103 protein-coding genes and 1 riboswitch (1 of these 104 running past the window's edge) are annotated in these 113,645 nt (G+C 71.0%); of the genes, 56 read left to right on the top strand and 47 right to left on the bottom strand.

Going from position 1 to position 113,645, the window contains the following annotated elements:
* Positions 1-480: the 5' portion of a carboxymuconolactone decarboxylase family protein gene (locus tag ACGFW6_RS30765; RefSeq protein WP_393516970.1), read on the bottom strand. 33 nt of this gene lie to the left of the window's left edge; 480 of the gene's 513 nt are visible here — the first part of the coding sequence; its start codon is at positions 478-480; its stop codon lies beyond the left edge, outside the window.
* A 47-nt stretch (positions 481-527) separates the two neighbouring features.
* Here ACGFW6_RS30765 and ACGFW6_RS30760 point away from each other — a divergent pair, with 47 nt between their 5' ends.
* Positions 528-1,916, top strand: coding sequence for a PLP-dependent aminotransferase family protein (locus tag ACGFW6_RS30760; protein WP_393516967.1), 1,389 nt, complete (start codon positions 528-530; stop codon positions 1,914-1,916).
* 170 nt (positions 1,917-2,086) lie between these two features.
* Here the strand turns inward: ACGFW6_RS30760 and ACGFW6_RS30755 are convergent, their stop codons facing one another.
* Positions 2,087-2,926, bottom strand: coding sequence for a hypothetical protein (locus ACGFW6_RS30755; RefSeq protein WP_393517123.1), 840 nt, complete (start codon positions 2,924-2,926; stop codon positions 2,087-2,089).
* 150 nt (positions 2,927-3,076) lie between these two features.
* Between ACGFW6_RS30755 and ACGFW6_RS30750 the strand changes: the two genes are divergently transcribed.
* Positions 3,077-3,433, top strand: coding sequence for a hypothetical protein (locus tag ACGFW6_RS30750; RefSeq protein WP_393516964.1), 357 nt, complete (start codon positions 3,077-3,079; stop codon positions 3,431-3,433).
* Between the two features lie 16 nt (positions 3,434-3,449).
* Entirely contained in the window at positions 3,450-4,634 is a 1,185-nt protein-coding gene (locus tag ACGFW6_RS30745) for a glutathionylspermidine synthase family protein (RefSeq protein ID WP_393516962.1), read from the top strand.
* Positions 4,635-4,759: 125 nt separating this feature from the next.
* On the opposite strand, the gene ACGFW6_RS30740 is transcribed toward ACGFW6_RS30745, so the two are convergent.
* The gene (locus ACGFW6_RS30740) at positions 4,760-5,791 is read right to left on the bottom strand and encodes an AraC family transcriptional regulator (RefSeq protein WP_393516959.1); all 1,032 of its coding nucleotides are present in this window, start codon (positions 5,789-5,791) and stop codon (positions 4,760-4,762) included.
* A 197-nt stretch (positions 5,792-5,988) separates the two neighbouring features.
* Positions 5,989-7,203 carry an ornithine--oxo-acid transaminase gene (gene rocD, locus ACGFW6_RS30735; protein ID WP_393516956.1) on the bottom strand — a complete coding sequence of 405 codons (1,215 nt, stop codon included), beginning with the start codon at positions 7,201-7,203 and terminating at the stop codon, positions 5,989-5,991.
* Between the two features lie 160 nt (positions 7,204-7,363).
* Positions 7,364-7,460, top strand: a riboswitch (ZMP/ZTP riboswitch).
* A gap of 31 nt (positions 7,461-7,491) precedes the next feature.
* On the opposite strand from rocD, the gene ACGFW6_RS30730 reads away from it, so the two are divergent.
* Entirely contained in the window at positions 7,492-8,940 is a 1,449-nt protein-coding gene (locus ACGFW6_RS30730; RefSeq protein WP_393516953.1) for a glycine hydroxymethyltransferase, read from the top strand.
* 24 nt (positions 8,941-8,964) lie between these two features.
* Here ACGFW6_RS30730 and ACGFW6_RS30725 read toward each other — a convergent pair whose 3' ends face one another.
* The 4 genes from ACGFW6_RS30725 to ACGFW6_RS30710 form a co-directional block, all read right to left on the bottom strand.
* The gene (locus tag ACGFW6_RS30725; protein ID WP_393516950.1) at positions 8,965-9,693 is read right to left on the bottom strand and encodes a hypothetical protein; all 729 of its coding nucleotides are present in this window, start codon (positions 9,691-9,693) and stop codon (positions 8,965-8,967) included.
* The gene (locus ACGFW6_RS30720) at positions 9,690-10,313 is read right to left on the bottom strand and encodes a hypothetical protein (protein WP_393516947.1); all 624 of its coding nucleotides are present in this window, start codon (positions 10,311-10,313) and stop codon (positions 9,690-9,692) included. Before ACGFW6_RS30720 ends, ACGFW6_RS30725 begins: the two co-directional genes overlap by 4 nt.
* Before the next feature lie 464 nt (positions 10,314-10,777).
* Positions 10,778-11,809, bottom strand: a complete 1,032-nt coding sequence (locus ACGFW6_RS30715) for a hypothetical protein (RefSeq protein ID WP_393516944.1) — start codon at positions 11,807-11,809, stop codon at positions 10,778-10,780.
* The gene (locus tag ACGFW6_RS30710) at positions 11,793-12,395 is read right to left on the bottom strand and encodes an RNA polymerase sigma factor (RefSeq protein ID WP_393516941.1); all 603 of its coding nucleotides are present in this window, start codon (positions 12,393-12,395) and stop codon (positions 11,793-11,795) included. The genes ACGFW6_RS30715 and ACGFW6_RS30710 overlap by 17 nt, the downstream gene beginning before the upstream one ends.
* Positions 12,396-12,484: 89 nt before the next feature.
* Between ACGFW6_RS30710 and trpS the strand changes: the two genes are divergently transcribed.
* Together trpS and ACGFW6_RS30700 are read left to right on the top strand one after the other, a co-directional pair.
* Positions 12,485-13,498, top strand: coding sequence for a tryptophan--tRNA ligase (gene trpS / locus ACGFW6_RS30705; protein ID WP_393516938.1), 1,014 nt, complete (start codon positions 12,485-12,487; stop codon positions 13,496-13,498).
* Between the two features lie 218 nt (positions 13,499-13,716).
* Positions 13,717-14,298, top strand: a complete 582-nt coding sequence (locus ACGFW6_RS30700) for a 2'-5' RNA ligase family protein (RefSeq protein WP_393516935.1) — start codon at positions 13,717-13,719, stop codon at positions 14,296-14,298.
* Between the two features lie 234 nt (positions 14,299-14,532).
* Here the strand turns inward: ACGFW6_RS30700 and ACGFW6_RS30695 are convergent, their stop codons facing one another.
* Together ACGFW6_RS30695 and ACGFW6_RS30690 are read right to left on the bottom strand one after the other, a co-directional pair.
* Entirely contained in the window at positions 14,533-15,288 is a 756-nt protein-coding gene (locus ACGFW6_RS30695; RefSeq protein ID WP_393516932.1) for a decaprenylphospho-beta-D-erythro-pentofuranosid-2-ulose 2-reductase, read from the bottom strand.
* 69 nt (positions 15,289-15,357) lie between these two features.
* A complete protein-coding gene (locus tag ACGFW6_RS30690) occupies positions 15,358-16,713 on the bottom strand; it encodes an FAD-binding protein (RefSeq protein ID WP_393516929.1) in 1,356 nt (451 codons plus the stop codon).
* Positions 16,714-16,846: 133 nt separating this feature from the next.
* Between ACGFW6_RS30690 and ACGFW6_RS30685 the strand changes: the two genes are divergently transcribed.
* From ACGFW6_RS30685 to ACGFW6_RS30670, 4 genes are all read left to right on the top strand, one after another.
* On the top strand, positions 16,847-17,389 hold the full coding sequence (locus ACGFW6_RS30685; RefSeq protein ID WP_393516926.1) for a phosphatase PAP2 family protein: 543 nt from the start codon (positions 16,847-16,849) through the stop codon (positions 17,387-17,389).
* A 280-nt stretch (positions 17,390-17,669) separates the two neighbouring features.
* Positions 17,670-18,629, top strand: coding sequence for a decaprenyl-phosphate phosphoribosyltransferase (locus tag ACGFW6_RS30680; RefSeq protein ID WP_393517120.1), 960 nt, complete (start codon positions 17,670-17,672; stop codon positions 18,627-18,629).
* Complete coding sequence (locus tag ACGFW6_RS30675; RefSeq protein ID WP_393516924.1) at positions 18,623-19,102, top strand: GtrA family protein; 480 nt, start codon at positions 18,623-18,625, stop codon at positions 19,100-19,102. Before ACGFW6_RS30680 ends, ACGFW6_RS30675 begins: the two co-directional genes overlap by 7 nt.
* Entirely contained in the window at positions 19,090-20,157 is a 1,068-nt protein-coding gene (locus ACGFW6_RS30670; RefSeq protein ID WP_393516921.1) for a YihY/virulence factor BrkB family protein, read from the top strand. Before ACGFW6_RS30675 ends, ACGFW6_RS30670 begins: the two co-directional genes overlap by 13 nt.
* On the opposite strand, the gene ACGFW6_RS30665 is transcribed toward ACGFW6_RS30670, so the two are convergent.
* Complete coding sequence (locus ACGFW6_RS30665; protein WP_393516918.1) at positions 20,105-21,388, bottom strand: D-alanyl-D-alanine carboxypeptidase family protein; 1,284 nt, start codon at positions 21,386-21,388, stop codon at positions 20,105-20,107. The two genes, ACGFW6_RS30670 and ACGFW6_RS30665, sit on opposite strands and share 53 nt — an antisense overlap.
* A gap of 91 nt (positions 21,389-21,479) precedes the next feature.
* Here ACGFW6_RS30665 and ACGFW6_RS30660 point away from each other — a divergent pair, with 91 nt between their 5' ends.
* The 4 genes from ACGFW6_RS30660 (at position 21,480) to ACGFW6_RS30645 (ending at position 25,603) form a co-directional block, all read left to right on the top strand.
* Positions 21,480-21,719, top strand: coding sequence for an SCO4848 family membrane protein (locus ACGFW6_RS30660; RefSeq protein ID WP_062702372.1), 240 nt, complete (start codon positions 21,480-21,482; stop codon positions 21,717-21,719).
* Between the two features lie 57 nt (positions 21,720-21,776).
* Positions 21,777-23,183 carry a metallophosphoesterase gene (locus ACGFW6_RS30655; protein WP_393516914.1) on the top strand — a complete coding sequence of 469 codons (1,407 nt, stop codon included), beginning with the start codon at positions 21,777-21,779 and terminating at the stop codon, positions 23,181-23,183.
* Positions 23,184-23,512: 329 nt separating this feature from the next.
* Positions 23,513-25,069 carry an ABC transporter substrate-binding protein gene (locus tag ACGFW6_RS30650; protein WP_393516911.1) on the top strand — a complete coding sequence of 519 codons (1,557 nt, stop codon included), beginning with the start codon at positions 23,513-23,515 and terminating at the stop codon, positions 25,067-25,069.
* Positions 25,070-25,165: 96 nt separating this feature from the next.
* Positions 25,166-25,603: an ATP-binding protein gene (locus ACGFW6_RS30645; protein ID WP_393516908.1), complete on the top strand. Its 438-nt coding sequence runs from the start codon at positions 25,166-25,168 to the stop codon at positions 25,601-25,603.
* Positions 25,604-25,618: 15 nt separating this feature from the next.
* Here the strand turns inward: ACGFW6_RS30645 and ACGFW6_RS30640 are convergent, their stop codons facing one another.
* Together ACGFW6_RS30640 and ACGFW6_RS30635 are read right to left on the bottom strand one after the other, a co-directional pair.
* Positions 25,619-27,091, bottom strand: a complete 1,473-nt coding sequence (locus ACGFW6_RS30640; RefSeq protein WP_393516905.1) for a sensor histidine kinase — start codon at positions 27,089-27,091, stop codon at positions 25,619-25,621.
* Positions 27,088-27,813, bottom strand: coding sequence for a response regulator transcription factor (locus ACGFW6_RS30635; protein WP_393516902.1), 726 nt, complete (start codon positions 27,811-27,813; stop codon positions 27,088-27,090). The genes ACGFW6_RS30640 and ACGFW6_RS30635 overlap by 4 nt, the downstream gene beginning before the upstream one ends.
* A 163-nt stretch (positions 27,814-27,976) precedes the next feature.
* Between ACGFW6_RS30635 and ACGFW6_RS30630 the strand changes: the two genes are divergently transcribed.
* The gene (locus tag ACGFW6_RS30630; protein WP_393517117.1) at positions 27,977-30,388 is read left to right on the top strand and encodes an MMPL family transporter; all 2,412 of its coding nucleotides are present in this window, start codon (positions 27,977-27,979) and stop codon (positions 30,386-30,388) included.
* An 18-nt stretch (positions 30,389-30,406) separates the two neighbouring features.
* Here ACGFW6_RS30630 and ACGFW6_RS30625 read toward each other — a convergent pair whose 3' ends face one another.
* From ACGFW6_RS30625 to ACGFW6_RS30605, 5 genes are all read right to left on the bottom strand, one after another.
* Positions 30,407-31,195 (bottom strand): TetR/AcrR family transcriptional regulator, encoded by a 789-nt coding sequence (locus ACGFW6_RS30625; protein ID WP_393516900.1) that lies wholly within the window; start codon positions 31,193-31,195, stop codon positions 30,407-30,409.
* A gap of 37 nt (positions 31,196-31,232) precedes the next feature.
* On the bottom strand, positions 31,233-32,258 hold the full coding sequence (locus ACGFW6_RS30620; protein WP_393516897.1) for a trypsin-like serine peptidase: 1,026 nt from the start codon (positions 32,256-32,258) through the stop codon (positions 31,233-31,235).
* Between the two features lie 142 nt (positions 32,259-32,400).
* Positions 32,401-32,952, bottom strand: coding sequence for a thiol-disulfide oxidoreductase DCC family protein (locus ACGFW6_RS30615; protein WP_393516894.1), 552 nt, complete (start codon positions 32,950-32,952; stop codon positions 32,401-32,403).
* A gap of 12 nt (positions 32,953-32,964) precedes the next feature.
* On the bottom strand, positions 32,965-33,372 hold the full coding sequence (locus tag ACGFW6_RS30610; RefSeq protein ID WP_030957280.1) for a hypothetical protein: 408 nt from the start codon (positions 33,370-33,372) through the stop codon (positions 32,965-32,967).
* Positions 33,373-33,490: 118 nt separating this feature from the next.
* A complete protein-coding gene (locus ACGFW6_RS30605; RefSeq protein ID WP_393516891.1) occupies positions 33,491-33,901 on the bottom strand; it encodes a VOC family protein in 411 nt (136 codons plus the stop codon).
* Positions 33,902-33,969: 68 nt separating this feature from the next.
* On the opposite strand from ACGFW6_RS30605, the gene ACGFW6_RS30600 reads away from it, so the two are divergent.
* The 3 genes from ACGFW6_RS30600 to ACGFW6_RS30590 all read left to right on the top strand — a co-directional run bounded on the left by ACGFW6_RS30600 (position 33,970) and on the right by ACGFW6_RS30590 (position 37,900).
* On the top strand, positions 33,970-34,362 hold the full coding sequence (locus ACGFW6_RS30600; RefSeq protein WP_393516888.1) for a hypothetical protein: 393 nt from the start codon (positions 33,970-33,972) through the stop codon (positions 34,360-34,362).
* Positions 34,362-36,851 carry a DUF4132 domain-containing protein gene (locus ACGFW6_RS30595; RefSeq protein WP_393516885.1) on the top strand — a complete coding sequence of 830 codons (2,490 nt, stop codon included), beginning with the start codon at positions 34,362-34,364 and terminating at the stop codon, positions 36,849-36,851. Before ACGFW6_RS30600 ends, ACGFW6_RS30595 begins: the two co-directional genes overlap by 1 nt.
* A 104-nt stretch (positions 36,852-36,955) precedes the next feature.
* Entirely contained in the window at positions 36,956-37,900 is a 945-nt protein-coding gene (locus tag ACGFW6_RS30590; RefSeq protein WP_393516882.1) for a hypothetical protein, read from the top strand.
* On the opposite strand, the gene ACGFW6_RS30585 is transcribed toward ACGFW6_RS30590, so the two are convergent.
* The 7 genes from ACGFW6_RS30585 to ACGFW6_RS30555 all read right to left on the bottom strand — a co-directional run bounded on the left by ACGFW6_RS30585 (position 37,897) and on the right by ACGFW6_RS30555 (position 43,091).
* Complete coding sequence (locus ACGFW6_RS30585; RefSeq protein WP_393516879.1) at positions 37,897-38,085, bottom strand: hypothetical protein; 189 nt, start codon at positions 38,083-38,085, stop codon at positions 37,897-37,899. The genes ACGFW6_RS30590 and ACGFW6_RS30585 overlap by 4 nt on opposite strands.
* A 110-nt stretch (positions 38,086-38,195) precedes the next feature.
* Complete coding sequence (locus ACGFW6_RS30580; protein ID WP_393516876.1) at positions 38,196-38,774, bottom strand: hypothetical protein; 579 nt, start codon at positions 38,772-38,774, stop codon at positions 38,196-38,198.
* A gap of 146 nt (positions 38,775-38,920) precedes the next feature.
* Positions 38,921-39,682 (bottom strand): succinate dehydrogenase iron-sulfur subunit, encoded by a 762-nt coding sequence (locus ACGFW6_RS30575; protein WP_393516874.1) that lies wholly within the window; start codon positions 39,680-39,682, stop codon positions 38,921-38,923.
* Positions 39,682-41,436, bottom strand: a complete 1,755-nt coding sequence (sdhA, locus tag ACGFW6_RS30570; protein WP_393516871.1) for a succinate dehydrogenase flavoprotein subunit — start codon at positions 41,434-41,436, stop codon at positions 39,682-39,684. Before sdhA ends, ACGFW6_RS30575 begins: the two co-directional genes overlap by 1 nt.
* Positions 41,437-41,458: 22 nt before the next feature.
* Complete coding sequence (locus ACGFW6_RS30565) at positions 41,459-41,941, bottom strand: succinate dehydrogenase hydrophobic membrane anchor subunit (RefSeq protein ID WP_393516868.1); 483 nt, start codon at positions 41,939-41,941, stop codon at positions 41,459-41,461.
* Positions 41,942-41,946: 5 nt separating this feature from the next.
* Entirely contained in the window at positions 41,947-42,327 is a 381-nt protein-coding gene (sdhC, locus tag ACGFW6_RS30560; protein WP_380853109.1) for a succinate dehydrogenase, cytochrome b556 subunit, read from the bottom strand.
* Positions 42,328-42,494: 167 nt separating this feature from the next.
* Positions 42,495-43,091 (bottom strand): 2-oxo-4-hydroxy-4-carboxy-5-ureidoimidazoline decarboxylase, encoded by a 597-nt coding sequence (locus tag ACGFW6_RS30555; RefSeq protein ID WP_393516864.1) that lies wholly within the window; start codon positions 43,089-43,091, stop codon positions 42,495-42,497.
* Positions 43,092-43,291: 200 nt separating this feature from the next.
* On the opposite strand from ACGFW6_RS30555, the gene ACGFW6_RS30550 reads away from it, so the two are divergent.
* The 3 genes from ACGFW6_RS30550 to ACGFW6_RS30540 all read left to right on the top strand — a co-directional run bounded on the left by ACGFW6_RS30550 (position 43,292) and on the right by ACGFW6_RS30540 (position 46,230).
* Entirely contained in the window at positions 43,292-44,911 is a 1,620-nt protein-coding gene (locus tag ACGFW6_RS30550; RefSeq protein WP_393517114.1) for a glycoside hydrolase family 20 protein, read from the top strand.
* An 86-nt stretch (positions 44,912-44,997) separates the two neighbouring features.
* On the top strand, positions 44,998-45,501 hold the full coding sequence (locus ACGFW6_RS30545) for a hypothetical protein (RefSeq protein WP_393516861.1): 504 nt from the start codon (positions 44,998-45,000) through the stop codon (positions 45,499-45,501).
* 117 nt (positions 45,502-45,618) lie between these two features.
* Positions 45,619-46,230, top strand: a complete 612-nt coding sequence (locus ACGFW6_RS30540; RefSeq protein ID WP_393516858.1) for a hypothetical protein — start codon at positions 45,619-45,621, stop codon at positions 46,228-46,230.
* 22 nt (positions 46,231-46,252) lie between these two features.
* Here ACGFW6_RS30540 and ACGFW6_RS30535 read toward each other — a convergent pair whose 3' ends face one another.
* Complete coding sequence (locus ACGFW6_RS30535; protein WP_393516855.1) at positions 46,253-46,747, bottom strand: DUF1877 family protein; 495 nt, start codon at positions 46,745-46,747, stop codon at positions 46,253-46,255.
* Between the two features lie 166 nt (positions 46,748-46,913).
* Between ACGFW6_RS30535 and ACGFW6_RS30530 the strand changes: the two genes are divergently transcribed.
* Positions 46,914-47,297, top strand: a complete 384-nt coding sequence (locus ACGFW6_RS30530; RefSeq protein WP_393516852.1) for a hypothetical protein — start codon at positions 46,914-46,916, stop codon at positions 47,295-47,297.
* Between the two features lie 81 nt (positions 47,298-47,378).
* Here the strand turns inward: ACGFW6_RS30530 and ACGFW6_RS30525 are convergent, their stop codons facing one another.
* Together ACGFW6_RS30525 and ACGFW6_RS30520 are read right to left on the bottom strand one after the other, a co-directional pair.
* Positions 47,379-50,096: an N-acetylmuramoyl-L-alanine amidase gene (locus ACGFW6_RS30525; RefSeq protein WP_393516849.1), complete on the bottom strand. Its 2,718-nt coding sequence runs from the start codon at positions 50,094-50,096 to the stop codon at positions 47,379-47,381.
* Between the two features lie 184 nt (positions 50,097-50,280).
* Positions 50,281-51,171, bottom strand: coding sequence for a septum formation family protein (locus ACGFW6_RS30520; protein ID WP_393516846.1), 891 nt, complete (start codon positions 51,169-51,171; stop codon positions 50,281-50,283).
* 265 nt (positions 51,172-51,436) lie between these two features.
* Between ACGFW6_RS30520 and ACGFW6_RS30515 the strand changes: the two genes are divergently transcribed.
* The 4 genes from ACGFW6_RS30515 (at position 51,437) to ACGFW6_RS30500 (ending at position 55,331) form a co-directional block, all read left to right on the top strand.
* On the top strand, positions 51,437-52,054 hold the full coding sequence (locus ACGFW6_RS30515; RefSeq protein ID WP_393516843.1) for an RNA polymerase sigma factor: 618 nt from the start codon (positions 51,437-51,439) through the stop codon (positions 52,052-52,054).
* Between the two features lie 267 nt (positions 52,055-52,321).
* Positions 52,322-53,110 (top strand): hypothetical protein, encoded by a 789-nt coding sequence (locus ACGFW6_RS30510; RefSeq protein ID WP_393516840.1) that lies wholly within the window; start codon positions 52,322-52,324, stop codon positions 53,108-53,110.
* A gap of 464 nt (positions 53,111-53,574) precedes the next feature.
* Positions 53,575-54,237, top strand: a complete 663-nt coding sequence (locus tag ACGFW6_RS30505) for an RNA polymerase sigma factor (protein WP_393517111.1) — start codon at positions 53,575-53,577, stop codon at positions 54,235-54,237.
* On the top strand, positions 54,237-55,331 hold the full coding sequence (locus ACGFW6_RS30500; RefSeq protein ID WP_393516837.1) for a hypothetical protein: 1,095 nt from the start codon (positions 54,237-54,239) through the stop codon (positions 55,329-55,331). Before ACGFW6_RS30505 ends, ACGFW6_RS30500 begins: the two co-directional genes overlap by 1 nt.
* Before the next feature lie 240 nt (positions 55,332-55,571).
* Here the strand turns inward: ACGFW6_RS30500 and ACGFW6_RS30495 are convergent, their stop codons facing one another.
* Positions 55,572-56,429 carry a L,D-transpeptidase family protein gene (locus tag ACGFW6_RS30495; protein WP_393516834.1) on the bottom strand — a complete coding sequence of 286 codons (858 nt, stop codon included), beginning with the start codon at positions 56,427-56,429 and terminating at the stop codon, positions 55,572-55,574.
* Positions 56,430-56,634: 205 nt separating this feature from the next.
* On the opposite strand from ACGFW6_RS30495, the gene ACGFW6_RS30490 reads away from it, so the two are divergent.
* Positions 56,635-58,215: a methylmalonyl-CoA mutase gene (locus ACGFW6_RS30490; RefSeq protein ID WP_393516831.1), complete on the top strand. Its 1,581-nt coding sequence runs from the start codon at positions 56,635-56,637 to the stop codon at positions 58,213-58,215.
* A 49-nt stretch (positions 58,216-58,264) separates the two neighbouring features.
* Positions 58,265-58,912: a leucine efflux protein LeuE gene (leuE, locus tag ACGFW6_RS30485; RefSeq protein ID WP_393516828.1), complete on the top strand. Its 648-nt coding sequence runs from the start codon at positions 58,265-58,267 to the stop codon at positions 58,910-58,912.
* A gap of 8 nt (positions 58,913-58,920) precedes the next feature.
* On the opposite strand, the gene ACGFW6_RS30480 is transcribed toward leuE, so the two are convergent.
* On the bottom strand, positions 58,921-60,315 hold the full coding sequence (locus ACGFW6_RS30480; protein ID WP_393517108.1) for an FAD-dependent oxidoreductase: 1,395 nt from the start codon (positions 60,313-60,315) through the stop codon (positions 58,921-58,923).
* Between the two features lie 87 nt (positions 60,316-60,402).
* Here ACGFW6_RS30480 and ACGFW6_RS30475 point away from each other — a divergent pair, with 87 nt between their 5' ends.
* From ACGFW6_RS30475 to ACGFW6_RS30465, 3 genes are all read left to right on the top strand, one after another.
* The gene (locus ACGFW6_RS30475; RefSeq protein ID WP_393516825.1) at positions 60,403-61,053 is read left to right on the top strand and encodes a TetR/AcrR family transcriptional regulator; all 651 of its coding nucleotides are present in this window, start codon (positions 60,403-60,405) and stop codon (positions 61,051-61,053) included.
* Positions 61,054-61,257: 204 nt separating this feature from the next.
* Positions 61,258-62,241, top strand: coding sequence for a glycosyltransferase family 2 protein (locus ACGFW6_RS30470; protein ID WP_393516822.1), 984 nt, complete (start codon positions 61,258-61,260; stop codon positions 62,239-62,241).
* Positions 62,238-63,581, top strand: a complete 1,344-nt coding sequence (locus ACGFW6_RS30465) for an alpha-2,8-polysialyltransferase family protein (RefSeq protein WP_393516820.1) — start codon at positions 62,238-62,240, stop codon at positions 63,579-63,581. Before ACGFW6_RS30470 ends, ACGFW6_RS30465 begins: the two co-directional genes overlap by 4 nt.
* A 168-nt stretch (positions 63,582-63,749) precedes the next feature.
* Here the strand turns inward: ACGFW6_RS30465 and ACGFW6_RS30460 are convergent, their stop codons facing one another.
* From ACGFW6_RS30460 to ACGFW6_RS30450, 3 genes are all read right to left on the bottom strand, one after another.
* A complete protein-coding gene (locus tag ACGFW6_RS30460; protein WP_393516817.1) occupies positions 63,750-64,901 on the bottom strand; it encodes an acyltransferase family protein in 1,152 nt (383 codons plus the stop codon).
* A 171-nt stretch (positions 64,902-65,072) separates the two neighbouring features.
* Positions 65,073-66,431 carry a polysialyltransferase family glycosyltransferase gene (locus ACGFW6_RS30455; RefSeq protein ID WP_393516814.1) on the bottom strand — a complete coding sequence of 453 codons (1,359 nt, stop codon included), beginning with the start codon at positions 66,429-66,431 and terminating at the stop codon, positions 65,073-65,075.
* A complete protein-coding gene (locus ACGFW6_RS30450) occupies positions 66,431-67,411 on the bottom strand; it encodes a glycosyltransferase family 2 protein (protein WP_393516811.1) in 981 nt (326 codons plus the stop codon). Before ACGFW6_RS30450 ends, ACGFW6_RS30455 begins: the two co-directional genes overlap by 1 nt.
* Before the next feature lie 198 nt (positions 67,412-67,609).
* Between ACGFW6_RS30450 and ACGFW6_RS30445 the strand changes: the two genes are divergently transcribed.
* The 4 genes from ACGFW6_RS30445 (at position 67,610) to ACGFW6_RS30430 (ending at position 72,408) form a co-directional block, all read left to right on the top strand.
* Positions 67,610-68,923: a DUF6716 putative glycosyltransferase gene (locus ACGFW6_RS30445; protein ID WP_393516808.1), complete on the top strand. Its 1,314-nt coding sequence runs from the start codon at positions 67,610-67,612 to the stop codon at positions 68,921-68,923.
* A 65-nt stretch (positions 68,924-68,988) separates the two neighbouring features.
* Entirely contained in the window at positions 68,989-70,242 is a 1,254-nt protein-coding gene (locus ACGFW6_RS30440; protein ID WP_393516805.1) for a cytidylyltransferase domain-containing protein, read from the top strand.
* Positions 70,243-70,255: 13 nt separating this feature from the next.
* Complete coding sequence (locus tag ACGFW6_RS30435) at positions 70,256-71,194, top strand: N-acetylneuraminate synthase family protein (RefSeq protein ID WP_393516802.1); 939 nt, start codon at positions 70,256-70,258, stop codon at positions 71,192-71,194.
* Positions 71,195-71,337: 143 nt separating this feature from the next.
* Entirely contained in the window at positions 71,338-72,408 is a 1,071-nt protein-coding gene (locus tag ACGFW6_RS30430) for a hypothetical protein (RefSeq protein WP_393516799.1), read from the top strand.
* A gap of 17 nt (positions 72,409-72,425) precedes the next feature.
* On the opposite strand, the gene ACGFW6_RS30425 is transcribed toward ACGFW6_RS30430, so the two are convergent.
* On the bottom strand, positions 72,426-73,118 hold the full coding sequence (locus ACGFW6_RS30425; RefSeq protein ID WP_393516796.1) for a methyltransferase domain-containing protein: 693 nt from the start codon (positions 73,116-73,118) through the stop codon (positions 72,426-72,428).
* A 306-nt stretch (positions 73,119-73,424) separates the two neighbouring features.
* Here ACGFW6_RS30425 and ACGFW6_RS30420 point away from each other — a divergent pair, with 306 nt between their 5' ends.
* The 8 genes from ACGFW6_RS30420 to ACGFW6_RS30385 all read left to right on the top strand — a co-directional run bounded on the left by ACGFW6_RS30420 (position 73,425) and on the right by ACGFW6_RS30385 (position 83,493).
* On the top strand, positions 73,425-74,645 hold the full coding sequence (locus tag ACGFW6_RS30420) for a M20 family metallopeptidase (protein WP_393516793.1): 1,221 nt from the start codon (positions 73,425-73,427) through the stop codon (positions 74,643-74,645).
* Between the two features lie 328 nt (positions 74,646-74,973).
* Entirely contained in the window at positions 74,974-76,026 is a 1,053-nt protein-coding gene (locus ACGFW6_RS30415) for a BMP family protein (protein WP_126899744.1), read from the top strand.
* A gap of 460 nt (positions 76,027-76,486) precedes the next feature.
* Positions 76,487-77,539: a BMP family protein gene (locus ACGFW6_RS30410; protein WP_393516790.1), complete on the top strand. Its 1,053-nt coding sequence runs from the start codon at positions 76,487-76,489 to the stop codon at positions 77,537-77,539.
* A gap of 208 nt (positions 77,540-77,747) precedes the next feature.
* Positions 77,748-79,325 (top strand): ABC transporter ATP-binding protein, encoded by a 1,578-nt coding sequence (locus ACGFW6_RS30405; RefSeq protein ID WP_393516787.1) that lies wholly within the window; start codon positions 77,748-77,750, stop codon positions 79,323-79,325.
* The gene (locus tag ACGFW6_RS30400; RefSeq protein WP_393516784.1) at positions 79,325-80,449 is read left to right on the top strand and encodes an ABC transporter permease; all 1,125 of its coding nucleotides are present in this window, start codon (positions 79,325-79,327) and stop codon (positions 80,447-80,449) included. The genes ACGFW6_RS30405 and ACGFW6_RS30400 overlap by 1 nt, the downstream gene beginning before the upstream one ends.
* The gene (locus tag ACGFW6_RS30395; protein WP_393516781.1) at positions 80,446-81,720 is read left to right on the top strand and encodes an ABC transporter permease; all 1,275 of its coding nucleotides are present in this window, start codon (positions 80,446-80,448) and stop codon (positions 81,718-81,720) included. Before ACGFW6_RS30400 ends, ACGFW6_RS30395 begins: the two co-directional genes overlap by 4 nt.
* Positions 81,717-82,124 carry a cytidine deaminase gene (locus tag ACGFW6_RS30390; protein WP_030967094.1) on the top strand — a complete coding sequence of 136 codons (408 nt, stop codon included), beginning with the start codon at positions 81,717-81,719 and terminating at the stop codon, positions 82,122-82,124. The genes ACGFW6_RS30395 and ACGFW6_RS30390 overlap by 4 nt, the downstream gene beginning before the upstream one ends.
* 85 nt (positions 82,125-82,209) lie before the next feature.
* Positions 82,210-83,493, top strand: coding sequence for a thymidine phosphorylase (locus ACGFW6_RS30385; RefSeq protein ID WP_393516778.1), 1,284 nt, complete (start codon positions 82,210-82,212; stop codon positions 83,491-83,493).
* Between the two features lie 109 nt (positions 83,494-83,602).
* Here the strand turns inward: ACGFW6_RS30385 and ACGFW6_RS30380 are convergent, their stop codons facing one another.
* Positions 83,603-84,523, bottom strand: a complete 921-nt coding sequence (locus tag ACGFW6_RS30380; RefSeq protein WP_393516775.1) for an AEC family transporter — start codon at positions 84,521-84,523, stop codon at positions 83,603-83,605.
* Positions 84,524-84,685: 162 nt separating this feature from the next.
* On the opposite strand from ACGFW6_RS30380, the gene ACGFW6_RS30375 reads away from it, so the two are divergent.
* Positions 84,686-85,072, top strand: coding sequence for an STAS domain-containing protein (locus ACGFW6_RS30375; protein WP_393516772.1), 387 nt, complete (start codon positions 84,686-84,688; stop codon positions 85,070-85,072).
* Here ACGFW6_RS30375 and ACGFW6_RS30370 read toward each other — a convergent pair.
* Positions 84,956-85,975, bottom strand: a complete 1,020-nt coding sequence (locus tag ACGFW6_RS30370; protein WP_393516769.1) for a sigma-70 family RNA polymerase sigma factor — start codon at positions 85,973-85,975, stop codon at positions 84,956-84,958. The two genes, ACGFW6_RS30375 and ACGFW6_RS30370, sit on opposite strands and share 117 nt — an antisense overlap.
* A gap of 172 nt (positions 85,976-86,147) precedes the next feature.
* Positions 86,148-87,416 carry an MFS transporter gene (locus tag ACGFW6_RS30365; protein ID WP_393516766.1) on the bottom strand — a complete coding sequence of 423 codons (1,269 nt, stop codon included), beginning with the start codon at positions 87,414-87,416 and terminating at the stop codon, positions 86,148-86,150.
* 63 nt (positions 87,417-87,479) lie between these two features.
* On the opposite strand from ACGFW6_RS30365, the gene ACGFW6_RS30360 reads away from it, so the two are divergent.
* A complete protein-coding gene (locus ACGFW6_RS30360; RefSeq protein ID WP_393516764.1) occupies positions 87,480-88,433 on the top strand; it encodes a LysR substrate-binding domain-containing protein in 954 nt (317 codons plus the stop codon).
* A gap of 85 nt (positions 88,434-88,518) precedes the next feature.
* Here the strand turns inward: ACGFW6_RS30360 and ACGFW6_RS30355 are convergent, their stop codons facing one another.
* Entirely contained in the window at positions 88,519-89,280 is a 762-nt protein-coding gene (locus tag ACGFW6_RS30355) for an alpha/beta hydrolase (RefSeq protein WP_393516762.1), read from the bottom strand.
* A 134-nt stretch (positions 89,281-89,414) separates the two neighbouring features.
* On the opposite strand from ACGFW6_RS30355, the gene ACGFW6_RS30350 reads away from it, so the two are divergent.
* Both ACGFW6_RS30350 and ACGFW6_RS30345 read left to right on the top strand, forming a co-directional pair.
* Positions 89,415-90,578 (top strand): adenosine deaminase, encoded by a 1,164-nt coding sequence (locus ACGFW6_RS30350; RefSeq protein WP_393516760.1) that lies wholly within the window; start codon positions 89,415-89,417, stop codon positions 90,576-90,578.
* Positions 90,579-90,716: 138 nt separating this feature from the next.
* A complete protein-coding gene (locus ACGFW6_RS30345; protein WP_393516757.1) occupies positions 90,717-91,103 on the top strand; it encodes an ATP-binding protein in 387 nt (128 codons plus the stop codon).
* 185 nt (positions 91,104-91,288) lie between these two features.
* Here ACGFW6_RS30345 and ACGFW6_RS30340 read toward each other — a convergent pair whose 3' ends face one another.
* From ACGFW6_RS30340 to afsQ1, 5 genes are all read right to left on the bottom strand, one after another.
* Positions 91,289-91,489, bottom strand: coding sequence for a PspC domain-containing protein (locus tag ACGFW6_RS30340; protein WP_393516755.1), 201 nt, complete (start codon positions 91,487-91,489; stop codon positions 91,289-91,291).
* A 108-nt stretch (positions 91,490-91,597) separates the two neighbouring features.
* Positions 91,598-92,149: a VanZ family protein gene (locus ACGFW6_RS30335; protein ID WP_393516752.1), complete on the bottom strand. Its 552-nt coding sequence runs from the start codon at positions 92,147-92,149 to the stop codon at positions 91,598-91,600.
* Between the two features lie 624 nt (positions 92,150-92,773).
* Positions 92,774-93,379 carry a hypothetical protein gene (locus ACGFW6_RS30330; protein ID WP_393517105.1) on the bottom strand — a complete coding sequence of 202 codons (606 nt, stop codon included), beginning with the start codon at positions 93,377-93,379 and terminating at the stop codon, positions 92,774-92,776.
* Entirely contained in the window at positions 93,379-94,944 is a 1,566-nt protein-coding gene (locus tag ACGFW6_RS30325; protein WP_393516749.1) for an ATP-binding protein, read from the bottom strand. Before ACGFW6_RS30325 ends, ACGFW6_RS30330 begins: the two co-directional genes overlap by 1 nt.
* Positions 94,941-95,618 carry a two-component system response regulator AfsQ1 gene (afsQ1, locus tag ACGFW6_RS30320; RefSeq protein WP_190072356.1) on the bottom strand — a complete coding sequence of 226 codons (678 nt, stop codon included), beginning with the start codon at positions 95,616-95,618 and terminating at the stop codon, positions 94,941-94,943. The genes ACGFW6_RS30325 and afsQ1 overlap by 4 nt, the downstream gene beginning before the upstream one ends.
* Positions 95,619-95,885: 267 nt before the next feature.
* On the opposite strand from afsQ1, the gene ACGFW6_RS30315 reads away from it, so the two are divergent.
* Complete coding sequence (locus ACGFW6_RS30315; RefSeq protein ID WP_393516746.1) at positions 95,886-96,668, top strand: SigE family RNA polymerase sigma factor; 783 nt, start codon at positions 95,886-95,888, stop codon at positions 96,666-96,668.
* A 310-nt stretch (positions 96,669-96,978) separates the two neighbouring features.
* Here ACGFW6_RS30315 and ACGFW6_RS30310 read toward each other — a convergent pair whose 3' ends face one another.
* The 4 genes from ACGFW6_RS30310 to deoC form a co-directional block, all read right to left on the bottom strand.
* Positions 96,979-97,614: a uridine kinase gene (locus ACGFW6_RS30310; protein WP_393516743.1), complete on the bottom strand. Its 636-nt coding sequence runs from the start codon at positions 97,612-97,614 to the stop codon at positions 96,979-96,981.
* A 184-nt stretch (positions 97,615-97,798) separates the two neighbouring features.
* Positions 97,799-98,710: an aldehyde dehydrogenase family protein gene (locus tag ACGFW6_RS30305; RefSeq protein ID WP_393516740.1), complete on the bottom strand. Its 912-nt coding sequence runs from the start codon at positions 98,708-98,710 to the stop codon at positions 97,799-97,801.
* Positions 98,703-100,139: an aldehyde dehydrogenase family protein gene (locus tag ACGFW6_RS30300; protein WP_393516737.1), complete on the bottom strand. Its 1,437-nt coding sequence runs from the start codon at positions 100,137-100,139 to the stop codon at positions 98,703-98,705. Before ACGFW6_RS30300 ends, ACGFW6_RS30305 begins: the two co-directional genes overlap by 8 nt.
* 5 nt (positions 100,140-100,144) lie before the next feature.
* Positions 100,145-101,110, bottom strand: coding sequence for a deoxyribose-phosphate aldolase (deoC, locus tag ACGFW6_RS30295; protein ID WP_393516734.1), 966 nt, complete (start codon positions 101,108-101,110; stop codon positions 100,145-100,147).
* Between the two features lie 541 nt (positions 101,111-101,651).
* On the opposite strand from deoC, the gene ACGFW6_RS30290 reads away from it, so the two are divergent.
* The 8 genes from ACGFW6_RS30290 to ACGFW6_RS30255 all read left to right on the top strand — a co-directional run bounded on the left by ACGFW6_RS30290 (position 101,652) and on the right by ACGFW6_RS30255 (position 113,192).
* Positions 101,652-102,338 (top strand): PH domain-containing protein, encoded by a 687-nt coding sequence (locus ACGFW6_RS30290; RefSeq protein ID WP_393516731.1) that lies wholly within the window; start codon positions 101,652-101,654, stop codon positions 102,336-102,338.
* A 745-nt stretch (positions 102,339-103,083) separates the two neighbouring features.
* Positions 103,084-103,476, top strand: a complete 393-nt coding sequence (locus ACGFW6_RS30285) for a hypothetical protein (RefSeq protein WP_393516728.1) — start codon at positions 103,084-103,086, stop codon at positions 103,474-103,476.
* A gap of 92 nt (positions 103,477-103,568) precedes the next feature.
* Positions 103,569-104,612, top strand: coding sequence for a phosphate ABC transporter permease subunit PstC (gene pstC / locus ACGFW6_RS30280; RefSeq protein WP_393516725.1), 1,044 nt, complete (start codon positions 103,569-103,571; stop codon positions 104,610-104,612).
* A gap of 123 nt (positions 104,613-104,735) precedes the next feature.
* Positions 104,736-105,983, top strand: coding sequence for a phosphate ABC transporter permease PstA (gene pstA, locus ACGFW6_RS30275; RefSeq protein WP_393516722.1), 1,248 nt, complete (start codon positions 104,736-104,738; stop codon positions 105,981-105,983).
* Positions 105,980-107,713, top strand: a complete 1,734-nt coding sequence (gene pstS, locus ACGFW6_RS30270) for a phosphate ABC transporter substrate-binding protein PstS (RefSeq protein WP_393516720.1) — start codon at positions 105,980-105,982, stop codon at positions 107,711-107,713. Before pstA ends, pstS begins: the two co-directional genes overlap by 4 nt.
* The gene (locus tag ACGFW6_RS30265; protein ID WP_393516717.1) at positions 107,710-110,217 is read left to right on the top strand and encodes a hypothetical protein; all 2,508 of its coding nucleotides are present in this window, start codon (positions 107,710-107,712) and stop codon (positions 110,215-110,217) included. Before pstS ends, ACGFW6_RS30265 begins: the two co-directional genes overlap by 4 nt.
* A 258-nt stretch (positions 110,218-110,475) precedes the next feature.
* Positions 110,476-111,390 (top strand): substrate-binding domain-containing protein, encoded by a 915-nt coding sequence (locus tag ACGFW6_RS30260; protein WP_393516714.1) that lies wholly within the window; start codon positions 110,476-110,478, stop codon positions 111,388-111,390.
* A 98-nt stretch (positions 111,391-111,488) separates the two neighbouring features.
* Positions 111,489-113,192, top strand: a complete 1,704-nt coding sequence (locus tag ACGFW6_RS30255; protein ID WP_393516711.1) for a hypothetical protein — start codon at positions 111,489-111,491, stop codon at positions 113,190-113,192.
* The last annotated feature ends 453 nt before the right edge of the window (positions 113,193-113,645 follow it).

Below are 113,645 nucleotides of genomic sequence, written 5' to 3'. Positions count from 1 at the left end.
AGTACGCCGGCACGTCACACCGAACCGGTTCCACGCGTTGATCACGCTGATCGCCGCGATCAGCTGCGCCAGCTCCGCCTCCTCGAAGTGCTCGGCGGCGCGCTCGTAGACCTCGTCCGGCACGAAACCGTCGGTCAGGACGGTCACGGCCTCCGTCAGCTCCAGCGCCGCGAGTTCCCGCTCGGTGTAGAAGTGCCGCGACTCCTCCCACGCGCTCAGCTGCACGATCCGCTCGACGCTCTCCCCGGCCGCGAGCGCGTCCTTGGTGTGCATGTCGAGGCAGAACGCGCAGTGGTTGATCTGCGAGGCGCGGATCTTCACCAGCTCGCGCAGGGCCGGGTCGAGTCCCCGCCCCGCCGCCGCGTCCAGCCGCACCATGGCCTTGAACACGTCGGGGGCGAGCGCCGCCCAGTCCAGACGCGGGGTCGGTTCGGTCGCGTACGTCACGGTCGTCGCCGTGCTCTCTTCGGTGGTCGTCACGATCTCGACCCTAGGAGCGAAGCAGCCCAGGAGTATGGTCCACTTCCATGGCGAAACCTTGGGCCACTCTCGGCGTCGACCTCCACCTGGAACCGGCGGGACCGGGCCTGCGCCGAGGACTGACCGACGCCCTGCGTGAGGCGGTGCGCACCGGACGCCTCGCCCCCGGCACCCGGCTGCCGTCGTCCCGTTCCCTCGCCGCCGACCTGGGCATCGCCCGCAACACGGTCGCCGAGTCCTACGCCGAACTGGTCGCCGAGGGCTGGCTCACCGCCCGCCAGGGCTCGGGCACCAGGGTCGCCGACCGCACGGTGACCCCGCCGGCCGACACGGCCCCCACATCCCGCCCCGAGCGCCCACGCCCCGTCCACGACCTGGTGCCCGGCACCCCCGACCTGGCCGCCTTCCCCCGCGCGGAGTGGCTCAGGGCGGCCCGCCGCGCCTTCCTGGCCGCCCCGAACCAGGCCCTCGGCTACGGCGACCCGCGCGGCCACGCCGAACTGCGCACCGCCCTCGCCGGCTACCTCGCCCGAGCGCGGGGCGTCCGCGCCGACCCCGGCCGGGTCGTGGTGTGCTCCGGATTCGTGCACGGCCTCCAGCTGCTCGGCAGGGTGCTGCGGGCACGCGGCCTGCGGACGGTGGCGGTGGAGTCCTACGGCCTCCCGCCGCACTGGAACCAGCTGACGGCGGCCGGCCTGACCACTCAGCCGCTCCCCTTCGACGAACTGGGCACGGACCCGGCGGAGTTGAGCTCGCAAGGAGCGGTGCTCCTCACCCCCGCCCACCAGTTCCCGATGGGCGTGCCCCTGCACCGCGACCGCCGCGCGACGGTGGTGGACTGGGCGCGACGCACCGGCGGACTGGTCCTGGAGGACGACTACGACGGCGAGTTCCGCTACGACCGCCAGCCCGTCGGCGCGCTCCAGGGCCTGGACCCCGACAACGTCGTCCACCTCGGCACCGCCAGCAAGTCCCTCGCCCCCGGCCTGCGCCTTGCCTGGATGGTGCTGCCGCCCTCACTGGTGGACGAGGTGACGGCGGCGAAAGGCGGCTCGGACACCTGCAGCGTCCTGGACCAGCTGACCCTGGCCGAGTTCCTCACGTCCGGCGCCTACGACCGCCACGTCCGCGCCGCCCGCCTGCGCTACCGGCGCCGCCGTGACGCCCTGGTCCGAGCCGTCTCCACCCACGCCCCGCACCTCGGCGTCACCGGCATCGCCGCCGGCCTCCACGCAGTCCTGCGCCTCCCACCCGGCACGGAACGCTCCGTACTCCAGGCAGCGACCTGGCACGGCCTGGCCCTCCACGGCCTCACCGCCTACCGCCACGAACAGACGACCACCGACACCCCGGACGCCCTGGTCGTCGGCTACGGAACACCACCGGACCACGCGTGGGCGGGGGCGCTGGAGGCGCTGTGCAGAGTGCTGCCGTGAGGATCGTGACCGAGGACGAGTCTCGGGGCCGGTCCCATGCTCAGCCCGTCCGGCGTTTGAGGACGAGGCCGTTCGGGCCGATGCGGGGGGCCGGGGGCGGCAGCCCCCGGAGACGGGACGGGTAGGGGCGGCGGGGGCGAAACCCCCCAGGACCCAGCCACGACGCACGCTCACCCACCTTCCCCCGGTGCCTCCTCCGGCGCCTCCCCGAACCGGGCCAACACCAACGCCCCCGCCACCGACACCACGAACCCCAGCACAGCCAGCCAGGCCAACCCCTCCCGAGTCCGATCCCCCAGCCACACCACCCCCACCACCGCCGGCCCCACCGTCTCCCCGATCACCATCGCCGCCGTAGCCACGGTCACAGACCCCCGCTGCAACGCCGAAGTCAACGCCAGAAACGCCGCCCCACCCCCCACCAGCAGCGCATACGTCGCCGGATTCGCCACCAACTCCGGCACGGCCATCGAATCGATCAGCCGCACCGCCACCTCCACCACCCCGAACCCGAACCCCGCCGCCAGCCCGAGCACCAGCCCCCGCCCCCGCTCCGGCAACCGCCCACCCGCCAACCCCACCCCGAGCACGGCCAGCGCCACCCCGAGCATCGAGAACTTCAACGCGTCCGACCCACCGGTGTCCCTCTCCGTCCCCGCCGAGAGCCCCAGCATCGCCAGCCCGGCGCACACCACCCCCACCGCGCCCCACTCGGCCCGCTGCAACCGCACCCGCAGCAGCCGCGCCGCGACCACCGCGGTCACCGCGAGACTGGACGCCAGCGCCGCTCCGACGGCGTAGATGGGGATCGAGCGCAGGGCGAGGACCTGGAAGACGAACCCCAGCCCGTCCAGCCCCAGTCCGGCGAGATAGCGCCACTGCCGCAGCGCCCGCAACAGGACCCCCGCCTCGCCGCCCCGCCCCCCTTGCGCACTCGCGGTCCGCGCGGCCATCGCCTGCAACACGGTCGCCGCGCCGAAACAGACCGCCGCACCCAACGCACACAACATCCCAAACAGCACAAAGCGACTGTAGGGGAGCGGAAGAACGGCAGCCCCCCGACAGCCGCACTCTCACCGATCTCTAGGCTGTCCGCCTGACGAACCACGGACAATCACTCCGGCAACCGGCTCATCAAGAACATCGGGGGAGACACAGGCATGGCGGAAACACGACGCAGGCTGCGTTCGAGCACGGTCGTCCTCGGCGGCATGGGCGTCATCGCGGCAGCCCTCACCTCCTGCAGCTCCGATCCCGACCGCCGCTGCGTCGACCGCGACAGCTACACCTACGAGGGCTACAAGGTCGTCGCGGACAAGAACTGCAAGTCCGGCTCCGGCTCCTCGTACGGCAAGGGCGGCAAGGGCGGCAAGAAGAAGACCGGCAGCTCCGACGCCGCCTGGTACTACGACTCCGACGTCGACGGCGGCCGCGCCGACTACGGCACCTTCAGCCGCAGCGAGGCCGTCGACCGGGGCGGTTTCGGCTGCTCGGGCTCCGGCAGCGGCGGCGGCTGAGCAGGACACGTACACGATGGAGCGCCGCACGATCGCCCCCCGCCCCGACTGGCAGCGGACCGTCGAGGAACAGGGACTGATCTACCCCCTCACCCGCCACCCGGACGACACCCTGCGCCCCTACTGGGACGAGAGCGCGTACTACGTGTTCACGCTCCCGGAGGTCGAGGCGCTGGAGGAGGCCGTCGGGGAACTGCACCGCATGTGCCTCGCGGCGGCCGGGCACATCGTCGCCGAGAACCGCTTCGCCGACCTCGGCATCACCGACCCCCGTGTCGCGAACGCGGTCGCCGAGGCATGGCACCGCCGCGCCGAACTGCCGTCCCTCTACGGCCGCTTCGACCTGCACTACGACGGCACCGGCCCCGCCAGGCTCCTGGAGTACAACGCCGACACCCCCACCTCCCTGGTCGAGGCCGCCTCGCCCCAGTGGTTCTGGATGGAGGACCGCTTCCCCGGCGCCGACCAGTGGAACTCCCTGCACGAACGCCTCATCGCCGCCTGGAAGAAGCAGGCGTCCCTGCTCCCGCCGGGCGCCCCGCTCCACTTCGCGTACTCCTCGGCCGACGAACTCGGCGAGGACATGATGACGGTCGCCTACCTCAAGGAGACCGCGGAGCAGGCGGGCCTGGACACCGGCTGGATCTCCATGGAGGAGATCGGCTGGGACCGCCTCTCCGGCCGCTTCGTGGACAAGCAACTCCGTTTCATCCGCAGCTGCTTCAAGCTCTACCCCTGGGAGTGGCTCACCACCGACCGCTTCGCCGACCACGTCCTGGACACCCTCGACAACGGCGGCGGCACGGGCACCACCCTGTGGATCGAGCCCGCCTGGAAGATGCTCCTCAGCAACAAGGCCCTCCTCGCCATCCTCTGGGAGCTCTACCCGGACCACCCGAACCTGCTGCCCGCCTACCTCGACGGCCCGCGGGAACTGGCGGACACCACCGGCTATGTCGCCAAGCCCCTGCTGGGCCGCGAGGGCGCGGGCGTGACCATCCACGAACCCGGCGCCGAACAGGCCGTCCGCGACGAACCCTGCTGCTACCAGCGGCTGGCCCCGCTGCCCGCCTTCGACGGCAACCACGTCGTCCTCGGCGCGTGGGTCGTCGAGGACGAGTCGGCGGGCCTCGGCATCCGCGAGTCGTCCGGCCTGATCACGGACGAGTACGCCCGCTTCCTGCCGCACGTGATCCTCTGACCGCCGCACACGACGGCGAACCGGATGCGGTCGGGCCGGTGCTGCCGCCCGGTTCGGCTCCCCCGAACCACCGTCCACGACCCGGGCGGCAGGCCTTCAGCATCCCGCCGGCACCCGACGCCCAGCTATCCGCTTACGACGGAAACCGCACCCTTTTGTGGATAGCCCGAGCTCTGTCGCAACGTCTGTGACGGTGTCTCCCCGTACACCTGCCGATAGTGCCCCGTGAACCGGCCCAGGTGCGCGAACCCCCACCGCAACGCCACCTCGGTCACCGTCCCGAGCCCGTGCCCGTCCGCGATGGCCAGCAGATCGCGCCGCGCCAGATCCAGCCGGACCCGCCGCAGATACGCCAGCGGCGTCGTCGCCAGATGCACCCGGAACCCCTCCCGCAGGCTGCGCACGCTCACCCGCGCCGCCACCGCCATGTCGGCCACGGATATCGGCTCATGGGCGTGCTCGGCACAGAAGGCCGCGGCCCGCCGCACCGCACTGGGCAGCACCGCCGGCCCCCGCCCCGCCACCGCGTCGCTGAGCACATGCGGCTGGGCGTCCAGCAGCCCGTTCACCAGCAACTGCTCGAAGTGCCCCACGCCCAGCGGCGAACGCGCCGCCAACTCCGAGTCGGCGAACTCGGCGAACGCCCGCACCACCCGCAACCACACCCTGACCGCCTCCGCCCGCGGATCCAGCACCGGCGCGAACCGCAGTGGCGCGGACGGCAGTTCCCCCAGCCGCACCGCGAGCGCCGCGTCGAGCGTGGCCCGCGGGACGATCAGCACCCGGTTCAGAGTCTCCCCGCTCCACCGCATCGACAGCCGCTGTCCCGGATTGACGACACTGAGCGAGGACGCCAGCGCCACCCCGTCCGCCGTGACGACACCGTCCCCGGACAGCGGCACATGGATGTTGTAGAACTCCGGCAGCTCACCCGGCGTGACATCGACTTCCGCCCCGTACCCCAGCTCGTACACGGCCACGCCACCCTCGTGCACACAACGGAACCGTCCGTCGACCGGATGCTCGTCCAGCACCGTCAGCCGATGCGGCGCGAACCGCGCACTGACCAGCGCGTGCAACTCCTCGACATCACCACCCCGGAACAGCAGCCCCCGCCCCGCACCTCCGGACCCGGACCCCGAACCCGCTCCGCCCATGACGCCCATACCTCTCCGTCACGCGTCTTGTGCGGAACGTACCGCCCCCGGCCATCCGCCGCCCCGGAATCGCGGCGGCGGGCGAGAGGCGACGAGGAGAGGCGACGGGGAGAGGCGGCGGGGTGAGGCGGCGGGAAGAGGCGGCGGGGAGACGCCCGAAGCCGAATACTCCATGCCCTTACCGATCAAGCCGGGACTCACACCCCCAGCACCTCCCGCAACTGGGCCAGCCCCCAGTCCAGGTCCTCCTTCCCGATCACCAGGGGCGGCGCGATACGGATCGTGGCGCCATGGGTGTCCTTCACCAGCACACCCCGGTCCATCAGCTTCTCCGACACCTCCCGCCCCGTCCCGAACGACCGCGCGATGTCGACACCTGCCCACAGTCCTCGACCCCGCACCTCCGTCACCCGCCCCGTCCCCGTCAACAGGCCCAGCTCCCGATGCAGATGAGCGCCCAGCTCGGTCGCCCGCTCCTGGAACTCGCCCGTCCGCAGCATCGCGATCACCTCCAGCGCCACCGCGCACGCCAGCGGATTCCCCCCGAACGTCGACCCGTGCTCCCCGGGCCGGAAGACCCCGAGCACCTCCGCCGACGACACCACCGCCGACACCGGCACGACCCCGCCGCCGAGCGCCTTGCCCAGCACGTACATGTCCGGCACCACCCCCTCGTGCTCGCACGCGAAGGTGCGCCCCGTCCGGCCCAGCCCCGACTGGATCTCGTCCGCCACGAACAGCACGTTCCGCTCCCGCGCCAGCTCCCGCACCGCCGGCAGATAACCGGCCGGAGGCATGAGCACCCCCGACTCGCCCTGGATCGGCTCCAGCAGCACGGCCACCGTGTTCTCCGTCAACGCATCCCGCATCGCCGTCAGATCCCCGTACGGCACGATCTCGAAGCCCGGCGTGTACGGCCCGAAGTCCGCCCGCGCCTCAGGGTCCGTGGAGAAGCTGATGACCGTCGTCGTACGGCCGTGGAAGTTGTTGCCCGCGACCACGATCTTCGCCATCTCCGCCGGCACGCCCTTGACCCGGTAACCCCACTTCCGGGCGGTCTTCACGGCCGTCTCCACCGCCTCCGCCCCGGTGTTCATCGGCAGCACCATCTCCATCCCGCACAGCTGGGCGAGCTGCTCGCAGAACGCCGCGAACCGGTCGTGATGAAACGCGCGCGACGTCAGCGTCACCCGCTCCAGCTGGGCCTTGGCCGCCGCCAGGATCCGCCGGTTGCCGTGCCCGAAATTGAGCGCCGAATACCCGGCCAGCAGATCCAGATACCGCCGTCCCTCCACGTCCGTCATCCAGGCCCCGTCCGCCGTCGCCACCACGAGCGGCAACGGGTGGTAGTTGTGCGCACTGTGCGCGTCGATCACGGCGATCTGCGATGCGGTGGTGCTCGACGTAGTCACGGGGCTCTCCGTTCCGCCGCCGCGAGGCTCGTGTCCCGGCAGGCACGAGACTCACGGCCACTGTCCATTTCCTGCCTCACGCGTGGTGTGCCGCCTCCTCCTATCGTGGCTCGCATGGTGGACGCACGGCCATGGCGCGCCGACCCGCCCGGTAGGCTGATCGACGGGTCGTGACTGGCGCGCTGGGATGGACGAACCATCGGGGAGCGGCCCCTGGACCGAGTCCAGACCGAGTGCCGTGCGCCTGGGCCGCACCGTGATCGCTGCACACGACGTCCGGAGGTCCCCATGCCAGCCGAGCCCCTCTCCACCGAGTCCACCGCCTTCCGTTCCGCCCTCGACGTGATCCGCGCCGTCGAGCCGCGCGTGGCCGATGCCATCGGCCAGGAGGTCGCCGACCAGCGCGAGATGCTCAAGCTGATCGCCTCCGAGAACTACGCCTCCCCGGCCACCCTCCTGGCGATGGGCAACTGGTTCAGCGACAAGTACGCCGAGGGCACCGTCGGCCGCCGCTTCTACGCCGGCTGCCGCAACGTCGACACCGTCGAGTCCCTCGCCGCCGAGCACGCCCGCGAGCTCTTCGGCGCACGCCACGCCTACGTCCAGCCCCACTCCGGCATCGACGCCAACCTGGTCGCCTTCTGGGCCGTCCTCGCCCAGCGCGTCGAGGCCCCCGCCCTGGAGAAGGCCGGTGTCCGCCAGGTCAACGACCTCTCCGAGGCCGACTGGGCCGAGCTGCGCCGCGCCTTCGGCAACCAGCGCATGCTCGGCATGTCCCTGGACGCCGGCGGCCACCTCACCCACGGCTTCCGCCCCAACATCTCCGGCAAGATGTTCGACCAGCGCTCCTACGGCACCGACCCCGCCACGGGCCTGATCGACTACGAGGCGCTGCGTGCCTCGGCCCGCGACTTCAAGCCGCTGATCATCGTCGCCGGCTACTCCGCCTACCCCCGTCTCGTGAACTTCCGGATCATGCGCGAGATCGCCGACGAGGTCGGCGCCACGCTCATGGTCGACATGGCCCACTTCGCGGGTCTCGTCGCCGGCAAGGTCCTCACCGGCGACTTCGACCCGGTCCCGCACGCCCAGATCGTCACCACGACCACCCACAAGTCGCTGCGCGGCCCGCGTGGCGGCATGGTCCTGTGCGACGACTCCCTCAAGGACCAGGTCGACCGCGGCTGCCCGATGGTCCTCGGCGGCCCGCTCCCGCACGTCATGGCCGCCAAGGCCGTCGCTCTCGCGGAGGCCCGCCGGCCCTCCTTCCAGGACTACGCCCAGCGCATCGTCGACAACTCCCGCGCCCTGGCCGAGGGCCTGATGCGCCGCGGCGCGACCCTGGTGACCGGCGGCACCGACAACCACCTGAACCTGATCGACGTCGCCTCCTCCTACGGCCTCACCGGCCGCCAGGCCGAGGCCGCGCTCCTCGAGTCCGGCGTCGTCACCAACCGCAACGCCATCCCGGCAGACCCCAACGGCGCCTGGTACACCTCCGGCATCCGCATCGGCACCCCCGCCCTGACCACCCGCGGCCTGGGCACCGCCGAGATGGACGAGGTCGCCGCCCTCATGGACCGCGTCCTCACCACCACCGAGGCCGGCACGACCAAGTCCGGTGCTCCGTCCAAGGCGGCTCACGTCCTCGACCCGAAGATCGCCGACGAGATCTCCCGCCGCGCCACCGACCTCGTCTCCGGCTTCCCGCTGTACCCGGAGATCGACCTGGGCTGACGCCCACCACCAGCACCTGACGGCCTAGAGATCCAGGTCGATCAGCTCCTGACGCGGCTCCCGACGCGGCGGTCCGGCATCCGGCCGGGCCGCCGCGCGGCGTATCAGCAGCGTGCCGCCGACCCCTGTCGCGAACCCGACCGCCAGCCCCGCAACGGCCCACCCGGCGTCATCCCACAGCGCACCGGGCCGCTCCCCGACCGCCGCGCCCATGGCACTGTCCGTGAACTCGTCCTCCGTTTCGCCGAGCAGCGTCTTCAGCTCCAGCCGCTCGAAGACGGAGCGGGGTGCCCTGTGCCAGCGGATGTCGTCGTCCTCCAGGTCCGGCGCGAGATCCGACCGCACCCAGGGGGTGCCGTCCCCGGCCACGAACAGCTGGTCCTGCCGCTCCACGGCCACGTCCCCTCCTGGCGCCCGGTTCGTCTGAGGCCAGCCACCGACTCCCGTCAGTCCCCAGAGCACCGTGATCCGTATCGGCGGATGACGGCCCTGCGTCCAGCTCTCCGGCACCCGCTCCGTCCCGACGTACGTCGGCTGCAGCAGCTGCCAGAGGCGGGCGAAGTCCGGCTGCCCGGAGTGCAGTGCGATCGTGCGTCCCTTGCCGCCCGCGACGACCATCGCCACGTCCGGGACGTCCCGTGCCTGCGCTGCCGGGGCGGCCCGGGCGGTCGTCGCTGTACCCCACAGGGCCAGGGCCGCCGACGCCGCCACGAGCAGCGCGAGCTGTAGCTTTCCGCCCAGGTCGGCCCTCATACGTCCCGCAGCTCCTGCCTCGGCCCCGGCTCGCCCCGCAGGCGGTCCAGGGGGAGCCGTAGGGCGAAGGGACGCAGGGCGAGCGCCAGCACCGCGCCGGCCGCCGCGCCCGGCAGCGCCCACCACCAGCCGGTGCCGTCACTGGACCCCTCCGTGGCCGGGGACGCCTCTGCCTTGCTGCCGGTCGCCGCTGCCGCGGCGGACGAGTCCTGCGAGCCGTCGTCGGTCCCTGAGGCTTCCTCCTCCTGCGGGAGGATCGCCGCGCCACCCTCGGACGAGACCTTGCCCATCAGGCCCAGCTTCGAGAGGAGGTCGCGAAGCTCGGACGGATGGTCGGCTCGATGCCAGGTGCCGTTCGATGTGCTGTCCAGGTGCGCCGCCGTGTGGATCCAGACGTCCTTCCCGTCATCGACCGGATAGACCCGGTCGAGGCGCCAGGGCGACACGTCATGGGCCATCCACGTCACGTTGATCTGGCGGGCCGCCGTCAGACCGGCCTCGGGCGGCTTGTTCCGTGTGCCCTTGCCGGCTGTGTCGAGCAGCCGCTCCAACTCGCCGTACTCCTTGTCCGAGTAGTACAGCGAGGCCGTCTCCGTGCTCTCCGGGGAGACCAGGAGCACGCTTGTCGGTCCACCGGCCGATGCCGGGGTTGCGGCGCCCCACAGCAGCAGCGCGAGCGCCGCCGCCAACGCGCCGGTCAGCGCCGTGAGTTCACGAAGCCGACCTCCCCGGCCGCGCCCGCTCTCCTGGCCGCGCGAGCACCGTCCCGAGCAACCGGTCTTCGGCCCCCGCAGCCGCTCTCCCCAGCGGCCGACCCCATGTCCGCACATCCGAACCCCCAACCCCAGCGATCCCCGTGCGGCCCGTCCCCGAGCCGCTTGTCACTTCTGGTACACCGCCCGACCCGCCTGGGTTCCCACCCCGCGCCCACTATTTCCGGACCGGGCGTTTCAGGCCATGGTCCGCACCGAAATCCCCCGTCGCAGTCGCAGTCGCAGTCGCAGTCGCAGTCGCAGTCGCAGGGTGCCCGTTTCGGGACATGGTCCGCACTGAAATCTCCGGGTGGTCTCAGGCGGCCGGAGCCTCAGGGCGCCTCTCCGGCCGACCGGGCAACCCCCACCGCCCGATCCTTCGACGCCACCCCTTCCAACCGCAGCGTCACGCGCTCGCCCTCCGCGCTGTGGGTCCACAGCAGCGTCGGACCGGCCGTCCGCTCCTCGCGTGTGAAGCGGTTCCCGTCCGGGTCGACCAGCCAGAAGGTCAGCAGATGCGGGCGGACGAACCACAGAGCCTGGTCGTCCGCGGTGCCGTTCGAGGCACCGGGGGTCAGCGAGATCCACTCCGGAGGTTCGCGGACCGTCTTGGCGAAGCCGATGTCCAGACCGGCCCGGCGTTCGTCCAGCCGTATCGTCCGCCCGTCCTCGTGCCAGCACAGGGTCACCAGGAACCGTCCTCGTGGCTCACCGGTCACCGCGACCGCGTCCGGGGCGCCGAGCTCCTTCGGCACCAGGGGTGCGAAGCCGGCCCGGCGTTCCGCCTCGGCGAGCGACACGGGGTCGTCGCAGCCGGGGACCTCGGCGCCGGGGGAGGGGGTCGCCGAGGGGTCGTACCGCACGCCGACTCCCGCGAAGTCGAAGAAGTCGAGGACCGCTGCCCGTACCGGGGGCGTGAGCACCAGCACCGTCAGCAGGCCGCACAGCGTCGCGGTCAGCGAACGCCACCGCATCCGCGTCCAGCGCCGCACCGCCCGTAGCCGCTCGGCCGCGCCCGTCGGCTCGGCCTCCGGTACGGGTACCTGCTCGGCGAGGAGCCGGCCCAGCACCCGCTCGACCATTGTCTCGGCGCCGTCGGCAGCGCCCGGCGGGTCCAGCGAACGTCCGAGCGCCCGCAGCTCCTGGGGCAGACGGCTCGGGTCCCCGGGCCGCCCACGCTCCCCGGAACGCCGGCCGTCGGGCCCCCGGCCCTCGCGTCCCGTCCGGCCGGCGCCTTCATCACCCCCGCCGCCCTCGCGCCCGTACGCACGCGGCCCGTCGCTTCCATGCGCCTGCGGGCCCTCTCCATGCGCCCCCTGGCCTGCGTCGTCGTAAGGCTTCCGTCCGTCACTCATGCTCGTCACCCCCTTCCTGAGGCTGAAAGTCCGGCAACAACCGCCCGAGCTTCCGCAGTGCGCGGTTCAGCCGGGATTTCACCGTGCCCCGGGGCCAGCCCAGGGCCTGGGCCGTCTCGGACTCGTCCATTTCCAGGAGGTAGCGGTAGGTGACGACCAGGCGGTGCTCCTCGCTCAGCTTCTCCAGGGCCGCCTGGAGTGCGGCACGGCGCTCTATCTCCAGCGCCGCCACCGCCGGGTCCGCCGATTCCGGTATCAGGGGCTCCGCCTCCACGAGCGCCGCCTCACGGCCGGCGAGCGTGCGCTGGCGAGCCGCCGTACGCACTGTGTTCCTCGTCTCATTGGCCACGATCGCCAGCAGCCATGGCTTGAACGCCGAGCCGTCCTTGAACCGGCCCAGCGAGCAGTACGCCTTGACGAAGGCCTGCTGCACCACGTCCTCCACGTCCGCACCCGCCCCGAGCGCGGCGGCCGCCCTGAGCGCGATGCCCGTATGGGCCCGCACCAGCTGCGCGTACGCCTCGGGCTCCCCGGCGCGTACGCGTGCGATCACCGCGGCCTCATCGACGATGCGGCCCCCCTCCCGCGTCCTCACACCTTTGTTACACCGCCGGGGACGGATCGGTTCCCATCTGTTTCCCACCAGTTCCGAACCGGCCCCCGAGACCTGAGAGAATGATGAGCATGGCTTCTGACCGACCCCGTGTGCTCTCCGGAATCCAGCCCACCGCAGGCTCGTTCCACCTCGGCAACTACCTGGGCGCCGTCCGCCAGTGGGTGGCTCTGCAGGAGACCCACGACGCGTTCTACATGGTCGTCGACCTGCACGCGATCACGGTCCCGCAGGACCCGGCCGAGCTGCGCGCCAACACCCGGCTCGCCGCCGCCCAGCTCCTCGCGGCCGGTCTCGACCCCGAGCGCTGCACGCTCTTCGTCCAGAGCCACGTCCCCGAGCACGCCCAGCTCGCCTGGATCATGAACTGCCTCACCGGCTTCGGCGAGGCCTCCCGCATGACCCAGTTCAAGGACAAGTCCGCCAAGCAGGGCGCGGACCGGGCGTCGGTCGGCCTGTTCACGTACCCGATCCTCCAGGTCGCGGACATCCTCCTGTACCAGGCCAACGAGGTCCCGGTCGGCGAGGACCAGCGCCAGCACATCGAGCTCACCCGTGACCTCGCCGAGCGCTTCAACGGCCGCTTCGGCGCGACCTTCACCGTCCCGAAGCCGTACATCCTCAAGGAGACGGCGAAGATCTACGACCTTCAGGACCCGTCGATCAAGATGAGCAAGTCGGCGTCCACGCCGAAGGGCCTGATCAACCTCCTCGACGAGCCCAAGGCCACGGCCAAGAAGGTCAAGAGCGCCGTCACCGACACCGACACGGTCATCCGCTACGACGCCGAGAACAAGCCCGGCGTCAGCAACCTGCTCACCATCTACTCGACCCTCACGGGCACGGGAATCGCGGAACTGGAGCAGAAGTACGACGGCAAGGGCTACGGTGCGCTCAAGACGGACCTCGCCGAGGTCATGGTCGAGTTCGTGACGCCCTTCCGGGAGCGGACCCAGCAGTATCTGGACGACCCGGAGACGCTGGACTCGATCCTGGCCAAGGGCGCGGAGAAGGCGCGCGCCGTCGCCGCGGAGACGCTCTCCCAGGCGTACGACAAGGTGGGCTTCCTGCCCGCCAAACACTGAGCCCGTACCACGGGACGGCCGAAATAGGGCCGTACCACCGCACAGCGCTGCACATCACTACGGTTGCGCCTGCCCGCAGCACAGTCGTGGCCGTACAGTCGATAGCCGGGTGTCCGCGCAGGCGGCCGCTCGCGCTCACCAACAGGGCACGAGCTCACTCGCACCAGGACGAGCTTCTCGCGATGGACGAGCTCACGAGAGAGATGACAGGAGACGACGTGGGGACCGTAACGATCGGCGTGTCGATCGCGGTCCCGGAGCCTCACGGCAGCCTGCTCCAGGAGCGGCGCGCGGGCTTCGGCGACGCCGCGGCTCACGGCATCCCCACGCACGTCACGCTGCTGCCGCCGACAGAGGTCGACGCCGCGCTGCTGCCCGCGATCGAGGCGCACCTCGTCGAGGTCGCGGCGGCCGGGCGGCCCTTCCCGATGCGGCTGTCCGGCACGGGGACCTTCCGGCCGCTGTCGCCGGTCGTCTTCGTCCAGGTCGTCGAGGGCGCCGAGGCCTGCACCTGGCTGCAGAAGCAGGTCCGTGACGCCTCCGGCCCGGTGGCACGCGAACTGCAGTTCCCCTATCACCCGCATGTCACGGTCGCCCACGGGATCGACGACGAGGCGATGGACCGCGCCTTCGAGGCGCTCGCCGACTACGAGGCCCACTGGCCCTGCACCGGATTCGCCCTCTACGAACAGGGCGCCGACGGTGTGTGGCGCAAGCTGCGGGACTACGCCTTCGGGGGTGGCGCGGTGGTGCCGCCGCAGGCGGGGCATGTGGAGCGCGGGTCGATCACGGCGGGGTAGCTCCGCGGGGGCGCCGCGACGCGGGGCGCTGTGACGTGGGGTGCCCGGACGTGGGTGCTGTGACGTGGGGTGCCGGGGCAGGTCGCTTTTCGTCTGCGGCGCCGATGTGGCTGGTCGCGCAGTTCCCCGCGCCCCTGGCGGCGTTGCCGATCGGGTGTGTCGATACGGCGTTCCCTGCGCCCCACGCGGCGCTGTCGAGCGTCGTCGTACCGCACTCGTCGGCCGCCTTTGGACCTACAGCGGCAGGCGGCGGAACACCGAGCGCGGGGCGTGGCGTAGTGCTGACATCACCAGCCTGAGCGCGCCCGGTACCCAGACCGTCTCCGAGCGGCGGCGCAGGCCCAGCTCGATGGCTGTCGCGACCGCTTCCGGGGTGGTCGCGAGTGGCGACTCCTCCAGGCCGGCGGTCATCTTCGAGCGTACGAATCCGGGGCGTACGACCATGACGTGGACGCCGGTGCCGTGCAGGGCGTCGCCCAGGCCCTGGGTGAAGGTGTCGAGGCCGGCCTTGCTGGAGCCGTAGATGAAGTTGGCGCGGCGCGCCCGCTCGCCGGCGACGGACGACAGGACGACCAGCGAGCCGTGGCCCTGGGACTGGAGCGCGGCCGCGCTGACCAGGGCCGCTGACACGGCGCCCGTGTAGTTGGTCTGCGCGACCCGCACCGCGTTCAGCGGCTCGCGCTCGTCGCGGGCCTGGTCGCCGAGGATCCCGAAGGCGAGCAGCACCATGTCGATGTCGCCCTCCGCGAAGACCTTGCCGAGCACCGTCTCGTGGGACTCGGGATCGAGCGCGTCGAAGGCCACCGTCCGTACCTCGGCGCCCAGGGCGCGCAGATCGGCCGCGGACTGCTCGAGGGCGGGTGAGGGGCGGCCCGCCAGCCACACCGTGCGGGTCCGGCGCGCGACCAGGCGGCGCGCGGTGGCCAGCGCGATCTCGGACGTACCGCCGAGGACGAGCAGGGACTGGGGGATGCCGAAGGCGTCCTTCACGACAGCTCCTAGAGATCGAGGGTCCGGGGGAGGGGCAGGGGCGGTCTGGGGTCCGGGAGGCCGGGAGGTCTACAGGCCGAGGCGGCGGGCCAGGTCCGAGACGAAGACCCCGCGCGGGTCGATCTCGGCGCGCAGGGCGCGGAACTCGTCCAGGCGCGGGTACATCGCGGCGAGCAGGTCGGGCCGCAGCCGGGAGTCCTTGGCGAGGTAGACCCGTCCGCCGGCCGAGGCGACGTCCTCGTCCAGCGTGTCCAGGAGGGTGCCGAGCCCGGGCAGGCCGGCCGGGAGGTCCAGGGCGAGCGTCCAGCCGGGCACCGGGAAGGAGAGCCAGCCGGGATCGGCGTCCCCGAAGCGCTTGAGGACCGCCAGGAAGGCCGGGCAGCGGTGCTCGCAGAGGCGCCGCACGATGCCGCGCAGGGTCTCCTCATGGCCGTGCCCGACGACGAACTGGTACTGCACGAAGCCGCCCCGGCCGTAGATCCGGTTCCAGTGGGGCACGCCGTCCAGGGGATGGAAGAACCGGGCGAGCGTATGGAGTTCGCCGGTACGCGCGCGTGGCGCCCTGCGGTACCAGAGCTCGTTGAACCAGCCCACGGTACGGCGGCTCAGCAGGCCCTCCGGGAGGACGGCGGGCGGTGCGGGCAGGCGGACCGGGCGGAAGGCGAGCGGCTGCCTACGCGCGCGTGTGCCCTCGCGCAGCGCTTCCAGGGGTGCGTGGTCGCCACGGCTGAGCACTCCGCGGCCCATCGCCGGGCCGCGTGCCAGCAGGTCGATCCAGGCGACCGAGTAGCGGTAGTGGTCGTCGGTGGCGGACAGGCGTGCCAGCAGGTCGTCGAGGTCGCGCGCGCGTTCGGTGTCGACCGACATCAGCGAGGTCGACACCGGCTGGAGCTGGATCGTCGCGGTGAGGATCACGCCGGTCAGGCCCATGCCGCCGGTGGTCGCGTGGAACAGGGGCGTGTCGCGGGCGACGGCGCGGACCTCGCCGTCGGCGGTGAGGAGTTCCATCGACAGCACGTGGCGCGAGAAGGAGCCCGAGACATGGTGGTTCTTGCCGTGGATGTCGGCCCCGATCGCGCCGCCGACCGTCACGTAGCGGGTGCCGGGTGTCACCGGGACGAACCAGCCGAGCGGGAGCAGCACCTCCATCAGCCGGTGCAGGGAGACCCCGGCGTCGCACAGCACGATGCCGCTGTCGGCGTCGATCGCGTGCACCCGGTCCAGGCCGGTCATGTCCAGGACCATGCCCCCGGCGTTCTGCGCCGCGTCCCCGTACGCCCGCCCCAGGCCCCTCGGGATGCTTCCGCGGGCCCCGCAGTCCCGGACTGCCGTCGCGGCCTCCTGGTACGTCCTGGGGCGGACCAGGCGGGCGTTGGTGGGGGCGGTGCGGCCCCATCCCGAGACGGACACGGTGTCGGCAGGCATGTCGGCGACCGTAGCGTCCGTATGAGGGCGATCAGTTATGAAACATTCAGCCTCTCCCCAAAATGGGTGATTAATGGGATGTCGCCCAATATTGTCGTAATTCCGGCTCGGTGGGCGTGAACAGTGAGTCCGCATGGACCACTTCGACGACATGGACCACCGAAGCCTCAGGGGCGTGGACCGACGGATCCTTTCGGCGGTCCACGCCCGCGGTCGTGACCCACGTGTCGCCGGCGCCGCGCGCACTCTGTCCCGGGCGGGCGAGCACGGCGCGTTGTGGCTGGCGGCGGGCCTCGCCGGGGCCGTCGCGGACGGTCGGCGCCGCGGCGCCTGGGCGCGCGGCACAGCGCTCACCGCGGGCGCGCACCTCGTCAGCATGGGGGTGAAAAGGGTGGTGCGCCGTCCGCGCCCGGCGCATGTCGAACCCCGCGTGCACACTCTGGGCCGGCACTCCTTCCCCAGCTCCCACGCGGCCTCCGCCACCGCCGCGGCGGTCGCCTTCGGCGCGCTCGGCGCGTACGCGATCGCGCCGCTGGCCACCGCGATGTGCCTGTCGCGCCTGGTCGTCGGCGTGCACTACCCCTCCGACGTGGCGGCGGGCGCGGTGCTGGGCGCACTCACCGCGCGCGTCGGAGCGAACTGGATGCGGAGAGGGAGCGGGCGCGCCCATGCGTGAGACGGCGCACCCGACCAGTGCCGCGCCCATGCCGGGGACGCCGCGCCCGACGAGCCCCGCGCCCGTCAGTGATCCGGCGCGCCCGACGAGCGCCGCGCCCCTGCCCGAGGCGGCGCATCAGACGAGCCCCGCGCGCATCCGCGACACGGCGCACCTGCCCAGTGCCGCGCGCATCCGCGACACAGCGCACCCGACCGGTGCCGCGCGTATCCGGGAAACGGACCTCCCGACGAGTGCCGCGCGTATCCGGGAAACGGACCTCCCGACGAGTGCCGCGCGAATCCGGGAAACGGCGCTCCACCAACAGCGCACGCCCCCGCGTCGCGTCTCACCACCACCGGCCCGCGAACCCGGCCCCGGCCCGCTGCTGCGCGGTCTCGTCAGGACCGCTCGCCCCAAGCAGTGGGTCAAGAACGTCCTGGTCATCGCCGCCCCGGCCGCCGCGGGCCGGCTCTTCTCCACTTACGCGGCGATCCAACTCGCCCTCGTCTTCACGCTCTTCACGGCCTGTGCCGCCGCCGTGTACCTGATCAACGACGCCCGAGACGCCGACGCGGACCGCGCCCACCCGACCAAGCGGCACCGTCCGGTCGCCGCCGGCCAGGTCCCCGTACCGGTCGCGTACGCCGTCGGGGGCGTCCTCGGCGTCCTCGCACCGGCCGCCGCGGTCTGGCTGACCTCGCCCCTCGTCGCGGCCCTGCTCATCGCCTACCTCGGCATGCAACTGGCGTACTGCGTCAGCCTCAAGCACGTCCTGGTCGTCGACCTCGCCGTCGTCACCACGGGGTTCCTGATGCGGGCGATGACCGGCGGGCTCGCGCTCGGCATCCCGCTGTCGCGATGGTTCCTGATCACGACCGGCTTCGGGGCGCTGTTCATGGTGTCGGCCAAGCGCTACTCCGAGGCCGTGCAGATGGAGGGGAAAGCGGGCGCCACGCGCGCGCTGCTCACCGAGTACACCGCCGGATACCTGCGCTTCGTCTGGCAGTTGGCGGCCGGCGTCGCCGTTCTCGGCTACTGCCTGTGGGCCCTGGAGAAGGGCGGCGACCCGCACACCGGACTGCTGCCCTGGCGCCAGCTGTCCATGGTCGCCTTCATCCTCGCGATCCTGCGCTACGCCGTGTTCGCCGACCGCGGCACCGCGGGCGAACCGGAGGAGGTCGTCCTGCGCGACCGCGCGCTCGCCGTCATCGGAGTGGTGTGGCTGACGATGTACGGCCTGGCGGTGGCCAATTGGTAGACACGCGCGCGTGTCCGAGGCCCGACGGCGCCACGGGACCCACCGGTCCCAGAGCCACCCGCCAGGAAGTCCTCGCGTTCGCCGCGGTGGGGCTCCTCGCCTACGCCGTCGACCTGGCCCTCTTCACCTGCCTCCGCGGCCCCGCCGCCCTGGACCCCCTCACGGCGAAAGCCGTCTCCTTCGTCGCCGGCTGCTCCGTCGCGTACGCCGGGAACGCGCGTGGCACGTACCGCCACACCCACCGCCGGGGCCCGCGCCCCTACGCCCTCTTCGTCGCGGTGAACGCCGCCGGAGCGGTCGTACAGCTGCTGTGCCTCACCGTGAGTCACTACGGCCTCGGGTTCACCTCCCAGCCGGCCGACACCGTCTCGGGAGCGGGAATCGGCATGGCGCTGGCTACAGTCCTGCGGTTTTGGGGCACACGGACATTGGTCTTCCCTGCGGAGGGCAGAGACGGATCATGGACTGGCTGAAGAGACTTCCCGTCGTCGGGTCCGCGGTGACCCGGCTGATGGGTACGCACGCGTGGCGCTCGTACGAGCGCATGGACCGGGTGAAGTGGACACGGCTGGCCGCCGCGATGACCTTCACCAGCTTCATCGCCCTGTTCCCGCTGCTCACGCTGGCCGCGGCGATCGCCGCCGCGACGCTCAGCCAGGAGCAGCAGGACAAGCTCGAGGACAAGCTCGCCGACCAGGTGCCCGGCATCGCCGACCAGCTCAACATCAGTGGTCTGGTCGAGAACGCCGGCACGGTCGGACTCATCGCGGGCGCCCTCCTGCTGTTCACCGGTATCGGCTGGGTCACCTCGATGCGCGAGTGCCTGCGCGCGGTGTGGGAGCTGCCCGACCCCGAGGAGAACCCCGTCCTGGGCAAGGTCAAGGACGCGGGCATCCTGGTCGGCTTCGGCGGTGCCGTGCTCGTGACGATCGCGGCGTCCACCGTCGCCTCCGCCCTGGTCGGCTGGATCACCCGGCAGCTCGGCATCGACGAGGGCGGCTGGGGCGGGGTCCTGCTGCAGATCGCCGCGTTCCTGGTCGCCGTGCTCGCGAACTTCCTGCTGCTGCTCTACGTCCTGACCCTGCTGCCCGGCGTCGAACCGCCTCGCCGCCGGCTGATCGTGGCCGCGCTGATCGGCGCGATCGGGTTCGAACTGCTGAAGCTGCTGCTCAGCGGTTATATGCAGGGCGTCGCCACGAAGAGCATGTACGGCGCGTTCGGCGTGCCGGTCGCCCTGCTGCTGTGGATCAACTTCACCGCGAAGCTGGTGGTGTTCTGCGCCGCCTGGACGGCGACGGGGCACAAGGAGACCGAGGCCGCGGAGGAGGACGGGTCGGCCGCGGCGGAGGACGGGTCGGCCGCCGAGGAGAGCGGGTCGGTCGAGTCGCAGGACGTGGCGGGCCGGCCCGGGCACGCGGCCGAGGACTCGGCGGCCGCAACCAGGGGCTCGGCCGCCGGACCCGCGAAACCGGGTGTCAGGAGCGGCCCCGACGGCGCACCAGGTCGGGCAGCGGCCAGCGGCGGTTGATCAGGAACGCGCCCGCCGCGAGCAGCACCAGCGCCCCGCCGGTGATCCCGAGCGCCACCCCGATGCCGGTCGAACCGCTCGCGGCCGAGGCACCCACCGCCGACTTCGAGGACTTCTTGCCGTCCCCGGTGCCACCGGCCTCGCCGGAGTCGTTCGCACCCGGCTGCGCGCTGGCCTGCGCCGCGCTCTTCGGCGGCACGAGCTCACCCACCGGCTGCACCTTCCCGGCCGCCTTGAAGCCCCAGTCGAAGAGGCGCGCGGTCTCCTTGTAGACCTCGTTGTGCTCGCTTTTCTCCGGGTTCATGACCGTGACGAGCAGCACCTTGCCGTTCCGCTCGGCCACGCCCGTGAACGTGGCGCCCGCGTTGGTGGTGTTGCCGTTCTTCACACCCGCGATGCCCTGGTACACGGGGATGTCGCTGTCCCCGGCCAGCAGCCGGTTGGTGTTCTGGATCTCGAAGGACTCCCGGACGGACTTGCCCTTCTTCTTCGTCGTCGAGCCGGGGAACTTCGCGGTGACCGTCGAGCAGTACTCGCGGAAGTCCTTCTTCTGGAGCCCGGAGCGGGCGATCAGGGTCAGGTCGTACGCCGAGGAGACCTGGTTCGGGGCGTCGTAGCCGTCGGGGGACACGGCGGTCGTGTCGAGGGCCTGGAGCTCCTCGGCGTGCTCGTTCATCTCCCGCACGGTGTTGTCGATTCCGCCGTTCATCTTCGACAGCACGTGCACGGCGTCGTTGCCGGAGCGAAGGAAGACCCCGAGCCACAGGTCGTGGACGCTGTAGGTCTCGCCCTCCTTTATCCCGACCATGCTGGAGCCGGATCCGACGTCCGCGAGGTCGGACGGCACGACCTTGTGCTCGACGCTCTTGGGGAACTTCGGCAGCACCGTGTCGGCGAAGAGCATCTTCATGGTGCTCGCGGGCGGGAGCCGCCAGTGCGCGTTGTGCGCGGCGAGCACGTCGCCGGACTCGGCGTCGGCGATCACCCAGGAGCGCGCGGTGAGGTCCTTGGGCAGTACGGGGACACCGCTCGCGAGGTTCACCTGCGTGCCGGCCTGCCCCAGCCGCTCGCCGCCCACGGTCGACATGTCCGCCGGGGGCGTGGCCGACGGGCTCGTGCTCGGTGACGGCTTGGGGGCCGCGTGGGAGAGGGGCGTGGTCAGCGCGAGGGACGACACGACGGCGGAAGCGACCAGCAGGGCGCGCCTGGCGGTCTTCTTGGGTGCGGGCACGACGGAGAACGTACATGCCGTTGCCATGGAAGTCCCGCTTCTGTCCCCACCCCGCCCGGAGGACCCGACACGCGGCGTTGATACTGAACTCATGAAGCTCAGCCGCCCGGTCTCCTGGTTCCTGCTCGCCTTCGGGGTGTGGAGCTGGGTCATCTGGGTCACTTTCGTCAAAAATTTGATCAAGGACAGCAGCGGGCTGGCGTTCGACGACGGCCACCCGACGGCGTACTTCTGGGTGCACTTGCTGCTCGCCGTCGTCTCCTTCGTATTGGGGACGGTCGTCGGCGTCATTGGGTTGCGTGGAGTGCGGGCACTGCGCCGGACGTCATAGGAACTCGGCCAGGGCTCGGGACGTTCACTCGTCACGCAAGGGAAAGGGAACGTCCGCGTGGTCATCGTCTTCGCGCTCGTCGCGCTGCTCGTGCTGTCCGTCCTGGTGGCGGGCAACTGGTGGATGTGGCGTCGCCTGTTCCGCGACACGACCCGCGCTCCCGGCCTCGTGCGCCGCGCGGGCGTGGTGGTGATCGCCGGCGGCTGGGCGCTGACGATCGGCGCCCTGGTCGCCGAGCGCACGGGCGCGCCCTTCTGGCTCCAGCAGGTCCTGGCCTGGCCGGGTTTCCTGTGGCTGGCTCTGGCGATGTACCTGACGCTGGCGATCCTGGTCGGTGAGGTCGTACGGCCACTGCTGCGGCGATGGCTCGAAAGACGCGCGCGCGGGCGGGAGGCCGCACCGGAACCGCGGCCCGAGCCGGTGCCCGCCGGAGTGGCGACGGCCACATCGCCCGCCGGAGCGACGGCGGTCACAGCGCCCGCAGGAGCGGCGACGGCCACGACGCCGGCCGCCGAGCCGGCGCAGGGGCAGCCCCTCACTCCCGCGTCCGGCGCGACTACGGCCGGCCCGGCGGACCCGCCGCCGCCGTCGGCCACCGGCCCCAGCGCGGCCTCCGCGACCCCGCCCGACCCGGCCGCCCCCACCCGACGCCTCTTCGTCTCCCGGGTCATCGCCGGTACGGCCGCCGCGGTCGCCGTGGGGACCGTCGGCTACGGCACCTACGGCGTTCTGCGGGGCCCGCGGGTCAAGCGCGTCACCGTCCCGCTGGCCAAGCTCCCGCGCGCGGCGCACGGTTACCGGATCGCGGTCGTCAGCGACATCCATCTGGGCCCGGTCCTGGGCCGGGGCTTCGCCCAGAAGGTCGTCGACACCATCAACGGCACCCAGCCCGACCTCATCGCCGTCGTGGGCGACCTGGTGGACGGCAGCGTGAAGGACCTCGGCCCGGCGGCGGCCCCGCTCGCCGGGCTCCGGGCGCGGCACGGCGCGTATTTCGTCACCGGCAACCACGAGTACTTCTCGGGCGCCGAGCAGTGGGTCGAGGAGGTCCGCCGCCTGGGGCTGCGCCCGCTGGAGAACGCCCGCACCGAGCTGCCCCACTTCGACCTGGCCGGCGTCAACGACGTCGCGGGGAAGAGCGAGGGGCAGGGTCCCGACTTCGCCAAGGCCCTCGACGACCGCGACAGGGCACGCGCGTGCGTGCTGCTCGCCCACCAGCCGGTCCAGATCCATGACGCCGTCGACCACGGCGTCGATCTCCAGCTCTCCGGCCACACCCACGGCGGCCAGCTGTGGCCCGGCAACCTCGTCGCGGGCCTGGCGAACCCGACGCTGGCCGGTCTGGAGCGGTACGGCGACACCCAGCTGTACGTCAGCCGCGGCGCGGGCGCCTGGGGTCCGCCCACGCGCGTGGGCGCCGAGTCGGACATCACGGTCATCGAGCTGGCGTCCCGTCAGGCCTGACGACCCGAACCGCCTGACGACCCGAACCGCCGGCCGGCACGAACCACCTGACGACCCGGACCACCTGACGACCCGAACCGCTCGTCGGCACGAACCGCCGACCGGCCGGGAACGTCGCCCCGCCCGGCCGCCGCACCGCCACCCCTCACCCTGTGAACAGCCTGTGAAACCTGCCGGAAACGCTCGTAGGTAAGTTCTTTCTCATGTCGCCAGAATCCTCTTCCCCCTGATGAAACCCGTGTGATTAGGTGTGCGCGCCACTTAGGGGAGTGGCTCATTCCAAAAGCTCATGCGGGGGCCCTTCGAGGGCCTGGGGAGAGGGCACACCCATGCGTTCCATTCGCATGCGGATTCTCGCGACGCTGCTCGTGCTGGCGGCCGTGGGAGTGGGCGGCTGGCAGTTGCTGCCGTCGCAGCAGGACGACAGCAGGACCATCACGGTCGGCACGACGGACGGCGTCACATCGCTGGATCCGGCAGGCGCCTATGACGCCGGTTCCTGGGCGCTGTTCAGCAACGTCTTCCAGTCGTTGATGACGTTCGAGCCGGGCGGCGTGACACCCGTGCCCGACGCGGCACAGAGCTGCGGCTTCGAGGGCACCGATCTGCGCACCTACCGCTGCGAGCTGCGCGAGGGGCTCACCTTCCCGAGCGGGCGCGCCATGACCGCGCAGGACGTCAAGTACTCCTTCGACCGGGTCAAGCGGATCAAGTCGGACGTCGGCCCGTCCTCGCTGCTGGACACGCTCGGATCGGTGAGCGCGAGCGGCCGGAGGGTCACCTTCCATCTGTCGTCGCCCGACGCCACGTTCCCGCTGAAGGTGGCCACCGGTGCGGGCGCGATCGTGGACCGCGAGAAGTATCAGGCCGGCAAGCTGCGCTCCGACAACGGTGTCGACGGCACCGGCCCGTACATCCTGACCGGGTACACGAAGGACAAGCAGGCCGTCCTCGCTCCCAACACGCACTACAAGGGAGCGATCAGCGGCACCGGCCGCCCGGTCGAACTGCGGTACTACGGCGACGGCGAGGCGCTGGAGAAGGCATGGAAGGGCAAGCAGGTCGACGTCGCCACGCGCACGCTGCCGCCCGCGGTGCTCGCCGGTCTGAACGCCTCCGACCCGGGTCAGCGTGTCTCCGAGGCCGACAGCTCCGAGATCCGCAACCTCTACTTCAACACCCGTAAGTCCTCGCCCCTGCACGACGTGCGGGTCCGGCAGGCCATGGCCTGGCTGATCGACCGCGAGAGGCTCGCCGCGACCGTGTACCAGGGGACCGTCGACCCGCTGTACTCGCTGATCCCGACCGGCATCACCGGCCACACCACGTCGTTCTTCGACGCCTATCCCGAGCTGAACAAGGCAAAGGCACGCGCCCTGCTCACCGACGCCGGCGTCGGCCTGCCCGTCCGCTTCACCTACGGCTACGCCACCGGGCGCGGTTCCGGGGCCGAGGAGGCCGCGGAGATCAAGCGGCAACTGGAGGCGACCGGCCTGTTCAAGGTGACGCTCAAGGGCTACGAGTGGACCGACTTCCAAAAGCGCTGGGCCGGCGGCAAGCTCGACGCCTACGCCGTCGGCTGGGTCGCCGACTTCCCCGACCCGGACACCTACGGGGGCCCGCTCGTCGGCACCAACGGCACCATGAGCACGGGATACAGCGACAAGGCCGTGGACGGACTGATCACCGCCAGCCAGCAGTACGCCGACCGCGGCGAGGCCACCAAGGACTTCCGCCAGCTCCAGGAGGCCGTCGCCCGCGACGTCCCGGTGATCCCGTTGTGGCAGGCCAAGGAGTACGTCGTCTCCAGCGAGGAGGTCGGCGGCGGCCAGTACCTCTCCGACGGCACCGGCGTCTTCCGCCTCTGGCGTCTCACCTGGATCTGACGCGATCTCGCCGTTCTGACCGTCCATGCGGTGGTGCAGCGGGGGTACCCGGCGCTGCACCATGTGAGGGAGGTGTGCGTGGGGTGAGGAGCAAACGTGTTGAGACGCAACGCCTTCCGGCTGCCACGGCATCCGGCGTCCGTGGGTCTCGCGCGGCGCCGGGTCCGGGACCATCTGGCCGACTGGGGGCACGAAGCGCGGGATCCGGCGCTGCAGGACGCGATGCTGCTCGTCTCCGAGCTGGCCACCAACGCCGTCCGGCACGGCCCGCCCCAGGGCTTCGCGGGCCGGGAGCACCCGCAGCCGGAGCGCGAGTTCGAGGTCGCGGTGACCGCGCTCGCCGACGGCTCCTGTCTGATCGAGGTGTCGGACGAGAGCCGGCTGGAGCCGCGGCTGCGGTCGGTGGGGGAGTGGGAGGAGGCCGGCCGTGGACTGCACCTGGTGGAGAACCTGGCCGCCGCGTGGGGGGTCTGGAGCCGGGGACGGCACGGCAAGACCGTGTGGGCACTGATCCTCGCCGACATGGGGCCGTGAGCGGCCGCCCGACGGTTACGACCGTGAAGCCGTGCCCGTCGCCAGGACCACTGTGACGGCCAGCCCCTCACCCGGCGCCGTCCGTACCGTGACCTCGCCGCCGTGCGCGTCCACCACGCCCTGCACGATCGCCATCCCCAGACCGCTGCCCGCGCCCCCGCCGGTCCGGAAGAACCGGTCGAAGATCCGCGCCGCGTCCTCCTCGTCCAGCCCCGGCCCCTTGTCCTCCACGCACAGCCGGACGACGCCGTCGGTCCGCTCCAGCCCCAGTCGTACCGGCACATCGGCGGGCGTGTGGGTGCGGACGTTGCTCAGCAGATTGCCCAGCACCTGGCGCAGCCCCGACTCGTCGGCGTGCACCAGCAGCGTGCCGTCGGCGTCGACCGTGATGGGCCGCTCGGGCTGCTGCACCCGCAGATCCTCCGCCGACTCGCGCACCAGCCGGCTCAGGTCGACGTTGCGGAAACGCAGTTCGGGCCGCTGGTCGAGGCGGGCGAGGGTGAGCAGTTCGTCGACGAGCCGGCCCATGCGGTCGACCTCGCCGTTCATCCGGTCCCAGACGCGCTTGCGCTCGGTGGGCTCCGGCAGCATCCCCCGGTCGTACAGCTGGAGATAGCCGCGTATCGCCGCCAGCGGGGTGCGCAGCTCGTGCGAGGCGTCGCCGACGAACCGGCGCAGCTGGGCCGCGCTGCGCTCGCGCGTGCGGTAGGCCGACTCCACCTGGTGCAGCATCGAGTTCAGGGCCACCCGCAGCTGCTCGACCTCCAGGGTCGGATCGCTGTTGGAGGGGATGCGCCGGGTCAGATCGCCCTCGGCTATCGCCGAGGAGGTCTCCACCATGTCCTCCAGCGGCCGCATCCGGCGGCGCACGCTGAACATGGTCAGACAGCCGAGCAGCGCCAGCAGCAGCGTGCCGACGGCCAGGTCCATCCGCAGGGCCTTGCCCATGCCCTCGTGCAGGCCCTCGGTCGGGACGGCGATCAGCACGATGGTGCCGTCCGACAGCTGCGTGCCGACCATGCGGTAGCGGTCGCCGTCCACCCGTACGTCCCGCGGGTCCTCGTCCGCCGCGAGGGCCACCGGGTCCTCCGCGGCTGCGGCCAGGGCGTGCTGGCGGGGTGTCGGCGTCAGCGGGCCCAGGGCCACCGGCCGCCCGGCGGAGTCGACGGCGACGTACACCATGCTCGGGCTCGGCAGCGGATCCGTGTCGCGCTCGCCGCCGTCGGTGAACTTGTCCAGCGCGACACCCAGTTCGCTCAGCGACTCGATCTGCCGCAGTGTGAACCCGGCGTGCCCCAGTGTGGTGCGCGCGCTCTTCAGCTCGGTGTCGACCTTGTCGAGCAGGTAGAACCGCGCGGTGACCAGACTGACGGCGGTCGCGACGACGATGCCGATGGCCAGCAGCGCCACGTTCGTCACGGTCAGCTTGCCGCGCAGGGAGTGGATCCCGCGACGGCGGCCGACGCGGGAGAGCCTCGGGAGCCTCATGCCAGGCCGTATCCGACACCGCGCCGCGTGGTGATCACCGGCGGCCCCAGGGCGTCCAGCTTGCGCCGCAGATAGCTGATGTAGGTCTCCACGACGGTCGACTCGGGCGGGGTGTGTTCGTACTGCCAGACATGGCGCAGGAGCTGCTCCTTGGGCACGATCCGGCCGCCGTTGCGCACCAGGAAGCGCAGCAGAGCGTACTCGGTGGGGGTGAGCTCGACGGTGCGGCCCGCGCGGCGCACCGAGTACGTCGTCTCGTCCAGCTCCAGATCGCCGTATCTGAGCGGCGGGCGCTGCGGCAGGACGTCGGTGGGGCGCGTGCGGCGCAGGACGGCCGTCAGCCGGGCGACGACCACGTCGACGTCGAACGGCTTGGTGATGTAGTCGTCGCCGAAGCCGAGGGCGCCGACGATCTCGGCGGGCGCGTCGCGTGCGGTGAGGAACACCAGCGCCAGGTCGGGGCGGCGTGCCCGCAGTTCGCGCCCGAGGGCGCGGCCGTCGCCGTCGGGGAGCATGATGTCGAGCAGCGCCGCGTCGATGGGGGTCCCCCCGCGCGAGCCGGTCCGAGCGTGGGGGAGGGTGCGCTCGAAGATGTTGAGCGCGTCACGGACGGTGCGCGCCGTCATGACCTCGAACCGGTGGTAGCGCAGGGCGATGGCGAGGACGTCCGCGATGGACTCCTCGTCCTCCACCACCAGCACCGTGCCTGAACCCGTCGTCATGCCCCCAGTATCGGCGGGCCCACTGACAACCGGGCCGGTTCAGCTTTGGAGTTCCTTGAGAGTCATGGCCTACGCATGCCCACGCGTGTGTGCCGCCGCCACTCTGTTGCCCAGGACCTGGGGGACCGACCGAACCGAATAAGGAGCGTTGAGCGTGGCGGCATTGGCACGGTGGTGCTATCGGCATCGGCTGGTGGTCCTGTTGCTGTGGTTGGGGGCACTGTTCGGCCTGGGCTCGGCGAGCGCCGGAGCGGGCACGAACTACGCGAACGTCTTCTCCCTCCCGGACACGGACTCGGCGACCGCGTACGACCTGATGGAGAAGGCCTTCCCGGAGCGTGCCGGCGACACCGACACGGTGGTGTGGAAGGTGGACGAGGGATCCGTACGGGACGAGTCCGTACGCTCCCGGATCGAGCCCGCCCTTCAGGAGATCGGGCGGATGACGGGCGTCGGCGAGGTCACCGACCCCTACGCGGCACAGGGGGCCGCGCAGATCAGCGAGGACGGCCGGATCGCCTACGCCCAGGTCACCTTCACCGAGCAGGCGAACGCCGTCCCCAAGGAGCTGATCGAGGACGTCGTCGACAAGGCGCGGGCCGCCGAGACCGACGGGCTCCAGGTCGAGCTGGGCGGTCAGGCCATCGCCCGCACCCAGGAGCCCCCGCAGGGCACCGCGGAGGCGGTCGGCATCCTCGCGGCCGCGGTCGTGCTGTTCCTCGCCTTCGGCTCGCTGTTCGCGATGCTCCTGCCGATCGTCGTGGCGATCGCCGGTGTCGGCACCGGCATGATCGCGACGATGCTGATGAGCCACGTCACGGACGTGCCCGAGGTGGCCCCGCTGCTCGGCTCGCTGATCGGCCTCGGCGTCGGCATCGACTACGCCCTGTTCATCGTCACCCGGCACCGGCGCGGCATCCTGCGCGGGATGAAGCCCGAGGAAGCGGCCGTGACCGCCCTCAACACCTCCGGGCGCGCGGTGCTGTTCGCGGGCGGCACCGTGTGCATCGCGCTCGCCGGCATGCTGGTGATGAACATGCGGTTCCTGGACGGCGTGGTCGTCGCGACCTCGCTGACCGTCGTGCTCAGCGTGCTGGCCGCGATCACCCTGCTGCCGGCCCTGCTCGGGCTGCTCGGGATGCGGGTGCTCAGCCGCCGGCAGCGGCGCCGGCTCGCCGCGGCGGGACCGGAGCCGGCCGAGGCGAGCGGGCTCGCGGCGCGCTGGTCGTCGTACGTCCAACGGCGTCCGCTGCCGGTCGCGGTGATGGCCGTCGTCGTGATGGCGGTCCTCGCGGTCCCCGTGCTGTCGCTGCGCCTGGGCGCCACCGACCAGGGCAACCACCAGGAGTCGACCACCACCCGGCAGGCCTACGACCTGCTCGCCGAGGGGTTCGGTCCCGGCTTCAACGGCCCGCTCCAGGTGGTCGTCGAGGGCGACGCCCCGACCGGCCTGGTCGACGGCATCAAGTCCACCGAGGGTGTCGCCCAGGTGGCCGCCGCGCCGCCCGCGGGCGGTGTCACCGTGATCCAGGTCGTGCCGACCACCTCACCGCAGTCCGAGCAGACGGACCGGCTGATCGACCGGCTGCGCGACGACGTGATCCCGCAGTCCGGGGCCGAGGCCCATGTCGGCGGTGTGACGGCCGTCTTCAAGGACTTCGCGTCGGTGACGGCGGACCGGCTGCCGTACTTCGTCGCGACGATCATCGCGCTCGGCTTCCTGCTGCTGATGGTGGCGTTCCGCTCCCTGGTGGTGCCGCTGACGGCCGCACTGATGAACCTCATCGCGGCGGCCGCGTCCTTCGGCGTGCTGGTGGCGATCTTCCAGTGGGGCTGGGGCACCGAGCTCATCGGCGTCGGCAAGGAGGGCCCGATCACGTCCTTCCTGCCGGTCATCATGCTGTCCCTGCTGTTCGGCCTCTCCATGGACTACCAGGTGTTCCTGGTGAGCCGGATGCACGAGGAGTGGGTGCACACGAAGGACAACGCGCGCGCGGTCCGCGTCGGCCTCGCGGAGACCAGCCGGGTCATCAACTCCGCCGCCCTGATCATGATCTGTGTGTTCAGCGCGTTCGTGCTGAGCGGCGACATGGAGGGCGCGATGGCCGGCATCGGCCTCGCCGCGGCCGTCGCCCTGGACGCCTTCATCCTGCGTACGGCCCTGGTGCCGGCCGCGATGCACATGCTCGGCAACGCCAACTGGTGGCTGCCGGACTGGCTGGAGAAGCGGCTGCCGCATCTGGCGGTCGAGCCCAGGGAGGACCCGGTGGCCGAGGAGCCCGAGCCGGTCGTCGCGGGCCGGACGTCGGTCGTGCACGGCTTCGTCCGCACCGCCGACGGGGCGCCCGTCGACGGCGCGGCGGTGACGCTGCTGACCAAGGGCGGACGTCAGCTGGACCGGGTGATGTCCCTGGCCGACGGCTCGTACATCGTGTCGGTGCCGGCGCCGGGCACGTATCTGCTGGCGACGTCCGCCGAGTCGTACGCGTCCCGGGCCGGGCAGGTCGTCGTGACGGAGGGGCCGCTCGTGTACGACGTCGAGCTGGCCGAGGGCGGCGTGGACGCGGTCAACTGACGTTCGCCGGAGACGGTTTCAGGGGCGCTCGTCCTCGGCGGGCGCCCCCTTGCCGGTGGCCTTGCGCTTGTCCGCCTTCTTCCCGGCCGGATCCGGGATGGCGTTCGTCATTCCCGGCAGGAAGTCCGTGAACAGCTCGTGCACCTCGCGCACCAGCGGGCGCAGCACCCGGAACCGGGCCAGCGAGACACCCCGCGCGGTCAGCTTGGCACCGCGCTCGGCGAGCCGGTAGCTGCGCTCGCGGCCCTCGGTCCGGTCGAAGATCCAGTACAGGACGAGTCCCATCTGGGAGAGCCACATCAGCTCCGGCAGGACGTCCCTGAGCTCGTCGGGCACCTTGGTCTTCGTGGCGCCCGCCAGCACCTCCCGGTGGATGGCGATGGCCTCCACGCGCGCGTGCTCCGACTCGGGGGAGAAGGGGCTGAGCGGGCTGTCGGGGTCGGCGGCGTTCTTGAAGAACTGCACCGCGAACTCGTGGTACGGCGTGGCGATGTCCAGCCACACCTTCAGAACGCCCGCGAGCCGTGCCTCCAGCTCCGTCTCGCGGGCCAGGACCTCCCGGACCGCCGCCCGGTGCTCGGCGGCGATCCGGTCGTAGAAGCCCTGGATCAGGTGTTCCTTGCCCTCGAAGTAGTAGTACGCGTTGCCGACGGAGACTCCGGCCTCCTGCGCGATGGCCCGCATCGTCGTCTTGTCGTAGCCGCGTTCCTGGAACAGCCGCATGGCCGTCTCCAGGATCAGGGCACGGGTCTGCTCGGACTTGCTGGGCGCGTCGCCCTGTTCAGGGCTGTCGTTCTTCGAGGACACGGAACGAGAGCCTAACGAGTGCGGTTTCGGCCGACGGTCAGGAGGTCTGCGCCGTCTGGTACAGGTTCTGGGCGTCCGCGCCGAAGTACGGGCCGTACATCCGGTTCGGCAGGAAGTTGTACTTGAAGCTGTTCACCGAGGACAGCAGGCCGGTGCCCGTGGACTCGTTGAACTGCGTGAACCAGGGGCCGCCGCTGGCGCCGCCGGTCATGTTGCAGTTCATGCCGTGGTCGTTCGACAGCAGGAAGTCCCGGCTGGTGCTGCCGCTGCAGTAGATGAACTTCTCGCCGTCGTACGGGGCGGCGGCCGGGAAGCCGAACGAGTACATGCGCAGGTTGTAGCCCGTGTTGAAGGCCAGCCCCTGTCCGCCGACGACGTCCGTGAGGAGCTTGCCGTCCAGCGGGGCGACGACGGCGGCGCCGACGTCGTAGTTAATGTCCTCGCTCGCCGTCCACTGCGGCGTGGACAGGGTCTTCGACGCGCTCCAGCGGCCGTAGGGGGCCTGTCCGTCGTGGTAGCCGGGCACGAAGACCCAGTTGGTGTGCCAGGCCCCCTCCAGCTTCACGCAGTGGCCGGCCGTGATCACGGTGCTCTTGTTGTTGCTGGTGACGGCGTTGCCGGAGCAGGACGCGGTGCGGCCCTGGTAGCTGAAGAACACGCGGCCGGCCGAGTTGACGACCGCGCCGCCGCCGGTCCACTGGCCACCGCCGTTCGGGAAGGCCATCAGGTCGACGCCCGCGGCCTTCGTGCCGAGGGCCGCGGCCGGTGCGGTGGGCGCGACCGTGGTCGCCCGCCCCTTCTGCGGTGCGGAGCCGCCTTCGAAGTGACCGTTGACGCTCACCAGGTCCAGCGGGGTCGCCTCCCGCATGCGCTCCGGTGTCCAGAAGTCGCGGGCCTGCTGCTGCGCTCCGGCCGAGACCTGGCTGACGGAGGTGGGGGTGTCGGGCCTCGGCGCGGCCCCCGCCGGTGTGGCGAGGGCGCCCGCGGTGAGCAGCGCGGTGACGCCGACCAGGGCGCCGAGAACGGGGCGGGGTATGCGGATGACGCGGGGTATGCCTCTCACGCGTACTCCTTCTGCGATGGGGGGACCGGGCGGCCAGGTGGCCGCCCGGCAACCGACAGTCGGTGCGGATGCGGAGTGGAGAACCGGGGGCAGCGTGCCAACCCGAGCGCGGTTTTGGAAGAGTGCATGCCAGAAACGGGCCTCAACGGGGGGCGGCGCACCTTCCGTCGGCGCACTCCGGAGGGTTGTACGTCCACCCCCAACTCGGGTCGTACGACCACCCGTCCCCCCGTCGGTAGGCCCGTCCGCCCCACTTGCCGGCGCCCTGCTGGGCGCCGCCCCACGTGCCGTCGCCGGGCTTCGTGCCGCCCCACTGCGATCCGCGCCACTTCGCGGCGGCGAGCACGGCCCCCTTGGCGAGCCGCGCCCCGGACGGGGTGCTGAGGCGATGCGCGAGTCCCCGGTGCTCGCGCAGCGCCCACAGTGTGACGATCCAGGCGGCACCGCCGCGGTAGACCTGTCCGGAGTCGCCGACGACGGTGATCTCGTCGAGCGTCGCTCCGTGGTCGAGGCCGGGGAAGCGCCGGCGGGCCTCGTCGGACCCGGCCGGCACCATCTCCAGCGGCACCAACTGCGGCTGCCGTACCAGCCAGTCGCGCAGGAAGGTGCACAGCGAGCACTGGGCGTCGTAGAGGACGGTGAGGCCGCGGACCGCGACCCCCGCCGCCCTGCCGCCCGTCGTGTCGGCCGTCATACCGGGCCCCGCTCAGGCCCCGGCCGACGGGGCGACCCAGTCCTGCGGTGCGACCGGGGGCACCTGCTCGCGCTCCATCACCCCGCGCCGCCGGATCTTGTTGAGCACGTAGACGTTGCCCAGGTGCATCACGCCGAGCACCAGCAGCACCACGCCGAGCTTGGTCGACAGGGCCTCGAAGATGCCGCGCGTGTCGAGGACGGTGTCGTCGTCGCTCAGATACAGGGCGACGAAGCCGAGGTTGACGAGGTAGAAGCCGACCACCAGCAGGTGGTTCACGGCGTCGGCGAGCTTCTCGTTCCCGCGCAGCACGTCGGCGAGGAAGATCCGCCCGTTGCGGCTGAGTGTGCGGGCCACCCAGATGGTCAGGGCGATGCTGACGACCAGGTAGATGATGTAGGCAATGACCGTGCGGTCCATGGCCTCCCCCTTCTTGAACGCGTTCAAAACGCTGACAGGGATGACTGTAGGCCCTGTCTTTGAACATGTTCAACTCAATAGGGGTGAGGTCTCCGTCACGCCGCCGCCCCGGCCGCCGTCACGGTCTGCGCCCGAGCTCCGGCCGTTTGCAGTAGTCCGTGAACCCCACGATGTTTCCCCAGGGGTCGGCGATCTCCACGGTCCAGCCGGTCGCCACCGAGAGGGGCGCGTCGATCGGTTCGACGCCGGCGTCGCGCAACGCCCGTGCCGCCGCCCGGGCGTCCGGCACCTCCAGCCACACGCGCGGGGACGGCCACGGCGGTGGACGGTGCCCCAGCGCCTCCTCCTGCCGCAGCAGCAGGCCCGGCGTCTCGCCACCGACCTTCAGCTGCGCGATCCCGGCCTCGTCGAGCCGGAACCCGACCGTGAACCCGGCCCGCTCGTAGAACCGGACGGCCTCGCCGAGGTCGCCGACCGGCAGCAGTACGTTGTCGAACCCGAGCAGTTCGTACGACTCGTCATCTGACATATCGTCAGGGTAAGGCGATGATCGGCCGGAATCGGTGATTGTCAGTGCCGGCTCGTACTGTCGGCGGCATGGGAATCGTGACGTTCGTCGACGAGACGACAAGCGGAAGCCGTGGCGACGGCTGGGGGCTGGAGATCGCCGAGGAGCGGCTCACGGTGCGTGAGCTGATCCGGCGCCGGGTGTTCCAGGAGGTCGCCGAGTACAACGCGCGCACGCCGGAGGTCTTCCAGGGCCTGGTGCAGCCGCGCGACGCCGAGCGCGTGCTGAACGGCTACGCGATGCGCACGGCCCGCCGCATCGATCCCGAGGCGCAGACCGAGCTGGCGCTGAAGGGCTTCGCGGGCAACGGCTTCCTCGTCCTCGTGGGGGGCCGTCAGATCACCGATCCCGACGAGGAGATCGAGCTCCCGCTCGGCACCGAGATCACCTTTCTCAAGCTCGTCGCACTGGTGGGTGGCTGATGGTCGCCCTGACGCCGGAGCACGCCCAGCGGGTCGGCGAGGCCCTCGCCCTGATCGAGGCCGAGGACGCCGAAGGGCTCGTCCCCGAACTGCTCGGGCTCTTCGAGTTGACCGACGGCAAGTGGCGCCGGGACGGCCACCAGGTCGCCGAAGCGGTCTACGCCGCCGACACCGCCTTCCAGGCGCGGCTCCTGCACGGCCTGGCCGCCCGGTACCACGAGCTGGAGCACGGCACGGTCGGGCGCCGCCACATCGTGGACCTGCTCAACAGCTTCCGGATGATGCGGGCCGCCGCCGAGGGGCAGCCGCCCGCCACACGCGCCGTGCTGATCGGCCTGCTCGCCGAGCAGGACGTGCACCACGACCCGAGCGGGCTGATCCGGCTCGCCGATCAGGAGTTCGCCGACGGACGGGCGCTGCCCGACGCGTTCGTCGCCGTGATCCGCCGCTCGTATCTGACCGTGTGGAACGGCAGGAAGCGCCTGGGTGACCTGGTCGCCCGGCTCGACGGACCTCCGGTGAACCCGGGCGAGGCATGGTCCGACCGGGCCCTCGCCGAGGCGGCCGAACTCGGCGAGGACTGGCGGCGCCTGCTCACCCACGCGGCCACCGCGACCAGCACCCGCCCGTCCGCGAAGTGGGACAGGACCGGCCGGGTCCTGATCGCGGCCCTCGACGCCGACGAGGTGCGCGAGCGGCTGCTGTCCTGGCTGCGGCTCGCGGGCAGGCCGCGCACCGGCCTCCTGCTCGAACCGCGCTACGGCCCGAATCCCAACGCCACCTTCGACCCGTACAACGCCGACGCGCTGCGCGGCCTCACCTGGCTGCTCTCCCTGCTGCCCGCGCACCCCGAGACCGCCCGCACCCTGGGCGCCCTCGTCGAGACCGCGCTGCGCAAGGTCGCGGGCCTAGGACCGGTGAACCCCAAGGTCGCCAACGCCGCGGTCATCGCGCTGGGCCGCATCGACGACGAGCCGGCCCTCGCCGAACTCGCCCGTCTGGCCACCCGTGTCACCTTCAAGGGCACGCTCAAGGTCCTCAACACCGCGCTGGACGCCCGCGCGGAGGCGAGGGGCCTGAGCCGGGAGGAGATCGAGGAACTGGCCGTACCGGGGTACGGCCTGACCGGGGCGGGCCGTGCCGAGCACCGGTTCGGCGAGGTCACGGCGCTGCTCGAAGTCCACGGCAGCAAAGCGGTGTTGAGCTGGCGCAACGCGGCCGGCAAGGCGGTCAGGAGCGTCCCCGCCGCCGTACGACGTGACCACGCCGACGAGCTCAAGGAGCTGAAGGCCGCGGTCAAGGACATCGACAGGATGCTCGCGGCGCAGAGCGAGCGCCTGGACCGCCAGTTCCTCTCGCGTCGGACCTGGCCGTACGCCGCCTGGCGCGAGCGCTACCTCGATCACCCCCTCGTCGGCACGCTCGCCCGCCGGCTGCTCTGGACGGTCGACGACACGACCGTCGGGTTCGCCGACGGCGAGCCGCGGACCCTGGCCGACGCACCGGTGACCGAGGGCTCCCGGGTCGCACTCTGGCATCCGGTCGGCCATGAGCCCGCCGAGGTCGTCGCCTGGCGGGACTGGCTGGAGCGGCACGGCATCACCCAGCCGTTCAAGCAGGCCCACCGCGAGGTGTACCTGCTGACCGACGCCGAGCGGGCGACGGGCACGTACTCCAACCGCTTCGCGGCGCACTTCCTTCGCCAGCACCAGTTCCACTCCCTCGCGGCGATCCGGGGCTGGCACAACAAGCTGCGCCTGGCCGTCGACGACGAGGCGCCGCCGGCCGTCCGGGAGCTGCCGCGGTGGGGGCTGCGCGCCGAGTACTGGATCACCGGGGACGACGGCGAGCACTACGAGGACATCACCGATTCCGGCAGCTTCCTGCGCCTGCGCACCGACCAGGTCCGTTTCTACCCGATCGACGCGCCGCAGAACTCGGCGCACTGCTGCGGCGGTGAGTACCGCATGTGGCTGCGCGGCGACACGACCCCGGTCGACCCGGTGCCCCTTTCCGACGTCCCGCCCCTGGTCCTGTCCGAAGTCCTGCGCGACGTCGACCTGTTCGTCGGCGTGGCGAGCGTCGGCAACGACCCGACCTGGCAGGACGGGGGCCCCGACGGCCGCTTCCGTGAGTACTGGACGTCGTACGGCTTCGGCGAACTGGGTGCGAGCGCCGAGACCCGCCGGGCCCTGCTCGAACGCCTCGTCCCGCGACTGGCCATCGCCGACCGCTGCACGATCGAGGGCCGCTTCCTGCACGTGAAGGGCGACCGCCACACGTACAAGATCCACCTCGGCTCGGGCAACATCCTCAGAACCCCGAACGACCAGTACGTCTGCATAGTCCCCAAGTCCAACCCGGCGACGCCGCAGCCGGGTTACCTCCCCTACGAGGGGGATCGGATGCTGGGGGTGATCCTGAGCAAGGCGATGCTGCTGGCCGCCGACACGAAGATCACGGACCCTACGATCCTGAGCCAGCTGTAGCCGACCGTCGCATATCGCAGGTGAAGCCCGACCTCTTCGCCGTCCCGTGGACACGGAGCCCCATACTGAACACCGCTTAGGGGCGTATGGGGAGGGCGGGCTTCGTGCGACGGGTGCTGTCGGTGCACTTCGCGCCGTGCGCGCTGTTCGTCACCGGGGTGCTCGCGTTGGTGCGGGCGGGGAGCTTTTCGGGGCGGAGCGACTGGGAAGTCGTCTGCCCGCAACGTCCTGCCGAGGCGCTTGGCGCGGTCACCGCGGTCGTGGTCTGCGCATCACTCCTGGGCCTGCTGCTGCAGCCGTTTCAGGTACGTGCGGTTCGCGCCCTGGAGGGGTACTGGGACCGATGGCCCCTCACCGCCAGGCTGGCGGGGCTGTTGGCCCGTGCGCAGCGCAAGCGGTGGCAAGCTCTTCGAAGGCGTACGCACGAGTCGGCGGGTGGCGAACGGGGCCTGAGGATGCGGGCCGATGCCCGCCGTCGCCTCGCCGCCCACCCTCCGTCCGATGTTCTGCTGCCCACCGCGCTGGGTAATGCTCTGCGGGCCGGGGAGATCAGTGCGGGGGAGCGGTACGGCCTGACGACGCTGACCTCGTGGCCGCGCATCTACCTTCAAGTGTCCGACCGTATGGCCGAGGCACTCGGTTCCGCCCGCGCCGTGCTCGACACCGCCGTGAACCTCTGCTGGTCCTTCCTGGCCCTCGGTGTCACTGGCGTCACAGCCCTGTACGACGAGCCGTCTGCATGGTGGCTGTGTGGTGCCGCGCTGCTCCTGGCCGCTGTCGCCTACAAGGGTGCTGTGACTGCTGCACAGACGTACTCGGGCCTGATGCACATCGTGTACGACCTGCATCGCTTCGATCTGCTTGATGCTCTGCACTATCCGCTGCCCGCGGACGGCAAGAGCGAGAAGGCGTTGTTCTCACAGGTGTCGGACCTATTCGCCAGGAGCGGGCATCCCGCGGGCCGATATGACCATGCCAGGAACCGGGGTCGGACGAGGCGCACGCCCGGAGGGGAGACCGCTGATGGTGAACGAGGGGCGGAGACCTAGCAGTCGTCCAGGATGGCCCGGATCTGGTCTCGGTAGGAGAGGATCTCCTCGTCGGTGCCGAGGGCGAGCAGGTCCGGGGGCATACACCTGAGCGGGCATCCTTGGACGTGCGGCACGTTGCCGGCCCCAGAACGGTGGATGTACGCCCTCAATCCGATCTCCCCCTGCTGCAGTGCGGCGTCCAAGGCGCCAGTGTCGAGGTGGCCGACGTGGATCTGGAACTCGGCCTCGCACGGGAGGTGCCTACAGGCGCTCCAGCCGGGTGGTTGTCCAGGAAGTGTCAGCTCGTAGGCGATCAACTCATACCTCCATCAAGCGACTTGGGCTTCTCCGGCGATACCTCGAAGGTTTTGTGGAACAGTCGGTAGACCCACCATGCCTCGACTGCCGCGCTGGCCAGCGCGAGTCCGGCGGCGATCCAGCGCCAGATGGCCTGGTCGTCGTGAGGAGGAACCAGAGCGGTCGACACGGCAAGGATGAGCAGCATGGTGCCGGTGTTGAAGACGATCACGGCACGGCGGTTGCGTACTTTCCACTGGATGAAGTGTTCGGTTCGTCGCCGCAACGCCCTGCTGTGCCTCTGCTGATCATCCGTGTACCAGGCGTTGATCGTTTCCTGGTTGTACAAGTACTGCCGGGCATCTGCGCCGATCTGCATGCTCGCGATCAGCGCGATCGAAGCAGTCACGACGATCAGCAGGGTGAGCCCTGGCCACCGAAAATCGCCGGCGTCCACGACGATCACGCCGAGCAGGGTCAGGGACGCCCCCGCCAGCAGAGGCGCCGCCACCGTCTGTGTGGCGACCGAGGCTTCTGCATAGCCGAGCGGGTACGGAACTGCCGGACCTATGAGCGGCTCATTGCTCTTCTCCATGAACCGTCCCCCCACATCTGGGCAATGTGCCCGGAGTGTGACAGGCGGAGGAACTCATTCGGTAGATGTCGAAAACCGGCCAAAAACACCAGAGGGCCCCGTTCCCGAAGTGGTGGGAACAGGGCCCTGATGTGGACCTGGGAGGGTCAGAAGCGGCGGGTGATCAAGGCCTTCTTCACCTCGGCGATCGCCTTCGTGACCTCGATGCCGCGCGGGCAGGCGTCCGTGCAGTTGAAGGTCGTGCGGCAGCGCCAGACGCCGTCCTTGTCGTTCAGGATCTCCAGGCGCTGCTCACCCGCCTCGTCACGCGAGTCGAAGATGAAGCGGTGCGCGTTGACGATGGCGGCCGGGCCGAAGTACTGGCCGTCGTTCCAGAACACCGGGCACGAGGAGGTGCAGGCGGCGCACAGGATGCACTTCGTCGTGTCGTCGAAGCGCTCGCGGTCCTCCGCGGTCTGGAAGCGCTCGCGCGTCGGCTCGTTCGTGTCCTTCGTGATGAGGAAGGGCATGACGTCCCGGTACGCCTGGAAGAACGGCTCCATGTCGACCACGAGGTCCTTCAGGACCGTCAGGCCCTTGATGGGCTCGACCGTGATCGGCTTCTCGGGGTTGATGTCCTTGATGAGGGTCTTGCAGGCAAGACGGTTCTTGCCGTTGATCCTCATCGCGTCCGAGCCGCAGATGCCGTGGGCGCACGAGCGACGGAACGTCAGCGTGCCGTCGATGTCCCACTTGATCTTGTGGAGGCCGTCGAGGACACGCTCCTTGGGGTCGATCTCCAGCTCGAAGTCTTCCCACACAGCCTCTGCGGAGACTTCCGGGTTGAAACGGCGGACCCGGAACGTGACCGTGATGTACGGGGAGGCCGCGGACTCCGCCTCGACCTTGTCCATAACGGGGGTTGCCATCAGTACTTACGCTCCATCGGCTGGTAGCGGGTCTGGACGACCGGCTTGTAGTCGAGACGAATGGACTCCGTGCCGTCGTCGCCCACCTCGCGGTACGCCATGGTGTGGCGCATGAAGTTGACGTCGTCGCGGTTCGGGTAGTCCTCGCGGTAGTGACCGCCGCGGGACTCCTTGCGGGCCAGGGCGGACACGGCCATGACCTCGGCCAGGTCGAGCAGGTTGCCCAGCTCGATCGCCTCGAGGAGGTCGGTGTTGAACCGCTTGCCCTTGTCCTGGATCGCGACGTTCTTGTAGCGCTCGCGCAGCTCCGCGATCTTCTCGACCGCCGTCTTGATCGTCTGCTCCGTACGGAACACCATGACGTTGGCGTCCATGGTCTCCTGCAGCTCCTTGCGGAGGGTGGCCACCCGCTCGGTGCCGGTGGACGAACGCAGCTTCTCCACCTGGTCGACCACGAGCTCCGCCGGGTTCTCCGGCAGCTCGACGTAGTCCGCCTTCTGGCTGTACTCGGCGGCGGCGATACCCGCACGGCGGCCGAACACGTTGATGTCCAGCAGGGAGTTCGTGCCGAGGCGGTTCGCGCCGTGGACCGAGACGCAGGCGACCTCGCCGGCCGCGTACAGGCCCGGGACCACCGTGGTGTTGTCGAGAAGGACCTCACCCTCGACGTTCGTCGGGATGCCGCCCATGGCGTAGTGCGCGGTGGGCTGGATCGGGATCGGGTCCGTGTACGGCTCGATGCCCAGGTAGGTGCGCGCGAACTCGGTGATGTCCGGGAGCTTCGCGTCCAGCTGCTCCGGCGGGAGGTGGGTGAGGTCGAGGTAGACGTGGTCGCCCTCGGGACCGCAGCCGCGGCCCTCACGGATCTCCGTGTAGATGGAGCGCGAGACGACGTCACGGGACGCGAGGTCCTTCATGACCGGCGCGTACTTCTCCATGAAGCGCTCGCCGTCCTTGTTGCGGAGGATGCCGCCCTCACCACGGGCGCCCTCCGTCAGCAGGATGCCCATGCGCCAGATGCCGGTCGGGTGGAACTGGAAGAACTCCATGTCCTCCAGCGGCAGGCCGCGACGGTAGACCGCCGCCTGGCCGTCGCCGGTCAGCGTGTGCGCGTTCGACGTCACCTTGAAGAACTTGCCGGTGCCGCCGGACGCGTAGATCACGGCCTTGGCCTGGAAGACGTGGATCTCGCCGGTCGCCAGTTCGTAGGCGACCACACCGGCGGACTTCTTGACGCCGTCGACCTCGGTGATCAGCTGGTCCAGGACGTAGAACTCGTTGAAGAACTCCACGCCCTCCTTGACGCAGTTCTGGTACAGCGTCTGGAGGATCATGTGGCCGGTGCGGTCCGCCGCGTAGCAGGACCGGCGCACCGGCGCCTCGCCGTGGTTGCGGCTGTGACCGCCGAAGCGGCGCTGGTCGATGGTGCCGTTCGGGGTGCGGTTGAACGGCAGGCCCATCTTCTCCAGGTCGAGGACGGAGTCGATGGCCTCCTTCGCCAGGATCTCGGCGGCGTCCTGGTCGACCAGGTAGTCACCGCCCTTGACCGTGTCGAAGGTGTGCCACTCCCAGTTGTCCTCCTCCACGTTGGCCAGCGCCGCGGCCATGCCGCCCTGCGCGGCGCCCGTGTGGGAGCGGGTGGGGTAGAGCTTGGTCAGCACGGCGGTGCGGCTGCGCTTCGTGGACTCGATGGCCGCGCGCATGCCCGCGCCACCGGCGCCGACGATGACGGTGTCGTACTTGTGGATCTTCATGGTGGTTGCCTCAGCCCCGTGCCTAGCGGATGTTCGGGTCGAAGGTGAAGATCACCAGCGTGCCCAGCAGAATGGTGAACACCGTGGCGGTGTAGAGCAGGCCCTTGAGCCACAGCCGGGTGTTCGCGCGCTCCGCGTAGTCGTTGATGACCGTGCGCAGGCCGTTGGCGCCGTGCAGCATGGCGAGCCACAGCATCAGCAGGTCCCAGACCTGCCAGAACGGGGACGCCCAGCGGCCGGCCACGAAGGCGAAGCCGATCTTGGAGACGCCGCCGTCCAGCACGAGCTGGATCAGCAGGTGGCCGATGACCAGGACGACCAGGACGACGCCGGACAGGCGCATGAACAGCCAGGCGGCCATCTCGAAGTTGCCCCGGGTGGACTTCGGGGTCTTCTTCGTGCGCTTGCGCGGGGCCTCGATGTACGGGGCCGGGTTGTCGACGTTGTAGAGGGCCTCGCCCTCGACCGGGCCGATACCGGTGGCGGTCTTCTCAGTGGTGGACATGCGCGTCAGCTCCCGAACAGTTCCTGAGCGGCGTGGCCGAGGACGGGGTAGATCGCCCCGAGCATCAGCACCAGCCAGAGGCCGACGACGGACCAGAGCATCTGCTTCTGGTAGCGCGCGCCCTTCGACCAGAAGTCGACGGCGATGACACGCAGGCCGTTGAGCGCGTGGAACAGGATGGCGGCGACGAGGCCGTACTCCAGCAGCGCGACGATCGGCGTCTTGTACGTGGCTACGACCTTGTCGTAGTCCTCTGGGGAGACACGGACGAGGGCGGTGTCCAGCACGTGAACGAACAGGAAGAAGAAAATGAGGACGCCGGTGACTCGGTGAGCCACCCAGGACCACATTCCTTCCCGGCCGCGGTACAGCGTTCCAGCCGGCACGGAAGTTCCTCCGGGAGCGGGGATTGGGGCCGCGCCGGCTTGTGCTGTCGGTCGGGCCCGGCCGGGTACGGTCCACCGGCCCCCAGCATCGTAGCGACGGTTGCCTGCGGCGCTTACGGCGGGCCGGGGTATGTGATCAAAGTGGCACGCGGATGGGGTATTGGCGGCTAATGGGGTGGGATGTGCGGGCTGATCCCGGGTGCGGCGCCGTTGTGGCTTGTCGCGCCGTGCCCCGCGCCCCTCAGGGCGTTGACCAACCGGCCCTTTGCCAGGCGCCGTAGTTCCTCTGCCGCAACGACCCGTTCTTCCTCGGGATCGTTTGCCAATCGTGATCGAATGCCTGCCAAAACATGGTCCAGCGTCTCCGCTTGCGACAGGCCGTCGAGGCAGATAATGAAGGCATGCCCGAATTTAGCCTCATACGCGGCGGATGCGGCGCTCAGTGCCGTATGAGCCGCCGAGTAGGCGTCCTCCGGCAGGACAGGCAACGTTTCCCCCGCCAGTGCCTGTGCCAGGTCCCGCGGCGTCAGGTCGTACGCCGCCTCGTCGGACGCGGCCAGCAGGGAGCCGGTGTCGGGGTAGGGGCGGTGGTCCGCGATGCGGTCGGCCCAGCGACGGCTGTTCAGGCAGGTCAGGAGGGTCTGCCGGACCTCGTCGACGGGTGTGGTGTTGAAGCGCTCCAGCGCGTACGGGGACGGTGGAGTGCGCGTCTGCTCGGGCAGCGACGGTATGGCCACTCGGCCGGGGAGGTGTGTGGGCGTCACGTGGGTTTCGGCAGGGGAATTTGGGGGAGGAGTGGCGCCACGTTACCGAGTGTGGGCATGAGGTGTCCGACGGATGCCCGAATTTCAGCCGAACGGGAGAGTTTCGGAACGTGTGGTGGACGGCTGTGGATCTTCACAGGCCCTAGGTTGGCGCCGTGAGTCAGCACAAGCACAGGCGCCGGGCTCCGGCCAAGAGGGCGCTGAAGCAGACATGGGTCCTGATCGTCGCGGTGGTGGTCGTGACGGTCGCGGCCGGAGTGAGCCTCGGCCTCCTGGCATCGGGCGGCGACGGAGGATCGGCCGGATCCGAACAGGGGCGGTCGGCGCCGGGGACCTCCGAGGCCGCCGACTCCGGAGCCGCGGCCGCCCCGACGCCGTCGCCGACCCGGTCGTATCCGCTCTCCAAAGCGCCCCAGACGATCCCGGCCGTGCGCTCCCACACGGCGGCCCGCGGGCCGGGCTGGCGCCCCGCCGACGACAAGCGGGTCGTCGTGAGCGACGCGGAGCTCGCCGACGAGGGGCGGCTCATCGCCGGTGAGCTGGGGCTGACGTACGCCGGGCAGAAGAACGACGTGCGCGCCGGGGACGTACGGCTGGCGCTCAACGACGACGAGGGCGCGAACGCGGAGTCGTACACGATGACCGTGCGCGGCGGGCGCGTCGCGATCAGCGGGCCCGCAGAGGCCGGGGTCTTCTACGGGACCCGGACGCTGAAGCAGGAGGTGCACGACGGCGGTACGGCGCCGGAGGGCGTCGTGCGCGACGAGCCCGCCAAGCCGGTGCGCGGGTTCATGCTCGACATCGCCCGCAAGTACTTCACCGCGGGCTGGATCGAGGACCGGGTGCGCGAGCTGGGCGACCTGAAGTACAACCAGCTGGGCCTGCACTTCTCCGACGACCAGGGCTTCCGCATCGAGTCCACGTCGCATCCCGAGATCGTGTCCCAGCAGCACCTGACGAAGGCGCAGGTCCGGAAGATCGTCAAGCTGGCCCAGAGCCGGCACATCCAGATCGTGCCCGAGATCGACTCGCCGGGACATCTGGGAGCGGTCATCGCCGCGCACCCCGACCTCCAGCTGCGCAATGTGAACGGGGCCGCGACCCGGGGCGCCATCGACATCTCCAAGCCCGAGTCCGCCGAGATCGTCGACGACCTGCTGAACGAGTACGCCGGCCTCTTCCCCGGCGACCAGTGGCACCTCGGCGGCGACGAGTACCAGGCGCTGGTCGTCTCCGATCCCGAGGCGTCCTACCCGCAGCTGGCCTCGGCCGCCCGGGAGGCCTACGGCTCCGGCGGCACCGTCGCCGACCTCGCCACCGGCTGGCTCAACGACCGCTCCGACACCGTCCGCGCCCATGACCGCACCCCGCGGGCGTGGAACGACGGCTTCTTCCGCGACACCTCCGTCCAGCCGGACAAGGTGATCCAGGTGGCGTACTGGACGGGCAAGGAGATCGGGGCCCGCGAGCCGCTGGTGTACCTGCAGGCCGGACGGAAGGTCATCAACTACAACGACGAGTTCCTCTACTACGTGCTCGGAGAGCCGCAGACCTTCGTCTACCCGACCGGTGAGCGGATCTACGCGCAGTGGACGCCCCGGGTCCTGCGGGGGACGACGGCGGTGCCGGCCAAGTACGACCCCCAGATCCTCGGCGGGTCCTTCGCGGTCTGGTGCGACCTGGCGAACTCCCAGACGCAGGCCCAGGTGGCGGCCGGGATCCGGATGCCGCTGCGGGCGACGGTGCAGAAGCTCTGGGACCCGGGTAAGCCCTCATTGACCTGGGCCGAGTTCAGGGCGCTCGCGAACCGGCTGGACTGAGCCGGATTGGCCCATATGCCTGCGAACCCCTGTACGACTGTGGTGTATTCGGCCCGAGCCGAACCGATCAGCCAGGGGGAACCGGGATGGGCTACTGGGGGTACTTCGTCGTGGGCCGCGGGGCGCGGCCGCTGGCGGAGCTGGACGCGCTGGCCGGCGCCGAGGGGATGGCGTTACGCGCCGAGGCGCCGGACGGCTGGCAGGTGTGGGAGTACCCGAGCGGGGACGGCGAGGTCGGCAACATGAACGACCTCGCCCGTGAGACCGGGGCGCCCGCGCTCTTCGGCTACGTCATGGACAGCGCGACGGTGGCCGTGGAGGCGGCGGCGCCGGAGAGCGGAGCGTGGACGACCTGCCTCGCGCGGGCCGCGATGGCCGGCTACATCGGCGCCTCGGACGAGGGGCTCACGCTGGAGGACTACTTCCTCGAACCCCCCGACGCCGCCGAACGGGCCGTCGCCTGGGCCGCCGAGGCCGGGCACGAGGTGAACGCCGAGTCGGTGGTCGACGTACTCACCGCCGAGGCGGATCCCTTGGCCGAAAACCTGTTCTTCCGGCTGCTCGACCGGCTCGGCGTCGTGCCGCTGTGACACTCCCGGGTCGTCGCACGCAGTAAGGGGAGGTGCGGGCTCCGTTAGGGACGGTGCCTGCCAGGGGCCTGTGCGGGGACCCCGACCCTCTTAACCGACCCGCTATGGGAGGCGTGGATGAGCCTGGTGGAACTGATCGCTCAGGCCGACGAACGCGGACTGGCCGCCAGCGGGTTGGCTTGTTTGGATCGATGCGTGCCGCTGCTCGGCGGGGACGACGAGGCGCTGCGGCCGCTGTGGGCGAACCTGGCGAGCGGCGGGGACCCCGCCGAGTGGGGCGAGTTGCTGGAGCAGGTGCGCGGGAAGCTGGGCGTCGCGGAGGTCGTGGACGACACGGACCTCGAGGACGAGGCCGCGCTGCTCGCCCGGCGGATGCTGGCCGCCGCCCCCGCCGTACGGTCCGCCGCCGAGGCGCGGATCTGGGCCGACGCCTGCTCCGTCGCCTCCCTTCAGATACACCGGCTGCTCGACCCGGCCGAGGGCGACAGCGCCTCCGCCGACGTCCCGACCGAGGCCCTGGACTCCGTACGGGCGGGCGGGGCGCCCGGCGCGAGCCGGCCGGAGGGCATGTCGCCGCTGGTGGCCGCCGAACTGCGCCGTCAGGTCAGCGTCCTGGAGCTCCTCGCCGGACACGGTGCCGGCGGTCTGCGCCGGGCCCTGGAGGTGTCGACCGAGGGGCGGCGGGTGCTGCGTGCCGTCGTGTCGCGGCGGGCCAGGGGGCGCGGCTGACCGGCCGGCCGCCCCGGCGCTCTCAGATCATCAGCCACTTCACCACTGCGTCCCCGTACTCGGCGGTCTGCTCGTAGAAATCGGTCAGGTCGCGGTGCGTCGCCGCGAACATGCCGCGCACCTCGGGCTCCGCCTCCGACACGTCGTACGGCCGCAGCAGTTGCGGGCGCGCGTCGCGCCACAGGCCGTCGAAGTCGGCTCTCTTGAGGTATCCGGCGACCCCGCCCACCTGTGACGCGGTGAGCAGCAGGAACGGCGGCAGGGCCGGATCGTTGTGGAAGACCGGGCGGCCGCCGAGCACCACGTTGGTGCGGGGGCCTTCCGATGCGTGGTTCGGGGGGACGCCGCAGTAGAGGAGTTCGACGTCGCCGTACAGCTTGTCGAGCACCTCCTCGCGATGGCGGCCGATCCGCTCCCGGACGGTGTCCCAGTCGTCCTCGAACAGACGCTGGAACCAGGGGGCGCTGTTGCGCAGTGCCGGGGGCGGTACCGCGCGCAGATGGAAGTACATGCTCATCAGTGACTGGAGCGCACGGGAGCGGCGAAGCGTCACTCCCGGCCAAACCTGATTCCTGGGGGAGTCCTGTGACTGTCTTCGGAGCGAGGTGGGGCGGTCCTGCGCCGGTCCGGGGAATCCGGCGGATCCGGGTGACGAATCGCAGGTCGAACACGCTCTGAAGGATGTGACGACTCAAGCGGAGACCAGGCCCGCAGCCGCGACCAAGCCGGTGCGGTGGGCGGCGGACGCGGTGGCGACGATGCGTGAGGGAGCGCGGCTGCGACTCGACTACTCGGAGCAGAGCCTGTGGCGGGTCGACCGGATGATCGAGAGCCTGCGCAGCGAGGGCACGCCGTACGCCGCCGTGGAGAACACACTGCGCGGGTTCGGCGCGTACGCCGGTGAGGTGATCGCCCGTCAGACCGGCGCCGAGTGGTGGACGACCGGCGGGGACCACTGGATCCGGACGCCCGACGGGCGGATGTGGGACCCGGTCGACGAGGCGCGGCGGTGCTTCGCGGGCGACGGGTCGCTGCGGCTGCTGTGCCGGGACGCCACGCGGCGGTAGGCGGCCGGACCGGACACGAACCGGCCGGGACCCCGTGAATGGGCGGGGTCCCGGCCGGTTCGGACGGTTTCTCCGGTGCCGCTACGGGGTCAGCGTCTGGCCAAGATGGGCGTCCGTCGGGGTGCCCAGAGCCGTCTTGCTGTGGATGACGGCCTCGGTGTAGCCGAGCCCCGTGCTGTTGCTCGGGAGGTACAGCACGATGCCGTCCGTGCCGTCCTCGCCCTCGGCGCCGAGCGTCAGGTCCGCCCGCCCGTAGCCCGAGAGGTCCGTCAGCGAGACGGCGGAGCCGAACAGGTCGCCGCTCTCCGCCGTGCCGGCGACGCCGGTCGTGTCCTGCGAGACGCGGATCGAGCCGGTGCCGGTCAGGCCGGTCGAGGTGCCCTTGGCCAGCAGCACGTCACCGGCGTTGGACTGGTTCACGCCGCCGCGCGGGAAGTCCTCGCCGGGGACGCCGGCCAGGGCGTCGGCGTAACCGTCGGCGTTGTAGTCGCCGACCGAGACGGAGGCGCCGAACAGGTCGCCGGACTCGTTGCCGCCGGCGACGTTCGCGGTGTCCTGGTGGATCGTCGTCATGCCGGTCGTGGTGAAGCCGGTCGAGGTGCCGGGGACCATGGTGATCTGGCCTCCCGAGAGGCCGCCCGACTCCGACGCGACGGGCTGCCCGATGACGATGTCGTCGTAGCCGTTGCCGTTGACGTCGCCCGCGGCGAGGGAACGGCCGCCCTTGACGGAGATCACGCCGGCCTTGGTCAGACCGGTCGCCGAGCCCGCGAACCGGACCACACGGCCGATGCCGCCGGTGTCGCGGTAGTTGAGGGCGACGTCGCCGTAGCCGTCCCGGTTGAAGTCGCCGGTCGCGGCGTCCAGGTAGGCGACGGCGCCGGTCGCCGTGGTGAGCGTGCCCGAGGCGGTCGCGCCGCCGGTCAGCCGCGCGTTCCAGTTGCCGCCCCGGCCGGTGCCGGCCGCGAACACGTCCGCCTTGCCGTCGCCGTTGAAGTCGCCGACGGCGACCGTCGAGCCGAGCTTGGCGCCGGTGGCGGTGACGCTGCCCGACGTGGTGTACGAGAAGCCGGTGTTCAGGGCCGGGCCGTACATGACGACGACCTGGCCCCGGTCGGCGTGGCCGCTGGTGTCGTCCTCGCCGGGCGTGCCGATCGCGAGGTCGGCGTAGCCGTCGCCGTTGACGTCGCCCCATGCGGTGGCGGCGCCGAAGTTGTCGCCGGACTCGTGGGAGCCGGGGACGCCGGTGCTGTTCTGGGTGAGGGTCCGCCGGGCCGCGGGGACCGGGCCGTCGAGGCCGCCCGGGACGACGGTGAGGGTGCCGCCGCCGCTCAGCGCGCGGGGCGTGCCGGCGACCAGGTCGGCGATGCCGTCACGGTTGACGTCGGAGGTGGCCAGGGCGTGCGAGATGCCCGGGGTCTTCGCGGTCTGGGCGATCCGGGTGAGCTTGGGGTAGAGGTTCGCGCCGGGGCAGGCCGTGGAGTTGGTGTCCCGGTGGCCGAAGACACGCGGCAGGGTGACCGACTGTCCCATCGGGATCTTGTTGCCGTCGACGCCCTGGTCCACGCCGGACGTCAGGGTGACCTTGCCGGTCGGGTCGATGCCGTACATGCCGAACTTCCAGGCCACGATCCGCGCGATGGCGTCCAGCCCGGCGCGGCTGGGCCTGGCCGACTCGAAGTTGCCGATGTAGGAGATGCCGACGGTGTCGGTGTTGAACCCGACGTCGTGCGCACCCCGCACCGGCAGGTCCATGCCGCCGCTGCGGCCCTCGAAGATCTGGCCGCACCTGTCGACGACGAAGTTGTAGCCGATGTCGAAGTAGCCGCGGGAGAAGTGCTCCTGCTGGATCGTGCGCATCCGGGCCCTGGACTCGCCGCAGGACAGCTTGTTGTCGCTGTCGACGCCGGTGTGGTGGACGACGGCGGCCTTGATCTCGGTGCCGTACTCCGGGGTGCCGTCGTAGTCCGTGGACGCGCCCCACTCGGCCTGCGTGATGACGGGCGGCCTGACGACCGTCGAAGGGCGGGGAGCGGGAACCGTGGGGGTGGGGGAGGCGGTCGGGGACGCGGACCCGGTGGGCGTCCCGGTGGCCGTCGGCGTGTCCGTGGACGTGGCCGTCGCGGTGGGCGTCGCCGTCTCCGAGGGGGTGGCCGTCTCCGTCGGGGTGGCCGTCTCCGTCGGGACGGGCGTGTCCGTCGGGACGGGGGTGTCCGTCGCCGGGGCGGTGGTCTCCTCCGCGGCGAACGCTGCGGGGCGTATGCCGCCCTTGGGGTCCGTGCCCGGGTCGAGCAGCTTGACGTCCATGCCGGCGGGCTGGCCGGCGGCCTCGGTGCCGTCGGCGCCCACGAGCCGGACCTCGATGCCGTCGGAGTCGCCGGTCCACACCGACTCGGTGCCCCCGCGCAGGGCCGCGCGCTCGCCCTCCGCCCCGTCCGCCTGGCCCGGTTCGACGGCGACCTTCTGCCAGCCGGACCACTCGCCGGTCTCGATGTCCCGGGTGCGCACCTCGGGCGTGCCCTTGGCCTTCGCCTCGGGGTCGGTCCAGGTCAGCACGACCGCGCTGAAGCGGTCGGTGTCCTGCTCGGCCAGGCCCTTGCGGCCCGACCCGCGGTCCTTGAGCTTCAGCGTGTGGATCGACGGTGCCCGGTTCTCCGGCTTGGCGTCGGCCGGCGCGGACGGCTCCGCGATGGCATACGTCACGACGCCGGCGCCGCTCAGTACGACGGCCCCCACCGTCAGCCACGCACGTCTCTTGAGGCTGAGCGGTTTGTACGCATGGGTCCTGCGAGGACTCAACTGTCCCACCCCTAGTAAATGGTCACGGCTGCATCACCTGTCACACAGGTGGCACATACAGCCAGCGCACAGACGGCAGGATCTGTCACTCACGGGGCGAGTTTTGCGGGAACAATGTCATTTACCGTCAAAAAGCGCGCGGGGACGGGCCCTTGACGGACCCGGCCCCGCTTGGTGCCGGGCGTCAGCCCGCCCAGACCTCGGCGTCCTCGGCCGGCACGGTGGTGGCCAGGCTCAGCTCCTTGCGGGCGGCGACCGTCTTGCCCGGGTCGATGCCGGTGAAGGCGGCGTCGTAGGCGATGTAGAACGCGTCGGCGTCGCCGGCGTTCGCGGCCTTCCGCCAGGAGGCGGCGGTCTTCGTCAGCTGGTCGCGCAGCTTGCCGACCTCGGTGCCGTCGATGCCCTTCAGGCCCTTGAGGTGCGTGTCGAGGGCGTCGGCGACGGCCTTGGCCTGCGCCTTGTAACCGGGCAGGTCCTCCTCGACGGTGTCCTTCTCGGGCTGGGTCGCCCACAGGGCGTCGTAGACGCCGTTCGCACCGGTCAGGTAGGTGGTCTGCTCCGGCTTCAGGGACTTGGCGTCGGGGTTCAGCTCGCCGCTGAAGGTGCCCGACTCCTTGGTGTAGGTGCAGCTGACGGCACGGTCGCCCGTCGCCCAGCTCTCCGCGGTCGGGGTGTAGTAGAAGATCGAGACGCCCTTGGGCAGCGCCCAGGTGTCCGGGGCGAACTTGCCCGCCTCGACCGGGCACCGCTCGTCGGCGATCGCCGAGATCGCGTCGTCGCCGGGGTACGCCTTCCCCTCGGTGATCGAGAACTCACCGGCGACTTGGCCGGCGTGCGCCTCGGCGCAGGGCACGATCTCCACCGTGTAGGCGGTGCCCTCACCCTTGCTGTTCGGGTTGTAGCAGTCCCCGATGTCCAGCGAGTACACCGAGCGCTGACGGGCCACCTTCTTGGCGCCGTCCTTGGCGCTGTCGACGGCGTCCGAGACGTCCGAACACCCCACCGCACCGATCGCGAGCAAGGCAACTACGGCAGATATGCCGCGAAGAGAACGATAAGGGGCAGCGATGGCCATGACGTGTACATCCTCTTAAGTGATCTTTATGGGGGGTGCGCCGCATCGTATGCCATCCCTGTGACATGGCTGTGCGATGGCCCCTGTCCCGCCACGGCGTCTCTGACTCGCGACGGGCCGCAAGGGTTGTAGTCCGGCCGCCGGTGGGTGGGCCCTGTGACACTTCCGTGAGCTCGGGCGCTGTTGTGCGTGGAGGGACGTGGGCAAGGGTGGCCGCGCCGCGAGGCGCGGATTCGCCACGAACCGGTACGGACGAGGACAGTTCTTGGGCCAGGGAGGAGAACCCCGCCGCGTGCGCGCGCACGACGGGGAATTGGGCGCGGCCGTCGCGCGGGCCCAGGAAGGCGACGAGGCGGCGTTCGCGGTCGCGTACCGGCTCGTACAGCCGGCACTGCTCGGGTTCCTGCGCGGGCTGGTCGGGGACGACGCGGAGGACGTGGCGTCCGACGCCTGGCTGGAGATCGCCCGCGACCTCGGGCGCTTCAAGGGCGACGGGGCCGGGTTCCGGGGCTGGAGCGCGACCATCGCGCGGCACCGGGCGCTGGACCATCTGCGCCGGCAGAAGGTACGGCCCCGGGCGTCGGCCCTGGAGCAGGACGTACTGGAGCTGCCCGGTACGCACAGCACGCACGACCAGGCGCTGGAGTCGATCTCCACGGAGCGCGCCCTGGAGCTGGTCGGCGGGCTGCCGCGGGACCAGGCCGAGGCGGTGCTGCTGCGGGTGGTCGTCGGCCTCGACGCCCCGGCCGCGGCACGCGTCCTGGGCAAACGCCCGGGGGCGGTCCGCACGGCCGCGTACCGGGGGCTGAAGCGTCTGGCCAAGCAGCTGGGCGTTCAAGGTGTGACGGATGACGGCCCCCGGACGCTGGGGGAATCGAAATGAACAGTGCGGGTGACGACGGCGGCAGGGCGACTGTCCCGCCGACCAGCCGTCGCTGACCGGTCGACGAACGGGCGCGTGAGTCGTACGGGGCCTGACGTACGTACAGGCTCTACGGACTCGTAAGTCACAGCTGTCACATTGATTACGTAGGCCACAGGGGTCCTGGGGACCGCCTGGGCCGAAGAGCCAGAGGGGTCGGACGGGACGTGTGCGACACGCACGCCCCGCAGGTCGATCGAGTGAGTCGGACAGGGACGGAAAACGGACATGGGTGAACAGCAGAACGGCGGTGGGGCCCTGGGCCGTCGGCGTGCGCACCCTGGCGGCATCGCATCCGGCCACGGCCACGGACACGAACCCCGCAACGGCTTCGGATCCGCCACCGGCACGGCGTTCGACGACGCGGCCCTCGAAGCCCTCCTCTCCGCCGCCATGTTGCGGGGGCACCGTCCGGACGCCGAAGGCGAACAGCGCGCGGTGGCCGCGTTCCGGGCCGCCCGGGACGAGGGCGTGCACCGGGCCCGCACCCGGCGCCGTGACGACTGGCGGCCCCGCGAACGCCGGTGGCCCGCCTTCTCGGTGAAGACCACGCTCTCCGTGTTCGTCGCGAGCCTCACCCTCGGCGGTGCCGCGTTCGCCGCGATCGGCACGGCCGGCTTCTCGGACGACTCCGCCGGTGACAACAGCAGGCCCGCTCCGGCCGGCAGCGCCCCCGACCGTCCGGCCGCGGAACCGTCGGGCGCCGGCTCGGCCGGGCCCGGCCATCCGGCCACGGCCGAGGACACCGAGGCCAAGTGCCGCGCCTACGACCAGGTCAAGGACACCGGCAAGGCCCTGGACGCGACGGCCTGGCAACGGCTCGTCGCGGCGGCCGGCGGCGCGGACAAGGTGAATGCGTACTGCGCCGAGCAGTTGGCGGAGGAGAAGAACGTGCCGACCGGGAGGGCCGCCGAGCCGACCGGCAAGGCCGAAGGCGGCCCCGCCGCCGGCAACAGCCAGAGCCGCACCGGGAACGAGAACGAGAACGCCGGCAAGGGTGCCGGGAAGAAGGACTGACCCGGCCGCTCAGTGCCCTGGGCCATGGCCCGTCCGTGGCCGCGAGGCCGATCGAGTGTGAGGGCCCGGGCCGTCCCGGGCCGTCTCGGCTGCCCCGGGGCCGGAGAAATGACCCTCGGACACGCACCGAGGCAACGGCCGGGGCCGCCACCCCCCACAGGAGAGGCCCCGGCCGTCGCGCGGCACGGGCCGCGCGGCGGCCCGTACCTTCTACAGCGCCATGACTGCGTTTTCTGTCACACCCGGGCCGTCACATTCGCGGATTCCCGGGTAGTTGCATGTTGTACGGACATGGACGAGCAGCGGTTTCAGGCCGTAACGTGCCTTTCGCGCCGACGGCGGAGGAGACAAGGCCACCGCAGGACCAGCGGTCTTGGTACCGCGACCATCAGTTGACCAACGACAACGGCGAGAACCCGGTCCGCGAGAGCGGCGCCGGCTCAGGCGCAGAAGGGCGCGCACCAGTGCTGGGGGACGACGCGGAGCTGACCGCCGCGGTGCTTGCGGCACAGGACGGGGACGAGACCGCGTTCCGGACTGTGTACCGCTCCGTGCACCCGCGGCTGCTCGGGTACGTGCGGACGCTGGTCGGTGAGCCGGACGCCGAGGACGTCGCCTCGGAGTCGTGGTTGCAGATAGCGCGTGACCTGGAGCGGTTCAGCGGGGACGCGGACCGGTTCCGCGGCTGGGCGGCCCGGATAGCCCGCAACCGCGCCCTCGACCACATACGCATGCGCGGCCGCCGCCCCGCGATCGGCGGCGACGAGACGGAACTGACGGGGAAGGCCGCCGAGTCCGACACGGCGGGCGAGGCCATGGAGGCCCTGGCCACGGACGGCACTCTCTCCCTCATCGCGCGGCTGCCGCAGGACCAGGCCGAGGCCGTCGTGCTCCGCGTGGTCGTGGGACTCGACGCCAAGACGGCCGCGGAGACGCTCGGCAAGCGTCCGGGCGCCGTACGGACCGCCGCGCACCGGGGCCTGAAGCGGCTCGCCGAGCTGCTCGGCGACGATCCGGAATCGGCCGGGGTGCTCGACGCCCTGCCTCCCCAGCGAGAACCGCGCGGCCGTGCGGTGACGTCCGCGAGTGTGACGCATACGCGCTCGCGGACGCAGAAGGATGTGTGATGGCCGACGAGCAGTACAGGTGGCTGGACCGCGAAACGGCGGAGCGACTGCTGCGCGGAGAGGCCCTCGAAGCTGTCGACGCGGCCGACCGCGACCAGGCCGAACGCCTCGCCAAGACGCTTGAGGCGATGACCGCCGAACCCCCGCTGACCAGCGACGAACTCCCCGGAGAGGCCGCCGCGCTGGCCGCTTTCCGCGCGGCGCGCGAGCGCCGGGACACCGACTCCGCGACCGCCGGCGACAGCCCCGGCCGGCCGGCTTCCGAGGCCGCCGACGTCGGGCTCGTCCAGCTCGGCGGCCCGGCCCGCGCCGTCCGTCGCCCCCGTTGGGCGCGTCCGGTGCGGCTCGGGCTCGCTGCCGCGCTGGCCGTCGGCATGGTCGGTGGAGTCGCGGTCGCGGCCGGAACCGGAGTCCTGCCGACGCCGTTCGACCGCGACGAGCCGGCCCGTCCGGCCGCCACGGTCTCCGCGCCCGTACCCACGGAACACCCGCTCATCTCGCCCTCCCCGCCGACCGGTGGCGGCAAGGAGGCCACGCCCGACGGCGGCTCCGAGCCGCCGACGGTGTCCGGCGCTCCCGAGCACACGGTGGACCCCGGCGGCCCGGCCGCGGGTGACGACTCCGCCTCCAAGGGCGGGGCGAAGCCCGGCGGCTGGTGGCAGGCCGTCACGTCCTACTGCCGTGACGTACGCGACGGCAGGCCACTGCCCGTGGACCGCCGCCGCACCCTGGAGGGCGCCGCCGGCAGTTCCGCCCGTGTGTGGAAGTACTGCAAGAACGTCCTCGCCGGCGCCGGCGAGAGCACCCGCTCCCCGCGCGACGGGGGCGAGGACGAGGGCGACGACAAGGGCCACGGCAAGGGCGACGACGACCAGGACAAGGACAGCGGCAGAGGTCACGACAAGGGCAGGGGCAACGGCAGAGGTCACGAGGTGGACCGCGGCGGCGACGGCCACTCCCGTGGTCACCGCGACGGCCGCCCCGGGTCCGGCGCCGCGCGCACCACGTCCGCCGTGACCGGCTTCCTCTCGGACCGCCCCCTGCCGCCGGCCACCCCCGCGCTCCCGACGCCCGGCTCCGTCCGCGCCCTCTGAGCAGGGCGTACGCCCGAGCCTCTCCGAGCGCACGCCGCTGACCTGCGGTTTTGTGAACCCGGAAAAATTCTTCGGCGCAGGAGTGACATTTTCGGCCGCCACGGCGCTGAACTGAGTGAGCCGACTGGTCATCGGCCTAGCACAGAGCCGGGGTTCCCCCCGTACCTACGGCTCGTGCATCGGCGCGGGCGGGACACGTTCCCCCGGTCCCGCCCGCGCCCCATACTCCGCCTCCGTGCCTCACCAGTGGACGACGACCTTGTCGCCGTTGCGCACCTCGGTGAACATCTGCGCGATGGCCCGCTCGTCACTCACGTTCACACAGCCGTGCGAGGCTCCCGCGTACCCCCTGGCCGCGAAGTCGGACGAGTAGTGCACCGCCTGGCCGCCGCTGAAGAACATCGCGTACGGCATGGGGGAGTCATAGAGCGTCGACACATGGTTCCGTGACTTCCAGTAGACGGTGAACACGCCTTCCCGCGTCGGCGTGTACTGCGAGCCGAACCGCACCGGTACCTCCACGACCGTGTGCCCGTCGATCATCCAGCGCAGCGTGCGGCTCGACTTGCTGATGCACAGCACCCGCCCGGTCAGGCACCGCGCGTCCGGCTCGTCGGCCGGCTGACCGCCCATCAGATACAGGTCCCACATGCCGGGTTCGCGCGTCATGCTCACCAGCCGCTCCCAGGTGACCTGGTCGGTGCTGCCGGTCTCGGGCAGCCCGCGCTTGCCCTGGAAGCCCTTGACCGCCTGCTCGGTGAGATCGTCGTAGGTCCCGGTCGGCCCGTCGAAGAGCCAGGCCACCTGCCGCAGCCGTGCCTGGAGTTCGCGCACGTCGCGGCCGGTGTCGCCCGGCCGCCACAGCACGACGGGCGCCGCGGCCGCCGGTGCCGAGGGCGGCTTGTCGTCGGGCGCCGCCGACTTGGGGGACGGTGTGCCGCTCGGCAGCTCTATGTGCACCGGCGAGTGCCGCTGCCCGTCGTCGGATGCCTGCACGGTGCAGCCGCAGAGCACGGTGAGTGTGGCGCCCGCGGCCAGCACCGCGGTGGTTCTGCCCCTACGTCTGGTACGCACCTTCCCGGTATCCCCGATACGCATCCTCGCCATGCCCCTGATACGCATCCGACCCCCCTGTGTCTCATCGCGACCCCCCGACCGGCCGCTCGACATCACCCGAGATGTTCCCCTCGCGTGACCGGTCGCGAACTACGCGGCATGGTGGGAGACGGAGTGGGACCCGGAGGCCACCGCCCCGGTGGGGGTGTACTGGCAGCGAACGGACACTGCAACGCGGAGGCACACCATGGCGCGCGAGTCGGAGTCGGGACTGCCCATCGAGCCGGTCTACGGGCCGGGCGCGCTGACCGGCTGGGACCCGGCCGAACAGCTGGGCGAGCCGGGCTCGTACCCCTACACCCGCGGCGTGTACCCCACGATGTACACCGGCCGCCCCTGGACCATGCGCCAGTACGCCGGCTTCGGCACGGCGACGGAGTCCAACGCCCGCTACCGCGACCTGATCGCGCACGGCACGATGGGCCTGTCGGTCGCCTTCGACCTGCCCACCCAGATGGGTCACGACTCCGACGCCCCGATCGCGCACGGCGAGGTCGGCAAGGTGGGTGTGGCCATCGACTCGATCGACGACATGCGGGTGCTGTTCGGCGGGATCCCGCTGGACAAGGTGTCGACGTCGATGACGATCAACGCGCCGGCCGCGCTGCTGCTCCTGCTGTACCAGCTGGTCGCGGAGGAGCAGGGCGTCACGGCGGACCGGCTGACCGGCACGATCCAGAACGACGTGCTGAAGGAGTACATCGCACGCGGCACGTACATCTTCCCGCCGAAGCCGTCCCTGCGGCTGATCGCCGACATCTTCAAGTACTGCAGGGCCGAGATCCCGAAGTGGAACACGATCTCGATCTCCGGCTACCACATGGCCGAGGCCGGGGCGAGCCCGGCGCAGGAGATCGCCTTCACGCTCGCGGACGGCATCGAGTACGTGCGCACCGCCGTCGCGGCCGGCATGGACGTCGACGACTTCGCACCGCGGCTGTCCTTCTTCTTCGTGGCCCGTACGACGATCCTGGAGGAGGTCGCCAAGTTCCGTGCCGCCCGCCGTATCTGGGCGCGGGTGATGCGCGACGAGTTCGGCGCGCGTGACCCGAAGTCCCTGATGCTGCGCTTCCACACCCAGACCGCCGGTGTGCAGCTCACGGCCCAGCAGCCGGAGGTGAACCTGGTGCGGGTGGCGGTGCAGGGCCTCGCGGCGGTCCTCGGCGGCACCCAGTCCCTGCACACGAACTCCTTCGACGAGGCCATCGCGCTGCCCACGGACAAGTCGGCGCGCCTGGCCCTGCGCACCCAGCAGGTGCTGGCCCACGAGACCGATGTGACGGCGACCGTCGACCCGTTCGCCGGCTCCTACGCCGTCGAGCGGATGACGGACGACGTGGAGCGGGCGGCCGTGGATCTGATGCGGCGGGTCGAGGACCTCGGCGGCGCGGTCGCGGCCATCGAGCACGGCTTCCAGAAGGGCGAGATCGAGCGCAGCGCGTACCGGATCGCCCAGGAGACCGACTCCGGCGAGCGGGTGGTCGTCGGGGTCAACCGCTTCCAGCTGGACGAGGAGGAGCCCTATGAGCCCCTCCGGGTCGACCCCGCCATCGAGGCCCGGCAGGCCGAGCGCCTCGCGCGCCTGCGCGCCGAGCGCGACGGGCGGGCGGTGGAGGCGGCCCTGACCGCCCTGCGGAAGGCCGCCGAGGGCGAGGACAACGTCCTGTACCCGATGAAGGAGGCGCTACGGGCCAGGGCGACCGTGGGCGAGGTGTGCAACGCGCTGCGGGAGGTGTGGGGGACGTACGTCCCGTCGGACGTCTTCTGACGTGAGACGCCTGGGCGGAATGTCGGAGCCCCGTGCGACACTCCCCCTCATGTTCGGTGTCATCGATCTCCCCACCTATCTGGCCGGTCTCGTCCTGATCGTCCTGCTGCCCGGCCCCAACTCGCTCTACGTGCTGTCCGTCGCCGCCCGCCGGGGCGTGCGGGCCGGCTACACCGCCGCGGCCGGGGTGTGGTGCGGGGACACCGTGCTGATGACGCTGTCCGCCGCCGGAGTCGCCTCGCTGCTGCAGGCGAACGCCGTGCTGTTCGGGATCGTGAAGTACGCCGGGGCCGGGTATCTGACCTGGCTGGCGATCGGGATGCTGCGGGCCGCGTGGGCGATGTGGCGGACCCGGCGGGAGAAGGCCGTCGAGGAGACCTCGGACGCCGGCACCCACGAGCGGCCCTTCCGCCGTGCCTTCGTCGTCAGTCTCCTCAACCCCAAGGCGATCCTGTTCTTCGTCGCCTTCTTCGTGCAGTTCGTCGACCCCGGATACGCCTACCCGGCGCTGTCCTTCGTCGTCCTCGGGGCCTTCGCCCAGGCCGCGAGCTTCCTGTACCTCACCGCGCTGATCTTCAGCGGCACCCGGCTTGCGAGTGCCTTCCGCCGGCGCAAGCGCCTGTCGGCGGGCGCGACCTCGGCGGCCGGCGCGCTGTTCCTCGGCTTCGCGGTGAAGCTGTCGCTCGCCAGCTCCTGACCGCAGGACTACAGGCCGGCGCGCGCCAGGTACCTCGGCAGTCCGTCGCCCGTGTCGCCGGCCCAGCCCACATAGCCGTCCGGCCGCACCAGGAACAGGCCCGTCCCGTAAGACTCCTGCGCCGGGCCGCGGACCACGGCGACCGAGCCGGGCGGCTCCGGTGCCTCCGCCCCGACCGCCACCAGCGTCCAGTGCGGACCCCGGAAGGCGTCGAAGAGGCGTACGCCGCCCAGCGTGCCGTCCGGTGCGCGGTCGCCCGCCCGCAGGGCCGCCGGGGCCCGCCGGGTCTCCGCCGTCAGGCTCGACTCCCGGTACCCGAGGCCCAGCTGACGCGTCGCCTTTCCGCGGCGCACCTCGCCCCGGTGCACGCTGGTCGACAGTCCGAGCATGTCCGCGGCGATGGGGCGACGTTCCTCCTCGTACGTCGCCAGCAGGGCCTCGTCCGCCCCGTCCCGCAGGACCGCGCCCAGCTTCCACCCCAGGTTGTAGGCGTCCTGCACGCTGGTGTTGAGCCCTTGCCCGCCGGCCGGCGAGTGCACGTGCGCGGCGTCCCCGGCGAGGAACACCCGCCCGTCGCGGAACCGGTCCGCGAGGGCGGCCCGGGGGCGGAAGTCCGAGGCCCACCGCACCTCGGTCACGTCCTCCGGCGCCAGGTGCGAGCGCGCGGCGACGAGCTTGCGGATGCCCTCCAGGGAGAGGTCCACCGCGGTGCCGTCCGGGAACTGGGCGGCGACCTGGAAGTCCTCGGTGCCCGCGAGCGGGCAGATCGCCAGGTAGCCGTCGTCCGCGCGGGGCGGGAAGATGTGCCAGTTGTCGCGGTCCAGGCCGGTGATCCTGACGTCCGCGACCAGCGCCGGATTCGGGTCGACCGTCTCGCCGGCCATGCCGATGCCGAGGGCCCGCCGCACCACCGAGCGGCCGCCGTCGGCGGCGACGGCATAGCGGGCGCGCACGCGGCCGCCCGTCGTGAAGCGGACCGTCACCCCGTCCTCGTCCTGCTCGATCCCGACCGCCTCCAGACCGAAGGCGACCCTCCCGCCGAGTTCCTCCAGCCGTTCGAACAGGATGCGCTGCGTCCGCCACTGCGGGACCATCCACGGCTCGTCGTACGGGGAGTCCTCGCTCGCCTCGGCGGGGTCGAACATGTGGTGCTCGCCGACCCGCCGCCCGTCCTGCCAGATCATCCCGACCGGGTAGGTGCCGCCCGCCGCGCGGATCGCGTCGAGCACGCCCAGGTCGTCGAAGACCTCCATCGTGCGCGGCTGGATGCCCTTGCCGCGGGAGCCCGGGAACAGTTCCCCGGACCGCTCCACGACCAGCGCGTCCACGCCCCGCCGGGCGAGGTCGATGGCGAGGGTGAGCCCCGTCGGGCCCGCGCCCACGATCAGTACGTCCGCAGACATAACGTCGGTGTTCATGCCATTCCCCCCTTAACGTTGTTAAGTGCCTTCCGCTATGAGCGTGCCCTTAACGCCGTTAAGCTGTCAAGCGTGACTACGGAACGACGAGCCCCGCTCGACCGCAGGCGCGTCGCGGACACCGCCCTCGCGCTGCTGAACGAGGCCGGCCTGGACGGGCTGACCCTGCGCGCCATCGCCAAGGAGCTCGACGTCAAGGCGCCGGCCCTGTATTGGCACTTCAAGGACAAGCAGGCGCTGCTCGACGAGATGGCCACGGAGATGTACCGCCGCATGATCGCCGGCACGCCCCTGGATCCCGGCGACACCTGGCAGGAACGGCTGCTCAAGGCGAACCGCGGACTGCGCTCGGCGCTGCTCGGCTACCGCGACGGCGCCAAGGTCTTCAGCGGCTCACGCTTCACGGGCGCGGTGCACGCCGAGCAGATGGAGGACACCCTGCGCCTCTTCACGGCCGCGGGCTTCGCGCTGGCCGACGCGGTCCGGGCGACCTCGACGACGTACCTCTACACCCTCGGTTTCGTCACCGAGGAACAGGGCGTCGAGCCGCTGCCGGGGGAGCGCCGAGAGGGCTACGACATCGACGAGCGTGCCCGTCTGATGGCCGACTTCCCGTTGGCGGCCCAGGCGGGCGCGGAGATCTTCGCGGACTACGAACGGCACTTCGAGGAAGGGCTGGCCCTCGTGATCGCCGGGATCGAGGCGCGGTACGGGGTCCGGTGAGAGCCTGCGGGCACCCGTATTCGTCGAACCGATCGATGGTCGCGCCGATGGGGACGTGTGTGCGGCGCCGCATCGTTGATTCTCGAAAAAGGAGGGCGGGCCGTTACTTTTCGTTCACCTGATGGCCGCCGAGGAGACAATGTCCGGCGTCGAACGTCTCCTACGGTCGCAGGGATCCGCCCCGGAGAGAGCCCAGGTGTACGCGTGACCAACCCCCCGACACTGTCCGTGATCGTCCCCTGCTACAACATCGAGTCGTACGTACCCGAGACGGTGACCAGCCTGGTCAACAACGAACGGGACGACTTCGAGTTCATCTTCGTCGAGGACCGGTCCACCAAGGACAAGACGTACGAAGCGCTGCTGACGCTGACGAAGAGACTGAAGAACAGCAGGGTGATACGGCACGAGAAGAACGGCGGACTGGCCACCGCGCGCAACACCGGCATCGACGCCTCGGAAGGCCGCTACCTCACCTTCCTCGACGGCGACGACTGGCTGGCTCCGGGCTACCTCGCGGATCTGACGGACGCCATCGAGCGCCTCGACGTCGATTTCGTACGCACCGACCACGTCCAGGTCACCGGAATCGAACGGACCGTGCACCGGGCCCCCGAGGGCCGCCGGCACATCGCCCTCGACCCGCGCACCTCGATCCTCCCCGTCGACGACACCACCATGGTCGACTACCCCTACGCCTGGGCCGGCGTCTACCACCGCCGCCTCCTCGACAAGGGCATGCTGCGCTTCCACGACGGCCTGAAGACCGCCGAGGACCGCCCCTGGATCTGGGACCTGCACCGCAGGGCCGACTCCTACGCGGTCGCCAGCCTGCGCGGTGTCTTCTACCGCCGGGGCGTGGCCAGTTCGCTGACCCAGATCGGCGATGTGCGCCAGCTGGACTTCTTCCGCTCCTTCGACCTGGTCCTCGCCGAACTCGCCGACGACCCCGAGGTGGGCAAGCTGCGCAAGAAGGCGCTGCGCAACTACTGCGTCGTCATCGCCCACCAACTGCTCAGCCGCGGCCGATTCGAACGCAGCATCGCCGCCCGCCTGAAGCAGATGGCCGCCGAGGCGCTGGGCAGGATGTCGGAGGACGAGCTGGAGGAAGCCCTCGTCGGGATGGGCGAGGAGCGCGTGTACATGCTGCGCCGGATACGGGGTGGCATGAAGGGAGTGGCGGCATGATCCAGATCTTCTTCTCGGCCACGCAGTACGCGGCCGCGACGGTCACCGCCGCCCTACGCGCCGGGCAGTTCGGCCCGCGCGAGGGCGTCCGCCGCATCCTCGTCGTCAGCAACACCGCCGCGATCCCCGAGGTCGGCACCCCGCTGGACCGGATGGCCGGCTTCGAGAAGCTGCGCCCCGAGTTCGACGAGGTGCGCTCCTGGAACGAGTTCATCTCCCCGCACCACCCGGCCGGCTGGTCGCCCCGGGGCCAGGACACCCTGCTGTGGGAGAAGGCCGTACGCCTCGCCTGGAACCTGGGCGACGAGCCCGTCGAGATCGCCTGTGAGTCGATCCAGGCCAACCCCTCGCGCGCGGTCGCGGACATCTTCGCGGACAGCCCGATCCACGTGTACGCGGACGGCCTGATGAGCTACGGCCCCACCCGCAACCGCATCCCGCACGGCATGAGCAGCCGCATCAAGCGCGTCCTGCACCTGGACCTGGTGCCCGGTCTGACGCCCATGCTGCTGTCCGAGTACGGCGTCACGCCCGAGGCCGTCCCGAACGAGGCCATCGTCGACGTCCTCGCGCAGATCGGCGAGTCCGGCGCCGGCATCCTCGCGGAGCGCCTCCCGGCCGACAACCCGCCCACCGCCGTCCTCCTCGGCCAGTACCTCTCGGCCATCGAGCTGATCAGCCAGGACGAGGAGGAGCAGCTGCACATCCGCATGCTGCGCGCCGCCGCCCGGGCCGGTCACCAGGACGTGCTGTTCAAGCCCCACCCGAGTGCGCCGGCCGTCTTCAACGAGTCCCTGGAGGCGGTCGCCGCCGAACTCGGCGTCAACCTCACGGTGCTCAACGAGCCGGTCCTCGCCGAGACGGTCTTCGCCTTCCTGAAGCCGAAGCTCGTCATCGGCTGCTTCTCCACCGCGCTGATGACCGCCGCCGCCTTCTACGGCATCCCGGTCGCCCGGGTCGGCACGGACATGCTCCTCGAACGCATCACGCCGTACGAGAACAGCAACCGCATCCCGCTGACCATCATCGACGCGGCGCTGCCCGACGCGGAGAACGCCGAGATCGGCGCCCCGCTCGAACTCGCCGGCATGGCCGAGGAGCTGGCACCGCTGGTGCGCAGCGTCGGCTACTGCATGCAGTCCCGCAAGCACCACGGCGTGCGCGACGAGGTCACCGCCTGGCTCGGCGCCAACCTGGCCCGCTACCAGCACTACTTCAAGCGCCGCCGCCTCACCAGCCTGCGCCTGCCCGGCGGCAGCCCGGTCCGCGCGGAGGCCCTGCGCCGCCACCCGGCGGTCCGCAGAGCGGTACGACAGCTGCGGCAGACGACGCGGAAGTAACGGACGGTCCCGAAAAGTGTGTGGCGCCTCTCCCCGACAGGGGAGGGGCGCCGTTCGTGTGTGGGTGGGGTGGGAGGCGCGCAGCGCCCCGCCCCACCAGAGGCGCGGAGAGCTGCGTGACCAGCCCCCACCGACCCGCGGCGGAACTCGGCCCGCCGGGTCCAGCGGCTAGCGCAGCCGCACCGCCGGCAGCGCCCGCTTCAGCCGGGGCCCGAACGGCTTCTCCACGAACCGGTGCATCAGATACGCCAGCGTCAGCAGACTCAGCACGGACAGCGCCAGCGTCGCGTAGGACCCGAGCCCCAGCCCCCGGTGCAGCACCCGGATGAAGAACCAGCCCAGGTGCTCGTGGATCAGATAGAAGGGGTACGTCAGCGCGCCCGCCAGCGTCAGCCAGTTCCAGTTGGCCCAGCGCGTCCAGCCCAGCGCCACCACGGCGACGGCGGCGAAGGCACAGAAGACGATGGCCTGGATGACCAGCGGGTTGCGGTGGAACTCGCCCTGCGCGCCCGGGTGCCACAGCGCCATGACCGAGTAGCGCTGCCCCAGCAGGAAGGACATGCCGACGATGCCCCACAGCAGCAGGTCGCTGCCGAAGCGGTAGATCAGGTACAGCGCGAGACCCCCGATGAAGAACGGGGCGTGGTCGCGCATCACCAGCTCGTCGGTGAGCGGGTTGTCGGCGACCCGGGCGAACGCGCCGGCCAGCGTCCACAGGATGCAGAAGGTGACGACCCGCTTGTAGGTGACGCCCTTCCAGATCACGAACAGGGCGAAGAGCACGTAGAACTTCAGCTCCACCCAGAGCGTCCAGCACACGCCCAGGACCCGCGGCACGCCCAGCGGCTGCTGCATCATCGTGAGGTTGACCAGGAGCTCGTCCGGCCGGACCGGGTGGACGACCACCGGCAGCAGCACCGCGGCGCCGGTGACCATGACGATGGCCACCCAGTACGCCGGGTAGAGGCGGGAGATCCGGGAGCGGAAGAAGTCGCCGAGGGTACGGCCCCAGCTGCTCATGCAGATCACGAACCCGCTGATGACGAAGAAGAACTGCACGCCCAGGCTGCCGTAGGTGGACAGCTGCGACAGCGTCGGGAACATCGCCCCGGGGGACTGGTGCCAGGAGGTGGCGACCTCGCCGTTCTTGCCGGTGAAGTGATACATGCACACCATCAGCGCGGCCAGCAGCCGCAGCCCGTCCAGGGCGCGCAGCCGGTGCTCGCGCTTGGGCCGGACGGGCACCGGCTCGGCGAGGACCTGGTTCAGCCTGGGTGCCGCCGGCACCGGCGGTGCCGTGGCCTGGTCAGCCGCGCTCATCCTGGGGCCCTTCTCCTGGGAGTCTCGAGGTGCGTTCAGTCGTACGTGATGGACGGTGCCATTTCATACGACGACCGAACGCTATGTCCCTCGGACGGGTGAAAGGTGAGTGACGGCTGACGCTCAGGGAGCGCAAAGGTGTCACACGGATGAACGACCACCCCGGTTTGGTTACTTTCGGCCGGCGACCTGCTTCAGCGCACGGGCCCGCCGCGCCAGTCGGCGCACGGTGGCGTTGCGCGGGATGAAGGAGAGCTGGGCCGGCACGGCACCGGGCAGCGCCAGCGCGGTGAGCCGCTTGCGCTTGAAGTAGCGCCAGGTGTGCGGGTTCAGATGCTTGGAGAGGTAGGCCTCGGCCGCGGTGCGCAGCCCCGGGTAGATCTTCGGCTGCATCGCGAAGCCGACCGCGCCCAGCAGCGCGGCCAGTTCGTCCACCCGCTCGCGCGAGGGCATCGTCCAGCCGCCGACCGCGGACGCGTCCGCGATGTCCGGCAGGAGTGCGTCGACGATGGTCAGCGGCACCCGGTTGCTGTTCTGGTACGGCGTGAGCCGGGCCAGCACGGCCTCCGTGCCGACCCGTGCCACCGGGAGGCCGTACAGACCCGCGGCGGTGAACAGCCCGGTGGAGAAGCAGCCGACGACGAGCGCGGGCCGCAGCCGCTGGAAGGCGACCTCGGCGAGCACGGGACGGTCCAGCAGGGTGAGTTCGGCGCCCAGCTTCGTCGCCTCGTCCTCCAGCAGCTTCGACCAGCGGGCCGGGGCGACGGGGTGCGGCTTGAACACCAGCGTGCGGTGCCCGAGTGCGACGGCGCCGCGCACCATCTGCAGATGCAGGTCCTCCTCCTCGGCGTCGGTGAGGATGCCGAGCGCGGAGAGGTACTGGCCGAGCAGCAGCGCGGGCTGGTCGCCCCCGGACGGTGCGGGCAGCGCGGTCTCCGCCTCGGTGAGTTCACCGAGCACCTTCAGGAACACCTCGGACGGCACCAGTTCGGACGGGACGCCGAACTCGGTGAGCAGCAGCGGGGTGAGGCCCGGGACGAGATCGAGGTGCAGCAGCCGGCCGACCCGGGTGCCGACGAGCGGGTCGATCTTGTCGCGCGTGGGGCCATAGCTTATGAGGCCGTCCGCGTAGACGTCGACGGGAGCGCCGGTGAACAGCTGGCACAGCGCGAGCGCCGGATTGACCTGGACGGACTCCACGGCCAGCTGGATCTCGTCGTCGCCGAGGTTCCACAGCAGCCGTACGTACCGCTCCCACATGGGGATGTCGTCCGCGCGGGGCGACCAACCGCTCGGGTGGAACGGGGAGATGGTCCGGTTCCACGACAGCACCTCGTCGAAGCGTCCGCGCAGCCGGTCGAAGCCCGGCATCGCGTCCACGGACGGGGTGATCTCGGGGTTGGTCGCGTTGTTGGTGACCAGCAGCAGCCGGCGGTCGGCCGGTTCGAACAGCCCGGCGTCCAGGGCGGCCGCGAGGGTCGCGGCGCCGTAGAGCGTCGAGGCGCAGAAGATCTGGGTGGTGCGAGGCATCAGGCGGCCACCGTCCGGGCCCCGACAGCCCTGCGGCGCACGCGCCGCAGCCGGGCCGCGCGCTGCGCGTCCATCGAGTCCATTACCTCCGTGAGCACGTCCTGCGGCATTCTTTTCAGAGCGGAGGCGCTCATCGAGCGCAGTTTTCGAGCCACGGCGGGTTCGAACCTCTCGATTTGTCCCAGGTGATGAGCCATGATCGCGCAATAGGTGCGCACGGCTTTCGGAAGCAGCTTATCTGCCTCCGGGTCACGCGCCGTTTCCTCGATTACCTGGTCGAACGCCCGAATGAAATCGAGCTGCCGGACGTCACCGATCTGGGTGAGTGAGGACGCCACTCCGCGCCGGTAGTAGACACCGAGCAGTCCCACCGCGGCGAAGGATTCCGCCTCCCGGTGCAGCTTCCAGATCCACGGCCGGTCCTCGGCGGTGCGCAGCCCGTGGGTGAACTGGAGGATTCCGCGGTCGACCAGGCGGCGGTGGTAGATGCCCGCCCAGGCGTACGCGTAGTCCACCGACGTCGAGCGGTCGGCGGGGAGGATCGCCTCGCGCGGGTTCATCACCGTCCAGCGCCGGCCGTGCGGCACCCGGTGGATGCTGCGCGCACGCCCCGTGGACTGCACATGGTCGGTGCGCACGAAGTCGCACCCCAACTCCTGGATGGCGGACAGCAGCTGCGGGAAGTAACCGGGAGCGAGCCAGTCGTCGCCGTCCAGGAACGTCAGGTACTCGCCACGCGCCTTCTCGATCCCGGTGTTCCGCGCGGTGGCCAGCCCTCCGTTCTGCTCGTGTCTGACGAGTACGGCGCCCGGCAGCTCGCGCTCCGCGCGCGCGAGGATGTCCGGTGTCCCGTCCGTCGAGCAGTCGTCGACGAGGATGAACTCGAAGTCCTCACGTGTGTTCGCACGCAGGCTCTTCAGGGTGTCTGGCGCGTATTGCTGCACGTTGTAGAACGGCACGATGACGGAGAGCTTGACCACGTGAGGGACGTTAGGGGTCGGTCCGGCATCCGTCTTTACTCGCAGCTTGATGTCAGGTGAACGACACGTGGCGATGCAGTGAACCGGGCTTTTTTTCAACGACTTCTGGCCTCGCTTCGTCGTTAGTCGATGTGCTGTTAACCGTTTGTTGCATTCTGGTTGGTGAGAACCTTGAAATCGCTTCCTAGCGTCAACGACGTGCCAGCAAGTGCGAAGAAGACCCGACGAGTGGCCGTACTGGCGGACTCCGACACCCGGTGGAAATGGGGCGCGCTCACCGCGAACCGTATCGCTCCGGAGGATTCGGACATCCGTCTGGACGGCTTCCTGCTGCGTGGCCGGGCCACCCCCACCGCCCGCCAGCTCCAGGAAGTGGGCGTGCATGCCGACTCCCTGAGCGAGGTCAGCGCCGTCGAGTTCCTGCGCGTCATGGCGAAGGAGCAGTACGACGTCCTGGTGCTCGCCCTCGTGGGCGGCGGCGTACAGGCCGTGCTGCACGGCCTGAAGCGGGTGTGGGAGGGCCGCTCCGACCGACCCGTCGTCGTCACCGGCTACGTCGGCGTCGTCTACGAGAAGCTCGCCGACGGCCTGCTCCTGCGGCACGGCGCGGACCTCGTCCTCGCCAACTCCCGCCAGGACGCCGAGCGCTTCCGCGCGGTGTACGAGGGAGTGGGCGCCGACTCCTCCTCGGTGACCGAGGTCGCCCTGCCGTTCCTCGGCGGGGAGCCCTACACCGGCGAGCACGACCCGTACACGGTCGTCTTCGCGGCCCAGCCCTCCGTGCCGGACAGCCGCAAGGACCGTACGTACCTGCTGAACCGGCTCATCCAGCACGCCCGCAAGCACCCCGAGCGAGAGGTGCTGCTGAAGCTGCGGTCCAAGCCGGGCGAGCACACCACGCACATCGAGGAACTGCCGTACCAGAAGCTGGTCCAGCGGCTCGAACCGCCGGCCAACTTCAAACTGGTGTACGGCAACATGGGTGAGGTCCTCGACCGCACGGACCTGATGGTCACCATCAGCTCCACGGCGGCGCTGGAGTCGCTGCACCGCCGAATCCCCACCGTCGTCCTCACCGACCTCGGCGTGCGCGAGATGCTCGGCAACCACCACTTCGTGGGCTCCGGCTGCCTCGCCTCCTGGGACCAGCTCGACGAGGGGCACCGGCCGACGCCCAACGAGGAATGGGTCTCCCGCCAGGGCGTGTGCGCCGACGGCTCGTACGCCACCGCCTTCGACCCGGCCCGCGAGCGCATCGCCAAGCTGCTCGAGCGGCCCGGCGGACTGCCCGCCCTCACGCCGTACTACACGCCGGCCACCGCGCCCGGCTATCTGCCCGGCATCCTCGCCCGCCACCACCTCGGCCCGGACGGCAGCCCGCTGCCCGGCGCCCCCGCCCATGACCGGGAGCCCGGCCCCGTCCGCCAGATAGTGCGCCGGGCGGCACGCGGCGCCTACCGGCACGGCGTGCAGCGCGTGGCGCCCGTCATCCGGCGGATGGGGGAGCTGTGAGCGATCCGACCGGGGCGCCGGGACGCGCCCTGAAGCCTTTGCAAAGAGCCCAAGGAGTGGAGCCCATGTCCAACTCGGAAGCAGGTCAAGGCACTTCGGTGCCACGGGTGCTCGCCGTGATTCCCGCGCGCGGCGGCTCCAAGGGCGTGCCCGCGAAGAACCTGATGCCCGTCGGCGGTGTGCCGCTCGTGGCCCGCGCGGTGCGCGAGTGCCGGGCCAGCCGGCTGGTGACGGACGTCGTCGTCTCCACCGACGACCAGGGCATCGCGGCCGCCGCCCGGCAGGCCGGCGCCGAGGTCGTGCTGCGCCCCGCCGCCATCGCCGGCGACACCGCCACCTCCGAGGCGGCCGTGCTGCACGCGATGGACGCGCACGAGACGCTGCACGGCGCCCCCGTGGACGTGGTGCTCCTCGTGCAGTGCACCAGCCCGTTCATCGTCCGCGAGGACATCGACGCCGTGGTCAAGGCGATCGTCGCGAACGGCGCCGACACCTCCCTGACCGTCGCGCCCTTCCACGGCTTCGTGTGGCGGCACGGCGACGACGAACCCGCGGAGACCGAACGCGCGGCCGCCGGCGGCGGCTTCGGCGTCAACCACGACAAGTCCTTCCGCCCGCGCCGCCAGGACCGCCCCCAGGACTTCCTGGAGACCGGCGCCGCCTACGCGATGAACGCGAGCGGCTTCCGCGAGCACAAGCACCGCTTCTTCGGCCGCACCGAACTCGTGCGCACCGACCCCGCCCGGGTCCTGGAGATCGACGATCCCCACGACCTGGCCCGCGCCCGGGCCCTCGCTCCGCTGTTCGACGCGGACCGTCCCGGCGCCCTCCCGACCGTCGACGACATCGACGCGGTCGTACTGGACTTCGACGGCACCCAGACGGACGACAGGGTGCTGATCGATGCCGATGGAAAGGAGTTCGTCTCCGTGCACCGCGGAGACGGCCTCGGCATCGCGGCCCTGCGCAAGTCGGGCCTGAAGATGCTGATCCTGTCCACGGAGCAGAACCCGGTCGTCGCCGCCCGCGCACGGAAGCTGCAGATTCCCGTGCTGCACGGCATCGACCGGAAGGACCTCGCCCTCAAGCAATGGTGCGAGGAGCAGGGCATCGCGCCTGAGCGCGTGCTCTACGTCGGCAACGACGTCAACGACCTCCCGTGCTTCGCCCTCGTGGGCTGGCCCGTGGCGGTCGCGAGCGCCCACGACGTCGTGCGCGGCGCCGCACGCGCGGTCACGGCCACACCCGGCGGTGACGGCGCCATCCGAGAGATCGCCAGCTGGATCCTCGGCCCCTCTCTCGATTCCCTCACCAAGTAAGGAACCTTCAGCCATGAGCACCAACTCCCGCATCCGCAACTTCGGTTCGCGCGAGGTCGGCCCCGGCAAGCCCGTCTACATCTGCGGCGAGATCGGCATCAACCACAACGGTGAGCTGGAGAACGCCTTCAAGCTCATCGACGTGGCCGCCGAGGCCGGCTGCGACGCCGTCAAGTTCCAGAAGCGCACCCCGGAGATCTGCACCCCGCGCGACCAGTGGGACATCGAGCGCGACACCCCCTGGGGCCGGATGACCTACATCGACTACCGCCACCGTGTGGAGTTCGGTGAGGACGAGTACCGCCAGATCGACGAGCACTGCAAGAAGCGCGGCATCGACTGGTTCGCCTCCCCGTGGGACACCGAGGCCGTCGCCTTCCTGGAGAAGTTCGACGTCCCGGCCCACAAGGTCGCGTCCGCGTCCCTCACCGACGACGAGCTGCTGCGCGCCCTGCGCGCCACCGGCCGCGCCGTCATCCTCTCCACCGGCATGTCGACGCCGAAGCAGATCCGCCACGCGGTCGAGGTCCTCGGCTCGGACAACATCCTCATGTGCCACGCCACCTCCACCTACCCGGCGAAGGCCGAGGAGCTGAACCTCCGCGCGATCAACACGCTGGAGAAGGAGTTCCCGAACGTCCCGATCGGCTACTCCGGCCACGAGACGGGCCTGCAGACCACCCTCGCCGCGGTCGCGCTCGGGGCGACCTTCGTCGAGCGTCACATCACCCTGGACCGCGCCATGTGGGGTTCGGACCAGGCCGCCTCGGTCGAGCCGCAGGGCCTGACCCGCCTCGTGCGCGACATCCGCACCATCGAGGAGTCCCTCGGTGACGGCGTCAAGAAGGTCTACGACTCCGAGCTCGGCCCGATGAAGAAGCTGCGCCGTGTCGCCGGTGTGGTCGCCGAGGCCGAGATCGCCGCCGCCGCGGGCGAGCCGGTTCAGGTCTGACCCGAACGCACCGAGTTCAGTAGTGCACCGAGTCCGAGTGTCCCGTCCGCGGGCGCTCGGACTCGGTGCCCCTTCGAGCTCCTTCCACACGAGCTGAATACGAGCGCCGCATGAGCGCCTTACGACGGGTAGGTCGTACGTCGATGAGCACCCGAGCCGGGAACACCGGCCCCCACACTCTCGCCTTCGTCGAGAGTCCGGTACAGCTCCTCAACGTGCTGGAGTGGGCGCACGCCCGCGAGCACACCCTCGGCGCGGGACTCACCCTCGTCGTCCTCTCCCCGATCGACCCCATGACCCGTGGCCAGCTGCGCCGGATGGCCGAACTCGCCCGCGAGGACGGACACGAGGTGCGCTGGGAGGAGGCACGGGGCGGCCCCGCCGCGCCCTTCCACACCATCGGCGGCCTCACCGGCCTGCTCCGCAGGGCCGATCGGGTGGTTCTCGGCGACCCGTTCTCCCGGTACGTCCAGCTGCTGCTGACCATCACCAAGGCCCGCGACATCGTCGTCGTCGACGACGGCACCGCCACCATGGAGTTCGTCACGCAGCTGGCCCGCGGTGAGCGCCTGGTGCGCTGGCACCGCAAGGGCGGCCGTCCCGGCCCCCGCGATCTGGTCTTCGCCCCCGTCTCCTCCGCCGCCCGCAAGCGCCTCACGCCGAGCGAGCGCCGCCGGGTCGAGATCTTCTCCTCGATGCCGATGGACGTGACGCCCGAGGGCGTGACCGTCACCGCCAACACCTTCGCCTGGACCCGCGACCGCTTCGGGCCGCCCCGCATCACCAAGGGCGCGGACATGGTCGGCACGTCCCTCGTCGAGACCGGCGTGGTCGACGGCGACCGCTATCTGGAGGCGGTCCGCTCGCTGGCCAAGGCGCACGGCGCCACCCGCTACTTCGCCCACCGCCGCGAGAGCGCGGAGAAACTGCACCGGCTGGCGGTGGAGACCGGCCTGGAGATCGTGCGCCCGGACCTCCCGCTGGAGCTGATCGCCCGCCGCGGCCCCATAGGCCGTACGATCCTGAGTTTTCCGTCGACCGTCGTGCACACCCTGCCGCTGGCCCTCACCGGTACGGACGTACGCGTGGCGGTCTGCGACATCGACCCCGCGTGGCTGACGGAGAACGCCTCGCCGCGCGCCCAGGGCTTCCTGTCCGGGGTCACGGGGACGGCCCGCGACGTGCACCGGCTGTCGGCGGTCAGCGCGGTCTGAGGCCGGAGCGGGGCGCGTCAGCGCCCTCCGGCAGGCGGTTTCTCGGCGAGGAGGAAGACGCGCGGGCGCTTCTCCTCGCCGTCCGGTTCCCGCACGGTCCGCGCGTACAGCCGCAGCCCCGCGTCGAGCAGGTGTGCGACGACGCTGTCCGGCGTGCGCCAGTGGTAGTCCAGCGCGATCTCCTGGCCGAACCGCTCGCTCAGGTGCAGCCGGTCCCCGGTGTCACCGGACTGGAACGCCAGCAGCACCGGAGCCCCGGGCCGCAGGACCCGGTGGAACTCGGCGAGCGTCGCGGGCAGGTGGCCGTCCGGGACATGGATCAGCGAGTACAGCGCGAGGATCCCGCCCAGCGTCTCGTCCGGCAGGTCGAGTGAGGTCATCGAGCCCACGTGGAACCGCAGTTCGGGGTGGGCGCGGCGGGCCAGGGCCACCATCCGGGGCGAGAGGTCGACACCGAAGACCGGCGTGCCCAGCGCGTGCAGATGGGCGGTGACGGAGCCGGGGCCGCTGCCCAGGTCCGCGACGGGCGCCGGGGCGTGCTCGCGGGCCAGCTCGGCGAAGGCGCCGACGAGGGACCGGTCCAGGGGGCTGCCGGCGGCCGGCCAGTCGGAGAAGCGGTCGGTGTAGGCGGCGGCGATGGCGTCGTACGAGGCACGAGTGGCCTCGAGGAAATCGGTGTCATCGAAGGGCGTGGGGTACTCGGCGGTCACGGGGCGCACCCTAGTGCGGCCGGCGGACGGGCGTCCGGGAGTTCACCGGGGGTCCGCGGTCCCGACAGGTGAACACAACCGACGGTTCTGTCCGTGGCGTGGTATCCGTGGAGTGTGGAGGGTCGACATCGTCACTCTCCGTCGATTCCATGATCGACTCGACGGAAAGCCGGGCGAGTTTACCCACCCAAACCGATACCTATGCGTCGGGCGGCCAGATTTTCTTCCCCAAACGGGTTGAACTTTTGTTGATCGAGGGTCAGTTGGCCACCTCGGCGTCCTACCCTTCAGAGGGTGAACCAACTGATGTCCCCAGAGTCCGAGGCCGATCAACCAGGGGAAGCGTTCCTCCCCGGCGCCCTGCCGGAGGCGCTCCGTGCCGAACTCATCGAGTTCCGGCGCGACTTGCACATGCACCCCGAGCTCGGCAACCAGGAGTTCCGTACGACCGCGGCGATCAAGGCCCGCCTGGAGAAGGCCGGCCTGAAGCCCCGCGTCCTCGCGATCGGAACCGGGCTCATCTGCGACATCGGGGAGTTCGACGGCGGCCGGCCCATGCTCGCGCTGCGCGCCGACATCGACGCCCTGCCCATCCCGGACACGAAGAGTGACTGCCCGTACCGCTCGACGGTGCCCGACCGGGCGCACGCCTGCGGCCACGACGTCCACACGGCCGTCGTCCTGGGTGCCGGACTGGTCCTGGCCGACCTGCTCGCGCGCGGCGAGCTGCCCCGCCCCGTCCGGCTGATCTTCCAGCCCGCCGAGGAGGTGCTCCCGGGCGGCGCCGCCGACGTCGTCGAGTGCGGGGGGCTCGACGGGGTCGGCCGGATCCTCGCCGTGCACTGCGACCCCAAGGTGGACGCCGGGAAGATCGGCCTGCGGCAGGGCGCGATCACCTCGGCGTGCGACCGGCTGGAAATCGCCCTCGACGGGCCCGGCGGGCACACCGCCCGGCCTCATCTGACGACCGACCTCGTCACCGCGGCCGCCCGGGTCGTCACCGACGTGCCCGCGCTGGTCGCGCGGCGCACGGACGCCCGCAGTGGTCTCGCGGTGACCTGGGGACGGATCGATTCCGGCCATGCGCCCAACGTCATCCCGCAGCATGCCGAGCTCTCCGGGACCGTGCGCTGCCTGGACCTCGACACCTGGCGGCAGGCGCCGGACCTCGTGGTCGCCGCGATCGACGAGGTCGCCAATCTGCACCGCGCGAAGTCGGAGATCAACTACATCCGCGGGGTCCCGCCGGTGGTGAACGACCCGGCCGCGACCGAGCTGCTGCACGAGGCCATGACGGCCCGCCGGGGCGCCGACTCCGTCGAGGGCACCGAGCAGAGCCTGGGCGGCGAGGACTTCTCCTGGTACCTGGAGCACGTCCCCGGCGCCATGGCCCGCCTCGGTGTCCGCACACCGGGCGACCGGGTCGGCCGTGACCTGCACCAGGGCGACTTCGACGTCGACGAGTCGGCCATCACGGCCGGGGTGGAGCTCTTCACCGCGGCGGCGCTCCTCGACGCCGCCGGGTAGCCGGGGCCGCCCGCCAGGGGTGCGACCGTGGCCGCCGGTCACCGGCCCGTACGGCGTCGCACCCCCGGAGCAGCTCCGGTTGCGGGCGGCGCACGCCGGGGGGAGTCTGGCCGCATGGCCGGCGGTCCTGTGTGTCATCCGGGCGGGAGCACCTGCGGTGCGTTCGCCCCATGCGTGCCTTTCGATCCGGTGGTTCACAAGGCCGTAACCGGCCATCGGCACGAATGGATAACGGCAGGACGAAACCCCGTTCCCAGGAGTGTCTACGCGCGTTAATGTGCGCCGAACTCAGCACCCACTGCGGGGCTTGGAGAATGGGGACTTCACGATGCGTCGGACATCCAAACTGACCCGTGTCGCGGTGGGGGTCGCGTCGATCGCGCTCGCCGCCACGGCGTGCGGTGGTACCAGCAGCGACAGTGACAGCGGCAGCGACGGCAGCGGCGACACCAAGGGTCTCGCCATCGCGTACGACATCGGCGGCAAGGGCGACCAGTCCTTCAACGACGCCGCCTACGCCGGCCTGCAGAAGGCCCAGAAGGAGTTCGGCTACAAGACGGCCGACATCGAGCCCACCGAGGGCGAGACGGACGCCGACAAGGAGCAGCGGCTGTCCTCCCTCGCCAAGCAGGGCTACAACCCGGTGATCGGCGTCGGCTTCGCCTACGGCCCCGCGATGGAGGCCGTGGCGAAGAAGTACCCGAAGACCACCTTCGGCATCGTCGACTCCGTCGTCGAGGGCGAGAACGTCGCCTCCCTCGTCTTCGCCGAGCAGGAGGCCTCCTACCTCGCCGGTGTCGCGGCCGCCAAGGCCACCAAGAGCAACATCGTCGGCTTCGTCGGTGGCGTGGACGTTCCGCTGATCCACAAGTTCGAGGCCGGTTACAAGCAGGGCGTCCAGGACACCAACCCCAAGGTCAAGGTCCTGTCGCAGTATCTGACGCAGACCGCCGAGGAGGGTGGCTTCTCCAGCCCGGACAAGGGCAAGGCCGCTGCCGAGGGCCAGATCGAGAAGGGCTCCGACGTCGAGTACGCGGCTGCCGGTCTGTCCGGCCAGGGCGTGATCGAGGCCGCCTCGAAGGCCAAGGTCTGGGCGATCGGTGTCGACTCCGACCAGTACAAGCAGGCGGCGCTCGCCAACTACAAGAACTCCATCCTGACCTCCGCCCTCAAGGACGTCGGCGGCGCGGTCTACACGCTGGCCAAGTCCGTCGAGGACGGCAAGCCGCTGACCGGCGTGCAGACCTTCGACCTGAAGGTCAACGGCGTGGGTCTGTCCGAGTCCAACCCGGAGTTCGCCAAGATCGCGGGTCTGTCCGACGCCGTGGCGAAGGCCAAGGAAGGCATCATCGACGGCTCCATCAAGGTCAAGACGGAGTAGTCGCGGTCGTAGCGACGCCGTCGTGCGACACGGAGCGGGGGGGGCCCCCCCGGGGGCCCCCCCCGCTCGGCTTTTCCCAGGTCGGCGTGGATCACCCGCCGCCTTCACGCCTTTGCTGCCGGCAAGCCCTTGGTCAAGGCCGTGAGTGGAGTTGGCCACGGGGGGATAACAAGGTGTACAGAAGGGGTTTCCTGGGAGGTCTACGCGCGTTACTCTGCGGCGAAAGCCAGCGCCGTAGCTGTGAAGCTGTCCCTAGCTGTACCGTCCGGCGCTGGGCGACCCCGAGGAAGTGCAGGCACGCCCCCACGCCGCCCGGCACGCACTCTCGCCGCACCGGCCAAAAGCCCCAGTAGCTCCGCTACGAGGCCCTTCGTCCGGCACGGCGAGAGCACGCACCGGACGACGCGGGAGCGCACCCGCACTTCCCCGGCCCCGCCAGTACCGACAGGAGTCACCACACATGCGCCGGATTTCCCGGATCACGGTCGCAGGCGCAGCGACCGCCTCTCTGGCCCTCGCGCTCTCCGCCTGCGGCGGCACTTCGACCGAGGCGTCCTCCTCGGACTCGAAGGGCGGCGACAAGGGCCTCGCCATCGCGTACGACGTCGGCGGCAAGGGCGACCAGTCCTTCAACGACGCCGCGTTCGCGGGTCTGGAGCAGGCGAAGAAGGAGTTCGGGTACGCCACGCAGGACGTCGAGCCCACCGAGGGCGAGACGGACGCCGACAAGGAGCAGCGACTGGTGTCGCTGGCCAAGCAGGGTTACAACCCGGTCGTCGGTGTCGGCTACGCGTACGCCGCCGCCGTCAAGGGCGCCGCGGAGAAGTTCCCGGACACCACCTTCGGCATCGTGGACGACTCCACGGTCGAGGCGAAGAACGTCGCCGACCTGGTCTTCTCCGAGGAGGAGGCCTCCTACCTGGCGGGCGTCGCCGCGGCCAAGAGCACCAAGACGAACACGGTCGGCTTCGTGGGCGGCGTGGACATCCCGCTGATCCACAAGTTCCAGGCCGGCTTCGAGCAGGGCGTCAAGGACACCAACCCGCAGGCCAAGGTCCTGAGCCAGTACCTCACGCAGACCGCGGAGGAGGGCGGCTTCTCCAGCCCCGACAAGGGCAAGTCGGCCGCCGAGGGCCAGATCGAGAAGAAGGCCGACGTCGTCTACGCCGCCGCCGGTCTGTCCGGTCAGGGCGTCATCGAGGCCGCCGCCGCCAACAAGGTGTGGGCCATCGGTGTCGACTCCGACCAGTACAACCAGGAAGCCCTTGCCAAGTACAAGGACTCCATCCTGACCTCGGCGATGAAGGACGTCGCCAAGGCGGTCTACAACCTGGCGAAGTCGGTCGAGGACGGCAAGCCCGGGACCGGTATCGTTCGTGGCGATCTGAAGACCGGCGAGGTGAGCCTGTCGAACTCCAACCCGAAGTTCGCGGACAACGCCGAGGTCCAGGAAGCCATCAAGACGGCCAAGGAGAAGATCATCAGCGGCGAGATCAAGGTCAAGACCAGCTGAGTGAAGCTACACCCTGAGCAGCGGTAACCCCGGGGTTACGTCCGCTCGACGGGGTACGGGGAGGTTTTCCCCGTACCCCGTTGTTCGCGGTGCGTCGGCCCCTTTCAGGCCATAGGGGCGCTACGCGCGTAGACGACCCCCGTCTCCAGGAGAGTGCGCCATCAACGCGTCCAGCAGCCCTCCGGCCGGCGCGGCGGTCAACGGTCAGGTGACCGCCGTCGAACTCGCCGGGATCACCAAGCGTTTCCCGGGCGTCGTGGCCAACCACGACATCCACCTCACCGTCCGCAAGGGCACCGTCCACGCCCTCGTGGGTGAGAACGGCGCCGGCAAGTCGACGCTGATGAAGATCCTCTACGGCATGCAGAAGCCGGACGAGGGCACCATCGCGATCGACGGCCGGCAGGTCACCTTCTCGTCGCCGGCCGACGCCATCGTCCGAGGCATCGGCATGGTCCACCAGCACTTCATGCTCGCGGACAACCTCACCGTCCTCGAGAACGTCGTGCTCGGCAGCGAGAAGCTGTACGGCATCGGCGCCAAGGCCCGCCGCAAGATCAAGGAGATCTCCGAGCGCTACGGCCTCGGTGTCGAGCCCGACCGCCTGGTCGAGGAGCTCGGCGTCGCCGCCCGCCAGCGCGTGGAGATCCTCAAGGTCCTCTACCGCGGCGCCACCACGCTGATCCTCGACGAGCCCACGGCCGTCCTGGTGCCGCAGGAGGTCGACGCGCTCTTCGACAACCTGCGCGAACTGAAGGCCGAGGGACTGTCGGTCATCTTCATCTCCCACAAGCTGGGCGAGGTGCTCTCCGTCGCCGACGAGATCACCGTCATCCGCCGCGGCACCACGGTCGGCACGGCCGTCCCCGCCGAGACGACGCCCCGCCAGCTCGCCGAGATGATGGTGGGCAGCGAACTGCCGACGCCGGAGACGGCCGAGTCCACGGTCACCGACCGCCCGGTCATCACCGTCGACAAGCTGCGCCTGGAGGCAGCCGGCGGCAAGGCCCTGCTGGACGACATCACCTTCACCATCCACGCGGGCGAGGTCCTCGGCATCGCCGGCGTCGAGGGCAACGGCCAGACCGAACTGGTCGACGCGCTCATCGGCCTCAAGGGCGCCGACTCCGGCACGATCACCCTCATCGACGAGGAGATCACCGCCTGGTCCACCCGCAAGCGCCGCGAGCAGGGCGTCGGCTACATCCCCGAGGACCGCCACCGCCACGGCCTGCTCCTGGAGGCACCCCTCTGGGAGAACCGCATCCTCGGCCACGTCACCGAGAAGCCCCTCGCCAAGGGCGTCTGGCTGGACCCGAAGGCGGCCCAGGAGGACACCCGGCGGATCGTGACGGAGTACGACGTCCGCACCCCCGGCATCGACGTCACCGCCGCCTCCCTGTCCGGCGGCAACCAGCAGAAGCTGATCGTCGGGCGCGAGATGAGCCACAAGCCGCGCTTCCTGATCGCCGCGCACCCCACCCGTGGTGTGGACGTCGGCGCGCAGGCCGCGATCTGGGACCACATCCGCGAGGCCCGCCGTGAGGGCCTGGCCGTGCTGCTGATCTCCGCCGACCTGGACGAGCTGATCGGCCTGTCCGACACCCTCCGCGTGATCTACAACGGCAAGCTGGTCGCGGACGCCGACCCGGCCACCGTCACGCCGGAGGAACTGGGCTCGGCGATGACGGGTGCCGCGACCGGGCACCTCGAGCACGACGACACGACCCCCGAGACTCCCGACCTGAGCAAGTCCCCCGAGTCCGGCGAAGACGAGGCCCGCTGATGAAGAAGTTCGACAAGGAGCGCGTGCTCCTCGCGGTGGCCGGACCGGTCATCGCGCTCGCCGTGGCCTTCGTGCTCAGCGCGATCGTGCTGCTCGCCTCGGGCAAGAGCCCGGTCGAGCCGTACACCCTGATGTTCGAGCAGCTCGGCTTCTCCGACATCCAGGTGCTGATCATCAATCAGGCCTCGCTGTACTACATCGCGGCCCTCGCGGTGGCCATCGGCTTCCGGATGAACCTGTTCAACATCGGTGTCGACGGCCAGTACCAGCTCGCCGCCATGATGGCCGCCGTCGTCGGCGCCCACGCGAACCTGCCGGCCGCCCTCCAGGTCCCGCTGCTGATCCTCACCGCGGTCTGCACCGGCGCCTTCTGGTCCGGCATCGCCGGTGTCCTCAAGGTCACCCGCGGCGTCAGCGAGGTCGTCGCGACGATCATGCTGAACGCGATCGCGACCTCGGTCATCGCCTACCTGTGGCTGCCGAACGTCTTCGGCGTGAAGGTCGGCAACAACAACACCACCGGCGAGATGCACGAGTCCGGCTGGGTCCCCGGCATCAACGTGGGCGACGCCGGAGAGATCTACGGCCTGGTCTTCCTCGCCGTGCTGCTCGGCATCGCCTACTGGGTCGTCCTCAACCGCACCCGCTTCGGCTTCGACCTGCGCGCCTCCGGCGCCTCGGAGACCGCCGCCGCGGCCAGCGGTGTCAACCCCAAGCGGATGGTGCTCACCGCCATGCTGCTCTCCGGCGGCATCGCGGGCATGGCGGGTCTGCCGATCCTGCTCGGCGACACCCACACCTACAGCCTGAACTTCCCCACCGGCATCGGCTTCCTCGGCATCGGCATCGCGCTGCTCGGCCGCAACAGCCCCGTCGGCATCGCGTTCGCCGCCCTGCTGTGGGCCTGGCTCGACAAGGCCTCGCCCGAGCTGGACTTCCACGGCTACGACAAGGAGATCGCGGTCATCATGCAGGGCCTGATCGTGCTCTCGGTCGTCGTCTCCTACGAGGCCGTCCGTGAGTGGGGCCTGCGCCGCCAGCAGCGCCGGGTCGGCGCCGAACTGGCAGCCGGTCACGTCCTCGGCGCCGACAACAACACCACGAAGGAGGTGGCTGGCCGATGACCGCTCCGACCTCGGCGACCGACGTCAACCAGCCCACGCTGCAGCCCGCGGCACCCACCGGCCGCCGCCTCTCGTGGCCCGTGCTGCTCCTGGCCATCGCCGGAGCCCTGGCGCTGACCTCGATCGTCCGCATCATCACCGGCGCCGACGGCATCACCAACGTCAGCCAGATGTCCACCGCGCTCCAGCTCGCCGTCCCGATCGGCCTCGCCGGTCTCGGCGGTCTGTGGTCCGAGCGCGCGGGCGTCGTCAACATCGGCCTCGAAGGCATGATGATCCTCGGCACCTGGTTCGGTGCCTGGGCCGGCTTCCAGTGGGGTCCGTGGACCGGTGTCGTCGTCGGCATCCTCGGCGGCTGCATCGGCGGCATCCTGCACGCCATCGCCACCGTCACCTTCCGGGTCAACCACATCGTCTCCGGTGTGGCGATCAACATCCTCGCCCTCGGCATCACCCGCTACCTCGCGCCCCTCGCCTTCGAGGGCCACGCGGGCGGCTCCGCCAAGCAGTCCCCGGCGGTCGACTCCCTCGGCCACTTCACCGTGCCGGGCCTGTCCGACGGGCTGCGGGACCTGAACAACAACGGCTGGTTCTTCATCTCCGACATCGCCGGCCTGCTCGGCGGCCTGGTCACCAACGTCTCGTGGCTGACCCTGATCGCCGTCGCGCTGATCCCCGGCACCTGGTGGATCCTGTGGCGCACCGCCTTCGGTCTGCGGCTGCGCTCCTGCGGTGAGAACCCGGTCGCGGCCGAGTCCCTCGGCGTGAACGTCTACAAGTACAAGTACATCGCCGTGATCATCTCCGGCGGCCTGGCCGGTCTCGGTGGTGTCTTCCTCTCCATCGTGGCCAACCCCTTCTATCTGGAGGGCCAGGTCAGCGGCCGCGGCTACATCGGCCTCGCCGCGATGATCTTCGGCAACTGGATGCCGGGCGGCCTCGCCCTCGGTGCCGGCCTGTTCGGCTACACCGACAGCCTCAACCTGCGCGGCGGCTCCACCAACGTCCACGCCCTGCTGCTGCTCGGCGCGCTGCTGCTGATCATCGGCGCGATCTGGCTGGTCGTCCGCAAGAAGTACGCCCCGTCGATGATCACCGCGGTGATCGGCGCCCTGGTGTACACCTGGTACGCCACCACCAACGAGGTGCCCAACCAGGTCGTCTCCGCCACGCCGTACGTCGTCACGCTCGTCGTCCTCACCTTGTCCGCGCAACGCCTGCGGATGCCGAAGGCGGACGGCCTGCCCTACAAGAAGGGTCAGGGCAAGTGACGCCAGCCGCCTCCCACGACGTGGACTGGGACAAGCTGCGCGCGGCGGCGCTGGACGCCATGTCGCGCGCGTACGCCCCGTACTCCGGCTTCCCGGTCGGCGTGGCGGCCCTCGTCGACGACGGCCGCACGATCACCGGCTGCAACGTCGAGAACGCGTCGTACGGGCTCGCGCTGTGCGCCGAGTGCGGACTCGTCTCGGAGCTGCAGAACACGGGGGGCGGCAGGCTGACGCACTTCACGTGCGTGGACGGCAAGGGCGACGTCCTCGTGCCGTGCGGCCGCTGCCGCCAACTGCTCTTCGAGTTCGGCGGTCCGGAGCTCCTGCTGGAGACCCCGGCGGGCATCCTGCCGCTGTCGGAGATGCTGCCCCAGGCCTTCGGGCCGGGCCACCTGCGCAAGTAACTCCCGTACGGCCCCTCCGCGTCGCTTCCGCGACCGGTCCGGAGGGGCCGTACGACTTCTGGAACCCTCGGAAGGAAGCAAAGCCATGGCCATGGACGCCATCTCCGTCATCCGCACCAAGCGGGACCGCGGCGAGCTCAGCGACGAACAGATCGACTGGGTCATCGACGCGTACACCCGCGGGGAGGTCGCCGACTACCAGATGGCCGCCCTCAACATGGCGATCCTCCTCAACGGCATGAACCGCCGTGAGATCGCCCGCTGGACGGCGGCGATGATCGCCTCCGGCGAGCGCATGGACTTCTCGTCCCTGTCCCGCCCGACGGCCGACAAGCACTCCACGGGCGGCGTCGGCGACAAGATCACGCTTCCGCTCGCACCCCTGGTGGCGGCGTGCGGGGCGGCCGTCCCCCAGTTGTCGGGGCGCGGCCTCGGCCACACCGGCGGCACCCTGGACAAGCTGGAGTCGATCCCCGGCTGGCGCGCCCTCCTCTCCAACGAGGAGATGCTGAACGTCCTGGACACCACGGGCGCGGTGATCTGCGCGGCGGGCGACGGCCTGGCCCCCGCGGACAAGAAGCTGTACGCGCTGCGGGACGTCACCGGCACCGTCGAGGCGATCCCGCTCATCGCCTCCTCGATCATGTCGAAGAAGATCGCGGAGGGCACCGGCTCGCTGGTCCTCGACGTGAAGGTCGGCACCGGAGCCTTCATGAAGACCATCGAGGACGCGCGTGAGCTGGCCTCCACGATGGTGGGCCTGGGCACCGACCACGGTGTGAAGACGGTCGCGCTCCTGACCGACATGGCGACCCCGCTCGGCCTCACGGCGGGCAACGCGCTGGAGGTCCGCGAGTCGGTCGAGGTCCTGGCGGGCGGCGGCCCGGCCGATGTGGTCGAGCTGACGATCGCCCTGGCCAGGGAGATGCTGGAGGCGGCCGGTGTCCGGGACGCCGATCCGGCCAAGGCCCTGGCCGACGGCTCCGCGATGGACGTCTGGCGGCGCATGATCGCGGCGCAGGGCGGCGACCCGGACGCGGAACTGCCGGTCGCGCGCGAGCAGCACGTGGTCACGGCCTCCTCCTCCGGTGTCCTGACCCGCCTCGACGCCTACGACATCGGCGTCGCCGCCTGGCGCCTGGGCGCGGGGCGTGCCCGCAAGGAGGACCCGGTGCAGGCCGGCGCCGGCATCGAGATGCACGCCAAGCCCGGCGACACGGTCACCGAGGGTCAGCCCCTGCTGACCCTGCACACCGACACCCCGGAACGCTTCGACTACGCCCTCCAGTCCCTGGCGGGCTCCTACGACATCGCGGCGCCCGGCACGGACTTCACGGCTTCGCCGGTGGTGCTGGAACGTATCGCCTGACCAGGCGGTCTCCCTTTCGGGTGAACGGGATCGGTGGACCTCCGCCGGTCCCGTTCGGCATGCCGGGACCGGTGACGCACACACCGGTGCGTTCCCGGTCGACCGACCGTCAGCCCAGCAGGGCGGCGACCACCACCAGCACCGGCACCGAGAGCACCGTCGACAGCAGGATCGAGTCGCGGGCCAGGCGTTCGGCCACGCGGTAGCTGGAGGCGTAGGTGTACAGGTTCTGGGCCGCGGGCAGGGCCGATGTGACGACCACGTCCAGCAGCGGGGCGCCGCGCAGGCCGAAGACTCCGGCCGCCAGGGCCCAGGCCGCCGCGGGCTGGCCGACCGACTTCAGGGCGACCGAGAGGAACACCGGGTGACGGTCGGGTCCACGGCCGGGCATCGTGCTGCCGCACAGGGAGATGCCGAAGGCCAGCAGGACCGCCGGGACCGACATGCCGCCGATCAGGGTCAGGGGGTCCAGGACGGGGGCCGGGATCCGCAGGCCCGTCGCCGACACCGCGACGCCGGCCAGTGAGCCGACCGCGATCGGGTTGCGCAGCGGTGTCAGCAGGCGGCGCCACAGAGGGCCCTTCTCGCCCTTGCCGGACAGGTCGAGGATCGTCAGCGCGACGGGTGTGACGCCGACGAGCTGGAAGAGCAGGACCGGCGCCACCAGTGAGGCGTCACCGAGGACGTACACGGCGATCGGGATGCCGAGGTTGCCGGAGTTGACGTAGCTGGAGCACAGGGCGCCGATCGTCGTCCGGCCCACTCCCCAGTGCCGTACGACACCGACCGCGACGAACACGCCCGCCGCGGCCGCCGTGCTCAGTGCCGTCACCAGGAGGCGGCTGGAGAAGATCACCGAGAGGTCGGTCTGCGCGAGCGTGGTGAACAGCAGGGCCGGGGACGCCACGTGGAAGGCCAGCTTGGTGAGGACCTCGCGGCCGTGGTCGCCGAGGTAGCCGCGGCGGCCGATCGCATAACCCACCGCGATGACGACCGCGATCACCGCGAATCCCGTCAACACCCCCTGCACGGAGCCTCCTTGGCGGGGAGGAGACCGCGGGGTGTTCGGGGACACGCTGATACATGGGGCATACAGCAAACCCTCCGGGGAAGGAGGGGAGCGGGTCAATGTGATCCCGGCCCGCGGACACCCCGGCGGCGCCTTCGCGGCCGGCCGGGTTCCCGTGCCCCGATGAGTTATCGGTCCCTGCCCGGTCTACCGCTCGTGGACGCCATGACACCCGCTGTACTCGTGCTGGCCGGCCCCGTCACCCGGGACGAGGTGGCGGGGCTGTGCGACGACGTACGGGACCGGCTGGAGACCGGCGGGGCGAGCGTCGTGGTGTGCGACGTCGGCGGGCTCGGACCGCCGGGCCTGGGCGTCGTGGATCTGCTGGCGCGGCTCCAGCTGGCGGCGGGGCGGGCCGGGGGCCGGATCAGGCTGCGGGACCCCGACCCCGCGCTACACGCCCTGCTCGACCTGGTCGGCCTCCGCTTCGAGGTGGAGGGGCAGCCCGAACAGCGGGAACCAGCGCGCGGTGTCGAGGAAGAAGTGGAACCCGGTGAGCCGGCCCTCTGAGATCTCCAGGACCTGCACCGCCCACGGTGTGTAGCCGCCCGCCTCGGGGTCCGGCTTGTACTGGGCGAAGCCCGGCAGGCCGTTCACCTCGACCGGCACCAGCCGTGAGCCCTCGCAGGCCGAGCCCAGCGTCGTCATGAAGCCGGTGATGTCGTCGTGGCCCGTCAGCCACAGGTCGAACGGCGGCATCGTCATGATGGCGTCCTCGTGCAGCAGAGCCGTCAGCGCCGTCATGTCATAGCCCTCGAAGGCCGCCACATAGCGGTCCAGGAGCTTTTGCTGCTCGTCGTCCAGCGGGTCGGAGACCGCGGCCTCGGCGCCCGGCTGCTGCTGCTCGGCGAGGGTCGCGCGGGCCCGCTGGAGAGCGCTGTTGACCGAGGCGACGGTCGTGCCCAGCAGCTCGGCGACCTCGCTCGCCTTCCAGGCCAGCACCTCGCGCAGGATCAGCACCGCCCGCTGCTTGGGCGGCAGCTGCTGAAGGGTGGCCATGAACGCGAGCCGCACCGACTCCTTGGCGACCGCGGCCTCCGCGGGGTCCTCGGTCGTGGGCAGCACGCGGCTGTCCGGCATCGGCTCCAGCCAGGTGTTGTCCGGACGGGGGGAGAGCGCCGCCTGGGCCAGCGGGGTGGACTCCGTGAGGTCCATCGGCCGGGCCCGCTTGTTGCCGGCCGTCAGCATGTCCAGACACACGTTCGTCGCGATGCGGTACAGCCACGAACGGAGACTGGAACGCCCCTCGAACTTGTCGTAGCTCCGCCAGGCCCGGACCATCGTGTCCTGCACCGCGTCCTCGGCCTCGAAGGACGAGCCGAGCATGCGATAGCAGTACCCGGTCAGCTCGACGCGGTGTTTCTCCAACCTCACGTCGAGGTCCGTCGTCTTTGTCGCCGTGCCGTCACTCATCGTCCACCCACCCCTGTGGCCGTGCTGTGTCGCGCCTTTGCGCCCAGTACTTGGAAGCTACCGCAGCCCACTGACAACGGCCCCCGGAGCGGACGAACACCCAGGTGAGAGGCGCACAAAAGCCGATCCCCCGACCGGCCGACCCCGGTCGGGGGAAAGGGGGACGTGCGACTCAGGCCGTCGCGAGCCGCTGCTGGGCCCGAGCCGCACGCGTTCCGAGGACGGTGATCGTCACCACGCCGAACACCGCCAGCAGGCCGACCCCGACCGTGCCGGACCAGCCGGCCGCGTGGAAGGCGATCGCGCCGGCCGTACTGCCCGCGCTGGAGCCGACGTAGTAGGCCGACTGGTACAGCGCCGCGGCCTGGGCGCGGCCCGCCGTGGCGGTCTTGCTGACCGCCGAGGACGCCGCCGCGTGGCCGGCGAAGAAGCCGCCGGTGATCAGGACCAGGCCGAGCAGGACCAGGGGGAGCGAGTCGGCCAGGGACAGCAGCAGACCCGCCGCCGTCGTGGCGCCCGCCGCGTACAGTGCGCCACGGCGGCCCAGGCGGCCCACCAGCCGACCCGCCGTCGACGCCGACACCGTGCCGACCAGGTACACCAGGAAGATCGAGCCGACGATGCCCTGGGGCAGCGAGAACGGCGCCTCCGTCAGGCGGTAGCCGATCACCGTGTACACGCCGCCGAACACCGTCATGAACAGCGCGCCGATCGCGTACAGGCGGCACAGCAGCGGGTTGGAGAGGTGGTCGCGGACCGTGCGGGCCAGGACCCGCGGGCGCAGCGACCCCGCCTTGAAGTGGCGCGGCGCCGGAAGCAGGAGGCGGAACGCGACCGCGCAGGCCACCGCGATCGCGCCGATGACGCCGACCGCGACCCGCCAGCCCCACTCCTGGGCGACCCAGCCGGTGATCACGCGGCCGCTCATCCCGCCGACGCTGTTGCCGGCCACGAACAGCCCGATCGCCGTGATCAGCGCCCTCGGTCGGACCTCCTCGGCCAGATACGCCGTCGCCGACGCCGGCAGGCCCGCCAGCGCGGCACCCTGGACCGCCCGCAGCACGACCAGGGCCGTCAGGTTCGGTGCGAAGGGCACCACCAGTCCGACCGTCACCGCGACCGCCAGGGACGCCGTCATGACCGTACGGCGGCCGAAGCGCTCCGAGAGCGCGCTCATCGGCAGGACGAAGAGCGCCAGACCGCCGGTCGCGGCAGCCACCGTCCAGCTCGCCTCGCTCGCCGCCACCCCGAACTCGCCCGAGATCAGCGGGAGCAGGGCCTGGGTGGAGTACAGAAGAGCGAAGGTCGCCACGCCGGCGAGGAAGAGGGCGAAGCTCATCCGGCGGTAGCCGGGGCCGCCCGGGGCCATACGGGAGTCGACGACAGGGACTGCGGGTGTGGCGGCCACGGTGGTGGACGCCCCGGTACTGGCGGGAGACATGCTTCGAAGCTACGTACGGCCTCGCTGATCCGTCCAATGCATGGATTCGCCATAATCGTTCCCATGGAGCATCAGCAGAGGTCACAGGCTCGTCTGTCACCATCCAGTGACACAGAAGACATGACGATGTTGCTGGCCCCGCGCCTGGCCCACTTCGCCGGCGTCGCCCGCACCGAGCACGTCACGCGCGCCGCCCAGGAGATGCGGGTCCCGCAGTCCACGCTCTCGCGCGCCATGGTCCGTCTCGAACAGGACCTGGGCGTCGATCTGTTCGCCCGGCACGGCCGCACGGTCTCACTGACCCCCGCCGGCCGCACCTTCCTCGCCTCCGTCGAACGCGCCCTCGCCGAGATCGGGCGCGCCGCCGAGGAGGTCCGTGCCGACGCCGACCCGGCCACCGGCAAGGTCGCCTTCGGGTTCCTGCACACCATGGGCGCCGAGACCGTACCCGGCCTGATCCACGCCTTCCGCGCCGACCACCCCCGCATCCGCTTCAGCCTCGTGCAGAACTACGGCGAGGCGATGATCGAGCGGCTGCGGTCCGGCGAGCTCGACCTGTGCCTGACGTCCCCGGTGCCGGACGCCCCCGACCTGGTGGGCCGCCGCCTGGACGAGCAGAAGCTCCGTCTCGTCGTGCCCGCCGACCACCGCCTCGCCTCGCGCAAGCGCGTCCGTCTGGTCGAGGCCGCCGACGAGGCGTTCGTGACGCTGGAACCCGGCTACGGCATGCGCCGGATCACCGACGACCTGTGCCAGGAGGCGGGCTTCAAGCCGCGCATCGCCTTCGAAGGCGAGGAGGCGGAGACGCTGCGGGGCCTGGTGGCGGCGGGCCTGGGGGTCGCGCTCCTTCCCCCGCCGGCCGTACCCCGCCCGGGAGTGGTGGAACTGACCGTCACGGCCCCGAGGGCGGCCCGGGAGATCGGCGTGGCCTGGCTGGCGGACCGGCCGGACACACCGCCGGTGGCCGCCTTCAAGAGGTTCCTCCTGTCGAGGAGGGGCAACTTGCTGCCGACCTAGGGGCGGCGCCGCAAGGGGCGCGGGAAACTGCGCGACAAGCCACGACGGCGCCGCGCACGCCTACGAACCGAACACCCCGACGCCGCTACCGCCGCAACGACTTCCCGAACCCGGAAGCCAACGGCATCCGAAGGCCCAGCGGCGGCGGAGCCGCGAACGCGTCGGCCACCGGCCGCGAGAACGCCCTGCCGAACAGCACTCCCATCACGAAGTCCTGAGCCAGGGCGCTGACTTCGTCCCGGTGCTGATGCAGCGCGTGCCGGTCGGAGTGCACCTCGAACCGGCACACGTCCCGGTTCGCCTTCTTCGCCCGCTCCGCCAGCCGGAACGACAGTTCGGGGTCGGTCCGCTCGTCGTTCGTGCCGTGCACGAACAGCACCCGCCGCCCCGCGAGCTGTTTCACCGGTTCGGGTGCCGCCGCCATGTCCTCCTCCGGCAGCCAAGGTGCGATCGCGAGCACGGAGTTGACGGCCTCGTGACCACCGGAGTGCAGCGCCGCCCGCGCGCCCATGTCGATTCCGACGAGGCAGACGGGGACGTCCCCGTAGCGCCGCACGACCTCGTCGGCCGCCCACAGGGCGTCGCTCGCGAGGTCCGCGGCGTTGCCGTTCCAGCCGCGGTAGCGGTAGCGGACGACATGCGTGGCCAGTCCTTCGTCGCGCCCCGCCCGCGTCAGCCGGCGGCCCAGCGTCCGCACGTAGGAGGTCGCCAACAACGTCGCCGGCTTGCGATGTGAGACCTCGTCACCTCCGGGCAGCAGGAGGACGACTCCGCTCACCGCCGTCGGTTCCGGCCCGATCGCCTTGCCCAGCCGGACCCTGCGCACCGGCGTCGCTTGCTGTGCCATGACAGAACAGTGTCAGAAGCATGGGTGTACGCCACCCGTCCTCGGGGTCACCGTTACGTATCGACGGATTCGTACAAGCAGGAAAATGAGGTGTTCAGCGGGCGATCTACGCGCGTAGGCGTTATGGTGCGGAAATGACGAGCGAGACTGCCCAGAAGGCGAACACCCCGAGCTCGGACCAGATCCGCCGGGCGCCGAAGGTTCTGCTGCACGATCACCTCGACGGCGGGCTCCGCCCCGGCACGATCGTCGAGCTGGCCCGCGACACGGGCTACGCCCACCTCCCCGAGACCGATCCCGACAAACTCGGCGTCTGGTTCCGCGAGGCCGCCGACTCCGGATCCCTGGAGCGGTATCTGGAGACCTTCTCCCACACCGTCGGCGTGATGCAGACCCGCGACGCCCTCGTGCGGGTCGCGCGCGAGTGCGCCGAGGACCTCGCCGAGGACGGGGTCGTCTACGCCGAGGTGCGCTACGCCCCCGAGCAGCACCTCGAAGGCGGGCTCACCCTCGAAGAGGTCGTCGAGGCCGTGAACGAGGGCTTCCGCGAGGGCGAGCGGATCGCCCGGCAGAACGGTCACCGCATCCGTGTGGGCGCCCTGCTCACCGCCATGCGGCACGCCGCCCGCGCGCTGGAGATCGCCGAACTCGCCAACCGCTACCGGGATCTGGGCGTCGTCGGCTTCGACATCGCGGGCGCCGAGGCCGGGCATCCGCCGACCCGGCATCTCGACGCCTTCGAGTACCTCAAGCGCGAGAACAACCACTTCACCATCCACGCCGGCGAGGCCTTCGGGCTGCCGTCCATCTGGCAGGCCCTCCAGTGGTGCGGCGCCGACCGGCTGGGGCACGGGGTGCGCATCATCGACGACATCCAGGTGCACGCCGACGGCTCCGTGAAACTCGGCCGGCTCGCCTCCTACGTACGGGACAAGCGCATCCCGCTGGAGCTGTGCCCGAGCTCCAACCTCCAGACCGGGGCCGCCGACTCCTACGCCGCGCACCCCATCGGGCTGCTGCGGCGGCTGCACTTCCGGGCGACGGTGAACACCGACAACCGGCTCATGTCACATACGAGTATGAGCCGGGAATTCGAGCGCCTTGTCGAGGCTTTCGGATACACGCTCGATGACATGCAATGGTTCTCCGTCAATGCGATGAAATCATCGTTCATTCCTTTCGATGAACGGCTGGCGATGATCAATGACGTCATCAAGCCCGGATATGCCGAACTGAAGTCCGAGTGGCTGTTCCGGCAGACGTCCTCTACCAGCGACTCTGTCGAAGAACAGGGCTGACCTGGGATCCTTCGGTCACACGGAATGCGGGCGGCATTCACAATCCGTCCGCATTTCGATGTTTGCGGCGGGGTGCGGGGCGTGTTTACGGTCGAGGACCGCTTACATCCCCGTAACCAATTTTCGAGGACGCCTTTCATGAAGCAGTCTGCTGCCAAGACCCTCGGTGTCGCCGCTCTCGGTGCCGCCTTCGCCGCCATGGGCGCGGGTGCCGCGAACGCCGCGCCGGCCGCGCCGGAGGCCGCCGGGCCGGCGCTGGACACCGTCACCCGGACGCTCCCCGCCGAGAACCTCGCCGCGTCGGCGCCCGGCGCCGGTGCGGGGCTGGCCCAGGGGCAGGAGGCGCTCGCCGCCGGGCTGTCCGCCGCGCAGCCGGCCGCCGAGCAGGCGGTGGCCGGTGGGCCGACCGCCGTGGTCTCCGGGCTCCTTGCCGGGCTGCCGGTGCAGACGCTGCCGGTTCAGGGGCTGCCGGTCCAGGGCCTGCCCACGCAGGGGCTGCCCGTGAACGGCGTTCCGCTCGGCTGAGTTCTCGCCGGGCGGGTGTGCCCGGTCGGAACGCGCCGCTGGGGCGCACCCTTCGGAAACGGGGTGCGCCCCAGCGGCTTTGTGCGTGTGGAGGCGGAGATGGTGGCGAGTGGAGTGGGGGATGGGGTGGTGAGGGGGGTGGTGAGTGGAGGGGTGGGGTGGTGAGGGGGCAGGGGGCTGCTGCGTTACCAGGCTGTGCGGGTCTTGTTCTCCGAGGGGAGCAGGATCCACAGCGCTATGTAGAGCAGGAACTGCGGGCCCGGGAGCAGGCAGGAGACCAGGAAGATCACGCGCATCGTCGTCGCGGAGGTGCCGAAGCGTCGTGCCAGCGCGGCGCACACTCCGCCGATCATGCGGCCGTTGGTGGGTCGGGCGAGCGCGGTCATGGTGCGGCTCCTTCGCGAGCGTCGGTCGAGGGCCCTACTTGTGGGGCCTTCGAGTGGGTGCCTCATCTGACATCCACGCTACGCAGACGAACCGGGCAAAGCGTCACTCTACGGAGCTATCCCGACCCTGGGAATCGTCGGGGTACGACCCTGACTGGGCTCATCCTGGGGGGTCGTGGTGCGGGCGGTGCGCTCGGACCTGCGGCGTAGGTGGATGCGGGCCGCCGGGATGATCGCGGCGTGGGCGAGGGCCACGCCGAGGGTGTTGAGGAGCAGGGAGTCGACGTCGACGATCTGGCCGGGGACGCCGGTCTGCAGCAGCTCTATGCCGAGGGAGATGAGGGCGCCCGCGGCTGCCGTGCGGACCAGGGAGCCGAGGGGGGAGGCGGTGAGGCTGCCGTGTGCCGTCGGGATCAGGACGCCGAGGGGGGCGAGGAGGGCGAGGCCCTCGGCGATGCGGCGGGCGGCTTCCTGCCAGCCGAGGGCGAGGTCGGCTCTGATGCCGGCGAGGGGGTGCAGGTTGGCGGGGGTGACCCAGGGGACGTCCAGGGGGCGCAGGGTGAGCCAGGCGACGAACGCGAGGTGTGCGACCAGGAGGATGCCTCCTGTCACACGGATGCGGATCGCGGCGCTGCCGCCGATGGAGCCTTGACGCTGCACGCCCCCGTAGACGCGCCCCCCGGCGGGATCGGTTCCGGGGTGTGGGGGAGTGGGGTGAGGTGTCTGCCACACGGGGTGGGGCGTGGGGATGCCTGCGGCGGCCTGTGCGGGGTGGGTGGGGGCGTGTGTAGCGCCTGCGGGGTGGTGGTGGGTCGGGGCCGCGCCGGGGGGTGTCCGTCCTCGGTCGGGCGGTTGCTGCAGCTCCAGAGGTGCTGTTTCCTGACGCCCGCCGCTGCGGGCGGACACCCCCCGGCACGTCCCCTTGCCGCCGTCCGCGGGTGCGGCTACTTCTCGACGCAGGCCCGCCGCAACGTCTGCTTTTTGGGGGCGCGGGGAACTGCGTGGACGGTGGTGAGGGTGGCGGTCAGGTCGTGGCGCGGGTGCACTGCAACCCCCTGTTGTTCAGGGGCGCGGGGAACTGCGCGGACGGTGGTGGCGGTGGCGGTCTGGTTGTGGCGCGGGTGCACTGCAACCCCCTGTTTTTCAGGGGCGCGGGGAACTGCGCGGACGGTGGTGGCGGTGGCGGTCACGTCGTGGCGCAGGGCGGCTGCAACGCCCTTTCCTGGGGGCGCGGGGAACTGCGCGAGTGGTCACGGTGGGCCCGCAGGTGCCGGCCGGGTGGGGTCAGCCGTCTGTGATGTCGGTTGAGGGGGGCTCGTTGCTGCCCGGTCTGGTGCGGACCTCGTCCGTGCACTCGTAGCGGCGCGGGGGCGCGGCGGTGGGGCCGCCCAGGATGACCGAGCCGTCGCCCTCCGCGGCCGAGGAGTCGGAGAAGGTGCACACGATCTGGGCCAGGGCGTACGACGTGAGGTCGTCGGGGGGCGTGCTCAGGCGCAGGGTTTCGTCCGGGTCGTCGGGGCGTGGGCCGGTCACTCCCATGGCGCCCCGGACGTCCGTGGTGTAGCCGGCCTCCTTCTCGGTGGCCGAGGGCGTCGCCTCCAGTTGGTCCAGGAGGCCCTGGGCGACCAGCACGCGGCGGGCGGAGTCCGCCGTGCCGTCGGGGACGCGGACCGTGCGGTCCACGGCGACCAGTTGGGAGCCGCACAGCAGGAACACCTGGACCGGCAGGCCCCGCTCGGCCTGCGTCGAGATGTTCGGTTCGGAGAGTGAGCAGTGCACTCGGGAGGGGGCGGGACCGAAGTCGGTCGGGACCTCCGTGGAGCGTATGCCGCAGCCCGTGAGGAGGGTGGCGGACAGGGCGGAGAAGGCCAGGAGCCGGCGGGTGTGCATCACGCGTCTCCCTTCTTCGTGTCGTCCTTGCCGTCCGTGCCGCCGGTCAGTTCCGAGGCGTCCCGGGGCAGGCGCAGCGTGAAGACCGCGCCGCCCTCGGGGGAGTTGGCGGCCGTGATCTCGCCGCCGTGGATGTGGGCGTTCTCCAGGGCGATGGAGAGGCCGAGGCCGCTGCCCTCGGAGCGGGGGCGGGAGGCGCTCGCCTTGTAGAAGCGGTCGAAGACGTGGGGGAGGACGTCCTCCGGGATGCCGGGGCCGTGGTCCCGTACGTCGATCACGACCGAGTCGTCCTCCACGCGGACCGTGACGCGGACCGGCGAGCCGCCGTGCTTGAGGGCGTTGCCGATCAGGTTGGCCAGGATGACGTCGAGGCGGCGGGGGTCCAGGCGGGCCATGATGCCGCGCTCGGCGTCCAGGTCGACCGCGTCGAGCCACGCGCGGGCGTCGATGCAGGCCGTGATCTGGTCGGCGAGGTCGACGTCGTCGAGGACGAGGCGGGCCGTGCCCGCGTCGAAGCGGGTGACCTCCATGAGGTTCTCGACCAGGTCGTTCAGGCGGCGGGTCTCGCTGACCACCAGGCGCACAGCCGGTTCGATCATGGGGTCCATGGAGCCGGACTCCGCTTCCAGCTCCTCCTCCAGGACTTCGGTCACGGCCGTGATCGCGGTGAGGGGGGTGCGTAGCTCGTGGGACATGTCTGCCACGAAACGGCGGGACGACTCGTCGCGGGAGGCCATGTCGGCGACCCGCTTCTCCAGCGCGGCCGCGGCGTTGTTGAACGTCCGGGACAGGTCCGCGAGTTCGTCCGTGCCCGAGACGCGCAGGCGGGTGTCCAGCTTGCCCTCACCGAGACGGCGGGCGGCGACACCGAGGCGCTGCACCGGCTTCAGTACGGTCGTGGCGGCGGCCTGCGCGAGCAGCGCGGAGCCGATCAGGGCGAGGCCGGTGGCGATGCCGAGGGACCACGCGAGGGAGTTGAGGTCCTTCGCCTCCTGCTCCAGGGACTTGAGCATGTACCCGGTCGGGCCGCCGCCGTTGACCTTGGTGCCGGCGATCAGATACGGGGTGTCGTCCTCGACTATCCGCTGCCAGTACAGGTGGTACTCCGACTTGGCGGAGGAGTTGGTCTGCTGCTTCTCGTTCACCGCCGTGCGCAGGGACTTCGGCACGTCCGTGAGGGTGAAGCCGTCCAGGCCGCCGGAGCTGCCGTAGGCGGGAACGCCGCCGGCGTCCTGGGCGACCAGGAGCACGCTGAAGCGCTGGCTGCTGTTGGCCATCTGGCCCGCGGTGTGCTGCAGTTCGTCCTGGGTCGGGTTGTCGGGCAGCAGGCCCGCGCGGGTCTGCATCTCCTGCTCGAAGTCACGCAGCACCGCGTCCTGGGTCCGGGTCAGGACCGCCTCGCGGTTGAGCCAGTAGGCGATGCCCGAGGCCGACACGGCGGCCGTGAGCGCGACGAGGCCGAACACGACCACCAGGCGCAGGCGCAGGCTCGTGAAACGCAGCCTCGACCCCACCCCCTTGCGAGCCGCGACCCAGCCGCGGAACCCCCCTTGTGCTTCTGTCACTGAGGCGCGTCCAGGCGGTAGCCGACACCACGGACGGTACGGATGAGCGTGGGGGAGGACGGGACGTCCTCGACCTTGGCGCGCAGGCGCTGGACGCAGGCGTCGACGAGGCGGGAGTCGCCCAGGTAGTCGTGCTCCCAGACGAGGCGGAGGAGCTGCTGGCGGGACAGGGCCTGACCCGGGCGGCGGCTCAGTTCCAGGAGCAGACGCAGCTCGGTCGGGGTGAGCTGGAGGTCCTCGCCGTTCTTCGTCACGGTCATGGCCGCGCGGTCGATGACCAGGCTGCCGTAGGTCGCGGCGTCGTTCGACTCGCGTTCCCCGCGTCGCAGCACGGCACGGATGCGGGCGTCCAGGACCCGCCCCTGCACGGGTTTGACGATGTAGTCGTCCGCGCCGGACTCCAGTCCGACCACGATGTCGATGTCGTCGTTGCGCGCGGTCAGCAGGATGATCGGCAGCTGGTCGGTGCGCCGGATACGGCGGCACACCTCGAAGCCGTCGATACCGGGCAGCATCACGTCCAGCACGATCAGGTCCGGCCGCTGTTCACGCAGCAGTTTCAGACCGTCCTCGCCGGTGGCAGCAGTGGCCACACGGTGTCCCTGGCGAGTCAGTGAGAGCTCCAGGGCCGTACGGATGGCGTCGTCGTCCTCGATCAGCAACAGGGAAGGCACGGGGCACATTCTGGCCCATGCGGGGGTGGTCTTTCGACACCTGTACGAGCAGTAGGGATACGTGCGCGTAGCGCTGCCGGCTGTGCCCGCGCTGTGCCGGTGCCGGGAGCAGGCTCTGACACAGGCCCCTGTGACAGCTCTGTGACAGTCGGCGGACACGGCCATGAAGGTGCCCGGGCAAGCTTTTCGACACAAGCAAGGCCGCAGGACGCAACACAGCAAGCCGCACCAAGCAGAACACCGGAAGTCCACGACGGGGGGCGCGAGATGAACACGCTGCACGGCACCAGCACCAGCGCAGTGATCACGCGTCTGCACGACGTGAACGGGGGCCGGGGTGCGGAGAAGTCCGGTGCCGATGGGGGTCCCTCCCGCGCGAGCGGATTCGAGCGTGGGGGAGGGCGGGGGTGCGCTCGCGGCACCGGGCGTCAGCACACCGCGTACATGACGGTGGTTGACGGTCTCACGGGGGAGACGCACGGGGGAAGCGCGTACAGGGAGGACTCGGGGGAGCGTCGTCGCTCGCTGTCGGAGGCGGAGTTCACCGCCTACGTCCAGGAGCGCCGCGCCTCCCTGTACGCCACCGCCTACCACCTGACCGGTGACCGCTTCGAGGCCGAGGACCTGCTGCAGAGCGCGCTGTTCTCGACGTACAAGGCATGGGACCGGATCAGTGACAAGGCCGCCGTCGGGGGCTACCTGCGGCGGACGATGACGAACCTGCACATCAGCGCGTGGCGCCGCCGCAAGCTGAACGAGTACCCGACCGAGGAGCTGCCGGAGACGCCCGGCGACACGGACGCGATGCGCGGCACCGAGCTGCGCGCGGTCCTGTGGCAGGCGCTGGCCCGGCTGCCCGAACTCCAGCGGACGATGCTGGTCCTTCGTTACTACGAGGGCCGCACCGACCCGGAGATCGCGGACATCCTCGACATCAGTGTCGGCACGGTGAAGTCCAGCATCTGGCGGTCGCTCCGCCGGCTGCGCGAGGACGAGGTCCTCAGCTTCGGCCGTGACGAGGAGGACGCCTTCGGGGAGCTCGTCGCCTGAAGGTCCGGGGGACCGCGGGGGAGCGGTAACCGGTGGGGGGACCACGGGGGCTGGGGGGCCAACGGGGGACCACCCGAGGGGGGAAGCACGGGGGAACGGGGGGCGCTCCGCCACGGGGGACGTGGGCGGAGCACAACGTGAGCGGGGCTGGAGGGCCGGGGGGTCCATCCAGTCCCGCTTCGCTGTGTGCCCTCGGCGGACCTTCAGGTGTGTCGCTCACGGCGGCCGCGACGGCCGGGTCCAGCCGTTCCACCGTGTACACGGTGATCCGTTCTTCACGGCCCTGTGACCGCCTGGGGGCCGGTTTCGTTCAGGCTGCCGGGGTGGCTGCCGGGCGGCGGCCCGCGGCGGCCGCCGTGAGCCGGCCGAGGGCTTCGTCGCGGTCGCAGGCGTGGGCGCCCAGGGACGTCTGGTGGGCGACGATCGAGCGCTCCAGGCGCATCAGGCGCCAGCCGCGGCGCAGCAGGAACGGCACCGACTTGCGGCCCTCCCGCAGATCGCGCAGGAAGCGGCGGCGGAAGGTCCTCATCGGGCCGCGGCTCAGGCACAGCGCGTCGGCCAGCACGCCGAGTTCCCGGCAGCGCGTCACGATCTCGGCCGCGAAGATGCCCTCGGCGATGAAGAGCGGGGTACGCCCGATGTCGACGGTCTCCGCGCCGGTGCGGGCGCTCAGCGAGAGGTCGTACAGCGGCACGTCCGTACGGCCCGCGCGGCACAGCTCGGTGATCGCCGTGACGGCCGTGTCGGCGTCCCAGGATTCGGGGTGGTCCCAGTCGATGTCGGAGCTCCCCGGGACCAGGGGCAGGGTCGGGTCGTCGCCCTCTTTGTAGAAGTCGTCGAGCCGTAGGACCGGAAGGCCGGAACGGGCCGCGAGAAGGGACTTGCCGGAGCCGGAGGGGCCGCAGAGCAGCACGACTCGCGTCGGTATGGGCGATGGGGAACTCACGGGACACCAGTGTGCGGCATCACCGGGCCGGTGAACGACCCGGCGGACCACGTTTGATGCGCGGATCACACCTCGACTGCACGTGATGTTCACCCCGCCGCCCCGCGCCCGGGCGCGGCAGAGAGCCACGCCTCCCCGGGACGGCGGGGAAGCGCGGCTCTCCGGTCTCGGTGCCGGCGGGCCCTCAGTAGGACGAGCCGGACGCGCCCAGCGAACCCGTCGGGTGCCAGACCGTCTTGGTCTCCAGGAACGCCGTCATACGGTCGATGCCGGGCGTGGCGGCGTGATCCACAGGCTGTGGACGAAGGACGCGCTTGAGGTTGTCCGCCGCCGCGATCTCCAGTTCCTTGGCGAGGTTCTCGTCGGCGCCGGCCAGGTCGATCGCGTTGACGTCCTGGTGGGCGGCGAGCGGTGTGGCGATCTCCGCCGTACGGCCGGACAGGACGTTGACGACACCGCCCGGCAGGTCGGACGTCGCCAGGACCTCGCCCAGGGACAGGGCGGGCAGCGGGGACTTCTCCGACGCCACCACGATCGCCGTGTTGCCCGTCGCGATCACCGGGGCCAGTACGGACACCAGGCCCAGGAACGACGACTCCTGCGGAGCCACGATCGCGACCACGCCCGTCGGCTCGGGGGAGGACAGGTTGAAGAACGGGCCCGCCACCGGGTTGCCGCCGCCCACGACCTGGGCGATCTTGTCCGTCCAGCCCGCGTACCAGACCCAGCGGTCGATCGCCGCGTCGACCTGCGCCGCCGCCTTCGACTTCGACAGGCCCTCGGCGTCGGCGACTTCGCGGACGTACTGCTCGCGCCGGCCCTCCAGCATCTCGGCGATGCGGTAGAGGATCTGACCCCGGTTGTACGCCGTCGCGCCGGACCAGCCGCCGAACGCCTTGCGCGCGGCGACCACGGCGTCACGGGCGTCCTTGCGGGAGGAGAGGGGCGCGTTGGCCAGCCAGTTGCCCTTCGAGTCCGTCACCTCGTACACCCGGCCGCTCTCGGAACGCGGGAACTTCCCGCCGACGTACAGCTTGTAGGTCTTGAAGACGGAGAGCCGCTCGGCGCGCTCGGTCTTGTCGTTCTTGTCAGACATCGAGGTACGCCTCCAGGCCGTGGCGGCCGCCCTCGCGGCCGAAGCCCGACTCCTTGTAACCGCCGAACGGCGAGGTCGGGTCGAACTTGTTGAACGTGTTGGACCAGACGACACCGGCCCGGAGCTTGTTCGCCACGGCGAGGATCCGCGAGCCCTTCTCGGTCCAGATGCCCGCAGAAAGGCCGTACGGCGTGTTGTTGGCCTTGGCCACGGCCTCGTCCGGCGTACGGAACGTCAGCACCGACAGCACCGGGCCGAAGATCTCGTCCCGGGCGATCCGGTGCGCCTGGGTGACGTTCGTGAACAGCGTCGGCGCGAACCAGTAGCCGCTCTCCGGGATGTCGCAGGCCGGCGACCAGCGCTCGGCGCCCTCCGCCTCACCCGCCTCGACGAGCGAGGTGATCCGGGACAGCTGCTCCTCGGAGTTGATCGCGCCGATGTCGGTGTTCTTGTCCAGCGGGTCGCCGAGACGGAGCGTGGAGAGGCGGCGCTTGAGGGACTCCAGCAGCTCCTCCTCGATCGACTCCTGCACCAGCAGCCGGCTGCCCGCGCAGCAGACCTGGCCCTGGTTGAAGAAGATCCCGTTGACGATGCCCTCGACGGCCTGGTCGATCGGGGCGTCGTCGAAGACGATGTTGGCGCCCTTGCCGCCGAGCTCCAGGGTGACCTTCTTGCGGGTGCCGGCGACCGTGCGGGCGATCTCCTTGCCGACGGCCGTGGAGCCGGTGAAGGCGACCTTGTTCACGTCCGGGTGCGCGACGACCGCGGCGCCGGCGTCGCCGTATCCGGGAAGGATGTTGACGACGCCCTTGGGCAGGCCCGCCTGACGGCAGATGTCCGCGAAGAACAGGGCGGAGAGGGGGGTCGTCTCGGCGGGCTTCAGGACGACCGTGTTGCCGGTCGCGAGCGCCGGGGCGATCTTCCACGCCAGCATGAGGAGGGGGAAGTTCCAGGGGATGACCTGGCCCGCGACGCCCAGCGGCCGCGGGTTCGAGCCGAAGCCGGCGTGGTCGAGCTTGTCGGCCCAGCCCGCGTAGTAGAAGAAGTGCGCGGCGACCAGCGGGAGGTCCGCGTCGCGGGTCTCCTTGATCGGCTTGCCGTTGTCCAGGGTCTCCAGGACGGCGAGTTCACGGGCCCGCTCCTGGACGATCCGGGCGATGCGGAACAGGTACTTCGCGCGCTCGGAGCCCGGCAGCGCCGACCACTTCTCGAACGCCTTGCGGGCGGCCTTCACGGCACGGTCCACGTCCGCCTCGCCGGCCTGGGCGATCTCGGAGAGGACCTCCTCGGACGACGGCGAAACGGTCTTGAAGACCTTGCCGTCGGCCGCCTCCACGAACTCGCCGTCGATGAACAGGCCGTACGACGGCGCGATGTCGACGATCGAGCGGGACTCGGGGGCCGGTGCGTATTCGAATACCGATGCCATGGTGATCAGTCCACCGTCACGTAGTCGGGGCCGGAGTAGCGGCCGGTGGCCAGCTTCTGCCGCTGCATCAGCAGGTCGTTCAGAAGCGAGGAGGCGCCGAAGCGGAACCAGTGGTTGTCGAGCCAGTCCTCGCCGGCGGTCTCGTTGACCAGTACGAGAAATTTGATGGCGTCCTTGGTCGTCCTGATCCCGCCGGCCGGCTTCACGCCGACCTGGATGCCGGTCTGGGCGCGGAAGTCCCGCACCGCTTCCAGCATAAGGAGGGTGTTCGCGGGAGTGGCGTTCACGGCGACCTTGCCGGTGGACGTCTTGATGAAGTCGGCGCCGCCCAGCATGCCGAGCCAGCTGGCCCGCCGGATGTTGTCGTACGTCGACAGCTCGCCGGTCTCGAAGATGACCTTGAGGCGGGCAGCCCCGGAGGCCTCCTTCACGGCGACGATCTCGTCGTACACCTTCATGTAGTTCCCGGCGAGGAACGCGCCCCGGTCGATGACCATGTCGATCTCGTCGGCGCCGGCGGCGACCGCGTCACGGACGTCCGCCAGCTTCACACCGAGGGCGGCGCGGCCCGCCGGGAAGGCGGTGGCCACGGAGGCCACCTTCACCGGGGAGCCGGCGACGGCCTCCTTGGCGGTGGCCACCATGTCGGGATAGACACAGACGGCGGCCGTCGGCGGCACCGTACGGTCGGTCGGGTCGGGGCGGACCGCCTTGGCGCCGAGCGCCCGGACCTTGCCCGGGGTGTCCGCGCCTTCCAGCGTCGTCAGGTCGACCATCGAGATGGCGAGGTCGATGGCGTACGCCTTGGCGGTCGTCTTGATGGAACGGGTACCGAGGGACGCGGCCCGCCCCTCCAGGCCGACCGCGTCGACACCCGGCAGCCCGTGGAGGAAGCGGCGCAGCGTGCTGTCGGACGCGGTGACGTCCGTGAGTGCGTGTGCTGCGGCAGATGCATTGGTGGGCATGGTCACCAGACGAGCATATCTACGCGCGTAGCGGCTGTACACCCCGAGGGTATGGATCTGTGGGGGGCGGATCGGCGGGGATGGATCTGTGGGGCGGACCCGTGGGGGCGGAGCTGGGGGGACGGATCTGGCCGGTGCGGGCTCGCCGGGCCGTCCAGGGGGTGGGGGACTGCGCTCGGTCGGCCCAGGGGGGCGAGGGTCTGCGCCGGTCGGTCTGCCCAGGGGGCCCGCGCCCGCTGGTCTGCCCGGGGTGTGGGGGTCCGCGCCGGCTGACCTGCCCGGGGTGTGGGAGCCCGCGCTCGCTGGTCTGCCCGGGGTGTGGGGCGTCCGCGCCGGCTGGCCTGCCCAGGGGGCGGGGATCCGCGCCGGTCGGTATGCCTGGGGGGTGCCGGGGGCCGCGCGGTCGGTTCCTGTGGCCCGCCCCTGCGAACGGAGGCCGACCCCCACCGCCCCGCACCCGCGAGCGGAGGCCGGCCCTCACGGTGATCCGGCGATCCGGTGATCCGGCGATCGAACACTTCCGCACGCGTGAGGCACAATCGGGCCCATGACGACCCCCGAACACCCGTCCCCCTCTCCGGACCCCACGTCGAAGGACCGGGTGTACCGCTCACCCATGGGCATCGTCGGCGGAGTCGCGCTGCTGGTCATCGTGCTCTGGCTCGGCATCGACGCCCTGCTGCGCGGCGACGGACGCACCCAGTGGCTGGCGCTCGCGGCGCTCATCCTCGTCGTGCCGCTGGTGACGGCGTTCACCCTGCGCCCCGCCGTCCACGCCAACGAGGACCGGCTGCGCATCCGCAACCCGCTCCGCGTGATCGTGCTGCCCTGGGGGCAGGTCGGCGCGCTGCGCTCCAGCTACTCGAACGAGGTCGTCACCAAGTCCGGCACCAAGTTCCAGCTCTGGGCGGTCCCGGTCTCGCTGCGGGCCCGCAAGAAGGCCGCGCGGCGCACGGCCCGCGCGGCCGCGGGCCGAGGCGATCGCGGCGGCCGCATGGGCAGCAGCGCGGGAATCGGCGGCCTCGGCTTCGGCGCGCCGCGCGGGGACGTGGACGCGGACGGTCCGATGCGGGCCGAGACCGACAAGGTCATGGACGACCTGCGGGAAATGCTGGAGCACGGGGAGCACGCCGAGTCCGCGCAGGGCGAGGTGACCGTGCGCTGGGCCTACGAGGTGGCGGGACCGGTCGTCGCGGGCGCCGTGCTGCTGGTGATCCTGCTGGCGATCGGCTGAGCGGCCGACGAGCTCCAGGCGTTCCGGGGGCGGGGGCCACGCCCCGGGGTTCCCGGGGTGCCCCAGCTTTCTGGGGTTCCCGAGCTTTCTGCGGGCCTCAGGGGCCCCCGGGGTTCCCAGGACCCGCCGGGGCGGTCGCTGAACCCCGGGTTCCCGGGGTTCCCAGGACCCGCCGGAGAGGTCGCTGCGGACGCCGGGCGGCGTGCTGACGGGCCGGAGCCTTCCGCCGCCGAGCCGGGGCCGTCCGCCTGCCGACGGACCGGGCTTGCCGAGCCGGGTCTCCCGCCGTCGAGCCGGAGCCGCATGCCCGCCGAGCCGGAGCCTTCCGCCTGCCGACGGAACGGGCCTGCCGAGCCGGGCCTGCCGCCGTCGAGCCGGGGCCGCATGCCCGCCGAGCCGGATCCTTCTGCCGCCGAGCCGGATCCCCACCCCGTCGCCGCTCACGGCGCTCGTCGCGGCGGGGTGAACGGCACCCCGCTGACGGCTCGACCGGTGTGCGCGGCGGTGGCCCCAAGGGTCGCAAGTCCCGCTTTCCACCCCTAATTGGCAACGTTGTCCACTCCGTGCAGTGAGCGCTTTCTCGGAAGTTGTCCTAGGGGTTGCCGAGGGGATACTTCGACATGAAGCGTGCGGCGGGCAGGTACTTTGTCGGCTCTTTGCCTGCCGCTCCTCATTAGATTGCTGCTGCCGCCCCCCAACGCCTTACCTGCACGTTTACTCGTCCGTGGGCGGCGGGGGTGGGGACATGGAACGGTCCGGCGAGGCGGGAAGATCCGCGGTCGCGGTGGGCATGAGATGCCAGATCGACATCAACGGCGAGGGAGGATTCGGCTGGCGGCTCGTGGCGTCCAATGGGCGCTCCGTAGCCGTGTCGCTGACCTCGCACGAGACGCACAACAGATGCCGGGAGGCGTTCTTACGCCTGTGCCGGCGCCATGACGACATGGCCGGCGGGGTGCAGCACAGCATCGAGGGCGGCGGCTGGGTGTGGGCGGTGTGGGACGCCTCAGGTGCCCATCTGGCCGGCTCGGCGCGCACCTACGAGCGGCACGCGACCTGCCGGTCCTCCTACGAGCGCTTCCGGGCCATGCTGCCGGAACTCGCCTACGCGGGACCGGAGTTGTGGGGCGATACATGAGTCACCGACAGTAAACGGAAGTTGCCCCCAGGGAACCTCTCGTTCACGCCTCGGGATGGGCATGTCAACCGATGCCCCGGAGTGTCGGGAACGTGCCTTCGATCCGAAGATCCAGACAGCCGCAGCCGGTCACCGCCACAGCCGCCGGGGTCGTCGACAGCGACGTACCCCGGCGGCTGTACGCGGATCCGGGACTGCCCGACCGCGTCTTCCGCGCGGTGCTGCGCTCCGGCGGCGGATTCGTGCTGACCGTGATGCTGCTCGTCGGCGGTTTCCTGCTGTACCGGGCGTGGCTGGCGCTGGACCGGGCCGGCTGGTCCTTCCTGACCACCGCCGCCTGGGCGCCGGACGCCGGGCGGTTCGGCATCGCGGCCGTGCTCGTCGGCACGATCCTGATCGCCGCCGTCGCGGTGTGCGTGGCCGTGCCGCTGGCGACCGGGGCGGCCCTGTTCATCTCCGAGTACGCGCCGGCCAGGCTGCGCCGGACGCTGATCAGCGTGGTGGACCTGATGGCCGCGGTGCCGTCGGTCGTCTACGGCCTGTGGGGCGTGTTCTTCCTCCAGGACCGGGTGCTGCCGACCGCCCGCTGGATCTCCACCTACGTCGGCTGGATCCCGGTCTTCGAGGTCCGGGGCGCGGACCCGAACGACCCGCTCGCCCCCGCCAGCCTCTACACCTCCTCGACCTTCATCGCCGGACTCGTCGTCGGCATGATGATCGCGCCCATCATCTGCTCGATCATGCGCGAGGTCTTCTCCCAGGCCCCCGCCGGTGAGCGCGAGGGTGCCTACGCGCTCGGCGCGACCCGCTGGGGCATGATCCGCTCCGTCGTCCTGCCCTTCGGCCGCGGCGGCATGATCGGCGGCACGATGCTGGGCCTCGGCCGCGCGCTCGGCGAGACGATCGCCGTCTTCATGATCATCTCGCTGACCTTCGACATCCAGTGGCACGTCCTGCAGTCCGGCACCAGCTCGGTCTCCTCCCTGATCGCCCTGCGCTACGGCGAGGCGAGCGAGTTCGGCATGTCCGCCCTGATGGCGGCCGGCTTCGCCCTGTTCGTGATGACCCTGATCGTCAACTTCGCCGCGTCCTCGATCGTCGCCCGGTCCCGCTCCGGCGCGTCGAGCGACGCCTGACGTGCCCGCCCCGCACGCCTCCGCCCCGCACGCCTCCGACTCCGCCCGCCGCCGACTCCGCACACCGCCGTCCTCGTACGCCCCGACCCCGGCCCCGCACCCCCCGTCCCGGAAAGAGCCCTCATGACCCTTGCCCCCGAGGCGCCCGAGCGGTCGCGCACGACGCTGCCGGGCCCGGCACGGGCCGCCGCACCCGGCGGTGAGCGCCGGCGCGCCCTGACCGCGATGCGCGGCACCGACGTCTACGCCGTCCTCGGCGCGGCGGCCTCCGCGCTGTCGCTGACCTGGCTGCTGTTCGGGCGCCTGCTGCCGTTCAACGGCGCCGTCGGCTTCGTCGTCACCGCCTACGGCCTGTTCCTGCTGGTGTACGCGCTGCTGGTGTCCTTCGACGAGGACGGGCCGGCCGTCGTCGACCGGATCGCGGCGGCCGTGGTGCGGTCGATGGGCGTGCTGATGGTGGCGATCCTGGCGATCGTCGTGGTGTACGCCCTCGTCGAGGGCCGCCGGGCGCTGGTGCACCTGAACTTCTTCACCGAGGACATGCAGCTGGCCGGTCCGCTGGAGCCGCTCGGCGTGGGCGGCGCCCTGCACGCCGCCGCGGGCACCCTCATCATGATCGTCATCGCGCTGGTGGTCACCGTCCCGACCGGGGTGATCTGCGCGGTGTTCCTCAACGAGGTGCCCGGCCCGTTCGCCCGGTTCGTGCGCACCATCGTCGAGGCGATGACAGCGTTGCCGTCCATCGTCGCGGGCCTGTTCATCTACGCCACCGCGATCCTCGGCCTCGGCATGGACCAGTCCGGCCTCGCCGCCTCGCTCGCCCTGTCCGTGATGATGCTGCCGATCATCATCCGCGCCGCCGACGTCGTGATCCGGCTGGTGCCCGGCACGCTGCGCGAGGCCGCGTACGCCATGGGCACCTCGCGCTGGCGCACGGTCTGGCACGTCGTGCTGCCGACCTGCCGCTCGGGCCTGACCACTTCGGTGATCCTCGGGACCGCGCGCGGCATCGGCGAGACCTCCCCGGTGCTGCTGACCGCCGGCTTCACCTCGGAGCTCAACCTCGACCCGCTGCACGGCCCGATGGTCTCCCTGCCGCTGGCGACCTTCGAGTTCGTGAAGTCGCCCGAGCCGACCATGGTCGCCCGCGGCTTCGGTACGGCGTCCCTGCTGATGGTGCTCGTGCTGCTGCTGTTCGTGCTGGCGCGCATCGTCGGCGGGCGCGGACCGGGCCAGTTGACGCACCGCCAGGAACACCGCCGGGTGCTCGCCTCCCGGCGCGACGCACGCCGCTTCGCCGCCCGGGCCACCGCCCCGACCGGCACCCCCACCTCCGCCAACCTCCGTACGCAACCCGGGAGTCCGTCGTGAAACCCGCCACTCGCTTCCGTCTGGCGGCCACCGTGCTGTCACTGCTGTGCGCGCTGCTCGCCGTCAACACCCCGCCGGCGGCGGCCGCCTCCTACGCCAAGATCACCGGATCCGGATCCACCTGGAGTGCCAACGCCGTCCAGCAGTGGGTCCGCAACGTCAAGGCCAACTACGGCATGACGGTCAACTTCACGGCCAACGGCTCCTCCCAGGGCCGCGAGCAGTTCAAGAACAACACGGTCGACTTCGCGGTCTCCGAGATCCCGTACGGCCTGAAGGAACAGGGCATCACGGACCAGCCGCCGCGGCGCGGCTACGCCTACATGCCGATCGTGGCCGGTGGAACGGCGTTCATGTACAACCTCAAGATCAACGGCAGGATGGTCACCAACCTGCGCCTGTCCGGGGCGACCATCGCGAAGATCTTCACCGGGAAGATCACCCGCTGGAACGACGCCGCGATCCGCTCCGACAACCCGGGCCTGACCCTGCCGGCCCGCGCCATCGTCCCGGTCGTGCGCTCCGACGGCTCCGGCACCAGCGCCCAGTTCACCACCTGGCTGTCCAAGGAGCACGGCTCGGTCTGGGCCGACTACTGCTCCCGCACCGGCCGGGGCAGCGGCAACTGCGGCATGACCTCCAACTACCCGCTGCTCAGCGGCTCCGCGATGGTCTCCAAGTCCGGTTCGCTCGGCGTCTCCGGCCATGTCCGCCAGCCCTCCGGCGAGGGCGCCCTCACCTACGTCGAGTACTCCTACGCCAAGAACACCGGCTTCCCCGTGGCCAAGGTCCTCAACAAGGACAACTACTACGTCGAGCCGACCGCCGCGAGCGTCGCCGTCGCCCTGACCAAGGCCGCGATCAACGACAACCCGCGGTCCGTCAACTACCTGACGCAGATCCTGGACGGCGTCTACCGCAACGCCGACGCCCGCACCTACCCGCTGTCCAGCTACAGCTACATGATCCTGCCCACCAAGGAGGAGTCCGGCTTCACCAAGGCCAAGGGCAACTCACTGGGCACGTTCGGCCGCTACTTCCTGTGCGACGGCCAGCAGCAGGCGGAGCAGCTCGGCTACTCGCCGCTGCCGAAGAACCTCGTCCAGGCCGGCTTCGACCAGCTGCGCAAGGTGCCGGGCGCGCCCACCGGCTCCATCAACATCAACGACTGCCGCAATCCCACCTTCTCGGGCGGCGTCAACACCCTGATCAAGAACGCCCCCTTCCCCAAGTCCTGCGACAAGAAGGGGTCCACGCAGTGCTCCGACGGCACCGCCGGCGCCGCGGGCACGGACACGCCCGTCAAGCCGGGTGCCCAGGGCGGCAGCGGCAGCGGCGGTTCCGGGGGCGCGGGCAGCGCCACCGGCGGCTCGGGGACCGGGGCGTCGACCGGCGGCGCGGGAGCCACGGGGGGAACCGGCGGCAGCGGTGCCTCCGCCGACACCGACGGTGACGGACAGCCCGACACGACCGGGGGTGCGGCGGCCGGCGGCACCTCCGGCGGAGTGATCGACCCCGACACCGGCGAGCTGGTCAGCGCCGACGGCACGGGCACCGGCGACACCTCCGTCGCCGCCAACCCGGTCAGCCTCGCCTCCGGCAACGCCTTCGGGCTGCGCGGCGCCCTGATGGCGCTGTCCGCCGTCCTGCTCGTCGCGGTCGTCATCGGACCGCCGCTCACCGCGCGGGCCCTCGCGGCACGCAACCGCCGCAAGGGAGAGTTCGGATGAGAGTGCCGACGGTACGCATACGCAGAACCGGGCCGGGGACGACTCCCGGCCGCCGACGGATCGGGCTCGGCGTGGGATCGATCCTCGCCGCCGTCACCCTCGCCCTGGTGCCGCTGCCCGACGGGGCGGACCAGGCGCGGGCGGCGACGACCGGGACCTCGGCGGTGACCAAGAGCGGAGCCAAGGGCCCGTACGACGACTTCTCGGACCTCGAGGTCACCGTGCACCAGACCCAGGGGCTCCGGTGGCAGGGCGTCAAGGTGTCCTGGACGGGTGGGAAACCCGCGCCGAAGACCCCGGCCAAGCACAACTTCCTGCAGATCATGCAGTGCTGGGGCGACGACCCGGTCAAGGGGCCCGACCGGACGCAGTGCGAGTTCGGCAACGAGGCCAGGATCCCGCCCGGGACCGGTCGTCAGGTCTCGCCGACGACCGACCCCGTGGAGACGGACGACTTCGAGACGGACCGGTTCGGCGCCACCTTCGTCCCCTTCAAGCCGGTGAGCGGTCCCGCGACCACGACGTCCCTGGAAAGCACCTACTTCACCGCCGGGGACACCAACTCCCTCTCGTGGCTGCCCAATGACGGCAACGGCGAGGGCGAGGCGGTCTTCGAGATGAAGTCCGCGCTGGAGTCGGAGTACCTGGGCTGCGGAGCGCGCAAGGCGTCGAGCGGAGCGGTCCGGCCGTGCTGGCTGGTCGTGGTGCCCAGGGGCGAGCACGAGCCGGACGGCGGCTCGGAGGCCAGGCCGAACCTCACCTCGGCGCTCAGCCTGTCGAACTGGAACCAGCGCATCGTCTTCCGGCTCGACTTCGAGCCGGTGGCGACCGCCTGCGACCCCGACAAGCCGGAGCGCGTGATCATGGGTTCCGAGCTGGCCACCGACGCGGTCACGGCCTGGCAGAGCGAGCTGTGCCGGACGGGCACCCACCGGTTCACGTACACCCAGTCCGGAGAGTCGCACGCCCGGGAGGCCGTGCTGACACCGGGCGCAGGCGCGCCGGGGCTCGCCATGACGCTCGACCCCGTACAGCCGGCCGAGGGCGCGGCCCAGGTGGTGCACGCGCCGGTCGCGATCAGCGGCCTGACGGTCGCCTTCGTCTGGATGTACGAGAAGGAATCCTTCAACTACACGCCCCTGAAGGAGCTCAAACTCAACCAGAGACTCCTGGCCAAGGCGCTCACCCAGTCCTACCCCAGCAGCCTGGTCTCCTCGCAGGATCCCGTCCCCGCCTACCTGTCCGGCAATCCGAAATACATCGGAGGGGACCCGGAATTCCTGAAGCTCAACCCCGGTTTCGCGGGAGCGGATTTCAAATCGCCGATCGGCATGGTCATCACCTCGGAGAACACCGACTCGGCCCGGATGATGTGGGAGTACATTCTCGCGGACCCGGACGCGAAGAACTTCCTCGAAGGGAAAAAGGACCCCTGGGGTATGAAGGTCAATCCCGAATACCTCGAGGACGGGGTCATCTCGGACTCCCTCGACTACTTCCCCAAGGCCGACCTCACGCCCACGAACGTGCCGTGCAGCGGCGGTGCCGCCGGGCTCACGATGGCCCGTACCGGGCAGGAAGTGGTCCCGTACGCGACCGACATGCATGACGGGGCGGTGAAGATCCGCCGCGGGGACATCGGCACCGCCTTCGAGTGCACCGCCAACCAGAACCTCACGAAGTGGGCGACGGTCGAACGGGCGACTCCGGTGGACCAGCGTCAGATGGGGATCGTCGACAACGTCTCCGCCTGGCGCTACCAGCTGAACGCCGCCGCCCTGCCCGACGCCGACGGGCAGTACGTCAAGCCCGCCGGCGCCTCCCTGCTCAAGGCCGTCTCCCAGATGCCCGACTCGCAGGTGGCCGGTGTCAAGAAGCCCGCCCCCGCGAGGATGAGGGACGGCGCCTATCCGCTGACCGCCGTGGTGTACGCGGCGTCCTCGCTGGAGCAGGCGAAGGACGCACGGCAGGACTACGCCCGGGTGATCCGGTACGCGGCCGACAAGGGGCAGACCCAGGGCACCGCGAACGGCCAACTGCCCTACGGATACGCGCCGCTGCCCCCCGCTCTGCGCCTGCAGGCGGAGCGCGCCGCCGACCGGCTGGAGAAGGGCGTGCCGGACCCCGGCGACGGGCCGTCCACCGATACGCCCGGACCGGGCGGCGCGGCGCACGGCGGTACCGGCGGCGACACGGCGGTCAGCGGCCTCTCCGGCGGCACCGGCACCGGCGGCCTGACCGGCGGTCCCGCGGAAGGCGCGGCGGGCGGTACGGCCGGCTCGGCGGCCGGCCCCGGCGGCGCGGACGCCCCCTCATCCTCGGTCGCCCCGACCGAGACCGATCCGGCGAAGCAGAACGTGGCCCGGTCGGGCGGCCTCACCCCCTCCGAGGTGCTGGGGCTGATCCGCTGGGTGCTGCTCGGCGTGCTGATCGCGGGCGGGGTGGCGGCCCTGGCCGGCCCGGTCATGCTGCGCCTCTCGGCACGCACGGCGGGCAGCGGCTGACATCTCCCGGCCGGCGAATTCCCCGGGGCCTGGAAGGACCGAGAGCTCCGGGGAATTTCCGCACAATCCGGGGAATTCCCTTGGATTCGCCTAGGCAATGGACTCGTAACCTGATGGGCGGTTGGAATTGGTGGCTGCCCATGTTGAATCACGGAATTGTTCTGCCCGGCCGGTCCACGGGTCGGTCGCGGGAAAACCGAATTCTGCTCGACCGTGCATCGCATTGCTCGCAATCCGTTTCTACGGAGGAGAACAGAAGTGAACGTCAAGTCCCGTGCTTTCGCCGGTGCCCTCGTCGGTGCCGCCGCCCTGAGCCTCAGTGTCATGGCCCCCGTCGCCTCGGCGGACCCGGCCGCGGGTGACTACCGCGTCCTCGCCGGCGTCGGCTCCGACACCACGCAGGACGTCATGAACGGTCTCGGCGAGTCCGTCGACGGCGGCACGCTGATCGCGTCGTACGACGCGACCGGCACGTCGCCCATCAAGACCCGCGAGGACGGCTGTGAGATCGCCCGCCCGAACGGCTCCTCGCAGGGCATCACGGCACTGAACAACGACATCGACGCCGGCACCGGCTGCCTGGACTTCGCCCGCTCCTCGCGCGGCGTCCAGACCGCCGGCACGGACCTGACCTGGATCCCGTTCGCGTCGGACAAGCTGAAGATGGCGGTCCGTCAGGACGGCCCGCTGGTCGGCGTGAACTTCACCACGGCTCAGCTGAAGGCCATCTACGAGTGCACCGTGACGTCGGTGAACGGCAACCCCGTCACCCCGCTGGTACCGCAGAGCGGCTCCGGCACGCGCAGCTTCTTCCTCACCCAGATCGGCAACCCGACCCTGGGCTCCTGCGTCGGCACCATGCAGGAGCACGACGGCCGGGCGCTGACGTCCGCCGCGCACATCGCCCCGTACTCCGTGGCGAAGTACACCGCCCAGACCGGCGGTCTGATCGAGGACGTGCACGGTGCCACCGTCCTCAACACCATCGACGGCGGCGAGTACAGCCGCCCCGTCTACAACGTCGTCGAGACGGCGCGGCTGAGCGAGGCCGGGATCGCCGGCACGTTCGTGGGCGCCGGCTCCAAGGTCTGCCAGGACACGGCCACGATCGAGGTCTACGGCTTCGGCACCGTCTCCGACTGCGGCAGCACCTCCCTCAAGGGCGAGAACTGATCGCCGCGCAGTAACCCGCACAACGGCCGGGCACCCACGGGGTGCCCGGCCCACTGGCCTGTCCATCCGCAACCGAAACCCCGTGGGGGGAGCACCACATGAATCATCGACTCGCGCAACTCCGGTCCCCGGTGGCGCTGTTGACCTGCTGCGCGTTGCTGTGTGCGGCCCTGGCCGGGGTCCTCGCCCTCGCCGGCAGAGCCAACGCCGCGACGGACCTCGGCAAGTTCACGCTCACGCCGGCCACGGGGACGATCGCGACCGATCCCCTGGCCACGTCCGTCACGTCGAGCACCGGCTGCCCGGCGGCGTCGAGCCCGGGTATCCCGAACACGGCGTACCTGCGCGTGTACAAGCCGAACGCCAACCCCGACGCCCCCACCTCCCAGCAGGTCATCGGGCAGGCGACGTTCCCGGAGGGCACGGATCCGTTCACGGTGAACCTCCAGTCCGCCGGCACGCCGCAGAGCCTGGAGAAGGCGCTGCGGAAGTTCATCGCCACCGGGTCGCTGGACGGCACGTACACGCTGGGCCTGTCGTGCCGCAGCGGCCTCACCGTTCCCCGGTTCCAGGCCAAGGTCCGCGTCACCGGCGACACCTGGACCCTGCTGGAGCAGAAGGTCACCACCCTCACCGTGACCGCGGCCGACGGCGTCTCCATCAACGGCGACCTCAAGCTCTCCGCCACGGTGAACCCCGCCGACGCGGCCGGCACCGTGGAGTTCAAGGAGGGCGAGACGTCCCTCGGCACCGACGAGGTGGCCGACGGCAAAGCCGAGCTCACCATCAAGGCGCCGGCCGTCGGCGGCCCCCACACCTACCAGGCCGTCTTCAAGTCGGCCGACCCCGAGGCATTCAGCGACGCACAGGGCAGCGATCCGGTGGGCATCGGCTACCTCCTCACGGCCAAGGACGCCGACGGCAACGCCCTCGGGGACAAGCCGACGCTCTCCATCGGCCAGACCGTGAAGATCTCCGTCCGGGGATTCACGCCCGGGTCCACCGTGCAGGTGACGCAGTCCCCGACGACCGGGGCGACCTTCCCGGACGCGACGGCGAACGCCGACGGCGCGGTCGTCGACTACGCGTACACGATCCCCGACCGCACCATCAACGGCGACACGAAGGTGACCTTCGACGAGGGCGGCGCGGCCACCCATCGCGCGAGTTTCAACTTCACCAGCACCGACGAGGAGCCCTCCCCCGACCCGACCGATCCGTCCGACCTCGAAGTGATCGACGAGGACGGCAACACCCTCGACGCCAACCCCGGCCTCACGCCCGGCCAGAAGGTGAGGATCACCGCGCGCGGCTACGGCAAGGACGCCGCCGTCAAGGTCACCCTCGCCGAGAGCGAGGAGACCTTCGAGAACGCGACGGCGAACGCCGAAGGGACCGTCGACGAGTACGAGTTCACCGTCCCGGAGGACATCGCGGACGGCGACCACGTGCTGACGCTGGCCGAGGACAAGGCGGACGGCCACTCCGTCGACTTCGCCTTCACGACCGGTGAGACCGACGAGAGCCCCGAGCCGTCCCCGTCCGACTCCTCCGGCACGGACGGCGGGACGGACACCGGCGGCACGAACGGTGGGGGCGGCGACACGGGGGGCGCGGCGGGCGGCGACACGGGGGGTGGCACCGGCGGTGGCGGCGGCACCGGCTCCATGGCAGCCACGGGCACCCAGGTCGGTGCCCTGGCCCTGACCGCGCTGGCGCTGCTCTCCGGGGGTGCGGCCGTCGTGCTCCATATGCGGCGCCGAGGCATGCTCACGTTCGGCGCCGACACCCCACGTCACTGACGGGCCGGCGGCTGCGGGTGCGTCGTGGCCGTTCGCGCAGTTCCCCGCGCCCCTGAAGGAAGGGGGTTGCAGTGGGCCTGTGCCACGACGTGACCGTGGCCGTCACAACCGTTCGCGCAGTTCCCCGCGCCCCTGAAAAGCAGGGGGTTGCAGTGGAGCTGCGTCAGGCCGTGACCGTGGCCGTCGCGACCGTTCGCGCAGTTCCCCGCGCCCCTGAAAGAAGGGGGTTGCGGTGCACCTGCGCCATGACGTGACCGCTGCCGTCCCCACCGTTCGCGCAGTTCCCCGCGCCCCTGAAAAGCAGACGTTGCGGCGGGCCTGGGCCGAGATGTAGCCGCACCCGCGGACGGCGGCAAGGGGACGTGCCGGGGGGTGTCCGCCCGCAGCGGCGGGCGTCAAGAAACAGCACCTCTGGAGCCACGGCAACCGCCCGACCGAGGACGGACACCCCCC

Origin of the sequence: Streptomyces sp. Y7, from assembly GCF_043195415.1 — a bacterium.
Lineage (GTDB): Bacteria > Actinomycetota > Actinomycetes > Streptomycetales > Streptomycetaceae > Streptomyces.
This window is presented reverse-complemented; position numbering and strand designations above follow the sequence as displayed.

Excerpts from the sequence above, each read along its gene's own strand:
- ACGFW6_RS30495 (WP_393516834.1), bottom strand. The coding sequence starts at position 56,429 with ATGCGTATCGGGGATACCGGGAAGGTGCGTACCAGACGTAGGGGCAGA.
- leuE (WP_393516828.1), top strand. The coding sequence starts at position 58,265 with ATGTTCGGTGTCATCGATCTCCCCACCTATCTGGCCGGTCTCGTCCTG.
- ACGFW6_RS30685 (WP_393516926.1), top strand. The coding sequence starts at position 16,847 with ATGGACCACTTCGACGACATGGACCACCGAAGCCTCAGGGGCGTGGAC.
- ACGFW6_RS30350 (WP_393516760.1), top strand. The coding sequence starts at position 89,415 with ATGACGAGCGAGACTGCCCAGAAGGCGAACACCCCGAGCTCGGACCAG.
- ACGFW6_RS30285 (WP_393516728.1), top strand. The coding sequence starts at position 103,084 with ATGGAACGGTCCGGCGAGGCGGGAAGATCCGCGGTCGCGGTGGGCATG.
- ACGFW6_RS30610 (WP_030957280.1), bottom strand. The coding sequence starts at position 33,372 with ATGGACCGCACGGTCATTGCCTACATCATCTACCTGGTCGTCAGCATC.
- ACGFW6_RS30340 (WP_393516755.1), bottom strand. The coding sequence starts at position 91,489 with ATGACCGCGCTCGCCCGACCCACCAACGGCCGCATGATCGGCGGAGTG.
- ACGFW6_RS30370 (WP_393516769.1), bottom strand. The coding sequence starts at position 85,975 with ATGAGTGACGGCACGGCGACAAAGACGACGGACCTCGACGTGAGGTTG.
- ACGFW6_RS30635 (WP_393516902.1), bottom strand. The coding sequence starts at position 27,813 with ATGACGACGGGTTCAGGCACGGTGCTGGTGGTGGAGGACGAGGAGTCC.
- ACGFW6_RS30600 (WP_393516888.1), top strand. The coding sequence starts at position 33,970 with ATGGGAATCGTGACGTTCGTCGACGAGACGACAAGCGGAAGCCGTGGC.
- ACGFW6_RS30500 (WP_393516837.1), top strand. The coding sequence starts at position 54,237 with ATGGCCGACGAGCAGTACAGGTGGCTGGACCGCGAAACGGCGGAGCGA.
- ACGFW6_RS30580 (WP_393516876.1), bottom strand. The coding sequence starts at position 38,774 with ATGGAGAAGAGCAATGAGCCGCTCATAGGTCCGGCAGTTCCGTACCCG.
- ACGFW6_RS30750 (WP_393516964.1), top strand. The coding sequence starts at position 3,077 with ATGGCGGAAACACGACGCAGGCTGCGTTCGAGCACGGTCGTCCTCGGC.
- ACGFW6_RS30650 (WP_393516911.1), top strand. The coding sequence starts at position 23,513 with ATGCGTTCCATTCGCATGCGGATTCTCGCGACGCTGCTCGTGCTGGCG.
- ACGFW6_RS30345 (WP_393516757.1), top strand. The coding sequence starts at position 90,717 with ATGAAGCAGTCTGCTGCCAAGACCCTCGGTGTCGCCGCTCTCGGTGCC.
- ACGFW6_RS30460 (WP_393516817.1), bottom strand. The coding sequence starts at position 64,901 with ATGAGCGCGGCTGACCAGGCCACGGCACCGCCGGTGCCGGCGGCACCC.
- ACGFW6_RS30480 (WP_393517108.1), bottom strand. The coding sequence starts at position 60,315 with ATGTCTGCGGACGTACTGATCGTGGGCGCGGGCCCGACGGGGCTCACC.
- ACGFW6_RS30520 (WP_393516846.1), bottom strand. The coding sequence starts at position 51,171 with ATGGCCATCGCTGCCCCTTATCGTTCTCTTCGCGGCATATCTGCCGTA.
- ACGFW6_RS30355 (WP_393516762.1), bottom strand. The coding sequence starts at position 89,280 with ATGGCACAGCAAGCGACGCCGGTGCGCAGGGTCCGGCTGGGCAAGGCG.
- ACGFW6_RS30595 (WP_393516885.1), top strand. The coding sequence starts at position 34,362 with ATGGTCGCCCTGACGCCGGAGCACGCCCAGCGGGTCGGCGAGGCCCTC.
- ACGFW6_RS30385 (WP_393516778.1), top strand. The coding sequence starts at position 82,210 with ATGGCCATGGACGCCATCTCCGTCATCCGCACCAAGCGGGACCGCGGC.
- ACGFW6_RS30435 (WP_393516802.1), top strand. The coding sequence starts at position 70,256 with ATGAGCACCAACTCCCGCATCCGCAACTTCGGTTCGCGCGAGGTCGGC.
- ACGFW6_RS30330 (WP_393517105.1), bottom strand. The coding sequence starts at position 93,379 with ATGCACACCCGCCGGCTCCTGGCCTTCTCCGCCCTGTCCGCCACCCTC.
- ACGFW6_RS30745 (WP_393516962.1), top strand. The coding sequence starts at position 3,450 with ATGGAGCGCCGCACGATCGCCCCCCGCCCCGACTGGCAGCGGACCGTC.
- sdhA (WP_393516871.1), bottom strand. The coding sequence starts at position 41,436 with ATGAAGATCCACAAGTACGACACCGTCATCGTCGGCGCCGGTGGCGCG.
- ACGFW6_RS30465 (WP_393516820.1), top strand. The coding sequence starts at position 62,238 with ATGATCCAGATCTTCTTCTCGGCCACGCAGTACGCGGCCGCGACGGTC.
- ACGFW6_RS30690 (WP_393516929.1), bottom strand. The coding sequence starts at position 16,713 with ATGCCTGCCGACACCGTGTCCGTCTCGGGATGGGGCCGCACCGCCCCC.
- ACGFW6_RS30400 (WP_393516784.1), top strand. The coding sequence starts at position 79,325 with ATGAAGAAGTTCGACAAGGAGCGCGTGCTCCTCGCGGTGGCCGGACCG.
- ACGFW6_RS30455 (WP_393516814.1), bottom strand. The coding sequence starts at position 66,431 with ATGCCTCGCACCACCCAGATCTTCTGCGCCTCGACGCTCTACGGCGCC.
- ACGFW6_RS30535 (WP_393516855.1), bottom strand. The coding sequence starts at position 46,747 with ATGAGCATGTACTTCCATCTGCGCGCGGTACCGCCCCCGGCACTGCGC.
- ACGFW6_RS30540 (WP_393516858.1), top strand. The coding sequence starts at position 45,619 with ATGAGCCTGGTGGAACTGATCGCTCAGGCCGACGAACGCGGACTGGCC.
- ACGFW6_RS30640 (WP_393516905.1), bottom strand. The coding sequence starts at position 27,091 with ATGAGGCTCCCGAGGCTCTCCCGCGTCGGCCGCCGTCGCGGGATCCAC.
- ACGFW6_RS30730 (WP_393516953.1), top strand. The coding sequence starts at position 7,492 with ATGCCAGCCGAGCCCCTCTCCACCGAGTCCACCGCCTTCCGTTCCGCC.
- ACGFW6_RS30305 (WP_393516740.1), bottom strand. The coding sequence starts at position 98,710 with ATGTCTGACAAGAACGACAAGACCGAGCGCGCCGAGCGGCTCTCCGTC.
- ACGFW6_RS30740 (WP_393516959.1), bottom strand. The coding sequence starts at position 5,791 with ATGGGCGGAGCGGGTTCGGGGTCCGGGTCCGGAGGTGCGGGGCGGGGG.
- ACGFW6_RS30575 (WP_393516874.1), bottom strand. The coding sequence starts at position 39,682 with ATGGCAACCCCCGTTATGGACAAGGTCGAGGCGGAGTCCGCGGCCTCC.
- ACGFW6_RS30410 (WP_393516790.1), top strand. The coding sequence starts at position 76,487 with ATGCGCCGGATTTCCCGGATCACGGTCGCAGGCGCAGCGACCGCCTCT.
- trpS (WP_393516938.1), top strand. The coding sequence starts at position 12,485 with ATGGCTTCTGACCGACCCCGTGTGCTCTCCGGAATCCAGCCCACCGCA.
- ACGFW6_RS30365 (WP_393516766.1), bottom strand. The coding sequence starts at position 87,416 with ATGTCTCCCGCCAGTACCGGGGCGTCCACCACCGTGGCCGCCACACCC.
- ACGFW6_RS30440 (WP_393516805.1), top strand. The coding sequence starts at position 68,989 with ATGTCCAACTCGGAAGCAGGTCAAGGCACTTCGGTGCCACGGGTGCTC.
- ACGFW6_RS30565 (WP_393516868.1), bottom strand. The coding sequence starts at position 41,941 with ATGTCCACCACTGAGAAGACCGCCACCGGTATCGGCCCGGTCGAGGGC.
- ACGFW6_RS30375 (WP_393516772.1), top strand. The coding sequence starts at position 84,686 with ATGAGTTATCGGTCCCTGCCCGGTCTACCGCTCGTGGACGCCATGACA.
- ACGFW6_RS30265 (WP_393516717.1), top strand. The coding sequence starts at position 107,710 with ATGAGAGTGCCGACGGTACGCATACGCAGAACCGGGCCGGGGACGACT.
- ACGFW6_RS30615 (WP_393516894.1), bottom strand. The coding sequence starts at position 32,952 with ATGACGGCCGACACGACGGGCGGCAGGGCGGCGGGGGTCGCGGTCCGC.
- ACGFW6_RS30670 (WP_393516921.1), top strand. The coding sequence starts at position 19,090 with ATGGACTGGCTGAAGAGACTTCCCGTCGTCGGGTCCGCGGTGACCCGG.
- ACGFW6_RS30290 (WP_393516731.1), top strand. The coding sequence starts at position 101,652 with ATGACGACCCCCGAACACCCGTCCCCCTCTCCGGACCCCACGTCGAAG.
- ACGFW6_RS30510 (WP_393516840.1), top strand. The coding sequence starts at position 52,322 with ATGGGTGAACAGCAGAACGGCGGTGGGGCCCTGGGCCGTCGGCGTGCG.
- ACGFW6_RS30395 (WP_393516781.1), top strand. The coding sequence starts at position 80,446 with ATGACCGCTCCGACCTCGGCGACCGACGTCAACCAGCCCACGCTGCAG.
- pstA (WP_393516722.1), top strand. The coding sequence starts at position 104,736 with ATGACCCTTGCCCCCGAGGCGCCCGAGCGGTCGCGCACGACGCTGCCG.
- ACGFW6_RS30315 (WP_393516746.1), top strand. The coding sequence starts at position 95,886 with ATGAACACGCTGCACGGCACCAGCACCAGCGCAGTGATCACGCGTCTG.
- ACGFW6_RS30605 (WP_393516891.1), bottom strand. The coding sequence starts at position 33,901 with ATGTCAGATGACGAGTCGTACGAACTGCTCGGGTTCGACAACGTACTG.
- ACGFW6_RS30490 (WP_393516831.1), top strand. The coding sequence starts at position 56,635 with ATGGCGCGCGAGTCGGAGTCGGGACTGCCCATCGAGCCGGTCTACGGG.
- ACGFW6_RS30755 (WP_393517123.1), bottom strand. The coding sequence starts at position 2,926 with ATGTTGTGTGCGTTGGGTGCGGCGGTCTGTTTCGGCGCGGCGACCGTG.
- ACGFW6_RS30660 (WP_062702372.1), top strand. The coding sequence starts at position 21,480 with ATGAAGCTCAGCCGCCCGGTCTCCTGGTTCCTGCTCGCCTTCGGGGTG.
- ACGFW6_RS30420 (WP_393516793.1), top strand. The coding sequence starts at position 73,425 with ATGTCCCCAGAGTCCGAGGCCGATCAACCAGGGGAAGCGTTCCTCCCC.
- ACGFW6_RS30760 (WP_393516967.1), top strand. The coding sequence starts at position 528 with ATGGCGAAACCTTGGGCCACTCTCGGCGTCGACCTCCACCTGGAACCG.
- ACGFW6_RS30360 (WP_393516764.1), top strand. The coding sequence starts at position 87,480 with ATGGAGCATCAGCAGAGGTCACAGGCTCGTCTGTCACCATCCAGTGAC.
- ACGFW6_RS30430 (WP_393516799.1), top strand. The coding sequence starts at position 71,338 with ATGAGCACCCGAGCCGGGAACACCGGCCCCCACACTCTCGCCTTCGTC.
- ACGFW6_RS30415 (WP_126899744.1), top strand. The coding sequence starts at position 74,974 with ATGCGTCGGACATCCAAACTGACCCGTGTCGCGGTGGGGGTCGCGTCG.
- ACGFW6_RS30545 (WP_393516861.1), top strand. The coding sequence starts at position 44,998 with ATGGGCTACTGGGGGTACTTCGTCGTGGGCCGCGGGGCGCGGCCGCTG.
- ACGFW6_RS30300 (WP_393516737.1), bottom strand. The coding sequence starts at position 100,139 with ATGGCATCGGTATTCGAATACGCACCGGCCCCCGAGTCCCGCTCGATC.
- ACGFW6_RS30255 (WP_393516711.1), top strand. The coding sequence starts at position 111,489 with ATGAATCATCGACTCGCGCAACTCCGGTCCCCGGTGGCGCTGTTGACC.
- ACGFW6_RS30725 (WP_393516950.1), bottom strand. The coding sequence starts at position 9,693 with ATGAGGGCCGACCTGGGCGGAAAGCTACAGCTCGCGCTGCTCGTGGCG.